This is a genomic window from Stenotrophomonas sp. AR029 (assembly GCF_047520695.2).
In the GTDB taxonomy this organism is placed as follows: Bacteria; Pseudomonadota; Gammaproteobacteria; order Xanthomonadales; family Xanthomonadaceae; genus Stenotrophomonas; species Stenotrophomonas sepilia.
This window is the reverse complement of record NZ_JAXBQQ020000005.1, coordinates 56,386-166,892: the sequence shown is the minus strand read 5'-3', so window position 1 is coordinate 166,892 and position 110,507 is coordinate 56,386. Positions and strand designations below refer to the sequence as shown.

At 66.8% G+C, this 110,507-nt stretch carries 104 protein-coding genes, 1 pseudogene and 1 riboswitch (1 of these 106 running past the window's edge); of the genes and pseudogenes, 61 read left to right on the top strand and 44 right to left on the bottom strand.

What is annotated here, in order from left to right:
- Positions 1-224, top strand: the final stretch of a protein-coding gene (locus ACM0PB_RS16200; protein WP_261728020.1) for a hypothetical protein. It extends 481 nt beyond the left edge of the window; the window shows 224 of its 705 coding nt (coding positions 482-705); its start codon lies off the left edge, out of view; its stop codon occupies positions 222-224.
- 135 nt (positions 225-359) lie between these two features.
- Here the strand turns inward: ACM0PB_RS16200 and ACM0PB_RS16195 are convergent, their stop codons facing one another.
- From ACM0PB_RS16195 to ACM0PB_RS16185, 3 genes are all read right to left on the bottom strand, one after another.
- Complete coding sequence (locus tag ACM0PB_RS16195; protein WP_261728019.1) at positions 360-1,253, bottom strand: HNH endonuclease; 894 nt, start codon at positions 1,251-1,253, stop codon at positions 360-362.
- A gap of 624 nt (positions 1,254-1,877) precedes the next feature.
- Positions 1,878-2,246, bottom strand: coding sequence for a hypothetical protein (locus ACM0PB_RS16190; RefSeq protein ID WP_261728018.1), 369 nt, complete (start codon positions 2,244-2,246; stop codon positions 1,878-1,880).
- 487 nt (positions 2,247-2,733) lie between these two features.
- Positions 2,734-2,949 carry a hypothetical protein gene (locus ACM0PB_RS16185; protein WP_414604749.1) on the bottom strand — a complete coding sequence of 72 codons (216 nt, stop codon included), beginning with the start codon at positions 2,947-2,949 and terminating at the stop codon, positions 2,734-2,736.
- Positions 2,950-3,125: 176 nt separating this feature from the next.
- Here ACM0PB_RS16185 and ACM0PB_RS16180 point away from each other — a divergent pair, with 176 nt between their 5' ends.
- The 6 genes and pseudogenes from ACM0PB_RS16180 (at position 3,126) to ACM0PB_RS16155 (ending at position 10,035) form a co-directional block, all read left to right on the top strand.
- Positions 3,126-3,770 carry a DUF1629 domain-containing protein gene (locus ACM0PB_RS16180; protein WP_414604748.1) on the top strand — a complete coding sequence of 215 codons (645 nt, stop codon included), beginning with the start codon at positions 3,126-3,128 and terminating at the stop codon, positions 3,768-3,770.
- Between the two features lie 99 nt (positions 3,771-3,869).
- Positions 3,870-4,510: pseudogene (locus ACM0PB_RS16175) on the top strand (DUF1629 domain-containing protein).
- 84 nt (positions 4,511-4,594) lie between these two features.
- A complete protein-coding gene (locus tag ACM0PB_RS16170; RefSeq protein ID WP_414604747.1) occupies positions 4,595-5,239 on the top strand; it encodes an imm11 family protein in 645 nt (214 codons plus the stop codon).
- A gap of 93 nt (positions 5,240-5,332) precedes the next feature.
- Entirely contained in the window at positions 5,333-5,974 is a 642-nt protein-coding gene (locus ACM0PB_RS16165; RefSeq protein ID WP_414604746.1) for a DUF1629 domain-containing protein, read from the top strand.
- A 31-nt stretch (positions 5,975-6,005) separates the two neighbouring features.
- The gene (locus ACM0PB_RS16160; RefSeq protein WP_414604745.1) at positions 6,006-9,353 is read left to right on the top strand and encodes an XVIPCD domain-containing protein; all 3,348 of its coding nucleotides are present in this window, start codon (positions 6,006-6,008) and stop codon (positions 9,351-9,353) included.
- 73 nt (positions 9,354-9,426) lie between these two features.
- Positions 9,427-10,035, top strand: coding sequence for a hypothetical protein (locus tag ACM0PB_RS16155; protein ID WP_329953490.1), 609 nt, complete (start codon positions 9,427-9,429; stop codon positions 10,033-10,035).
- Between the two features lie 236 nt (positions 10,036-10,271).
- On the opposite strand, the gene ACM0PB_RS16150 is transcribed toward ACM0PB_RS16155, so the two are convergent.
- Entirely contained in the window at positions 10,272-11,030 is a 759-nt protein-coding gene (locus tag ACM0PB_RS16150) for a hypothetical protein (RefSeq protein ID WP_329953491.1), read from the bottom strand.
- Positions 11,031-11,356: 326 nt separating this feature from the next.
- Here ACM0PB_RS16150 and ACM0PB_RS16145 point away from each other — a divergent pair, with 326 nt between their 5' ends.
- The 4 genes from ACM0PB_RS16145 (at position 11,357) to ACM0PB_RS16130 (ending at position 15,263) form a co-directional block, all read left to right on the top strand.
- Complete coding sequence (locus ACM0PB_RS16145; protein WP_329953492.1) at positions 11,357-12,283, top strand: XVIPCD domain-containing protein; 927 nt, start codon at positions 11,357-11,359, stop codon at positions 12,281-12,283.
- Complete coding sequence (locus ACM0PB_RS16140; RefSeq protein ID WP_329953493.1) at positions 12,280-12,915, top strand: hypothetical protein; 636 nt, start codon at positions 12,280-12,282, stop codon at positions 12,913-12,915. The genes ACM0PB_RS16145 and ACM0PB_RS16140 overlap by 4 nt, the downstream gene beginning before the upstream one ends.
- 2 nt (positions 12,916-12,917) lie before the next feature.
- Positions 12,918-13,931 (top strand): XVIPCD domain-containing protein, encoded by a 1,014-nt coding sequence (locus ACM0PB_RS16135; RefSeq protein ID WP_235646321.1) that lies wholly within the window; start codon positions 12,918-12,920, stop codon positions 13,929-13,931.
- 186 nt (positions 13,932-14,117) lie between these two features.
- Positions 14,118-15,263: a YncE family protein gene (locus ACM0PB_RS16130; protein ID WP_235646322.1), complete on the top strand. Its 1,146-nt coding sequence runs from the start codon at positions 14,118-14,120 to the stop codon at positions 15,261-15,263.
- A 68-nt stretch (positions 15,264-15,331) separates the two neighbouring features.
- Here ACM0PB_RS16130 and ACM0PB_RS16125 read toward each other — a convergent pair whose 3' ends face one another.
- Both ACM0PB_RS16125 and ACM0PB_RS16120 read right to left on the bottom strand, forming a co-directional pair.
- A complete protein-coding gene (locus tag ACM0PB_RS16125; RefSeq protein WP_414604744.1) occupies positions 15,332-15,724 on the bottom strand; it encodes an XVIPCD domain-containing protein in 393 nt (130 codons plus the stop codon).
- A gap of 75 nt (positions 15,725-15,799) precedes the next feature.
- Positions 15,800-16,279 carry a nuclear transport factor 2 family protein gene (locus tag ACM0PB_RS16120; protein WP_414604743.1) on the bottom strand — a complete coding sequence of 160 codons (480 nt, stop codon included), beginning with the start codon at positions 16,277-16,279 and terminating at the stop codon, positions 15,800-15,802.
- A 227-nt stretch (positions 16,280-16,506) separates the two neighbouring features.
- Between ACM0PB_RS16120 and ACM0PB_RS16115 the strand changes: the two genes are divergently transcribed.
- Both ACM0PB_RS16115 and ACM0PB_RS16110 read left to right on the top strand, forming a co-directional pair.
- A complete protein-coding gene (locus ACM0PB_RS16115; RefSeq protein WP_414604742.1) occupies positions 16,507-17,319 on the top strand; it encodes an alpha/beta fold hydrolase in 813 nt (270 codons plus the stop codon).
- Between the two features lie 9 nt (positions 17,320-17,328).
- On the top strand, positions 17,329-17,502 hold the full coding sequence (locus ACM0PB_RS16110) for a hypothetical protein (protein WP_181452208.1): 174 nt from the start codon (positions 17,329-17,331) through the stop codon (positions 17,500-17,502).
- A 110-nt stretch (positions 17,503-17,612) separates the two neighbouring features.
- On the opposite strand, the gene ACM0PB_RS16105 is transcribed toward ACM0PB_RS16110, so the two are convergent.
- Positions 17,613-18,293, bottom strand: a complete 681-nt coding sequence (locus ACM0PB_RS16105) for a hypothetical protein (RefSeq protein WP_414604741.1) — start codon at positions 18,291-18,293, stop codon at positions 17,613-17,615.
- A 134-nt stretch (positions 18,294-18,427) separates the two neighbouring features.
- On the opposite strand from ACM0PB_RS16105, the gene ACM0PB_RS16100 reads away from it, so the two are divergent.
- Both ACM0PB_RS16100 and ACM0PB_RS16095 read left to right on the top strand, forming a co-directional pair.
- Entirely contained in the window at positions 18,428-19,087 is a 660-nt protein-coding gene (locus tag ACM0PB_RS16100) for a hypothetical protein (protein WP_204324505.1), read from the top strand.
- 103 nt (positions 19,088-19,190) lie between these two features.
- A complete protein-coding gene (locus ACM0PB_RS16095; RefSeq protein ID WP_414604740.1) occupies positions 19,191-20,159 on the top strand; it encodes a polysaccharide deacetylase family protein in 969 nt (322 codons plus the stop codon).
- A 3-nt stretch (positions 20,160-20,162) separates the two neighbouring features.
- Here ACM0PB_RS16095 and ACM0PB_RS16090 read toward each other — a convergent pair whose 3' ends face one another.
- The 3 genes from ACM0PB_RS16090 to ACM0PB_RS16080 form a co-directional block, all read right to left on the bottom strand.
- On the bottom strand, positions 20,163-21,005 hold the full coding sequence (locus ACM0PB_RS16090) for a class I SAM-dependent methyltransferase (protein ID WP_005415070.1): 843 nt from the start codon (positions 21,003-21,005) through the stop codon (positions 20,163-20,165).
- A 456-nt stretch (positions 21,006-21,461) separates the two neighbouring features.
- On the bottom strand, positions 21,462-22,124 hold the full coding sequence (locus ACM0PB_RS16085) for a hypothetical protein (protein WP_196769418.1): 663 nt from the start codon (positions 22,122-22,124) through the stop codon (positions 21,462-21,464).
- A 112-nt stretch (positions 22,125-22,236) separates the two neighbouring features.
- Positions 22,237-22,653, bottom strand: a complete 417-nt coding sequence (locus tag ACM0PB_RS16080; RefSeq protein WP_065186649.1) for a hypothetical protein — start codon at positions 22,651-22,653, stop codon at positions 22,237-22,239.
- A gap of 90 nt (positions 22,654-22,743) precedes the next feature.
- On the opposite strand from ACM0PB_RS16080, the gene ACM0PB_RS16075 reads away from it, so the two are divergent.
- Complete coding sequence (locus ACM0PB_RS16075) at positions 22,744-23,028, top strand: hypothetical protein (protein ID WP_005415073.1); 285 nt, start codon at positions 22,744-22,746, stop codon at positions 23,026-23,028.
- 74 nt (positions 23,029-23,102) lie between these two features.
- Here ACM0PB_RS16075 and ACM0PB_RS16070 read toward each other — a convergent pair whose 3' ends face one another.
- Positions 23,103-23,474, bottom strand: coding sequence for a MerC domain-containing protein (locus ACM0PB_RS16070; RefSeq protein ID WP_053499005.1), 372 nt, complete (start codon positions 23,472-23,474; stop codon positions 23,103-23,105).
- Between the two features lie 69 nt (positions 23,475-23,543).
- Here ACM0PB_RS16070 and ACM0PB_RS16065 point away from each other — a divergent pair, with 69 nt between their 5' ends.
- Positions 23,544-24,869: a GTP-binding protein gene (locus ACM0PB_RS16065; RefSeq protein ID WP_065197339.1), complete on the top strand. Its 1,326-nt coding sequence runs from the start codon at positions 23,544-23,546 to the stop codon at positions 24,867-24,869.
- 143 nt (positions 24,870-25,012) lie between these two features.
- Here ACM0PB_RS16065 and ACM0PB_RS16060 read toward each other — a convergent pair whose 3' ends face one another.
- Together ACM0PB_RS16060 and ACM0PB_RS16055 are read right to left on the bottom strand one after the other, a co-directional pair.
- A complete protein-coding gene (locus ACM0PB_RS16060) occupies positions 25,013-26,620 on the bottom strand; it encodes an ATP-binding cassette domain-containing protein (protein WP_414604739.1) in 1,608 nt (535 codons plus the stop codon).
- A gap of 225 nt (positions 26,621-26,845) precedes the next feature.
- Positions 26,846-27,745: a LysR family transcriptional regulator gene (locus tag ACM0PB_RS16055; protein WP_032953875.1), complete on the bottom strand. Its 900-nt coding sequence runs from the start codon at positions 27,743-27,745 to the stop codon at positions 26,846-26,848.
- A 227-nt stretch (positions 27,746-27,972) separates the two neighbouring features.
- On the opposite strand from ACM0PB_RS16055, the gene ACM0PB_RS16050 reads away from it, so the two are divergent.
- Positions 27,973-29,151, top strand: a complete 1,179-nt coding sequence (locus tag ACM0PB_RS16050) for a serine hydrolase domain-containing protein (protein ID WP_414604738.1) — start codon at positions 27,973-27,975, stop codon at positions 29,149-29,151.
- Positions 29,148-30,332 carry an MFS transporter gene (locus ACM0PB_RS16045; protein WP_374082976.1) on the top strand — a complete coding sequence of 395 codons (1,185 nt, stop codon included), beginning with the start codon at positions 29,148-29,150 and terminating at the stop codon, positions 30,330-30,332. The genes ACM0PB_RS16050 and ACM0PB_RS16045 overlap by 4 nt, the downstream gene beginning before the upstream one ends.
- A gap of 67 nt (positions 30,333-30,399) precedes the next feature.
- Here the strand turns inward: ACM0PB_RS16045 and ACM0PB_RS16040 are convergent, their stop codons facing one another.
- Entirely contained in the window at positions 30,400-32,016 is a 1,617-nt protein-coding gene (locus tag ACM0PB_RS16040; RefSeq protein ID WP_235649915.1) for an EAL domain-containing protein, read from the bottom strand.
- 228 nt (positions 32,017-32,244) lie between these two features.
- On the opposite strand from ACM0PB_RS16040, the gene cycA reads away from it, so the two are divergent.
- The gene (gene cycA, locus ACM0PB_RS16035; protein WP_005415083.1) at positions 32,245-33,618 is read left to right on the top strand and encodes a D-serine/D-alanine/glycine transporter; all 1,374 of its coding nucleotides are present in this window, start codon (positions 32,245-32,247) and stop codon (positions 33,616-33,618) included.
- Positions 33,619-33,830: 212 nt separating this feature from the next.
- Positions 33,831-34,607: a lytic transglycosylase domain-containing protein gene (locus ACM0PB_RS16030; protein WP_005415084.1), complete on the top strand. Its 777-nt coding sequence runs from the start codon at positions 33,831-33,833 to the stop codon at positions 34,605-34,607.
- A 7-nt stretch (positions 34,608-34,614) separates the two neighbouring features.
- Here ACM0PB_RS16030 and ACM0PB_RS16025 read toward each other — a convergent pair whose 3' ends face one another.
- The gene (locus ACM0PB_RS16025; protein WP_414604737.1) at positions 34,615-36,135 is read right to left on the bottom strand and encodes a tetratricopeptide repeat protein; all 1,521 of its coding nucleotides are present in this window, start codon (positions 36,133-36,135) and stop codon (positions 34,615-34,617) included.
- Positions 36,136-36,302: 167 nt separating this feature from the next.
- Between ACM0PB_RS16025 and ACM0PB_RS16020 the strand changes: the two genes are divergently transcribed.
- A complete protein-coding gene (locus tag ACM0PB_RS16020; protein ID WP_065179614.1) occupies positions 36,303-38,384 on the top strand; it encodes an NHL repeat-containing protein in 2,082 nt (693 codons plus the stop codon).
- On the opposite strand, the gene ACM0PB_RS16015 is transcribed toward ACM0PB_RS16020, so the two are convergent.
- The gene (locus ACM0PB_RS16015; protein WP_065197347.1) at positions 38,362-38,769 is read right to left on the bottom strand and encodes a YciI family protein; all 408 of its coding nucleotides are present in this window, start codon (positions 38,767-38,769) and stop codon (positions 38,362-38,364) included. The two genes, ACM0PB_RS16020 and ACM0PB_RS16015, sit on opposite strands and share 23 nt — an antisense overlap.
- Positions 38,770-39,482: 713 nt before the next feature.
- Here ACM0PB_RS16015 and ACM0PB_RS16010 point away from each other — a divergent pair.
- The 13 genes from ACM0PB_RS16010 to ACM0PB_RS15950 all read left to right on the top strand — a co-directional run bounded on the left by ACM0PB_RS16010 (position 39,483) and on the right by ACM0PB_RS15950 (position 52,060).
- Positions 39,483-39,896 (top strand): YciI family protein, encoded by a 414-nt coding sequence (locus tag ACM0PB_RS16010; RefSeq protein ID WP_053500761.1) that lies wholly within the window; start codon positions 39,483-39,485, stop codon positions 39,894-39,896.
- A 67-nt stretch (positions 39,897-39,963) separates the two neighbouring features.
- Positions 39,964-40,386 (top strand): VOC family protein, encoded by a 423-nt coding sequence (locus ACM0PB_RS16005; protein WP_111175762.1) that lies wholly within the window; start codon positions 39,964-39,966, stop codon positions 40,384-40,386.
- Between the two features lie 40 nt (positions 40,387-40,426).
- The gene (locus ACM0PB_RS16000; protein WP_021202152.1) at positions 40,427-40,837 is read left to right on the top strand and encodes a VOC family protein; all 411 of its coding nucleotides are present in this window, start codon (positions 40,427-40,429) and stop codon (positions 40,835-40,837) included.
- Between the two features lie 24 nt (positions 40,838-40,861).
- Positions 40,862-41,218, top strand: coding sequence for a DUF1428 domain-containing protein (locus ACM0PB_RS15995; protein ID WP_005415092.1), 357 nt, complete (start codon positions 40,862-40,864; stop codon positions 41,216-41,218).
- Positions 41,219-41,263: 45 nt separating this feature from the next.
- A complete protein-coding gene (locus ACM0PB_RS15990) occupies positions 41,264-42,526 on the top strand; it encodes an RNA polymerase sigma factor (RefSeq protein ID WP_414604864.1) in 1,263 nt (420 codons plus the stop codon).
- Positions 42,527-42,632: 106 nt separating this feature from the next.
- Positions 42,633-43,829, top strand: coding sequence for a hypothetical protein (locus tag ACM0PB_RS15985; RefSeq protein WP_065196172.1), 1,197 nt, complete (start codon positions 42,633-42,635; stop codon positions 43,827-43,829).
- A complete protein-coding gene (locus ACM0PB_RS15980; protein WP_414604863.1) occupies positions 43,820-44,920 on the top strand; it encodes a hypothetical protein in 1,101 nt (366 codons plus the stop codon). Before ACM0PB_RS15985 ends, ACM0PB_RS15980 begins: the two co-directional genes overlap by 10 nt.
- Before the next feature lie 97 nt (positions 44,921-45,017).
- On the top strand, positions 45,018-45,695 hold the full coding sequence (locus ACM0PB_RS15975; protein ID WP_005415096.1) for a hypothetical protein: 678 nt from the start codon (positions 45,018-45,020) through the stop codon (positions 45,693-45,695).
- Between the two features lie 16 nt (positions 45,696-45,711).
- Positions 45,712-47,367 carry a CsgG/HfaB family protein gene (locus tag ACM0PB_RS15970; protein ID WP_164093140.1) on the top strand — a complete coding sequence of 552 codons (1,656 nt, stop codon included), beginning with the start codon at positions 45,712-45,714 and terminating at the stop codon, positions 47,365-47,367.
- A gap of 360 nt (positions 47,368-47,727) precedes the next feature.
- Positions 47,728-49,377 carry a M28 family metallopeptidase gene (locus ACM0PB_RS15965; protein ID WP_065179264.1) on the top strand — a complete coding sequence of 550 codons (1,650 nt, stop codon included), beginning with the start codon at positions 47,728-47,730 and terminating at the stop codon, positions 49,375-49,377.
- A 285-nt stretch (positions 49,378-49,662) separates the two neighbouring features.
- Positions 49,663-50,922: a sensor histidine kinase gene (locus ACM0PB_RS15960; RefSeq protein ID WP_414604862.1), complete on the top strand. Its 1,260-nt coding sequence runs from the start codon at positions 49,663-49,665 to the stop codon at positions 50,920-50,922.
- A complete protein-coding gene (locus tag ACM0PB_RS15955; RefSeq protein WP_005415102.1) occupies positions 50,912-51,682 on the top strand; it encodes a LytR/AlgR family response regulator transcription factor in 771 nt (256 codons plus the stop codon). The genes ACM0PB_RS15960 and ACM0PB_RS15955 overlap by 11 nt, the downstream gene beginning before the upstream one ends.
- A 33-nt stretch (positions 51,683-51,715) precedes the next feature.
- Positions 51,716-52,060 carry a hypothetical protein gene (locus ACM0PB_RS15950; RefSeq protein ID WP_065179265.1) on the top strand — a complete coding sequence of 115 codons (345 nt, stop codon included), beginning with the start codon at positions 51,716-51,718 and terminating at the stop codon, positions 52,058-52,060.
- A 39-nt stretch (positions 52,061-52,099) separates the two neighbouring features.
- On the opposite strand, the gene ACM0PB_RS15945 is transcribed toward ACM0PB_RS15950, so the two are convergent.
- Complete coding sequence (locus ACM0PB_RS15945) at positions 52,100-52,714, bottom strand: hypothetical protein (protein ID WP_049411437.1); 615 nt, start codon at positions 52,712-52,714, stop codon at positions 52,100-52,102.
- Between the two features lie 309 nt (positions 52,715-53,023).
- Here ACM0PB_RS15945 and ACM0PB_RS15940 point away from each other — a divergent pair, with 309 nt between their 5' ends.
- Positions 53,024-53,953, top strand: coding sequence for an oxygenase MpaB family protein (locus ACM0PB_RS15940; RefSeq protein WP_065196175.1), 930 nt, complete (start codon positions 53,024-53,026; stop codon positions 53,951-53,953).
- 110 nt (positions 53,954-54,063) lie between these two features.
- On the opposite strand, the gene ACM0PB_RS15935 is transcribed toward ACM0PB_RS15940, so the two are convergent.
- Complete coding sequence (locus ACM0PB_RS15935) at positions 54,064-56,175, bottom strand: M13 family metallopeptidase (protein WP_065179266.1); 2,112 nt, start codon at positions 56,173-56,175, stop codon at positions 54,064-54,066.
- Positions 56,176-56,352: 177 nt separating this feature from the next.
- Between ACM0PB_RS15935 and ACM0PB_RS15930 the strand changes: the two genes are divergently transcribed.
- On the top strand, positions 56,353-59,415 hold the full coding sequence (locus tag ACM0PB_RS15930; protein WP_414604865.1) for a bifunctional diguanylate cyclase/phosphodiesterase: 3,063 nt from the start codon (positions 56,353-56,355) through the stop codon (positions 59,413-59,415).
- A gap of 93 nt (positions 59,416-59,508) precedes the next feature.
- On the opposite strand, the gene ACM0PB_RS15925 is transcribed toward ACM0PB_RS15930, so the two are convergent.
- On the bottom strand, positions 59,509-60,390 hold the full coding sequence (locus ACM0PB_RS15925; RefSeq protein ID WP_139726674.1) for a LysR family transcriptional regulator: 882 nt from the start codon (positions 60,388-60,390) through the stop codon (positions 59,509-59,511).
- Between the two features lie 95 nt (positions 60,391-60,485).
- On the opposite strand from ACM0PB_RS15925, the gene ACM0PB_RS15920 reads away from it, so the two are divergent.
- The 3 genes from ACM0PB_RS15920 to ACM0PB_RS15910 all read left to right on the top strand — a co-directional run bounded on the left by ACM0PB_RS15920 (position 60,486) and on the right by ACM0PB_RS15910 (position 63,483).
- The gene (locus tag ACM0PB_RS15920) at positions 60,486-60,896 is read left to right on the top strand and encodes a DoxX family protein (RefSeq protein ID WP_065196179.1); all 411 of its coding nucleotides are present in this window, start codon (positions 60,486-60,488) and stop codon (positions 60,894-60,896) included.
- A 31-nt stretch (positions 60,897-60,927) separates the two neighbouring features.
- Entirely contained in the window at positions 60,928-61,716 is a 789-nt protein-coding gene (locus tag ACM0PB_RS15915; RefSeq protein ID WP_005415110.1) for a dioxygenase family protein, read from the top strand.
- 117 nt (positions 61,717-61,833) lie between these two features.
- Positions 61,834-63,483: a Na+/H+ antiporter gene (locus ACM0PB_RS15910; RefSeq protein ID WP_005415111.1), complete on the top strand. Its 1,650-nt coding sequence runs from the start codon at positions 61,834-61,836 to the stop codon at positions 63,481-63,483.
- A 79-nt stretch (positions 63,484-63,562) separates the two neighbouring features.
- Here ACM0PB_RS15910 and ACM0PB_RS15905 read toward each other — a convergent pair whose 3' ends face one another.
- Complete coding sequence (locus ACM0PB_RS15905) at positions 63,563-63,811, bottom strand: DUF3297 family protein (protein WP_005415112.1); 249 nt, start codon at positions 63,809-63,811, stop codon at positions 63,563-63,565.
- 90 nt (positions 63,812-63,901) lie between these two features.
- On the opposite strand from ACM0PB_RS15905, the gene ACM0PB_RS15900 reads away from it, so the two are divergent.
- Positions 63,902-64,444: a DUF6630 family protein gene (locus tag ACM0PB_RS15900; RefSeq protein ID WP_053498070.1), complete on the top strand. Its 543-nt coding sequence runs from the start codon at positions 63,902-63,904 to the stop codon at positions 64,442-64,444.
- A 107-nt stretch (positions 64,445-64,551) separates the two neighbouring features.
- On the opposite strand, the gene ACM0PB_RS15895 is transcribed toward ACM0PB_RS15900, so the two are convergent.
- From ACM0PB_RS15895 to msrB (ACM0PB_RS15875), 5 genes are all read right to left on the bottom strand, one after another.
- Positions 64,552-64,827: a DUF4031 domain-containing protein gene (locus ACM0PB_RS15895; protein ID WP_005415114.1), complete on the bottom strand. Its 276-nt coding sequence runs from the start codon at positions 64,825-64,827 to the stop codon at positions 64,552-64,554.
- A 13-nt stretch (positions 64,828-64,840) separates the two neighbouring features.
- Positions 64,841-65,335, bottom strand: a complete 495-nt coding sequence (locus tag ACM0PB_RS15890; protein ID WP_065196183.1) for a hypothetical protein — start codon at positions 65,333-65,335, stop codon at positions 64,841-64,843.
- Between the two features lie 97 nt (positions 65,336-65,432).
- Positions 65,433-66,371: a flagellar motor protein MotB gene (gene motB / locus ACM0PB_RS15885; protein ID WP_065186684.1), complete on the bottom strand. Its 939-nt coding sequence runs from the start codon at positions 66,369-66,371 to the stop codon at positions 65,433-65,435.
- Positions 66,372-66,374: 3 nt separating this feature from the next.
- Entirely contained in the window at positions 66,375-67,229 is an 855-nt protein-coding gene (motA, locus tag ACM0PB_RS15880) for a flagellar motor stator protein MotA (protein WP_005407915.1), read from the bottom strand.
- A 91-nt stretch (positions 67,230-67,320) separates the two neighbouring features.
- Positions 67,321-67,788 (bottom strand): peptide-methionine (R)-S-oxide reductase MsrB, encoded by a 468-nt coding sequence (gene msrB / locus ACM0PB_RS15875; protein ID WP_005415117.1) that lies wholly within the window; start codon positions 67,786-67,788, stop codon positions 67,321-67,323.
- Positions 67,789-67,928: 140 nt separating this feature from the next.
- Here msrB (ACM0PB_RS15875) and ACM0PB_RS15870 point away from each other — a divergent pair, with 140 nt between their 5' ends.
- Both ACM0PB_RS15870 and ACM0PB_RS15865 read left to right on the top strand, forming a co-directional pair.
- On the top strand, positions 67,929-68,300 hold the full coding sequence (locus tag ACM0PB_RS15870; RefSeq protein WP_053498066.1) for a hypothetical protein: 372 nt from the start codon (positions 67,929-67,931) through the stop codon (positions 68,298-68,300).
- 143 nt (positions 68,301-68,443) lie between these two features.
- Entirely contained in the window at positions 68,444-68,623 is a 180-nt protein-coding gene (locus tag ACM0PB_RS15865) for a lana protein (RefSeq protein WP_065186685.1), read from the top strand.
- A gap of 111 nt (positions 68,624-68,734) precedes the next feature.
- Here the strand turns inward: ACM0PB_RS15865 and ACM0PB_RS15860 are convergent, their stop codons facing one another.
- Entirely contained in the window at positions 68,735-69,214 is a 480-nt protein-coding gene (locus ACM0PB_RS15860; RefSeq protein WP_005407919.1) for an Lrp/AsnC ligand binding domain-containing protein, read from the bottom strand.
- A 149-nt stretch (positions 69,215-69,363) separates the two neighbouring features.
- On the opposite strand from ACM0PB_RS15860, the gene ACM0PB_RS15855 reads away from it, so the two are divergent.
- The gene (locus ACM0PB_RS15855; protein WP_005415120.1) at positions 69,364-70,668 is read left to right on the top strand and encodes a D-amino acid dehydrogenase; all 1,305 of its coding nucleotides are present in this window, start codon (positions 69,364-69,366) and stop codon (positions 70,666-70,668) included.
- A complete protein-coding gene (gene alr, locus ACM0PB_RS15850; RefSeq protein WP_053498060.1) occupies positions 70,647-71,714 on the top strand; it encodes an alanine racemase in 1,068 nt (355 codons plus the stop codon). The genes ACM0PB_RS15855 and alr overlap by 22 nt, the downstream gene beginning before the upstream one ends.
- 181 nt (positions 71,715-71,895) lie before the next feature.
- Here the strand turns inward: alr and ACM0PB_RS15845 are convergent, their stop codons facing one another.
- Complete coding sequence (locus tag ACM0PB_RS15845) at positions 71,896-72,459, bottom strand: DUF3016 domain-containing protein (protein WP_049412742.1); 564 nt, start codon at positions 72,457-72,459, stop codon at positions 71,896-71,898.
- Positions 72,460-72,703: 244 nt separating this feature from the next.
- Between ACM0PB_RS15845 and ACM0PB_RS15840 the strand changes: the two genes are divergently transcribed.
- Both ACM0PB_RS15840 and ACM0PB_RS15835 read left to right on the top strand, forming a co-directional pair.
- Positions 72,704-74,692, top strand: a complete 1,989-nt coding sequence (locus ACM0PB_RS15840) for a hybrid sensor histidine kinase/response regulator (protein ID WP_065186687.1) — start codon at positions 72,704-72,706, stop codon at positions 74,690-74,692.
- 43 nt (positions 74,693-74,735) lie between these two features.
- A complete protein-coding gene (locus tag ACM0PB_RS15835) occupies positions 74,736-75,029 on the top strand; it encodes a DUF3247 family protein (RefSeq protein ID WP_019660923.1) in 294 nt (97 codons plus the stop codon).
- Between the two features lie 70 nt (positions 75,030-75,099).
- On the opposite strand, the gene ACM0PB_RS15830 is transcribed toward ACM0PB_RS15835, so the two are convergent.
- Entirely contained in the window at positions 75,100-75,363 is a 264-nt protein-coding gene (locus ACM0PB_RS15830) for a hypothetical protein (protein WP_005415125.1), read from the bottom strand.
- 158 nt (positions 75,364-75,521) lie between these two features.
- Between ACM0PB_RS15830 and ACM0PB_RS15825 the strand changes: the two genes are divergently transcribed.
- Genes ACM0PB_RS15825 through ACM0PB_RS15815 form a run of 3 tightly spaced genes read left to right on the top strand, consistent with a single transcriptional unit; the run spans position 75,522 to position 77,964 of the window.
- Positions 75,522-76,586, top strand: a complete 1,065-nt coding sequence (locus tag ACM0PB_RS15825; protein WP_065186688.1) for a class I SAM-dependent methyltransferase — start codon at positions 75,522-75,524, stop codon at positions 76,584-76,586.
- Positions 76,583-77,284, top strand: a complete 702-nt coding sequence (locus ACM0PB_RS15820; RefSeq protein ID WP_053498050.1) for a pseudouridine synthase — start codon at positions 76,583-76,585, stop codon at positions 77,282-77,284. Before ACM0PB_RS15825 ends, ACM0PB_RS15820 begins: the two co-directional genes overlap by 4 nt.
- Positions 77,281-77,964, top strand: a complete 684-nt coding sequence (locus ACM0PB_RS15815) for an HAD family hydrolase (RefSeq protein WP_065179277.1) — start codon at positions 77,281-77,283, stop codon at positions 77,962-77,964. Before ACM0PB_RS15820 ends, ACM0PB_RS15815 begins: the two co-directional genes overlap by 4 nt.
- 94 nt (positions 77,965-78,058) lie before the next feature.
- Here ACM0PB_RS15815 and fabB read toward each other — a convergent pair whose 3' ends face one another.
- Both fabB and fabA read right to left on the bottom strand, forming a co-directional pair.
- Complete coding sequence (fabB, locus tag ACM0PB_RS15810; protein WP_414604503.1) at positions 78,059-79,267, bottom strand: beta-ketoacyl-ACP synthase I; 1,209 nt, start codon at positions 79,265-79,267, stop codon at positions 78,059-78,061.
- Positions 79,267-79,782 (bottom strand): 3-hydroxyacyl-[acyl-carrier-protein] dehydratase FabA, encoded by a 516-nt coding sequence (gene fabA / locus ACM0PB_RS15805; protein WP_005415130.1) that lies wholly within the window; start codon positions 79,780-79,782, stop codon positions 79,267-79,269. Before fabA ends, fabB begins: the two co-directional genes overlap by 1 nt.
- Positions 79,783-79,972: 190 nt before the next feature.
- Here fabA and dinB point away from each other — a divergent pair, with 190 nt between their 5' ends.
- Positions 79,973-81,067, top strand: coding sequence for a DNA polymerase IV (gene dinB / locus ACM0PB_RS15800; protein WP_065179279.1), 1,095 nt, complete (start codon positions 79,973-79,975; stop codon positions 81,065-81,067).
- A 258-nt stretch (positions 81,068-81,325) separates the two neighbouring features.
- Here the strand turns inward: dinB and ACM0PB_RS15795 are convergent, their stop codons facing one another.
- Positions 81,326-82,237 (bottom strand): MBL fold metallo-hydrolase, encoded by a 912-nt coding sequence (locus ACM0PB_RS15795; RefSeq protein ID WP_164093530.1) that lies wholly within the window; start codon positions 82,235-82,237, stop codon positions 81,326-81,328.
- Between the two features lie 92 nt (positions 82,238-82,329).
- Positions 82,330-82,968 (bottom strand): NAD(P)-dependent oxidoreductase, encoded by a 639-nt coding sequence (locus ACM0PB_RS15790; protein ID WP_139726681.1) that lies wholly within the window; start codon positions 82,966-82,968, stop codon positions 82,330-82,332.
- Positions 82,969-83,076: 108 nt separating this feature from the next.
- Between ACM0PB_RS15790 and ACM0PB_RS15785 the strand changes: the two genes are divergently transcribed.
- The 3 genes from ACM0PB_RS15785 (at position 83,077) to gph (ending at position 85,515) form a co-directional block, all read left to right on the top strand.
- The gene (locus ACM0PB_RS15785) at positions 83,077-84,006 is read left to right on the top strand and encodes a LysR family transcriptional regulator (protein WP_005415135.1); all 930 of its coding nucleotides are present in this window, start codon (positions 83,077-83,079) and stop codon (positions 84,004-84,006) included.
- Positions 84,003-84,794, top strand: a complete 792-nt coding sequence (locus ACM0PB_RS15780; protein ID WP_005415136.1) for a class I SAM-dependent methyltransferase — start codon at positions 84,003-84,005, stop codon at positions 84,792-84,794. Before ACM0PB_RS15785 ends, ACM0PB_RS15780 begins: the two co-directional genes overlap by 4 nt.
- 64 nt (positions 84,795-84,858) lie before the next feature.
- The gene (gene gph, locus ACM0PB_RS15775) at positions 84,859-85,515 is read left to right on the top strand and encodes a phosphoglycolate phosphatase (RefSeq protein WP_139726682.1); all 657 of its coding nucleotides are present in this window, start codon (positions 84,859-84,861) and stop codon (positions 85,513-85,515) included.
- A 98-nt stretch (positions 85,516-85,613) separates the two neighbouring features.
- On the opposite strand, the gene btuB is transcribed toward gph, so the two are convergent.
- Positions 85,614-87,455, bottom strand: coding sequence for a TonB-dependent vitamin B12 receptor (btuB, locus tag ACM0PB_RS15770; RefSeq protein WP_065179284.1), 1,842 nt, complete (start codon positions 87,453-87,455; stop codon positions 85,614-85,616).
- 116 nt (positions 87,456-87,571) lie between these two features.
- Positions 87,572-87,794, bottom strand: a riboswitch (cobalamin riboswitch).
- Positions 87,795-87,937: 143 nt separating this feature from the next.
- On the opposite strand from btuB, the gene ACM0PB_RS15765 reads away from it, so the two are divergent.
- Positions 87,938-88,516 carry a histidine phosphatase family protein gene (locus ACM0PB_RS15765; RefSeq protein WP_065179285.1) on the top strand — a complete coding sequence of 193 codons (579 nt, stop codon included), beginning with the start codon at positions 87,938-87,940 and terminating at the stop codon, positions 88,514-88,516.
- A gap of 91 nt (positions 88,517-88,607) precedes the next feature.
- On the opposite strand, the gene ACM0PB_RS15760 is transcribed toward ACM0PB_RS15765, so the two are convergent.
- Together ACM0PB_RS15760 and msrC are read right to left on the bottom strand one after the other, a co-directional pair.
- Positions 88,608-88,970, bottom strand: coding sequence for a TfoX/Sxy family protein (locus ACM0PB_RS15760; RefSeq protein WP_065179286.1), 363 nt, complete (start codon positions 88,968-88,970; stop codon positions 88,608-88,610).
- Complete coding sequence (msrC, locus tag ACM0PB_RS15755) at positions 88,967-89,449, bottom strand: free L-methionine (R)-S-oxide reductase MsrC (RefSeq protein ID WP_004140850.1); 483 nt, start codon at positions 89,447-89,449, stop codon at positions 88,967-88,969. Before msrC ends, ACM0PB_RS15760 begins: the two co-directional genes overlap by 4 nt.
- Before the next feature lie 68 nt (positions 89,450-89,517).
- On the opposite strand from msrC, the gene bioD reads away from it, so the two are divergent.
- Positions 89,518-90,210 carry a dethiobiotin synthase gene (gene bioD / locus ACM0PB_RS15750; RefSeq protein ID WP_164093533.1) on the top strand — a complete coding sequence of 231 codons (693 nt, stop codon included), beginning with the start codon at positions 89,518-89,520 and terminating at the stop codon, positions 90,208-90,210.
- Positions 90,211-90,274: 64 nt separating this feature from the next.
- Here bioD and ACM0PB_RS15745 read toward each other — a convergent pair whose 3' ends face one another.
- The 4 genes from ACM0PB_RS15745 to msrB (ACM0PB_RS15730) form a co-directional block, all read right to left on the bottom strand.
- The gene (locus ACM0PB_RS15745) at positions 90,275-91,723 is read right to left on the bottom strand and encodes an aminotransferase-like domain-containing protein (protein WP_164093534.1); all 1,449 of its coding nucleotides are present in this window, start codon (positions 91,721-91,723) and stop codon (positions 90,275-90,277) included.
- Positions 91,724-91,894: 171 nt separating this feature from the next.
- Positions 91,895-92,632, bottom strand: a complete 738-nt coding sequence (gene msrA / locus ACM0PB_RS15740) for a peptide-methionine (S)-S-oxide reductase MsrA (RefSeq protein ID WP_065179295.1) — start codon at positions 92,630-92,632, stop codon at positions 91,895-91,897.
- A 14-nt stretch (positions 92,633-92,646) separates the two neighbouring features.
- Positions 92,647-94,416 (bottom strand): cytochrome c biogenesis protein DipZ, encoded by a 1,770-nt coding sequence (locus ACM0PB_RS15735; protein ID WP_171956397.1) that lies wholly within the window; start codon positions 94,414-94,416, stop codon positions 92,647-92,649.
- 2 nt (positions 94,417-94,418) lie between these two features.
- On the bottom strand, positions 94,419-94,991 hold the full coding sequence (gene msrB, locus ACM0PB_RS15730) for a peptide-methionine (R)-S-oxide reductase MsrB (RefSeq protein ID WP_065179290.1): 573 nt from the start codon (positions 94,989-94,991) through the stop codon (positions 94,419-94,421).
- A 145-nt stretch (positions 94,992-95,136) separates the two neighbouring features.
- On the opposite strand from msrB (ACM0PB_RS15730), the gene ACM0PB_RS15725 reads away from it, so the two are divergent.
- The gene (locus ACM0PB_RS15725; RefSeq protein ID WP_065186281.1) at positions 95,137-95,856 is read left to right on the top strand and encodes a response regulator transcription factor; all 720 of its coding nucleotides are present in this window, start codon (positions 95,137-95,139) and stop codon (positions 95,854-95,856) included.
- Positions 95,853-97,322, top strand: a complete 1,470-nt coding sequence (locus ACM0PB_RS15720; RefSeq protein WP_065179291.1) for a sensor histidine kinase — start codon at positions 95,853-95,855, stop codon at positions 97,320-97,322. The genes ACM0PB_RS15725 and ACM0PB_RS15720 overlap by 4 nt, the downstream gene beginning before the upstream one ends.
- Here ACM0PB_RS15720 and ACM0PB_RS15715 read toward each other — a convergent pair.
- Positions 97,319-98,668 (bottom strand): ATP-binding protein, encoded by a 1,350-nt coding sequence (locus ACM0PB_RS15715; protein ID WP_053498029.1) that lies wholly within the window; start codon positions 98,666-98,668, stop codon positions 97,319-97,321. The genes ACM0PB_RS15720 and ACM0PB_RS15715 overlap by 4 nt on opposite strands.
- Positions 98,665-99,354 carry a winged helix-turn-helix domain-containing protein gene (locus ACM0PB_RS15710; RefSeq protein ID WP_005415149.1) on the bottom strand — a complete coding sequence of 230 codons (690 nt, stop codon included), beginning with the start codon at positions 99,352-99,354 and terminating at the stop codon, positions 98,665-98,667. Before ACM0PB_RS15710 ends, ACM0PB_RS15715 begins: the two co-directional genes overlap by 4 nt.
- A gap of 350 nt (positions 99,355-99,704) precedes the next feature.
- On the opposite strand from ACM0PB_RS15710, the gene asnB reads away from it, so the two are divergent.
- Positions 99,705-101,606 carry an asparagine synthase (glutamine-hydrolyzing) gene (gene asnB / locus ACM0PB_RS15705; RefSeq protein WP_065179293.1) on the top strand — a complete coding sequence of 634 codons (1,902 nt, stop codon included), beginning with the start codon at positions 99,705-99,707 and terminating at the stop codon, positions 101,604-101,606.
- A gap of 456 nt (positions 101,607-102,062) precedes the next feature.
- On the opposite strand, the gene ACM0PB_RS15700 is transcribed toward asnB, so the two are convergent.
- Together ACM0PB_RS15700 and queD are read right to left on the bottom strand one after the other, a co-directional pair.
- Positions 102,063-102,410: a phasin family protein gene (locus ACM0PB_RS15700; RefSeq protein WP_065179106.1), complete on the bottom strand. Its 348-nt coding sequence runs from the start codon at positions 102,408-102,410 to the stop codon at positions 102,063-102,065.
- A 117-nt stretch (positions 102,411-102,527) separates the two neighbouring features.
- Complete coding sequence (gene queD, locus ACM0PB_RS15695) at positions 102,528-102,890, bottom strand: 6-carboxytetrahydropterin synthase QueD (RefSeq protein WP_005407953.1); 363 nt, start codon at positions 102,888-102,890, stop codon at positions 102,528-102,530.
- 192 nt (positions 102,891-103,082) lie between these two features.
- Here queD and ACM0PB_RS15690 point away from each other — a divergent pair, with 192 nt between their 5' ends.
- Positions 103,083-105,722, top strand: coding sequence for a TonB-dependent receptor plug domain-containing protein (locus ACM0PB_RS15690; protein ID WP_374082979.1), 2,640 nt, complete (start codon positions 103,083-103,085; stop codon positions 105,720-105,722).
- A 74-nt stretch (positions 105,723-105,796) separates the two neighbouring features.
- Positions 105,797-108,391, top strand: coding sequence for a M14 family zinc carboxypeptidase (locus tag ACM0PB_RS15685; RefSeq protein ID WP_235649869.1), 2,595 nt, complete (start codon positions 105,797-105,799; stop codon positions 108,389-108,391).
- A 558-nt stretch (positions 108,392-108,949) separates the two neighbouring features.
- On the opposite strand, the gene ACM0PB_RS15680 is transcribed toward ACM0PB_RS15685, so the two are convergent.
- Complete coding sequence (locus ACM0PB_RS15680; protein WP_005415154.1) at positions 108,950-110,368, bottom strand: DEAD/DEAH box helicase; 1,419 nt, start codon at positions 110,366-110,368, stop codon at positions 108,950-108,952.
- Positions 110,369-110,507: the final 139 nt, after the last annotated feature.

Genomic DNA, 110,507 nt, shown 5'->3' with positions numbered 1-110,507 from the left:
GTCATTGGAATAAGTCACTAGCAATAAGTGATTCTTCGCATAGCGAAGAATTGCTGAGAGATACAGTTAGCCTGGCGGTGAATTGTGCGGACATTTCCAGGGATGTCGTGATTTGCTCATTTATGGATGAAGTTTGGAGGTACGTTGAGACGGATGCGAAGCGAGAACTTCTGCACGGCACATCTGCAGACTATCGAGAGAAGCTGAAGCTCGATAGGGCATGAATAGTTTCTGAATAATGCATGGGTTTTCTCTGTTTTGTTCTTTGCATCCCGGCCGGCCTGGCGCCGGCCGTCTGTGTCCGACAGTTCGCGAAAAATCCTCTACGGATCAGGCCTGGACTCTAAAGAACCCAGCTACTAAAAGCGGGGGCGTCGGCTCTCAAAAACAATGTCCCGGTGGAAATCCAGAAAGAAAAGCTGTTTATGGGAGAAAACTTCACGTCGAAGATGTTTATCCAAGTTTAGGCCGAGCCGACCTCGCACCTCTGATGGCAGCTCGCTCGAGACGAGAAGGCGACCATTCGACGAAAAGCTAATCCACCCATGATCAAAAAGCAGGTCCGCATGCGGAGCCAGCAATAGCCCATTCTCGCCATCAACGCGCTCGCTATGAGTGCTATCCGCCCATGGCTTGATGTGGCTCGCGCGAAGGAATCTCAGATCCTCAATGCCGGTCAGACGGCAACCCTTTTCAACGCCGATCAGGCGTTCGCGGAACAGGCGTTGCTTCGTCCGAACTTCGGTTTCGCGTCTTGCGCTCGTCGCGCCAACGTCATCGAATGCAGCATCGACTTCTGCTTGATCCGACTCACCCGCCGTGAGGCCCAGTGAAGCTTCCAGTGATTTCAAGCGGAACACGATCGCAGATCTAGGCTGCCCTTCTCGATCTGGCGTGCCAGGCCGAACGTAGGAGGACTGGCACATGAACCTACCAAGGTATCGGTAGGGCCGTCCCTTGCCCATCATCTGAAACACTACGAGCGTCTTGCCATCCTTAACGTGCTCGCCAATCGCTCGGTTGCCCGCCACATACTTCATGTCTCCGACTTGACCCTCGCCGAAGTAATGAAAGACCTCGTCGTCGTCCCAGAAGTCATGGTAGCCATGAGACGCGCCGGCCTCGCCAGTGAACGCGATGACTAGCGGATGCTCCTTGGGTGTCGAAATGCCGCCTTGCTGTTGCCCGCCAAATACACCGTGGATCTGCTTTTGACGGTTGTAGAGCGCGCCCACCTCGAATGGGAGTTCCATCCTAGATCCCTGTCCCAGAAGCTAAGTGCCCAGGATTCTAGCCAGAACTACGTTCCTTGTGTCATCAGTTGACGTGTTTGGCTGCTAGGACAAGGTGCAGATGAGGGGCTATTGGGACGCAGACCTAGGGCAGCGGTTCTCAGGTGCGCTCAGGTTCCTAATGCGTCTCTCTGGTGAGCCCCATCCATCTTTCCAGCGCTGTAGCTCCATTGCATCGCTTGCGACCGTAGACATAGTGACTATCAGAAGACTCGGCCCAGAGTTGTCCACGAACAGAACGGCATCGCCGCGTACGCTGATATCAAAGAAGCGTCTACTGGAATCATGCTTTCCGACGATGACGCCTTGGCAAGCCAATGCTTCGGCGAAGCTATCGGCTTCGGCCTGAAACAGGGCAAACTCCGAGTCAGTGAGTCTTGGGTAGTTCTCAAGACTCATTGTGGTGGCTGGCGCGTACGTCCCTCCAATGATCAATCCCGATAGCGCTGCCGTCGTCAGGGCAAGCAAAGTCCGGCTCGGCATAGTGAGGCCAGTGTTGGAGGCTAAAGGCTCAGACAGCGGCGAATACTTCGGACCGTGCATACGATCCGTGCATTGCGTTCGATGTGCGCAGCGAGGCGCGCTCTACTCCCGAACCTGTAACCGCTCAATAGCCTGCGCAGTCAACGCCACACACGCCATCTTCAACCCTTCCATCACCCGATCCCCGAGGTACTCCTCGGGCGCACCGTTCTGCCGGGTGCGCTCCGCAGCCAGCATCAGTTCCGCCACCACGCGCAGCCCGGCCAATGCGCAATCCGCGTCCGCCAGCTGGAGACAACGCCCAGGCAGTTGATGCCGCTCCGGCCATGGCTGACCATCCGCAGCTGCACCGGTGCCGATGCGATGCAACGTGGCGACGAAGGCGTTGGGATCGATGGACCGTTCACGCTCGGGCTCGGCGTTGTCCGGATCGTACTGCGCGTGCAGGGAACGGAAGTCCGATGTGTTCATGGCAATGCTCCGTACAGGACAGATAGCAACGCCACCGATGGAGGCGGCGGACGGTGCGTGTCTCGAAAACCGGTGAATACCCAATCCGGCGGGTCCGAGGACCCCCACGCACCGCCCGCCATGGATCGCGAACGGATTGCCAGCCGGCGCCATCCGAAGATGACGCCGACTGGCAAGCGCAAAGCACTGGGTATTCAGACGGGTTTTCGAGTCCCGCGCCACCTAGTGCGAGGTGGCACGCCAAGGTGTACTCGCATGGTTGCGAGATGCCAAGAAACCGTAGACCGCAGAGGCCGTAAATGCTGACGCTTACGGCATTGTTGCATGGAGCAGGCGTGGCAGAACCCTTGCGGTGCGGTGGTTTCGGCCGGTGTTAAGTTATCGCCGGAATGCGCATTGAAAAGCACGGTTTGTAGCTGTTCGGGATCCCAAAAGCGACACGTAGCCCACGGGGCCCATTCGCGTGGCGTGCCGATTGCGACACAGCTTAACTTTGCAGCGCCACGCCTGGCCGTGGCCACAGCGCATCGTCGCGCTCCAGGTCGTAGTCGCTGCCGAACGCCAGTGCTGCTTCGCGAGGCGGAAGGTCTGCGTAGCAGCCCAGCAGGTACTCATCCATGCCTGCGTCGCCATGATCGATGGCGAACAGGTGGAGAAGTTCCTTGTCGAACGCTTCCAGCCATGTGGGGTCGATCTTGGTCATGTCATCCTCCAGAGGGGAAAGGGAGGATGGCTGGAGCGCGTCTCAAGACGTGGGACGCATGCTTGACCAGGTTCGGAATCTCGCAGTGATCTGATTGCACCAGGCGCAAGGTCGGGGTAGAACGGGGCAGACTCGCTACGGCGCATCATAGCTATAGCTAAAGAAGGCGAAAGAGCATGGAAGCATTGAAGTCGAACCAGCCTGTTCCTGGCGAGTTCTTCCTCCTGATGCCTGATACCACGCGTGGGGGAAAGGGGCACGGCGTCGTGTTCGAGAACGCGAAGCGGCTGCGCATCCCGCCGCGCCTGATCCTGCGACCAGAAGAAGGGGGATTTCCCCCCATGGCGGAGAAGCCGCTGCTGGTCTACTCGGCAAAGAAGGGGAGCCTCCCGGAGGATCTGGAGGGGGGGCTGAGCGGCTATTGGATGGTCTCCGAACGATTACGCGGTGCTCTTGTGTCTGTAGATCCGGCTGGCTTCGAGCTTGTAGAGTGTGACTACCGCCTTGCCGATGGATCCAAGGGGCCGCGGTACTTCCTGTGTGATGTAACCCGTGAGCTCGATGCGGTGGACGAAGAAGCCTCGAAACTTCGGATCATCACTGACGCAGGCTATCGAGGTGGGAAGTTCTACGACCTTAGGGGCGGAGCCAGTCTGGCGTTCCGCAAGCAGGTCATCGGTCAAGCCAGAATATTCCGGACGCCTTACTCGGGAAACCTCGTCTTCTGCGACAGAGAGCTCCGCGACTCTGTGTGGAACGCTGGAATCGGTGGGCCGCGTGCATCGCGAGGCCTCTGGTTCACCGACGCGGCCAGCATCTGAGTCAGAGCTCTGAGGATCGGACCCTTGGGTGCCTTCTGGATTCGCTTCAACTGCTTACGAGCGACTTCGATTCACATTCACAGCGTGAGATGACAAAGCATGGGATCAACTTCCCCCCATCAGCCGCGCAAGGACGAGTTCTTCAAGCTACGACCGGATGCTACCCGTAGAGGGAAGAGGCACGGGGTGGTCTTTGATAACGAGGGCGCGTTGCTTGCGACTGCCAGGCTGATCCTCTTACCCGAAGCCGGTGGCTTCCCTCCGCTGCGTGAAACCCCGCGCTTGGTCTATCGGGAGCGGCAGGGTGTCCCTTTCCAGGACCTGGAAGGCGGGTTTAGCGGCTATTGGCGGGTTTCCGAGCGATTGCGCCAGGTCATGGAAGAGATAGACCCTGACGCGTTCGTTTTCGCTGATACCGACTACCGCTTGGAAGACGGTTCAAAGGGGCCAACCTCCTTCCGTTGCGACGTGGTCCGTACGCTGGATGCCTTGGATGAGGAAGCCTCCCAGCTCGACATCGTGATCAGCGATGAGTACACGGCAGGGAATACTACCGCCTGACCGGTGATGTCCGGCTGGCGTTCAAACGCGAAGTGCTGGGTCCGGCTCACGTGTTCAGATTGCCGTTCCATGGCGGGGTTCTCTGCGGCCGAACGTTCAAGGATTCGGTGGAAGCGGCCGGCATCGTCACAGCGAGGAGATCCAACGGGCTCTGGTTTGAAGATGTGGTGAACTGCTGAGTCGGCCCCACCGGCGCCAACCTCGACCTATGCTGCAAGTGTGCGGAGTACGGTACATGCCTAAATTTGGAGAGAAACAAGCACATGCCCACGTCAAAACGTAATCAGCCTGTGCCTGGTGAATTCTATCTGCTGATGCCCGACACGACCCGAAGGGGAAGAGGGCACGGCGTTGAGATCGAGAATGAGGGCGCACTGCTGACGCCACCCAGGCTGATCATCCGCCCTGAAAAAGGTGGTTTCCCTCCTCTGGCGCAGAGACCGCGCCTGGTTCTCGAACCAAAGCTGGGGGATCCACCGCAGGATCTCGAGGGAGGAATGAGTGGCTACTGGTTGGTATCAGAGCGCCTCAAGATGGCCTTCACCGATATAGATCCCGTTGCCTTTGAGTTCGTGGAGTGTGATTACGTGCTTCCGGACGGCACAGAGGGCCCAACGTACTACCTGTGCGAGGTTGCTCGCGAGCTGGATGCCGTCGATGAGGAAGCATCGAAGTTCCGGGTCATCGTCGATGAGGGCTATCCGGGCGGAAAGTTCTACGACCTTCGTGGCGGAGCAAGCTTGGCATTCAAGAGGGGCGTAATTGGGGACAGTCATGTCTTCAGGAGCCCGTACTCCGGCGATCTTGTGTACTGCGATCGCATGTTCCGGGATGCCATGAGGGATGTGGGAATCGGAAGTGACAGAGAAACGCGCGGTCTGAGGTTCAAGGACGTATTCAGAGTATGAGCGATTTTCACACTGCCTTACTGTCAGGTCCAAGTGTGATCGATGTAAGCTCTCTCACAGATCGCATTGCAAGAAGCCCAAAGGAAAACGACGATGGAACCTATGGCAATCAATGGACCTGAATCGGGAAGATTCTTTCTGTTTGCGCCGGACTTGGAAAGCAATCGTCCTTTCAGAGGAGCGACCTTCGAGAACGTTCAGGCGCTGCTGTCGCCACCACGGATAATCCTCAGGCCAGAGAACGGTGGATTTCCAGAGCTCCGGGAGAAGCCCCGAATTGTGTTCGATGCTTCTCAGGGGCCTGCGCCGCGGGATCTGGAGGGTGGCTTCAGTGGGTACTGGCTGGTCTCGGAGCGACTCCAGCGCGTAATGAACGCGCTGGATCCAGGCGCCTTCGCATTCGCCGAATGTGATGTTCGCTTTGCAGATGGCGCGCAGGGGCCACGCCACTTTCTGTGTGACGTAGTGAGAGAGCTGGACGCAGTGGACGAGGATCGTTCACGGCTGGATATCGAGATTGACGATGACTTCGTCAATGGCAAGTTCTACTCGATTGCAGGCGGGGCCAGCTTGGCCTTCAAGAACGATGCACTGGCAGGAGCGCATGTCTTCCTCACACCGTTCAGCACGTTCGTGATCGCTGATCGTAGGTTTGTGGATGCTGTGCATGCTGCTGGAGTGTCGGATGATCCGGAGTTGAGTGGAATATCTTTTATTGATGCATCAGATATCTGATTAAGTGCGGCTGCACGGAAGGAGCCTCCAGATGCCTCGAGTCGTTCCCATTTTTCAGCAACATCACGCCATCGAGCAACAGACGCTTGGCAATAGTCGCTTGCTCAAGGCTCTGGCTGATGCGGGTCGCTTCAACATCGATGCCGATCAGAACCTGATCAATATGCCCCACGACAAGGCGCTCGCGCAGGCCTTGGGGGTGTCACCTCACAACGGCGGACCGATTCGTGAGTATCGAATCGGATTGGAGGCCAATCTCGCCCGCCTCGAGAGAAGCCGGGATGGCCAAGCAGCGCTGGCTGGCGACCTGGAGGCAATGGATCGCATCGCTGCCAAAGTTCATCGGTTGAGCGACATTTCACAGGTCGGCTTGGTCAACGGAGACCTGCGGACGAACACTGCTTTAGGACAAAGCACAGATCAGGCACGTGCCCAGACGAGGGAGTTCTACAGGAGGCCCGAGGAGTACGCCCAGCAGTACTCTGGACAGCTGGAGCACCACCAGCAGTCTTCCGTTCTTTCCAGGCAATGGAGCGCCGTCACACCCAACGAGAGCCGCGTTGTATACACGCTCCAGCACTTTCAAGGATCCGGACAGCCGCTGATACGTGGCGGCAACATCGAGCTGCAGCGTAACGGATTGTCGAATGCTATCGCTGATGCCCATCAAGCCGGGCGTCTCCAGATGTCTCCGGGCGGCGTTCTTGTAGTTGAGTCTGTTCTTGGTGAAGAGGCCGCGTCACGCCTTCGTGCTCCGGTCGGGCAACGCGGCGGAGTTACCCTGGACCTCCTCCTCGGCGAAGCCTCCACCAGCCAACTGATCCGCTCCGGCGGCCTGCTCGCCTCCGGCGCCGACGCCGTCATCACCGCCCGCCGCACCTCACAGCTGCTGGAAGAAGGCAACGGCACCGCCGCCCAGTCTGAGCTCACCCACGCTCTGGCGCGCAACGGCGGTGGCTGGGTCGGTGGTATGGCTACCGCGTCGGTGATCGGCACGTCCAGCTTCGTCCCTGCGGCTATCGTCGCGGGCGATGCGCTGCTGATGAGCAAGGCATTCGACAAGGGCGCCGATCTGCTCGACAACCGCGCCGTCTACCGGCAGACCGACAAGGCCGATGTCACATGGCAGTTCGATGGCCGCAACTGGCAGCGCCAGGCGGTCATGGACAGCGCGGGCGATGGCCTGGGCAATCCGACTGAGCGCAGTGTGGGTGCCAGTTACGAGAAGGCCCGCGAGCTGGGCGCATACGCCCATGTAAAAGCGGTAGAGCTGGCGCTGGGCAAGGCGCCGCCGCCGCAGGATCCTTTCAGCATCCCGGCGAAGGACGGCGAGGGCCGTCTGGACAATCCCAACTGGCACCGTGATGCGCAGACCGAACAGTGGACGCGGCAGGTCAAGATCGGTGTGTCCGGTGCCAACGACCGGGGTGTGTATGAGACGCAGACCGCCAGCCCCGAACGCGCCAACGAGTTGAATCGCGAGGCGGTGCAGCGCATCGAGAACAACATCGCCAACGGCAAGGCCGCGATTGCCGCCAGCTACCTGGAGACCCGTGCTGCTACACGCGCAAGTGACTTCGTGCCGCTGGTGCCGGAGGCGGTGGAGCAGGCCCGTGCCAGGCCCGACGCCATCCAGGGCTCGGACAACCAGCTCTACCAGCGCGATGAAGCAGGACAATGGAGCCATGCTGGCCAGATCGCGCAGGGGAACATGGCGCTGGAGCTGGAGCTGACCCGCACCATCCAGCAGCCGTCGCTCGATCAGTTCAACCAGACCATTGCCGCATTGGAATCGCGGCCGCTGCCGTCTGCGGCGGAGGTGAACCAGAACGAGCTGCGCCACAGCTACTACGCTGCGGGCGTCGCACTAACCCCGGCGTGGGAGCAGGCCATTGCCCTGGCCACGGCACGCACGCGCGAGCAGCACGGCATTACGGGTCCCACGCTGCAGGAACTGGGGCCTGTAGCCGAGGGCAACGCGGGCGCGTCCCGGCCCATCACCCATTACCAAGTGGGTCAGGATGGCGTGGCGCGCGCCGTCGCGACCACCAGCACGCAGGAGCTGCAGGCCGCATGGAATGAGGTGCGGGCGCGTGCCAATGAGCAGGCGCCGGTGCCGGACTCGCCCGAGCTGCGCATTGCTGCGCTGTCGGCGGGTGAGCAGGAGGCATACCGGCAGGCAATGCAGGAGGCAAATCGGCTGGGTGCTGCGCAGGTGGATGCAGAACAGGCTGCACGAGCAGCCGCGCAGGTGGCACATGGTGACAAGCCATCTGAGCAGGGGGGAAATGCGGAAGTCCGGGATGAGGAGCCGGCCACTGCGCAGCCCGTCGTTTCTGCGGCAGTTGCGGCAGCGCCGCCAGCGATAGCGGTCACGCCACAGCCTACGCCTGCCCCTCAGGACAAGCCCGCGCCTCAGCGGTACGCCGAGCAGCGCGATCCGCCGCGGCGCGAGGCGGAGCCGCAACCTCAGCCCCATCCAAACAGCGAGGCGCCTACCGAAAACCGTATCGCCTCACAGACGCCGGAGCCCGCTGGGCCGATGCAGGCACAACCGGCCGCACCTGAGCGCGCGACGCCACATGTCGCCGCGCCTCTGGATGCGGCAACGCAGATGATGCCCACGCAGCGCACAGAGCAGGCATCGGAGCCGGAGCGGATCGCCCCGGTGCCTGCGGTTGCTCCCACTCCAAAGCAGGACATGGCAGTGCAGGAGGTCGAGCCGGTGCCGTTCAAGGAGCCGCTGCCTGCTGAGTCTGCGCGCGATCCATGGCCTTTGGAGCAGGAAACGGCACAACACGTGCCAGAGCCCGAACCGACTCCATCGGATGACCTCCAGCCCGTCACTGCGGCTGTCACTGTTCCTGCCGCGCCCACGATTGCACCAAGCCCTGAGCCAGCCGAACCCGCACCGGATGAGGCATCGGGCCCGAACCGGACGCTGCAGGACCCCACGCAGCCCGGCCATCCCGATCATGCGCTGTATCAGCAGATCCGCGAGGGCGTGGAAGCGTTGGACGCCAAGCACGGTCGCAGCTTCGATGAAGTCAGCGAGCGGATGACTGCCAGCCTTCTCGTACTGGCCAAGGACAACGACCTGGAACGGGTGGACCATGTGCTGGTGAGCAACGCTACGCGCGAACACCCGGCCGGGCACACGCTGTTCGTGGTGCAGGGCGAGCCAAGCAATCCGGCGCATCAGCGTGCTGCGATGCCGACCGAGCTGGCGGCGCAGACATCGGTGGAGGAATCACTGCAGCAGTTCGATGCAGTCAGCCGTGAAGCGCACCAGCGTGCGCTTGCCAATCAAATGGACCAGCAGCTGGAAGACCAGCGGGTGCAGCACGACATACAGATTCGTGCGGCGAGCGGGGGATGAGTAGGGCATGCACTGCACTGGCGACCTGGACGGAGGACTGAAGATGACGCCACATGGAATGCGCCGGATATGCATGCTCGCAGCACTACTCGTTCTTCTGGCTACCGCGTGCCGGCCCGATGCGGCTCGCGACGAAGGCTCGATAGCAGAGGCCCATCGTCCGGATCTGGTGCCGCTTGTGCGAGCCATGCCCACCTCGTCAATGGATGCACCATTGACGGTCGAGTTCGATGTGGCTGCTCCCAGCAAAAATTCCTCTCCAACGCTCATGATCGGCATTCGCGTTGACCGCACGGATAACACCGCGGCTTTTGGGGCACTGGCCGATGTTCGGGCGTCCGGGTTCCAGGCGAAGGTTTCCATGCAGCGCCTGGAATCGAGTGGATGGAAGGACGTGCCCTTGCACCGGCTGGAATGGGTCATTGGGGAACCTGCCAGAACAATTCCCATCCCCGCCGATGGTCGAGTGACAAATGCGTGGCTGGACGATGTTGACGTGCTGGCGCTGCAGAATGCTGGGCTGGAACGACCCGATGATAACTATGCACAGCTGGCCTTCGCATGGGCACGCAATCCATCGCCGGGCCGATACCGGGTTGAAGTGCAACTGCACTCCCCTCTGCCACAGCTTGAGCCGTTCCAGCCGGAACTGCTGGTTGCTTACTTGCGCAGGCCTAAATAAGGCAGCCTCGCCACCGCCGGTACGCTGAGTGTCACGGGTAAGTCAGCTCGCCATTCTGCCGATAGACGGGGATCGTATTCATCGGTCCCCCTCTCCGAACTGGACTGCGTAGACGCAGGCTCATGATGGAGGAGAGCTGCGCAGAAGCGTCTTTGGCTGTGATGACCCTCGGTGGGTCCCTGTCCGGGTTGAAGCCACTGTACGACCCGAATGAAGAGCGCCCGGACCTCCATCGTTCACGGCTGAACGCGATATCGTTCCAGAAGATCACGAACGCTGGTTTCCAGGCGCTGCCAGTCGCTCAGCATGACGCGTGCATAGTTCATCTCGATGGCGATGCTGTCGCCCACATCCACGATGGAATGGCGGCACATTGCGATCTGGCCTTCTCCGACGCGTTCAAGTGTCTTTCCCTGAACTACAAGTCCGTCAGGAATGCGGTCTGCCGGGTTGCAGCTGATGAACGTTGTCAGTTGGCCCTCCGCCGAGCGGGCCACATACCAGTCTGGCTCCATCCCCGGGTTGTGCACGTAAGGCCTGCCCAGCGCAGCCTCCGAGTCCTTTGCATAGGCTGCCATCAACGATGGGTCAATCGCATACGGCGTCAGACCCCAGCGTTCGGGTTGTGCAACGCGCAGCGCGAGGTTCTCTACCGGGTCCCTTCGCTCCAGTGATCCCGGTGCGCTGGTGGCCTCACTGCTGGACCGACGTGCCAGATAGTTCTGGATGGGAACGCGATCGATGTATCTAAGCTCGACCAGTACCTGCCGCCGGCTGTCCTGCGAGCTGCGCACCGGGCGATCACCGGGAGGCGCTGCATCGAAATCCGGCCAGAACACCGTGAGCATGACGCCCCCATCGGCCAGGGGGCCCGTCTGGTTGTAGTAGAGGTTGGCCGGGAACATGAAGCGGCGCGGGCCCACTCGTGCCTCTACGGGCTCCGTTGTATAGGTATGTCCACCCACCGTACGGGGGCTGGTTGCGGCTTCGGACATGGGGGGGTCGTTCGGGCCCGTTTCCGTAGATGGGGCTTTCGCGCAGGCGGTGGTGCTCAGCACCGCCACCAGGGCGAAGGAGGCAAGCCGGCAAGCCGGCGCTCTGCTCATGGGCGATTCCCTTGCATGACCGGAACGACTATAGAACGGTGGAATGGCAAGCTCCAGTCGTTGCCGGGACCTTGCTCACGCCCGGGTCCAGTACTGCACGCTGGCTCACATATTCAGCAAGTCGCGATCGGCGTCCTCTCTTCTTGCACCTGCCCCCCATCCCACCTATGCCATCATCCGCCCAGGACCGCAGTACCCATCAAGGCTGAACAGGCATGGAGCAGGCAACACGCTACACCGCAACCCTTTATCTGGCCGCGCCCGGCACCCCGCTGAAAAGTGGGGGCATCTCGCCGCGCGGCCACATGTACCTGCAGGTCGCTGCGGGCGACGAGGCCCACAGCTACGGCTTCGCGCCACCGCGCCACGCGCCGGGTGAAACCCGCACCGGCGTGCAGTACGCACAGGTGCGCCACGACGATGCTGACGAGCATCTGGACCCTTACTACAGCCGCACCCTGGAAATCACCGAGGAGCACTACGGCTGCCTGCGTGATTTCGCCGAGGAACCGGCCGAGTTCGAATTCGATGTGGACCGCCCGGCCACCATCAACCGCTGCAGCGATTTCGTCTGGGCGGCGCTGCACTACGCTGGCCTGCATCCACTGCCGGCGACGCTGGATGGCGGCAGCAACCTGGGCGAGTTCGCGGTGCTGTTCAACCTGCCGGAGATCCAGTGCATTGCCGCGCCGTTCCCGGGCAGCGACCTGAATGCCGAAACCCACCACGCGATGCCCGAGCGCGAGGCCGAGCATCATCGCCAGGGCGACCGCGCCAGCGATGAGCCGCCGCCGACGCCGATTGAAGTGGCCGGCACGCTGCTGGACCCTTCGCATCCCGACCATCGCCTGTTCTCGCAGCTGATCCAGAAAGTGGCCGAGCTGGATGCTGCGCATGGGCGCCCGTTCGATGCCGCCAGCCAACGCATCAGCGCCAGCCTGCTGGTGCTGGCCAAGCAGAACAACCTCTCGCGCGTGGACCACGTGCTGCTCAGCAGGCCGACCCAGAACAGCCATGCCGCCGAGAGCATCTTCATCGTGCAGGGCGACCGCAACGACCCAGGGCACCGCCGCGCCAGCATCGCCACCGAGGTGGCGGCCAAGACCGATGTGGCCGATTCGCTGCGGTTGAAGGAGCAATGACGCGTCCAGTTCGGCGGAGGCTGGTGGTACTGGCGGTGCTGGGCGCGCTGGCGGCATGCCGTGCGTCACCAGCGCCTGAGGTTGCGCCGTCCCTGCTGACGCGCGCACAGGCCGAGGCCCGCACGGTTGTGCCGCTCACGCGGGCCGTGCAGTTGCAGAAGGCCGGTCGGATTGCCGAGGTCACGTTTGATTTGCCGGCGCCCCAGAAGCCGGCCATTCCGATCCTGAACATCGGGTTGCGGCTGCAGGATACCGATGCGCGACGGCTGCTGGATGCTTCGGAGAAGATCACGCTGGGACGGCTGCCAACGCGGCTGCGCCTGGAGCGGATCGATGGCAGTGCACCTGGTCCTGTGCAGCTCTGGCAGCGTACTCGCGATGGACGCGATTCTCAGAAAATCGGGGAGGATGGCGTGGTAACAGACCTGACGACGGGGAGCGTGGACATCAACAGCTTGGCCGAGGCCGGGTTGTACTCTGAAGATGTGCTCTATCGCACGTTGCAGTTGGCGCAGGTCGGAGGCATTGCACCCGGGCGCTACGTTCTGCGGGTCGACCTTGTGGAGGATCGGCCCCGGCTGGAAGGCCTGAAAGCAGAACTGATCGTTGGCTACCAATCACTAGGAAAGTAGACATGCACAAGGACGATGCCGAACGCTACAGCGTAACCATTCATCTGGCGGCCCCCGGCACGCCGCGCTACGGCCGTGATGCTGAGGGAAACAGGTTTCTGCTGGAGCCATCGTTCGCGGGGCACATGTTCCTGTCGCTGCGCCGTTCGGGTGAACCCTTGCCGGAGAGCGTGGGTTTCACCCACGCAGGCACCAAGGACGAGCCGAACAGGGGCAAAGTCGATGACATGGATGTGTTGGTCTACGACAAACCCCGCTTCGAGCGCACGATCGAGATCAGCAAGGCGCAGTACGACCGCATCCTCGAGTTCTCGGCAGACCCGAAGAAGCACGGCTTCGACATGGAGTACGACTTCTTCTCCAACGCCTGCACCGATTTCGCTTGGGGTGCCCTGAACCACGCTGGGCTGCGCCCGGTCGGGCTGGCCGGGGAGATCACCAACTACGAGGGCGCTACCAGGGTCCTGGACAACATCCGCGCGGTCAACGCCATTCCGCAGCAGGTGAAGGGCAGCGAACTGGACAGGGTGCAGTGGAACCCGATGCCGAAGCAGACCTTCCGCGAGTGGATGTTCACCGAGAACGGCGAGCAGTGGCGCGGCAACAGCGTGCTCGCGGCAAGCGGCACGCCCGCAGACCCGGCGCACGACGATCATGCCCGCCTCAACCAGATCCACCAGCAGGTGGCCGACCTCGGCGCTTTCGGGGCGCGCAACGGCAATGTCAGCGCCAGCCTGCTCGCGCTGTCGAAGGAGCAGCAGTTCTCGCGCGTGGACGAGGTGGTTCTGGGCGAGCAGCGCGGTGATACCGCACCGCAGCTGTTCATCGTGCAGGGGGACCGCAGTGACCCGGCACACCAGCGCGCCAGCATGCCGGCGGAGGTGGCTGCGCAGGCACCGGTGGAGGCCTCGTTCGATCGGGTCGCGCAGTTGCAGCAGAATCAGCGGCAGGGAGACGCGCAGCGCCTGCAGGAGGAGCAGCAGCTTCAGCAGAGCCACGGCCCACGGATCGCATAGCGGCGGGCGCAGCATCGAGGTCGAGCGTTGGCCATGCCCGCGCCGGCGCACGCCACGCCCCCCACCTGCTACCATTCCCCCCGCAACCCCAGCCAGCCCACCCCGCGCAGACAGATGCGGGGCGGGCCGTCGCAGTACGGCCCAGCGAGCCAGGACACCTTCCCGTGCCCATTCAAGGACGCTCGCATGTTCCGTACTCCTCTCTTCCGCTCGGCCGCCCTGGCCGTTGCCGTTTCGCTCAGCCTCGGCGTGCCCTCCGCGTTCGCCGACAACGCGCCCGCCGCCAGTGCCACCACCGCCGTGCAGCGCCAGGCCGTGGCCAAGGGCCTGTACGAGCTGGCCTACAGCCCGAAGCAGAACGCCGTGTTCGTGGCCTCCTCTGGCGGTTTCGGCGATGACGCCGGCCCGGCCCAGGTGCTGCGCCTGAACCCGGCCACGCTGGCCGTGGAAACCCGCATTCCGCTGGAGCGCAAGGCCTTTGGTGTGGTCCTGGATGACGCCCACAACCGCCTGTACGTGGGCAACACCGTGGACCTGTCGGTGACCGTGGTCGATACCGCGCAGAACAAGGCCGTGGGTACCATCCAGCTGATGGAGAAGAAAGCCGGCAAGGACGGCAAGGCCGCCTACACCCACGATCTGCGCGAGCTGGTGGTCGACAGCGCGGCCAACCGCCTGTACGTGACCGGCCACAGCAGCCAGCCGGACGTGAGCAGCGTGCTGTTCGTGATCGATACGAACACGCTGAAGGTGATCAACACCATCGACGGCCTGGGCAATGCCAAGGCGCCGGGCCTGGCACTGGACGCGGCCAACAAGCGCGTCTACACCAGCAACCTGCTGGCCGACCTGGTGGTGGTGGGTACCGATTCGAACAAGGTGGTGGCGCAGCACAGGATCGCCGCCGAGCAGCCGATGAACATCGCGCTGGATCCGGCCGGCAAGCGCCTGTTCGTGACCGACCAGGGCTCGGAATTCCTGCGTGGTTACCAGGCCAAGAGCAGCGGCCTGGTCAGCAAGCATCCGGGCCAGCGCGTGCTGGTGCTCGACCGCAGAACCGGCAAGGAACTGGCCAGCATCCCGACCGATGCCGGCCCGCTGGGTATCCTGCTGGATGCACCGCGCAAGCGCCTGTACGTGACCAACCGCGAGGCGGGCACGGTGACGGCCTACAACAGTGACAGCTACCAGAAGGTGGCGACCTACACGGTGCCGACCCACCCGAACAGCCTGGCGCTGGATGCGAAGAACAACGTGCTGTTCGTGAGCATCAAGAACGGCGAGAAGGATGACAAGGGCGCTGACGAGAGCGTGGCGCGCATCCAGCTGTAACAGCGGTGCACAGGCTGTAAACGCAGGGGCAGGGCGCAACGCGCTGCCCCTATTTCATGTCGCAGCGTTTACCCCAGCCGCGGCGCGGGGTTCTGCATTTCCTGCGCCTGCGCCTCAACCTGCTGCTGCACATCCAACCCCAACTTCTGCATCGACTGCTCCACCGGCGTCTGCGCCGCCACCGCGGTCGGCATCATCGCGCGCAGGTGCGCCGGGTTGGCCGGGTCGCCCTGCACCACGAAGATGTTGTGTCCGGCCGGGTGCTGGGCCGTGGCGTTGCTGACCAGCACGTGGTCGACCTGCTGCAGGCCCTGTTCGCGGGCGAGTACGGTCAGGCTGGCGGTCAGGCGTTCGCTGGTCTGGTCGAACGCACGGCCATGCTGCGCGTCCAGTGCGGCCACGCCCTGACGGATCTGCTGGTTGAGGCCGTAGTCGGGGTGGGTGGGGGTGATCTCTGCCATGGCGATCGAACGGTAGCGGTGGGTCGGGGTGAACCCCGCCAGTATAGATCCGGCCGGTGAAGGGCGCCGGAAAGGTCAGCCCGCCGGCCGATGGTCATAGCTGATCACCCGTTCGGCCAGCCAGTGCCCGTCCACGCGGCGCCAGACCTGGATGAAGCGGGCCTGGCCGGTCCAGTGTTCCACGCCGTCCTTGCCGCGCTCGTAAAAGCGGTGGTCGCCGATTTCGAGCGCCCGCTCATCGTGCAGCGGAAACACCTGCAGCGAAGATTCCACGAGCTCGCGGCGCAGCTGCCAGCCACCCTCGCGCGCGCTGCTGCACAGGTTGGCCACGCTGTGGCGGAAGTCCTCGCGGCTGCTGGCCGACTTGCCATCCTTGTCATGGAAGAACTCCATGTCGTCGGTCGTCATCGCGGCGGCCTTGTCGGCATCGCAGGCCTCGAAGGCCGCAGCGAAGAGCTGGATATCGGCGTGGCGGATCTGCACGCGCAGGGTGTCGGCGGGCGCTGGCGTGGCAACGAGGCCGGCGGCCAGCAAGGGCAGGGTGAGCAGCAGCATGGTGAGGCTCCAGGGAGGGTTCACGCAGGCTCGCATGGCGTTTGGGCCACTGCAGCCGGCTTCCGACGAAACGGCCCTGCCACGGAATGAATGCCCATATTGGCGGCCCGGTTCCAGCCTTGAGGCCGTTGCCTGTGCAGGGGATGTCATGAGCGACCGGGATTCCCTCACAGCCGCCACAGGTGACGGCCACTAGCCTGCACTCCTTCCCTTCCACAGGAGCGCCCATGTCTGCTTCCCGCATCCGCCTGCACGTTGAAGACACGGGTGGCGATGGCCGCCCGGTCATCCTGATCCACGGCTGGCCGCTGTCCGCCGATGCCTGGAAGACGCAGGTGGCGATCCTGCGCGACGCCCAGTATCGGGTGATCAGCTACGACCGGCGTGGCTTTGGCCGCTCTGACAAGCCGGCCGAAGGTTATGACTACGACACGCTGGCGGCGGACCTGGCGGGGCTGATCGAGGAGCATGACCTGCGCGATGTCACCCTGGTCGGTTTCTCGATGGGCGGTGGCGAGGTGGCGCGCTACGTGGCCAACCACGGTCAGGATCGCCTGCACAGTGTGGTGTTCGCTGCGGCGGTGCCGCCGTTCCTGCTGCGCAGTGACGACAACCCGGAGGGGCCGCTGACCCAGGACAAGGCCGATGAAATGCGCAGCGGATTGGAGAAGGACCGCGAGGCGTTCTTCGACGGCTTCACCCGCGACTTCTTCAGCGCCAACGGCCAGTTGATGGTCACCGAGGAGACGCGCCAGGCGGCGATCGCGCTGTGCCATCAATCCGACCAGGCGGCGGCGCTGGGCTGCATGAAGGCGTTCGCCACGACCGATTTCCGGGATGACCTGAAGAAGATCACGGTGCCGACCTTGATCCTGCACGGCGACAGTGACGCCATCGTGCCGTTCGAGGGCTCTGGGCAGCGTACCCACAAGGCCATCAAGGGCAGCGAAGTGGTGATCCTGGAAGGTGCACCGCACGGCTGCAACACCAGCCACGCCGACCGCTTCAATCTGGCGCTGCTGAACTTCCTGAAGCGGTAAGCTGCCGCGATGCGCGAGCCAAAGACACCCCCGTGGAAGAAGCCCAACCCCAAGGGCCAGACGTCGCAACCGCTGTCGGATGCGCAGAAGGCCGCGGCGCGGCAGCGGGCCGAAGAGAACGGGCGGCGGTATCCGAACCTGGTGGACAACATGTGGGCGGCGAAGCTGCCGCGTGGGTCGTGATTCACAGGCCGGGTGGGGACGTGGCGTAGCACAGAGCCGATGCTCGGCTGGCGCGCGCAGCGCGTGCCGTTCAGGGAAGGGGCAAAGGGCAGCCGAGCATGGTCTCGGCGCTAGGGGCCGGGCAGTGGCCGCCAGCCCGACTCCCGCCATGGCGCTACGTCGCGCCGCTGCACGTTGATCGCCTCGACCGGCAATCCTGCCTGTCGCGCCAGTTCGGCACGCAGTACGTCGCTGTCCACCGGCAGTGCGATGGCCACCTGCAGCTGGTCGCCCTGCTGACGGACCTGCGTGGGCACCACCGCATGGGCTTCATGCTCGCCGCCGGTGCGAGCAATCGGATAGCGCATCGCCACGGGCCTTCCCAGGTGTGCCAGTACGGGGCGCCATGCCTGCAGCACGACAGGCTGTGCTGCTGCGGGAACCCGCACCTCGATGATGGTTCCCGGGTAGCCAATGACATTGCCCACCATCACCTGGAAGCGCGCACCATCGGGGATGGCGACCACAGTGGCGGCCAGCACGCCTATCGACAGGACAGCTGCGGCGAGGCGCCATCTGCGCGGCGCGGCGGCGGCGCGGGTCGCCGTGCGCAGCCCCGGCTTGCGCCGCAGCTTGCGCGCGTAGATGCGCCGATCCTTCCTGCGCGGGCTGCTGCTGTGCGCCGGCAGGTTCAACGGGACGCGTGGCAGCCGGGCGGCGCGCGCGTCGATCAGGCGCGCGAGCAGCCACCACGCGAGCACGAATGCCAGCAGGGGCAGCAGCGTTCGTACGATCAGGTACAGCATCACCATCGGGAATACCAAGGAAAATTCGCATTCAAACAACCGTGCCATCGTAACGGCGCTGCGTGGTGTGTGTCGCATCCGCCAGCCGACACGTGCGAACTGCTTGGTTAGGATGGCTCTTTGCTGTCATGGATGAACCGATGAGCGCTGCCACCTCCCGAATCCGCCGCATCTGTGGGCAGGGGCCGATCCTGCTGATGCTGCAGCTGGTCGCGTTGCTGTCCGTTGCACTGGCTTCCGGGTTCTTCCATTGCCGCGTCGACCTGCTGCTGGAGCCGATCACCGCGGCGTGCGGTGGCCCGGATGAGCAGGCGCGGTTGCAGATGGCCGAACAGGTGATGGCGCGCGCCGGTGCATTGGACGACTGGCAGCCATTGAGCTGGATTCCATTGGCGGGCATCGTGCTGGCGCTGCTGGGTGCGATGGCGGTGTGCGCGAGCCGCGCGCTGTGGCTGCGCGATGGGCTGCGCACGGCGAACGTGGCGCTGCTGCTGCTGCATGGCGGGGCACTGTGCTTGGCCGGGTGGACGCTGCACCTGTACGAGAACGCATGGAACAGCGTGGCGCGCTTGTCACCCACGGCATGCCTGATGGACCTGGTGGCGGAGGGCGATACCCCGCTGGTGCAGGCGCAGTCCGTGGTGTTCCACATCCTGGCGCGCGAGAACGCAACGCTGATGCGCAATCCGGACGACCTGGCGCTGGTGCTGGTGGCGTTGCTGATGGCGACGATGGTGGGCGGCATCTCCCTGTGGCGGGCGATCGTGCGGGCCCGGGTGGCACGATCGGCAGTGGCCTGACGGGCCTCCGCGGCTGACCGGATCCGAGACATGCAGGGCGCACGCTCGGCGGCGCGCGGCAATCGCGCTACAGTCGACGCCTCGCCACTCCAGGGAAGACCCGATGCGCTTGTTGCTGCGTGCGTTGCCGTTGTTGCTGTGTTCGCTGGCCGTACACGCCGCCGAGGTGGACCGTCGTATCGCGGTGACCATCGATGATCTGCCATGGGCACGGCTGGACCAGATCGTGCCGCCGGATCTGCAGGCGCGGCACGAAGCGTTGATGGCCCAGCTGCGCGAGGCCGGCGTGCCGGTGGTGGGCTTCGTCAATGAGAACAAGCTTGAGGTGAATGGACAGGTGCAGCCGGCGCAGGTGCAGATGCTGCGCGACTGGCGCGATGCGGGTTATGTGCTGGGCAACCACACGTACTCGCACATGGATTTGAATGCGAAGGGCGTGGCGGCGTTCCAGCAGGATTTCCTGCGCGGCGAAACGGTGCTGCGGCCGCTGCTGGCCGAGAAGGGGCAGGCGCCACAGTGGATGCGCCACCCCTACCTGCGCGCCGGGCGCACCGCAGATGAGCGCGTGCAGATGGAGGCGTTCTTCAAGCAGCATGGCTATCGCGTGGCACCGGTGACGGTGGACAACGGGGAATGGGTGTGGGCGTTCGCCTATGCCAACGTGATGAACGAGCAGGCGGATTCGCCTGCACGCGAAGCGACGCTGGCGCAGCTGCGCAAGGGCTACGTGCCGTACATGCTGAACAAGCTGGATTACTACGAGAAGCAGTCGCAGGCGCTGCTGGGGTACGCGCTGCCGCAGGTGTGGCTGATGCACGCCAACGAGCTCAATGCGGCCACCCTTGCCGAACTGGTGGCGGCCACGAAGCGCCGCGGCTATCGCTTCATTTCACTGGACGAAGCGATGCGTGACCCGGCGTATGCGCGGGGTGCGGAAGGCTACAACGGCCGCTATGGCCCGAGCTGGCTGCATCGCTGGGCGATGGCGGAGAACAAGCCGAAGGACTTCTACGCCAGCGAACCGGGGGTGCCGGCGTGGGTGATGAAGCTGGCCAAGGTTGATTCGGAGTGAGGCTCAGCGCTTGACGGCCAGCACGCCGTCGAGCGCCAGTTCCGCCTTGAAACCAGCCTTTTCCAGACGTTTGGCCACTTCACGCGGCACGTCGCGGCCGCTGGTCAGCTTGTTCGGCGCGCCGGTGTAATGGAACAGGCGACCGCCCTTGCGGATGACGCGGGCGAGGTGGTCGTAGAACACCTGCGAGTACAGCTCGCCGGCGATGCCGAAGCGCGGTGGGTCGTGCAGGATTGCGTCGACACTGTTGCTGGCCACCCGTTCGATCTGCTGCGAAACGTCACCGTGGCTGAACTGCAGGCGACCACCGGCGGCAGCCGAGTCTGGATCCGGCGACCACGGGTTGAGCGTGCGCAGCCACATCACATCGGCGTTCTTCTCGAATGAACGGATCTGGCCGACACCGGCCTCCAGCGCGCAGGCGGCGAAGTAGCCCAGGCCACCGCAGGTATCGAGGATGACCTTGCCGGCCGGGGCGACCAGCTCCACCTTGCGGCGTGCATCCTCGAACGGCGACAGCTTCGAGGTCGGCAGCATCTTGATGCCGTCGATCTCGAAGGTCGGTGCGCCCCATTCGGTGGGCACCAGCTTGATCAGCGAGCCGCTGTAGCGCGAGATCGGCGCGAATTCCTCGCCATCCCAGTAGTACAGCGTGCGGTCCTTCAGCTTGCCCGGCCAAGGGTAGGGTTGGCCCCGGAAGTGGAAGCCGTCCGCATCCAGCGCCACGCTGTCCTGGCTACGGCCGAGGTCAAGCGATCCCTGCCAGTCGGCGGCGCCCTTGTCATGGGCACGGCGCAGGGTATCGGCGCTGTCGCGGGTCAGCAGGGGGCCGGTGTAATGGGGCACGGCGGGTACCGGGGCGGTTCGGGGGAGGGCATGGTACCGCAGGACCTTTGCCAGGATACTGAGATTCCGTAGTGCAGACCCAACCGGTGGAGGGAGTTGGTAGAGATGCAGTTCCCACTGAGGGCGTCATGCCCATAGCGGCACAGAATTCTCTGTGGAAGTCGCGTGACGCTGACGGTTGAAGATCGTAATGATAGGTCAGTACTCCCTCTTCATTTCTGATCAAAAGTTGCTGGATGCATATCATGTTCCCAGAACTGTCAGGGGCCAATGTGCTGCGGATGACCACTGGTGTCCCTTGGAGGCTGTAGTCCGCGCTCAGTTGGCCTGGGATGCACGAGCCTGATACGAAAATCAGGGATTGAGCGATGGTAGCGATCATTGGGAATCGGGTCATGTACCTAAGCAGTGAGGGTGGCTTGGTCACCCTCACTGCTAGGTCAAAAGGTTTTGGTATCAGTTGGCTCTGATGGAACCACGATCACTGGCGCAGGCGCGCGGTACACAACCTTCCATCAGCGTATTCATCGTCTGCGGGGAATGAGCAAAGCAGAGGACTCGTGCAGTGTGATTTCCCACCGTGTTTGGCGGGTAATACTCGCTATAGAAGGTCCGGCACCTTCCGTTGTCTATTTGCGCGCTACCCTGGATGTTCCCACTGACTGAGCTGTTGAATCTTACGGTTCCGTAGGAAGCGAAGTTCTGGCCAGCTGATACCTGTCCATTTGGTGCATAGGCGATTACATAGTCAGTACTCTTTGCGTCGCTAGCACTGTTCGAATCGATGCTTGAGCAATGCCATGCAGCGCTTCCTGGCCCCACTGTGATGGACTCGCCCTTGGCAGGGTTCATTCCAAGATCTGCGCAGGAAGCCTCGTGATACTGCTTCGTCGCTTCCGTTTGATCGTCGTAGCGATATACATATTGTCCCTTCGAGTTGCGGGTGAGGGACTGCTCCACACTGATCGTCCCCCCAATGAAGTCGGGCCATTCTGCGCTGCGAACGATTTTTTCCGGGATCTTTGCTTCGTCTGCGGTTTGTCCGACAGCTGGATTCCCGTCTCCTGCCTGCACGGATGCAGAGGCGATGAACATGATGATGGCTAGCTGCAATTTCACTTGGGCCTCTCAAAATCTGGGTGAGGCTCCATCTTCGCTACTTGCCCAATGGTGCTTTTGGTTGCATTACGCAGTTCTTTGGATTTCAAACATTTCTCAAAAGTCTGTGTCGCTAATCGCACTTCACCGCATACACCGGCCCGGCCCCGATCAGCATCAGCGCCATGTAGTCGCTGTCGCTGGCCTTGCCCTTCAGCGTCGCGCCCTTGTTGAAGTGGAAGATGCCGAAGCCGCCGGCCATGCGGATAAGCGCACTGTCGATCTGGTCGGCGTCGTCGCGGAAGTAGCGGCTGATCTCGCTGGACGTGGCCTTGTGCAGGGCATTGGGTTCGCGCTGCCACTGCTCGCCACGGCTGAAGGAAACGAAGTACTGGCCACCTTCCTTGTCGATGCGGAAGTCGGCGGGTTTGCGCGCGCCGGTGGCGAAGCAGCCCTGCAATGGGTCGGCGGAGAAGGGAAGCCTTGCATCGTCGCCGCAGGCAGTGAGCAGCAGGAGGGCACCGGGCAGCAGCAGGCGGAGCGTGCGCATGGGATGTCCCTACAGGGCAGGTGCGGCTAGTGTAGGCAGCATGCGGGCGCGGTCCGTACAGAAATTCGGCAAGAACACAGGGGTTTTCGGATGGCGCAGGGCAAGGCACCGTGGTGCGGCGTGGCCAGTTGGCTGGGTATTGCAGTGGGGTGGGGGGCAGGCACCGTGGCGGCACAGGCAGCGGTCGCTGCGGGTGGCAATGGCATGGCCGCAGGGTTGGGCGTGGGCGTGCTGGGTGCGGCGCTGGTGGGCGGCGGCCTGGCCGTGGCCTCGCGCGTGCGCGGTGAGCGCTGGCCGTGGATCGGCATCGGCGGTGCAGTGCTGAGTGCGCTGCCGCTGCTGATGTACCTGCTGCGGATGATGCTGAAGCTGTAGCGGTAGTGCCGGCCGCTGGCCGGCACCTGCAGGTTGCGTGCGGCGTTCATGGGGTTGCCGGCCAGCGGCCGGCACTACCCGTGCCGGTGCCGCGCGTTCCAGATATGCGTGGCGGCCAGCAGCAGGCTGCCGGTGACGGTCATCGGTGTTTCCCAGTCGTGCGAGGGCAACGCCAGCGCGCCGGCCAGCAGCAGGCCGAGCCCGGCGCCGGCGGTGGCCCAGGCCAGCACCGGCAACGGATGGCGGCGCTCCGCCCGCCATAGTGCATACCCGGTCAGCGGCAAGGCGATGGCCACGAACAGCAGGTGGACCCATTCGGCTTCGGCCCAGCTGCCGAACAGCGGCAGCGCGGCTGCAAGCAGGGGCAGCGCCAGGCAGTGCAGCAGGCACAGGCTGGACAGGGCGACCGCGCCGGCATCGAGCAGGGCGGCAGACGGCGACTTCATCGGGGGACGTTCCTTGCGCAGATATTGTTATACAGTAACATTTACACTCCGCAGCCAACCCGCTCCGACATGAACACTGTTTCCCGCGCCGACCGTCGCCTTCCGGTCACCGTGCTGTCCGGCTTCCTCGGGGCCGGCAAGACCACCCTGCTCAACCAGATCCTGCGCAACCGCGCCGGCCTGCGTGTGGCGGTCATCGTCAACGACATGAGTGAGGTCAACATCGACGCGCAACTGGTGCGCGACGGCGGCGCCGAGCTGCGCCGCACCGAAGAGACGCTGGTGGAATTCAGCAATGGCTGCATCTGCTGCACGCTACGCGATGACCTGCTGCAGGAAGTGCGGCGCCTGGCCGACGCCGGTCGCTATGACTACCTGTTGATCGAGTCGACCGGCATCGGTGAGCCGATGCCGGTGGCGGCCACGTTCGCGGTGCGCGACGAGCAGGGCTTCAGCCTGAGTGACATCGCGCGTCTGGACACGATGGTGACGGTGGTGGATGGCAGCGCGTTTCTCGCCGACTTCGGCTCGACGCTGCGCCTGGCCGAGCGCGGCCAGCAGGCTGGGCCGGATGATGATCGCGGCGTGGTCGACCTGCTGTGCGAGCAGGTCGAGTTCGCCGACGTGATCGTGGTCAGCAAGGTCGACCAGGTGGATGACGAAGTGCTGCAGGACACGCTGGCCGTGCTGCGCGGCCTGAACCGCGACGCGAAGCTGCTGCTGTCCCGCTTCGGTGACGTGCCACTGGCCGAGCTGCTGGACACCGGCCGCTTCGACTACGAGCGTGCGCAACGTGCGCCGGGCTGGGTGAAGGAACTGCGTGGCGAGCATACGCCGGAGACCGAAGAGTACGGCATCGCCAGTTTCGTTTACCGCTCGCGGCGACCGTTCCATCCCGCGCGCTTCGCCCGCGCGCTGCAGTCGGGCATGCCCGGCGTGATCCGCAGCAAGGGCTGGTTCTGGCTGGCCAATCGCATGGACTGGGTGGGTGAGCTGAACACCGTGGGCGCCGCGACGCGGACGCAGGCGGCGGGGTTCTGGTACGCCGCGCGTGATCGTGTGCGGGCTGGGCTGGAGGACACCGCGCCATTGCTGCCGCCCACGCCGCTGCCGTACAGCGACCTGGGCTGGGCGCGGCAGCAGGCCGACTGCTGGAGCGCACCGTTGCCGGGTCTGGAAGACTTCCCGGATGCGGCCGCGCATTCGGCGATGCAGCGGCTGTGGCACCCGCTGTGGGGCGACCGCCGCCAGGAGCTGGTGGTGATTGGCGTGCACATGGATGAGCGCGCGGTGCGTGCGGAGCTGGACGCGTGCCTGCTCAACGATCAGGAACTGCGTGCGGGGCCGCTGCTGTGGCAACAGTTGCCGCAGGCATTCCCGGTGTGGAAGCGGTGACGGTGCACTGAGGATCCATGGGTTGCCGGCCAGCGGCCGGCACTACCCCTGGTCGATAGGCCATGCATGCATCCACGCATGGCCTATCCTGTAGAGCCGAGCCGACGCTCGGCTGCTGCAGCAGGTCCACGCATGGCGTGGATCTACAAGGCGTCACGCCACTGCCACCCCCCGGTGCCCACCTGCAGCACGTGGGTCGGCCGCAACGCCTGCAGCAGGTGCCGGTCGTGGCTGACCATCAGCAGCGCGCCCGGCCACGCCGCCAGCAGTTCTTCCAGTGCCTGCAACGCGCTCAGATCCAGCGCGTTGCCCGGCTCGTCCAGCAGCAACAGCTGCGGTGCGGGATCTGCATACAGCACGCTGGCCAGCGCGCCTTTCACCCGTTCACCATCACTGAGGCTGTGGGCTGCACGCTGGATGCGCTGTGCGTCCAGCCCGAGCAGGGCCAGCCGTGTGCGCAGCTCACCCGCATCCGCCACCGGGTTGGCGGCCTGCACGGTGTCGAGAATGCTGCGTTCGCCGGACAGTCCCAGCAGCTGCTGGTCGAGCAGCGCCAGTGGTGCATGGCGCTGCACGATGCCGCTGCGTGCAGGCAGCTGGCCGGCCAGCACGCGCAGGAGCGTGGACTTGCCACTGCCATTGTCACCGACCACGGCGATGCGCTGGCCGCGGCGGATCTCCAATTGCAACGGTGCACTGCAACCCTGCGGCAGCACCAGCGACTCCGCCTGCAGCAGACGTGCGTTGCCGCGTTCACCGTCACCGGCGAACAGCGCCAGCTCCGGCGCGGCGTGAACTGCCGAAGCCGCTGCGCGCAGCTGGTCGGCGCTGGCCTGAAGACGATCGGCCTGTACCTGTTGCGCGCGCCCGTGGCTGGCCTCTGCACGCTGTTTCTGCCGGCCAAGCAGGATCGGTGCCTGGTTGGCCTGCTTCGCATCGCGATTGCCACGTGCCTGGCGCTGCTGCTGGCGTTCGTGCTGCTCGCGCGCGCTGCGCTGTTGCTGCCGGTGCTGGGCGCGGGCGTGGTCGAGCTGTGCGGCGGCCGCTTCGCGTTCGGCGGCCCGCGCGTCGGCGTAGTGCTGCCACGGCCCGCCATAGCGATGCAGCCCGCGCGCGTCGAGCTCGACGATCTGCTGCATCTGCGCCAGCAGCTCGCGATCATGGCTGATCACCAGCAGGCCGCCGCGCCACTGCTGCAACCGTTCGTACAACTGTTGGCGATGGCGGCCATCGAGGTGGTTGCTGGGTTCGTCCAGGATCAGCCAATCGGCGCCGCTGGCCCAGGCGCCGGACAGCGCCACCTGCATGGCCTCGCCGCCACTGAGACGCGCGGCGGGTTGGGCGGGATCGAGATCGTCGGGCAGGCGGAGCGCCTGCCATTGCTGCTGCAGGCGCTCGCGCAGATCCCAATGGTCGCCGACGCAGGCGAAGTCGGCCTCATCCACGCTGCCGGCTTCGATGCGTTGCAGCGCGGCCAGTTCCGCGCCGACGCCGGCCAGTTCACCGACCGTGCCGGCGGGGGGATAGCCGGGCGTCGGCAACAGGAACACGCGGCTGCTGCTGCGCACCTGCCCGTTCTCTGGCCGCACCCGACCGGCCAGCAGGCGTGCGAGCACGCTCTTGCCGGTGCCATTGGCACCGACCAGACCGGTGGCGACCGGATCGAAGGAAAACGACAGATCGGAAAACAGCGGGCGGCCGTCGGCCAGCCGATACGACACGCGATCGAGCGTGAGGGAATGTGTGGTCATGCGACCTCCATGGATGCCGGTTCTCCCCTGCGCGCAGGGGCGGGAAGAGTCAGGCCGTCTGTTGGGAAGACGGCGGCATCAATGGCGCATTGGTCGCGAGCCTCTGGGAGGAATGAGCGGCCAGTATAGCGGGGTTGGCTGAATGGTTTGATGGCTCTGCACTACAAGAGCATCCACGCATGGCGTGGATCTACTGTGGGCCGGGCATGGGTGGATTTCTCGCGGCTACGGCACGGTGTCCAGGCGGGCGCCGACGAAGTCGATGAACACCCGCAGCTTCGGCAGTACGTGTCGGCCCGACGGCCACAGCAGGTGGAAGGTGCCGCAGGAGTGCACATGATCCTCCAGCACGGTGACCAGGCGGCCGTCGGCCAGCGCATCGCGTACCGAGTGCACCGGCACGAAGGCCAGGCCGGTATCGCGCAGCGCCAGCGCCACCCGCGCCTCGATGGTGTTGGCCACCATGTGCACCGGCAGCTCCTGCGGTGTTTCGTGGTCGGGCCAGTGGATCGGCCACGGCTCCAGCTTGCCGGTGCTGGGGAAGCGGTAGTGCAGCAACGTGTGCTGCAGCAGGTCGGCCGGCGTGCGTGGAACGCCGCGACGCTGCAGGTAGCCCGGCGAGGCGACGACACGCCGCGGGAATACCCCCAGCCGGCGTGCGTTCATCCGCGAGTCGCTGGGTTCGCCAACGCGCAGCACCGCATCGAAACCTTCCTCGATGACATCGACCAGCCGGTCGCTGAAATCCAGGTCGAGGCGGATGTCCGGATACGCGGCCATGAATTCGGCCATCAACGGCAGGGTGAGGTCGCCTACCAGTGGCAGGCTGATCCGTAGCGTGCCGCTCGGTGCAGCGTGCGGTTGCGCCAGTTCGGTGCGCGCGGCATCGCGTTCGTCGAGGATGCGCCGGCAGCGCGCCAGGAACAGCTGGCCCTCGGCGGTGAGGGTGATGCTGCGCGTGCTGCGGTGGAACAGGCGCACGCCCAGTGCGTGCTCCAGCCGCGCAACGCACTTGCCGGCGGCCGATGCGGAGATGCCCTGCAGGCGCCCGGTCTCGACGAAGCTGCGGGTGTCGGCGGCGTGGACGAAGGTCTGCAGATTGGCGAGGTTGTCCAGGACTGACATGGGCGTAGCAGCAATGAAAACGGCAGGGTAGGGGCAGGTGATCGCGGCACGCGGCGCGGCCATCGCAACACTGTGGTGCGGGGCCTCGGGCAGCCCTTGCGGCGTTGCAGTTCCGGGCATGATGCCGATTGCGGACTGCACGGTCCATGTTGCCCGGAGCGGCAACCGGCTTTTTGCAGCGCCGCGCGCTGCCTAACGTGGCGGGCCTCTCCCCACGGATCACCGCGATGAATGCCGCTCTTTCCCTTGAACCTGCACCGACGCTGCCTTCGGTGCAGCGGCTGCTGCAGCAGGTCCATCCGTTGCGCCTGGTTGGTGCGGTGGTGCTGGTGCGCGAGCACGGCGTGCTGCGCCATGCCAGCGCGAGCGGGCTGGCCGACCGCGAGTCGGCCAGGCCGATGCAGCGCGATCAGCTGTTCCGGCTGGCATCGGTCAGCAAGCCGTTGCTGGCCACGGTGATCCTGCGCCTGGTGGCTGAAGGCGTGCTCGACCTCGACGCGCCGGTGCAGCGCTGGCTGCCGGACTTCCGCCCGGCGCTGGCCGATGGCAGCACGCCGCCGATCAGCCTGCGCCAGCTGCTCAGCCACAGCAGCGGACTGGGCTATCGCTTCCTGGAGGCGGATGCGGAGGGACCTTACGCGCGCGCTGGCGTCAGCGATGGCATGGACGCCAACCCGTTGACCCTGGCCGAGAACGTGCGCCGCATCGCGCAGGTGCCACTGCTGTTCGCACCGGGCAGCCAGTGGTTTTACTCGTTGGGCGTGGACGTGGCCGGTGCGGTGGCCGAAGCCGCGACCGGTGAAACGCTGCAGGCGCTGTTCCAGCGTCTGCTGGCTGCCCCGTTGCGCCTGCGCGACACCGCGTTCGTTACGCGCGATGCAGAGCGGCTGGCCACGCCGTATGTGAGCGACACGCCGCAACCGCATCGCCTGCAGGAAGGCGAGGTGGTCGCACCTTTCGAGGGAACGCTGGGCATCGAGTTCAGTCCCGCGCGTGCCACCGACGCCAGTCGGTTCGCTTCGGCCGGCGCCGGCCTGGTCGGTACCGCCGATGAGGTGATGGCGGTGCTGGAGGCTTTGCGCGACGTGCAACGCTCTGGCCTGTTGCCGCCCGCGCTGGCGGCGCAGATGGCCAGCCCGCAGGTGGGCGAGCAGGGGCCGCCGGAACCGGCCGGCTGGGGCTTCGGGCTGGGCTTTGCGGTACTGCGCGATGCCGCCGCCAGCGGCACACCACAGCGCGAAGGCAGCTGGCGCTGGGGCGGTGCCTACGGGCACAGCTGGTTCGTCGACCCGTCGCGTGGGCTGAGCGTGGTGGCGCTGACCAACACCCTGTACGAAGGGATGGATGGCGTTTTTGTCGATGCACTGCGCGACGCGGTCTATGCCGACCTGGAGACTACGCGATGAGCGGCCATGCCATCGATGCCGCCAGTCCGGCTGGCGAGGCCACGCGCCTGCCGTGGGCGGGCCTGCTTGCCTTGGCCGGCGGCGGCTTCATCACCCTGTTGACCGAGACCCTGCCGGCGGGTGTGCTGCGGCCGATGGGCGAAAGCCTGGGCGTGAGTGATGCGGCGGTCGGCCAGCTGGTGAGCGTATATGCGCTGGGTTCGGTGATGGCCGCACTGCCGATGACCGCGCTGACTCAGCGCCTGCCACGGCGTCCGCTGCTGCTGGCGGCCATCGCCGGCTTCGTGGTGGTCAATACGCTGACCGCGTTGAGCAGCAGTTACGCGCTGATCCTGGCTGCGCGCTTCCTGGCCGGTGTGAGCGGCGGATTGCTGTGGTCGCTGGTGGCCGGTTACGCCGCACGCATGGTGGTGCCGTCGCTGCAGGGACGGGCCATTGCGGTCGCGATGGTCGGTTCGCCGCTGGCGCTGTCGCTGGGGGTGCCGGCCGGAACGCTGCTTGGCCAGCAGATCGGCTGGCGCTGGGCGTTCGCGTTGATGAGCGTGCTGGGTCTGCTGCTGCTGGCCTACGCGCGCTGGGCGTTGCCTGCGTTGCCGGCCGCTGGGGCCGGGCAACGCACTTCGCTGGCGACCGTGTGGCGCCTGCCCGGTGTACGCAGTGCGCTGCTGGTGATGGCGCTGTACGTGCTGGCGCACAACGTGCTGTACACCTACATCGAGCCGCTGGCCGTCGACGCGGGTGCCGGTGCGTGGCTGGACCGGCTGCTGCTTGCTTTCGGCATGGCGGCGATTGCTGGCATCGCGATGGCCGGCTGGGGCGTGGATCGCTACCTGCATGCGCTGGTGTGGGCGGCGGTGATCGGTTTCATCGTTCCGGTGCTGGCCTTGCTGGTGTGGCCAGGCGTGGCGAGCGCGCTGCTGCTGGCGACGATCCTGTGGGGCGTGGCGTTCGGCGCCGTGCCGACCCTGTTCCAGACCGCCTTGGCACGGCGCGCCGGGGCCGCTGCGGACCTGGCGCAATCGATGCTGGTGACCGGCTGGAACCTGGCCATTGCGGCCGGCGGCGTGGCAGGCGGGGTGCTGCTGCAGGCCAGCGGCCCACGCCAGCTGGGATGGCTGCCGTTGCTGTTGCTGGCGGTGACCGCCACGTGGTTGCTGGCACGGCCGAAGGCGTGGGCGTAGCTGTTGATCAGTGATGACGCGGTGCCGGCGAGCGGCCGGCACTACCGTGGGCCTTGCTTTTGCCTTGCTAATCCAGCGGCACCTGCTCGATCGGCACGCTGCGCGGGTTCTGCATGTGTTCGCGTGCAGCGCCGTACTGCTGTTGCCGCTTCTGATGGAAGGCGACGAACTCATCGCGCGGCAACGGCCGCGAGAACAGCCAGCCCTGTCCGAATTCCACATGCCGGCTGTGCAGGTAGGCCAGCTGCGCTTCGGTTTCCACGCCCTCGGCCACCACCCACAGGCCCAGCTCCTTGGCCATGTCGATGATGTGCGGCGTGACCGGGCTGGTGGCGCTTTCGGTACCGATCGCATCGATGAATGATTTGTCGATCTTCAGCGCATCCAGTGGCAGCTGCTGCAGGTATTGCAGGCTGGAGAAGCCAACCCCGAAATCATCGATGGCCACGCTGTGGCCGGCGCGGCGGGCGGCGGCGAGCATGGTGCGCGCGCGGTCCAGATCGAGGAAGCCACGTTCGGTGGCCTCCATCCAGATCTGCTGCGGCAGGATGCCGCTGCCGGCCATGTGCCGGGAGATCATCTTCAGGGCGCGACCGCTGCTGATGTCTTCGGCGGCGAGGTTGATCGCGATGTGCGCGCTGCGGTCGGCGACCAGCAGCTCGCGCATGTCGCGCACCACGTTCTCGATCACCAGGTCGGTGACGTCGGCGATCATGCCGGCCTCTTCGGCCAGTGGAATGAACAGGTCAGGGCGCACCTGGGTGCCATCCGGGCGTTGCCAGCGCACCAGCGCCTCGGCGCCGACGCAGATGCCGGTGTCCAGTTCGATGATCGGCTGGTAATGCAGGTACAGCTCGCGGCGACGGATGGCGGTGGCCAGTTCGCCGCGCAGGGAAAGGCGGCGCCGCGACAGCCAGATCACCAGGCCGGCCCCGGCGGCGGCCAGCAGCAGGCCCGCCGGCACGTACAGCCAGGCCTGTTGGCGGAAGGCGGCGGCAAGCGCGGTGCGCGGTGTAGTGGCGACGGCCAGCCATTCCTCGTTGCGCGCGGTAGCGAACAGCGTGGTGTGGTCCAGGCCTTCGCCCGGGTCGCGCAGCAGTGCCTGCAGCAGGTCCGGATCCAGGCCGGGTTGTTTGGCCAGCAGGCGGCCATCGGGGCTGGCCAGTGCCAGCCGCACATTCGGGTCGGCGATGACATCGACGAAGCGGCGTGGGTCCACCAGAGCGTCGTAGGACCCATACAGGATCGCCAGCACCTGGCGGCGCCCGCTGATTTCCGGGCGCACATCCACCGCAATGCCGGCGCCGTCGCTGGTGACGTGGTCCGGCCTGGGCTGATCCACATCCGACAGGAACGGCCCCCAGGAGGTGCAGCGCAGCTTGCCTCCTTCGAAGTAGCCCATCTGGTCAATCGATGGGGTGGTCATTACCAGGGTCTGCATGCGCCGGATGTGCTCGGGGCTGCAGGACACGTAGGTACCGGCTTCGGCGGATTTCAGCGCCGCCAGCGCCTCCTGGTAGGACAGGTCGGAGCGGCGCAGGGTGCGATCGGCGATGTCGCGCAGGCGCTGCTGTTCGACGCTGACCGCGCGGTCCCAGGTGGCGTAGGCCATGACCGCGATCGGCACCGCAGCGGCCAGCAGGGCCAGTGCGGTACCGCCGATGATGACGCGCAGGCGGCTCATGGCCGGGGCTCCAGCAGGGCGGGCGGGGCAGGGCGCATGGTCGGGCCGGTCCTTGGGCAGGTGCGGCTATCTGAGCATGGCACCGGGCCGGGCGGAATGGGATCAATACGGTATTCGGTCACATTGTGGTGAAAGCGGCCTGCTTTGACGCAATGGGGCCGTCTGGCGCTGGCGCTCGGCGCCGCGGAGGACTACCGTCGAACGCTTCGCCCGCCCCTTCCCGCGCCCATGACCGAGCCCGCCACGCCCCCCGAGCACCTGCGCCGCAGCCTGTCCAACCGCCACCTGCAACTGATCGCCATCGGCGGTGCCATCGGCACCGGCCTGTTCATGGGCTCGGGCAAGACCATCAGCCTGGCCGGCCCGTCCATCGTCTTCGTCTACCTGATCATCGGCGCGATGCTGTTCTTCGTGATGCGTGCGATGGGCGAGCTGCTGCTGTCCAACCTGCAGTACAAATCCTTCATCGACTTCTCCACCGACCTGCTCGGCCCGTGGGCCGGGTTCTTCTGTGGATGGACCTACTGGTTCTGCTGGATCGTCACCGCGATTGCCGACGTGATCGCGATTGCCGCCTACGCACAGTTCTGGTTCCCCGGGCTTGAGGCCTGGAAACCGGCGCTGGCCTGCGTGATGCTGCTGCTGGCGTTGAACCTGGTGACGGTGAAGCTGTTCGGTGAAATGGAATTCTGGTTCGCGCTGATCAAGATCGTGGCGATCTGTGCGCTGATCATCACCGGCGCCGGGCTGGTGGCGTGGGGTTTCACTTCACCCAGCGGCCACACCGCGTCGCTGTCGAACCTGTGGAATGACGGCGGCATGTTCCCGATGGGCCTGGTCGGCTTCTTCGCCGGGTTCCAGATTGCGGTGTTCGCCTTCGTCGGCATCGAGCTGGTCGGCACCACCGCCGCCGAAACCGCCGATCCCGAGCGCAACCTGCCCAAGGCAATCAACTCGATCCCGGTGCGCATCATCATCTTCTATGTGCTGGCGCTGATCGCGATCATGGCGGTCACCCCGTGGCGCCAGGTGGTGCCGGACAAGAGCCCGTTCGTGCAGCTGTTCGTGCTGGCCGGCATTCCCGCCGCCGCCAGCCTGATCAATTTCGTGGTGCTGACCTCGGCCACGTCCTCGGCCAACAGTGGCATCTTCTCCACCAGCCGCATGCTGTACGGCCTGGCCGAAGAGGGGCACGCCCCGCGCGGGCTGTCGAAGTTGTCACGCGCTGCCGTGCCCGCCCGAGGCCTGCTGTTCTCGTGCCTGTGCCTGCTGGGCGGCACGCTGCTGATCTACCTGATTCCGAACCTGGTGACCGCCTTCACCCTGGTGACGACGCTGGCCACGGTGCTGTTCATCTTCGTCTGGTCGCTGATCCTGGTGGCCTACATGGCCTATCGCCGCCGCTACCCGGAGCGCCACGCTGCCTCGATCTTCAAGATGCCCGGCGGCGTTGCCATGTGCTGGGCCTGCCTGGTGTTCTTCGCCGCCGTGCTGGTGCTGCTGAGCCTGCAGGGCGACACCCGCCAGGCGCTGATCGCCAGCCCGGTGTGGTTCGTGCTGCTGGGCGCGGGGTATTGGGTGCGCCGGAGGGCCGCGAAGTGATCCAACGTCTCCGTTCCATCGATTGATCCATCGTCTCCAGAGAGTTTCATCCACGCATGGCGTGGATCTACTGTCAGCCGCAGGAAATCGGCCGCTGCCGTTGCCGTTGAGGTTGCCGGCCAGCGGCCGGCACTACCGCGGGTGCAGGGCGTAGCCCTGCCGGCCCCCCATTCACCCAACATTCGCGGGCGCGGCCGGATCATCCGGCCGCCATGTCCCATCGACCTCTCCTGCTTGCACTGGTGCTGCTGCCCATCCTGTGGCCCGGGATGGCTGCCGCGCGCACGGTCTATCGCTGCGTGCAGGGCAACACCGTCAGCCTGGCCACCGCACCGGAGCCGGGATCGCGGTGCACGCCGAAGGAGATCGACGACAACGCCATCCAGGCCCCGAACCTGTGGGGCAACATGGGCGTGTTCAGTGGTGTGCTGTACGAGCGCGAGCAGGACGGCGTGCTGGTCTATTCCACCCGCAACCTGCCCGGCTCGCGGGTATTCCTGAAGTTCACCGTGGCCACGCCGCCGGGCGAGCCGGCGCACGAGGGCCTGGGCAAGGTCGGCAAGCCGCAGCTCGCGCAGCACGCCAGGCAGTTCAAGGCCGCGGCCAAAGCCACCGGCGTCGATGATGCCTGGCTGCGCGCGATCGCCCATGCCGAAAGCAATTTCGATCCGCTGGCGGTCTCGACCAAGGGCGCACAGGGCGTGATGCAGTTGATGCCGGAGACCGCACAGGAATATGGCGTGCGCGATCCGTTCTCGCCACAGCAGTCGATCGAGGGCGGCGCACGCTACATGCGCGCGCTGCTGCGCCGTTACAACGGCGATCGCCCGTTGGCGGCGGCTGCCTACAACGCGGGCATCGGTGCGGTCACCCGCTACAAGGGCGTGCCGCCCTACGCCGAAACCCTGGCCTATGTGGACAAGGTGATGGCGCTGTACGCGCGCTACCGCGAAGCGATGGGCATCCGCACCGAAGTGCCAGCCCGCTAGCAGGGACTCAGCGCGAGGTGGAAGTGCTGACCAGGTCGTAGCGCTCGATGCGGCCGACGCGTGCCACCTCCGCCTGCACGTCGGCACGCTGCTTGAGTGCACGCCACGCGGCATCGATGCGCACATCGCCCGGCAATGACGGATAGGTGCGCATGTCCTGCAGGCTGGCCAGGGTTTCACCGCGTTCAACCGGCGAGCGCAGCTGTTCGATCAGCACGGCGGCGGCACCGTCCAGGTCGCCTTCCTCCAGCAGCATTTCGCGATGGAACAGGCGGGCATCGTCGCGCTGGGCCAGGATCACCGCGCGTGCTGCATCGCGCGCCTTGGCATCGCCGCGCTCGCGGGCGGCGGCGAACTGCAGCAGCGCCTGTGCGGCCTTGCCGTAACCGGCGAGGCCCGGCATGTCATTCACTGCCTGCGCAGCGTCCTGCATGCGCCCCAGCGAACTGAACACGAAGCCGACATTCATCTGGTGCTCGACACCATCCGGGCCGAGCGCGCCGATGCGGGCGGCCTGTTTCGCCGTGGCCAGTGCCTCATCGGTGCGGCCCAGCCGGCGCAGTGCGGTGAGCCGGCTGTTGAGCAGCCAGGCCACCCATTCCGCCTCCGCAGCGGCAGGCGATTCGCCGTTGCTGGCGGCACCGGCCATGCCCTCGGTCAACGACAGCACTTCCTCGTTGCGGTCCAGCATCAGCAAGGTGGTGCTGAACTCGGCCATGCGCGCGTCCAGTGCGCGGTCGAGCAGGCCGGAAACACGCAGTTCATCGAGGTGGCGCTGTGCCGCCTGCACCGGATCGAAACGCGCGTCACCGCGATCGACATAGCGATCAAAGCGCTTGTCGCTGCGCAGGCGGATGATCTCGGCCGGGCTGTCGATCCGCGCCAGCGTGGCCGGAATGCTGTCGCCACGGCCGTTGTCGGCCTGCAGCGTGGCCAGCGCCAGCCACAGCCCGGTGGGTTCCAGGCCGCCACTCTTCCAGCCGTTGTCAAACAGCGCCTGCAGCAGGTCCATGCGCTTCTGCGGCTGCTCACGCAGGCGGTACTGCAGGTAGTTGATGGCGTGGTGATCGATCGGCAGCGGTGCGTCGGCGTGCTGCAGTGCCTTTACCAGGAAAGAGGTGGCTGCGGCCGGCTGGTTGTCCGACAGTTCCACCGACACCTGGGTGAGCAGGATCTGTGCATCCTCCGGCAGGGCCTCCTGCGCCCGCTGCAGGTAGCGGCGGGCCTGGTCCGGCTTCTTCTGCATCAGCGCGGTCCAGCCGGCGACCTGCGAGGCGCGGCCGCGATGCTCGGCATCGAAGTCGTCCAGCAACGGATCTTCCATCAGCCGCTCCATGCTGATCAGCGCCCCCAGCGTGTTGCCGTCGCGTGCCTGCTGGATGGCCTCATCCCAACGCGTGGCGTACACCGCGTGTACTGCATCGGCGGTGGCCGAAGGCTTCTGCGGGGCCACCGTGATCGAAGCGGAGGCGGGCGCGCTGGCCAATGCGGCCAGCAGCAGGGCGGTGAGGGGGAGAACGCGGGGCATGGAGAATCTCCATCCGTGGGAACCGCATTGAACCTGCTACGGCCAGCGAGGACAAGCACGACGAAGCGAATCCTGGTGTTCAGCCGCATGATCGGCCGTGGCGGATCGCACGCGCAGCGTCTATTGTCGGTGCCTCTTCAAGCAGCAGGCAGAGGCAGCGCAACACGATGGCACGGTGGCAATGGATGGCGGCAGGGGTGGCGTTGGCAACGGCGGTGGGCTTGGCTGCAACCTGGTGGGATACCCCGCTGAAAACGCTGGCCGGCCCTGCCGGCCCGGTGCCCACGCCGCTGGCCTGGACCGCGCAGATCGAGCCGCTGGCCGGCGATGGTCACCCCGGCGACCGCGACGGTGCGTCCGCGCAGGCGCGCTTCGCCGACCCGTATGCACTGCTGCGCGGCACCGATGGCAGTATCTATTTCACCGATGCCGGTGACAACAACCGGATCCGCCGCCGCCTGCCCGATGGCCGCGTTGAAACCGTGGCCGGGCAGGGCGAGGGCCGTGTCGATGGCCCTGCGCTGCAGGCCAGCTTCCATACGCCTTCGGGCATTGCCGGCGATGCGCAGGGCAACCTGTACGTGGCCGACACGGGCAACCATGCGATCCGCCGCATCGGCACCGATGGCCAGGTGACCACGCTGGCCGGTGGTGAACAGGGCTTCGCCGATGGCCCTGCCATGCAGGCCCGCTTCGATGCACCGATGGGCGTTGCGGTGGACGCGCAGGGCCAGGTCTACGTGGCGGACACGTTCAATGACCGCATCCGGGTGATCGGTACCGATGGCAGTGTGCGCACCCTGGCCGGTGGTGATCGGCCAGGCTTTGCCGATGGCGTGGGCGCTGCTGCGCGTTTCGATACGCCGGTGGCGCTGGCCTTCGACGCGCAGGGTGCATTGCTGGTGGCCGATCTGTTCAACAACGCCGTGCGCCGGGTGGGGACCGATGGCACGGTCAGCACCGTGGTTGCCGGCGGCGGCGTGATCAATGGGCCACTGTCGCTGACCACCACCCACGATGGCGTGCTGTACGTGGGGGATATGGATGGCCGCATCGTGCAGGTGACGCCGCAGGGCCATCAGATCGCACTGGTCGGCAACGGTCGCCTGCCGCGCCTGGCCCGCCCCAGCGGATTGGCAATGGAGGCCGATGGCAGCGTGCTGGTGGCCGACGCCGCAGGCTACCGCCTGCATCGCCTGCGTCCGCTGCCGGTGGGCGAACTGCCGGCGCCGGCACTGGTCGGCCCGGCCGCCGATGCCGCGCTGCCGAAGACGGGCGGCCGTTGGCCGCTCGCACCGCAGGACGGCTGGCACGAAGTGGTCGGCACCCTGGGTGAAGTGCGCGGCAACTTCAGCGGTGAGAGCCGCCACCACCTGCATGGCGGCTTCGACGTGCGCGGTGATGTGGGCCAGACCGTGCTGGCGATTGCCGATGGCAAGATCAGCAGCCCGGTGGCGGCCTGGAACCTGGGCGAGCAGGCCGAGGGCCTGGCGGTGGACCGCCTCAAGTACATCCACATGCGTGTCGGCCGCACCCCGCGCGATGTGCCGTTCGACGCGCGCTGGCAGGCGCTGTATGACGAGCAGGGCAAGCTGCAGCGGATGCGCGTGCGCCGTGGCATGCGCATCCACGTGGGAGACCGCCTGGGCAGCATCAACAACCAGGCGCACGTGCACCTGGCGGTGGGTACCGGTGGCTTCGAGACCAACGCGGTAGCGCTGGGCTTCCAGGGCTACGCCGACCACTTCGCACCGCGCATCACCGATGTGGCCCTGCTGGACGACAACGACCAGCCGATGGTCGCCGGCAGCGATGGCGTGGTGATGGTTGCGCGGCAGGGGCGTGGCGTGCAGATCGTGGTGGAGGCCTGGGACCAGGTCGACAACAATCTGCCACGACGCCGGCTGGGCATGTACCAGGTGGGTTACCAGATTCTCGATGCTACGGGACATGCGCTGCAGGGCTACGAGCAGCCGCGCTGGAACATCGTGTTCAACCGCATGCCGCCGCAGCGGGAAGCGGTGCGCGTGGCCTACGCACCGGACAGCGGCATCACCGTGCATGGCAGCGCGGTGACCCGGTTCCGCTACCTGGCCACCAACACCGTGCGTGATGGCCTGATGGAAACCGGACGCTGGCAGCCGGCGGCGTTGCCGCCGGGCGAGTACATCGTGCGTGCCAGCGTGCGCGACTACAGCGGCAACGAAGGCGTCGGCCCGCGCGAGATCAGAGTACGGCTGCTGCCATAGCCGCAGCCGGGGCGCCGCAGCGTTCGCGCTCGGCGTTCATGTCTTCCAGCGGCCGCACTTCGATGCTGCCGAAGCGTGCCCACGGGAAGTCGCGGGCGATGCGCATGGCGTCGTCGCGGTCGCGCGCCACGATCAGGTTGAAGCCGGCCAGCAGCTCGCGGGTTTCGGCAAACGGGCCATCGAGCACGCGGCTGTGTCCATCGCGCACGCGCAGGGTCTGTGCGGTATCGACCGGCTGCAGCTTCTGTGCGGCCAGCAGCGTGCCTTCGGCCTGCAGCTTGTCGGCATGGGCCAGGCAGTCGCGCATCAGCGCGTTGAATTCTTCGGTGGGCAGGGCCTGCAGCAGGGCAGGCTCGATGTAGATCAGAAGCAGGTACTGCTGCATGGCATGGTCCTGGCGGGGGCGGGGGTCCATGATCGCGCAGGATTGCGCACGGGCATGTTGCAGCGCAGAAGCGCGCCTTCGGCGGGGATCGGCGAACGGCGGAGCCCCTCCGTGGTGGCGCTACAGCGTGATTCTTGGGCTTGGCCGGGTGGGTAGGCGGGTCGGGGGACGCCGTAAACCCATCCGTGGGGGCTTAGCCGCGGCATCCATGCCGCGGACTGATCTGGCCCCCCGCCCCGCCTACCCACCCGGCCCTGGACAGTTTCCTGCGGCGTTCACCACGGAAAATCACAAACAAGAGCAAAAGCGGGTCGCTTCGCTCGTAAAGCTGAGGCCGCCAGCCAACCGCCGTTGCTGCTGCTTTTGCTTTTGCCTTTTCTCTTGATTTTCCCGTGGTGGGGCAGCCGCAGAGATCTGTCTGGGGCCGGGCGGGTGGGGTTGGCGGGGTATCCGCGCCATGGATGGCGCGGCTAAGCCCCCACGGATGGGTTCACGGCGTCCCCGCCAACCCCGCCCGCCCGGCCCACTCCCAGAAAACCAGCTTTCCGCGACCAACCCACACCACCACGGAGGGGCTCCGCCGTTCGCCGACCCTCGCCGAAGGCGCGCTTTCCGCGCAAGAAAAGAATTCCCAACAGACGTGTCGATTCCCAGCCCCCTGGTTCGTTGTATCCAGTGAAGGGCACGCACCACGCGTCCCACGGGAGACCGAAATGAAAGTGATGGTGATCGTGAAGGCCAACGCCGACTCCGAAGCCGGCCGCATGCCCAGCGAACAGGAACTGTCCGAAATGGGCGCCTTCAACGAACAACTGGTGGCCGCCGGCATCATGCTGGCCGGTGAAGGCCTGCACGCCACCCAGCGCGGCCGTCGCATTCATTTCGGCGGCGGGGCACCCAAGGTCGAGGCCGGTCCGTTCGGTCCTGCCAGCGAACAGATCGCCGGCTTCTGGCTGTGGGAGGTGCGGTCGCTGGACGAGGCCGTTGAATGGGCCAGCCGTGCGCCATTCGGCGAGGGCGGCACGCTGGAACTGCGTCCGCTGATCTCCGCAGAAGACTTTGGTGAAGCCTTCACCCCCGAATTACAGCAGCAGGAACAGCGTCTGCGTGCACAGCTGGAAGGCTGATCCGATTCCTCTCCCTGCCGGGCACGCCCCGGCACTATCGCCCTGAACCGCACAACGGAGTATTGCCATGAGACTGATTCCCTTCCTCGGCTTCAGCGGCCAGGCCCACGAGGCAATGGCGTTCTATGCCAAGGCACTCGGTGGCCAGGTCACCTCGGAAATGAAGTACCGCGACATGCCGCCCTCCGATGGCTCGCCGGGCTGCAACGAAATGCCGCCGGAAACCCTCGACCACGTTGCGCACAGCCAGCTGGAGATCGGCAGCGCCATCGTGATGGCGGCCGACGGTCCCGGCGGTGGCGAGGGCGGCTCGACCACCATCAATGTCGACGTCGACAGCATCGAAGAAGCCGAACGCGTGTTCGCCGCGCTGGCCGAAGGTGGCCAGGTGCAGATGCCGATCGGCGAAACGTTCTGGGCACATCGCTGGGGCATGCTGATCGACCGTTACGGCAAGCCGTGGATGGTCAATTGCATGAAGCAGCCCTGATCCCTCCCTCTTTCCTCTTCATCCACAAGGAGCGTTACCAATGAGTGCACCACAACCGCAGATGATCTTCGTCAACCTGCCCGTGCAGGACCTGGAGAAGTCCAAGGCATTCTTCACCGCGCTGGGCTACAGCTTCAATCCAACCTATACCAATGACGATGCGGCTGGCATGGTCATAAGCGAGAGCATCTATGTGATGCTGCTGACCCAACCTTTTTTCCAGCAGTTCACCAACAAGCCGATTGCCGACGCGCACACCCACACGGAAGTGATCAATGCGCTCTCGGCACCCAGTCGCAAGGCCGTTGACGAGCTGGTGGACAAGGCACTGGCCGCCGGCGCCAGCGAGCCGCAGCCGGCGCGCGACCTGGGCTTCATGTACCAGCGCGGCTTCCAGGACCTGGATGGCCATCTCTGGGAAATCGCACACATGGACGGCGAGCCGGGCTGACGGCCGCCGCAAGGGAGAACCCTCATGGCTTACGTGGATGCGTACGTGCTGCCGTGCCCGCAGGACAAGGTGGCGGCCTACCGCCGCCTTGCCCGCAAGGCCGGCGTGGTGTGGAAGGACCATGGCGCGCTGCAGTACATGGAATGCGTGGCCGACGATGTGGAACCGGGCAAGAGCACCTCGTTCCCGCGCGCGGTCAAGGCGAAACCGGGCGAGACGGTGATCGTCGCCTTCGTGGTGTTCCGCTCGCGCGCGGCACGCGACCGCATCAACGCAAAGGTGATGGCCGACCCGCGGCTGGCGTCGCTGGGCCCGAAGGACATGCCGTTCGATACCCGGCGCATGTTCTGGGGTGGCTTCAAGCCGATTGTTGAAGCGTGAGCTGCGGCGCTTGTGCGGGCCGGGCGTGCGTGCTGTGATCGGCGCATGCTCGAGCCCGCACTGACGCAGCGTCTGGAAACCCTCTGGCGGATGGAGTCGCCAGTGCTGATCGCGCGCCTGGCGCGGCTGCTCGGTGGCGATGTCGGCCGTGCCGAGGAACTGGCCCAGGACACCTGGCTGGCCGCGCTGGAGCGTTGGCCGGAGCAGGGCATCCCGGACAACCCCGGAGCCTGGCTGATGACCACCGCGCGCAACCGTGCCATCGATGTGCTGCGCCAGCACCAACGCGTGGCTCAGCAGCACGCGCAATGGGGCGAGGAACTGCATCCGGCGGCGCTGCCGGCACCCGATGACAGCCAGGCGCTGGAGGACGACCTGGGCGATGACCTGCTGCGGCTGATGTTCGTGGCCTGCCATCCCGTGCTGCCGGCCGATGCGCGCGTGGCGCTCACCCTGCGCCTGCTCGGTGGCCTGACCACCGTGGAGATCGCGCGCGCGTTCCTGCAGCCGGAACCGACCATCGCCCAGCGCATCGTGCGCGCCAAGCGCACCCTGGCGCAGAAGCAGGTGCCCTATGAAGTGCCGCGCGCGGAGGCGATGCCGGAGCGCCTGGCCTCGGTGCTGGAGGCGATCTACCTGGTGTTCAACGAAGGCTATGCGGCCAGCGCCGGCGACGACTGGATGCGCCCGGCGCTGTGCGAGGAAGCGCTGCGCCTGGCCCGCGTCCTGGCCCATCGGTTGCCGGTGCCGCCGGTACTGGGCCTGCTGGCGCTGATGGAGCTGCAGGCCTCGCGTGCAGCGGCGCGGGTGGACGCGCAGGGCGCGCCGGTGCTGCTGGACCAGCAGAACCGCGCGCGCTGGGATTGGCTGCAGATCGAACGTGGTCAGCAGGCACTGGCACGTGCGCTGGCCGCAGGCGGCGGGCAGGATCCCTACGTGCTGCAGGCGCGCATCGCGGCCTGCCATGCGGCTGCGCGTCGCGCTGACGCCACCGATTGGCCGCGCATTGCTGCGCTTTATACACAGCTTCTGCAGGTGCAGCCTTCGCCAGTGGTGGCATTGAACCGGGTGGTGGCGATCCTGCGCAGCGACGGTCCCTTTGCCGCCTGGGCGCAGCTGCAGCCCTTGCTGGTCGACGCGCGCCTGCGTGACTACGCGCCGCTGCAGGTGGTGCGTGGCGAGCTGTTGCAGGCACTGGGGCGCGAGCAGGATGCGCGTGACGCTTTTGGCGAGGCGGCTCGGCTCAGCCAGAACCAGGCCGAGCGTGGACTGTTGCGGCAGCGGGCGGGCCTGCCCCCCACGGACTGAGCCGACAAGGACAGCACTTGTCGCCGCGCGCCTTAGCGGCTATGTTTCGCGCCCAGCGGACGCATCAGCGCCCGCATTCCGTGCGTATTGACCGAGGAGCGGTTGGATGTATTCAAGGACGAAGAGCGCATCGCGCGCTTTTGCGCGCCTGCTTGCCTGTGCCCTGTGCCTGGCCGTATGGCCGATGGCCGTGCAGGCCGCGGACAAATCGCAGCAGGCCTATTGGGCCGGTTTTGCCTATACCGCTGACGCCGCCGCCGTGCAGGCGACCACGCCACATGCGCATGCGGTGCTGGAACGGCGTGGCCTGATCCCGCTGAACCAGACGCTGGCGCAGTCGCTCAAGCGCCGCGCACCGGCCCACCTGGAGCTGATCGACCAGCCGGTGGCGATGCTCGACGGCACCACCAGCGCCACCGTGCTGGCCGCCGCGCTGGACCGCGAACTGGTCTCGGTCGAGCCGATCGGCGACCAGTACAAGGTGCTGGTGGAAGTGGCGCTGCAGGCGTTGTTCTTCGACTTCCGCGAGCGCCAGGTGATCGCGTCCTATCCGCTCACGCTGCAGCGCATCGACGTGCAGGATTACCGACCGGACAACGACGATATCGACGCGATCGTCGCCGATCTGCTGTATGGCGGCGCCGATACCAGCCTGTCGCAGGTGCTGGCGGCCAGCCTTGCCCAGGCCAGGTTGCCCGACGCGGCGGTGCGCCGTCTGCAGGTCGGTGGTGTAACCCTGTCCGACGCGGTCCGCGCCAAGCTGCCCGACCCAAAGTGGGAAGCGCCGCTGCGCGCCACGCTGGCCCATGAACTGTCCAAGACGCTGTCGTCCAACACCGGCGTCGGGCTGCTGCCGCCGGCCTCGGGCCAGGCGATCGGTGGCGCGATGGCTGCCCGCTTTGCCGACGGCAAGGTCTACCAGCTGAAGATTCCCGAACCCGACTACGTCATCAACCTGCAGGTCGATGCATTGAAGAACGGCGTGATCGAGGAAACCCCGGCGATGAAGACGATGCTGTTCGGCGCCTTCTTCACCGCCAAGGTGACCGAACCGTTCTCGGGGAAGGTCTATTTCGAACAGCCGCTGCGCAAGGGGGCCACCAAGGTGGTTCCGGCCACGCAGTGGCAGGTCGACCAGTGGTCGGCCAGCTACGAAACCCTGCTGGCCGGGCTCGATGCCTTCGCCGGCGCCGCCGCCAAGCGTGCCGATTCGCGCGCCTGGCTGGACGAACAGAAGCCGGGCGGCCGCCCGTTGCAGCAGCAGACCCAAGCCCTCCAGGAGTTGATCAAGTCATGTCGTTGATGCGTACCATCCTGCTCATCCTCATCGCGCTGGTGGTGGCCTCGCCGGTCGCTGCGCAGACCGCGAGTTCGCGCGGCACCGGCTCGGCCAGCTACGGCCTGCGCCTGAGTGCCGATACCCGTGCCCAGGCCCTGAACAAGGCCAAGGTCAACGCCCTGGAGGCATACATCGCCGAAACCGGTGCGGCCAAGCTGCGCCTGTTCGAAGCGCGCCGCGCCGAGTTCATCGGCGAGATCGACCGCTACGTGCTCAGCGCGGTGCAGCTGTCGGACACCGAAGACAAGAAGGCCAAGACCTACACCGTCACCGTCCGTGCCGAGATCAACACCACCCTGCTGCAGACCAAGCTGGATGCGGGTTCGGCCGTGGCCGGTGCCACCGCCGCGCAGCGCTCGCTGCTGACCTTCCTGTTCATGGCGCGCTCGCAGGACACCGTGCAGTCGTTCCAGGACAAGGAATACCGCCGCCTCGACGCCAGCAGCAGCTACAGCGAGAACACCCGTGAGGGCGACAGCTTCCGCGGCAACTCGGTCAGCACCAACGGCAGCATCAACCAGAACGGATCGGTGTCGGTCACCAGCGGCGGCAGCACCACCGCACGCGCCGACAACATCACCTGGAAGGTGGCCAACGCCGCCGAGGTCAACACCGCGATGACCGGTGCCTTCAGCGCCGCCGGCTACGAAGTGGTTGAAGCCGAATACGTGGAAGGCGAGTCGCGTGGCCTGCTCAGCATCGAGCGTATCCGCAAGGACTTCAGCACCGGCAACGACCTGGCCCCGGCCACCCTGCGTGACACCGCCAACGGCATCCGTGCAGCCAACATTCCGTACATCGCCGTCGGCACCCTCGACGTCGGCATGCGCGACCGCGACCCGGCCAGTGGCAACACCCGCGTGTTCGTCACTGTCACCGGCAAGGTGCTGGACGTGACCGGTCGTTTCCCGCGCACCGTGTCGTCGGTCGGCCCCGTGCAGTTCTCCGGCACCGGCCCGAATGAAACCGTGGCCCGTACCAATGCCCTGCAGCTGGCTGCCGAAAAGGCCGCCCAGCAGATGATCAACGAACTGAACGTCAAGGCGGTCCGCTGATCCGCCGCCCCGTGGGTGCCGAGCGCGCTCGACATCCACCGGGGTTACCGATTCCCCACGTGCCGCACCGCGGCCGTCTCTCCCAAAGGACTCTCACATGATCCGCAATACCGCTCTTGTCCTGGCCATCGCGGCCGCCACCCTGTCGATGCCGGCGCACGCCGGCCTGGGCAAGCTGAAGGACCTGGCCGGCGCCGCCACCGGTACCTCCAGCAGCAGCGCCTCCAGTGCCGCCGCACCGGATGAAGCCGCGCAGGAAGCACTGGTGCGTCGTTTCGTCAGCTCGCAGTCGCACTCGCTGCAGGCCCAGACCTCGTTCGCCCGTGCCTTCGGCCTGGCCGAGCAGGTGCAGCTGCTGGAAGCCGAGCGCCAGGCGCTGTCGTCGGGTTCGGTCAGCGTCGATGCGATGAAGAAGTCGGTGTCGGTCAGCGAAGCCGCCCAGGCCGCGATCGACGAGCGCCAGGCCGCGCAGCCGGAGCTGAACGCTGAATCCAAGCAGCACTATGCCGAAGGCCTGGTCTCGCTGCTGGCGTCGGCTGCCGAAGCGCAGAAGCTGGGCGGCGAAGCCAGCAACTTCACCGCCGGCATGAAGAACCTGGGCGCCACCCAGATGGCCACCGTCGGCCGCAAACTGGCTGCCGGTGCATGGGTGGCCAAGGAATCGCCGGGCTTCATCCAGGGCCTGTACGGCTCGACCAAGTCGGCCGTGACCTTCGCCAAGAAGAGCAAGGTGAAGGTGCCGTCGAACGCCGATTCGATGCTCGACTCGATCTGATCCGAGGATCAACCCCATGCGTACGACCTCCCGTTTGATCGGCCTGGGCCTGGCCGCCGTGCTGCTTGCAGCCTGCGGCAAGCAGGACACCCCGGCCGCCGATGCGCCCACACCCGCCAAGGACAAGGCAACCAGTGCACTGGCCAGCAATGCGCCAGTGGAAGCAGCGCCCCTGCGTGGCACGCCGGATTTCGGCGGCACCACCCAGGTCGCGCGCGAGGCCGACGGCATCGGCAGCACCCCGGAACTGGCGGTGCTGGCGGCGCTGCAGTCGGCGGTGGCGCAGGTCAACGGTGTACGCGTGGCCAGCCAGATGCAGGGCCTGCGCGCAGGCCTGCATGTGGACGTGGATGACGAACACGTCGGCGATATCCGCGCCGACGCGTTCACCCAGCAGATGATCGCCGGCTCGCAGGGCGCGGTGCTGGGCTATGAAATCCTGTCGCAGGACGAAGTGCGGCAGCTGGACGAGGAAACCATCGCGCGCGTGCGCGCCAGCGATGAAGGCTGGAGCTTCAAGGGTTCGGCCTCTGCCAGCGCCTCTGGCGAAGCCACGGCCAAGGGCGGCGGTGCCTCGGCCAGTGTCAAGGAGCGCTACGACGAGAAGGTCAGCGTCGATGCCAAGCGTGGTGCAAGCTCGTTCGATTCCGACGTGACCCACCGCAGCATGCGCAGCTACTGGAAGGTACGCGTGCGTGCCCAGATCGCCCAGTACCGCGCACCGGACGAGCAGGGCAAGCCGAAGATCGTGGTCGCGCTGCCGCGTACGAAGGCCGGCAGCTATGCCGTGGGCGATGGCCGCGTGAGCGCCGATGAAGTGGCCGACGCGATCCGCGCACGCCTGTCCGACACGCTGACCCAGACCCAGCGCTTCATCGTGCTGGATCGCGAGTTCGGCGACGAACTGCAGGCCGAGATCGACCACATCAACAGCGGCAACGTGCGTTTGCAGGACACTGCCCGCGTCGGCCAGCAGCTGGCGACCGACCTGATCCTGATCCCGACCATCGAACGCTTCGAGTACCCGCGCAGCGTGCGCAACCTGCGCATGTCCGACCGTCAGGTGACCTCATACTCCGGTGGCGGCCGCATCACCCTGCGCCTGGTCAACGCCACCACTGGCCAGGTGGTGATGTCCGACAGCTTCGATCACCAGTTGGCCTCGACCGGCCCGAGCACCCTGCCGCGTGTGGTCAACGGCCGCAACATGGCTGCGGCGATGATGGAATCGCTGTCCGGCCAGATCGGCACCAGCATCGTCACCACGCTGTTCCCGGTATCGGTGGTGTCGGTGGACGGTGACCAGGTGGTGCTGAGCCAAGGCGGTGACACCGTGCAGGCCGGCCAGCGCTGGCAGGCCGTGCGCCTGGGCGAGGAACTGAAGGACCCGCAGACCGGCCGTTCGCTGGGCCGCAGCGAACACCCGTGCTGCACCATCCGCATCGACCGCGTGGCTGCGCAGACCTCGTACGGCACCATCGAAGATGGCGTCGACGCGATGCGCGGCGGCTTCCGTCCGGGCCAGATCGAACTGCGCCAGAAGCTGGGCAGCAAGCCGGCTGCCGCTGCTGCTGGCGCAACGGCCTCGGCAGCACCGGCTACCGCCGCGCGCCCGGTGGCCAAGCCGAAGCCCAAGCCTGCTGCCGCCCCGGCCGAAGACCCGAACTGGTAACACGCCCAAGCAACACACAGATGGGGTCAGAGCCCTTTCCTGCCGGGAAAGGGATCTGACCCCTTCGTGTTTCCGTCCGTGTTGACCAAGGTCGACACCCACCAACAGCAGCAGAGATCTGTCGAAGGCGGGGTGGGTCCGGTTGCGGGGGTGTCCGCGGCATGAATGCCGCGGCCAAGCCCCCAAGGACGGGTTTACGGCGTCCCCCGCAACCGGACCCACCCCGCCATCCCACCGAATGCCTGCTTCTGCTGTTGCTGTTGCTCCAGCTGTTGCTGCTGCCCTGGCTTCGGCGGGTGCAGGGCGCAGCCCTGCCGAATCCCATTACACTCCAGAAGGATTTCCCTGCTGGAGAGAGCAATGAAACGAGTGGTACTGGGCGTGCTGGCCCTGTCGGTGTCGAGCGCACTGATGGCGGCCACCCCGAAATTCGATGGCGCGCGGATCTCCGCCGACGTCAAGGAACTGGCCTCCGACGCCTACGAAGGCCGCTCGCCGGCCACCGCCGGCGAAGAGAAGACCATCGCCTACCTCAGCAAGCAGTTTGCCGACGCCGGTCTGCAGCCGGGCGGCGACCTCAAGGACGGCAAGCGCCTTTGGACCCAGGCCGTGCCGCTGCGCAAGGGCGACATCGTCGGCACACCGCAGCTGGCGCTGCACCAGGGCGGCAAGACTGTTGCGCTGGAGCAGGGCAAGCAGATTGCCGTGCGCGCCGCCATGAACGGCGCCAGCAACGTCGACATCAGCAAGGCCCCGCTGGTGTTCCTCGGCTATGGCGTGAAAGCGCCGGAGCGCAACTGGGACGACTTCAAGGGCGTGGACCTGAAGGGCAAGATTGCCGTCGTACTGATCAACGATCCGGACTTCGAAACCGGCCAAGGTGATTTCGACGGCAAGGGCATGACCTATTACGGCCGTTGGACCTACAAGTACGAGGAAGGCGCGCGCCAGGGTGCACTGGGCGTGCTGATCGTGCACGAGACCGCACCGGCCTCCTATGGCTGGGCCACCGTGGCCGGTTCCAACACCAACACCATGTTCGACGTGGTGCGCGACAACCCGGCCGAAAGCCACCCGCTGCTGGAAGGCTGGATCCAGCGCGACCTGGCCGTGGAGCTGTTCCGCTCCGCCGGGCAGGACTTCGAGGCGCTGAAGAAGAAGGCGCAGCAGCGCGACTTCACCCCGGTGCCGCTGACCGGCGCCAGCCTGGACGCGAAGTACGCGGTGAAGACCGAAGTGATCACCTCGCACAACGTGGCCGCACGCCTGGAAGGCAGCCGCCATCCGGATGAGACGATCATCTACAGCGCGCACTGGGACCACATTGGCGTGGGCGAGCCGGACGCGCGCGGTGACCGCATCTTCAACGGCGCACTGGACAACGCCAGCGGTACCGCCTCGCTGCTCGAGCTTGCCCGTGGCTTCGCCAAGGAAACGCGCCCGCAGCGCTCGCTGCTGTTCCTGGCGGTCACCGCCGAGGAGAAGGGCCTGCTGGGTTCGGAGTACTACGCCACCCATCCGCTGTACCCGCTGGAAAAGACCGTGGCGGTGATCAACATGGACGGCATGGCGCCGTTCGGCCCGTCGCGTGACTTCGGCATCTACGGTGCCGCGCGTTTCGAGCTGCTGGACCAGCTGAAGGACGTGGCCAAGGGCTGGGACATCCGCTACACGCCGGACCCGAAGCCGGAAGCGGGCCTGTTCTTCCGCTCCGACCACTTCCCGTTCGCCAAGCGTGGCGTGCCGGCGCTGTCCTGGTCGGCCGGCCAGGACTGGGTGGACGGTGGCGTCGCCGCAGGCAAGAAGGCCTCCGAGGACTACACCGCCAAGCGTTACCACCAGCAGGGCGACGAATGGCAGCCGGACTGGGTGTTCGCCGGTGCCGCCCGCGACCTGGAAGTGCTGTACACGCTGGGCAACCAGCTGGCCAACGCGCGCAGCTGGCCGAACTGGAGCAAGGATGAGTCGTTCCGCGCCGTGCGTGACGCCAGCGCCGGCCAGCGCAAGTAAGAAGCACCGGTAGTGCCGGCCGCTGGCCGGCAACCGCACTCGGTCCGGGCAACCGTCCCCTGAGTCAGGGGGCGGCGCCATAGGCGCGGGGGTGTGGGTGCTGGTGAGATGGGGCCCACGGCTTGCGCAGGCGAGCCGTGGGAGCGCCAGCGCGAATGCGCAGGCGCGTTCCCGGCATTTCCATAGCGGCTTCCATCCGCACTTTCCGGCCCTTCGTCGCAGGGCGCTTGCTTGCCCGGCCGGCCGCCCTATGCTCGGCTCACCCCCTTCCTCCAAGGCGCCGCCGTGTTCGCCAGCCTTTCACTCCTGTTCCGTCACCTGCTGGCCTGGGCTGCGGCGCTGTTCGTCGCTGGCATGGTCTGGAGCGGCATCTTCAGTGGCATGAACGATGGCCCGGGCTGGATTTTCGGCCTGCTGGCGATGTTCCTGATCATTTCCGCGCTGGGCAGTGCCATCACCCACATCCGCCGGGTCTGGCTGGTGGCCGGTCGCCTGGATGCCACCACCCTGTCCGGTCGCCAGCGCCGCCAGATCGAACTGCCGATGGACGCCGGCCACGCCTTTTCGGTGGTGGAGGCGGCAATCTCCGAACTACCCCGCGTGGAAGATGTGGAAAGCTCGGCCGGCAGCCTGCAGGTGCGCGCCTATGTGCGCCGGGTCGATCTCTGGAATGGCCGCCAGCCATCGCGCTGGAATCTGCCTGCGCGGCTGGCGATCAAGCGCAACAGCGTGCTGGCAACGGTCACGCCGGGGCAGGGCACCAGCACTGTTACCCTGCTGTTCGAACCCGATGCCGGCTGGTGGGCCGACCTGCTGGCGCTGGACGAGGGCAGCAACTTCGAGAACGCCGAAGCAGTCACCCGCGCGATCAGTCGCCGCGTCGCCGACCAGCGCCGCGACGAACAGGCTGCGGCCGAACAGACCCAGGTGGAAAAGGAACTGTCGGTGGCGCGCTTGAACCTGTTGCATGCGCAGGTGGAACCGCACTTCCTCTACAACACGCTGGCCAATGCGCAGGTGCTGACCCGCACCGACCCGGCACGGGCCGAACAGATGCTCGGCCACCTGATCCAGTACCTGCGCAGCTCGTTGCCACAGGTGGACGAATCGGTGTCCACGCTGGGCGTGGAGCTGGAACGCACCCGCGCCTACCTGGAGATCCTGCGCATCCGCATGGGTGCACGGCTGGCGGTGGAAGTGCAGGTGCCCAACGAACTGCATGGCGTGCACCTGCCGGCGATGGCGCTGCAGACGCTGGTGGAAAACGCGATCAAGCATGGCCTTGAACCCAAGCCCGGCGGAGGCACGATCTGGATCCTGGCGCGCGGCTTCGATGACCACGTGACGGTGACCGTGGCCGACGATGGGCTCGGCTTCGGCCAGTGCACCAGTGGTACCGGCATCGGCCTGAAGAACCTGCGCGAGCGCCTGCGCCTGACCTGCGGTGAGCAGGCCGGCGTGGCGATCGTCGCCAACTTCCCCAGCGGCGTGGCAGCGACCATGACCCTGCCGCAGTCGCACAAGGAGCGCAGCCATGCCGCTTGAAGCCCTGATCGCCGAAGACGAGGACCTGCTGCGGCAGTCACTGGTGGAGCAGCTGGGCCGGCTGTGGCCGGACCTCGCGCTAGTGGCCGAGTGCGAGGATGGTGCCAGCGCACTGGAGCAGCTGGCCGAGAAGCAGCCGGACATCGCCTTTCTCGATATCCGCATGCCTGGCATCAGCGGCATCGAGGTGGCACGCTCGCTGTCCGAGCTGAGCCCGCGCACCCAGGTAGTGTTCGTCACCGCCTACGACCAGTACGCCATCGATGCGTTCGAGCAGGGCGCGATGGATTACCTGTTGAAGCCGGTCAGCGACGAGCGCCTGCTGGCCACCCGCGAGCGCATCCTGTCGCGGCTGCCATCGACGCGCCAGGACGATGCCGTGCTGGAGCGCCTGCTGCAGCGGTTGGGCCCATCGCAGGGCGCAGCCGAGCGCCCGCCACTGGCCTGGATCACCGCCAGCAACGGGCGCGAGACGCAGCTGATCATGCTGGAAGACGTGGCCTACTTCCGCGCGGACAACAAGTACACCACCGTGGTCACCGCCACCGGCGAAAGCCTGCTGCGCACACCATTGCGCGAGCTGCTGGAAGTGCTCGATGCGCAGCACTTCCGCCAGATCCATCGTTCGACCATCGTCAACATGAAGGCGGTGGCGGCGGTCAGCCGCGACGATACCGGGCGCGGCGTGCTGCGCCTGCGCGGGCGCACGGAGACGCTGGTGGTCAGCCAGCCGTTCATGAGCCTGTTCCGCGGCATGTAGCCGCAGCAGCATCCCCTTCACCGAGGAACGAACATGCCCCGACTGTTGATTGCGTGCATTGTCGTGCTGGCGTTGGCCGGCTGCGAAAGGTCCCGCAACACCTCGATCACGCGCACCCACGCCAACGGCGTGGACACGCTGTACAGCAAGGCTACCGTCGTCGATGGCGAGGCTCGTTTCCAGTGCATTGCCAGCAGCAGTGGTGCCTGCCACTACCTGGTGCTCGATCCGGGCTGCAGCCCCGATGCGGCGTGTACCGCACCGCCGCTGCGCCGGTTCGCAGTTGCAGCAGGCAAGACCGAGGCCATGCGTGGCCTGCCCGACGGCTTCCGCCAGTGCGTCAGCCAGGACCCGATAGAACACTGCCACCGTGAGTGATCACGGTGGCAGTGTGGGTCCCCCCGCTTCCCTGAAGGCTCAGTAGGCAGGTTGCAGTGTCAGGTCGTGATGGTGCTCGGTCTCGCCCACATGGTTGAGGCGGCCGACCAGTTCGGAGTGCTGCTTCATCCGGCCGATCTCGGTCATGATGCGGATGTCCTCGTGGCGCAGTTCGCGCCTGGCGGTGACCGCCTGCTTGTAGTCCAGCACTTCCGGGTAGTGCTCGGCCAGGTCCAGCGCCTCGGCCACGTGTTCGACGCTGTCGGCCTTGGAACTGATGCGGGCGCGACTGTTGAACGCCTTCATCCAGCGCTCGAAGCCGGCCTGCTGATCGAACATGTTGGCCATGAACCAGATCACGAACAGGATCGAGACCCACGAGCCGAACACGATCACCACGCGGGTGAAGGTGATATGGAAGTCATCGCGCCACAGGTAGTTGGCGATCAGGCCCAGGATCAGCAGCGAGGCCGCCTGCCAGCCGACGATCGAGGCGATCAGCCACTGGCACTTGGCCTGGGCCAGCACCGCCACTTCATCGCGGATCTGCTGCTCGCTCAGGTTGCGCCAGTGCGCCACCTGTTTGTCGAACGGGCTGCTGTAGAGCTCGTTGTCGCGAAGCAGAATTCCCAAACCCTTGAACAAGGCAATCATGGCTGGCTCCTTGTGGAACGTGCGTCGATCAGCATTGGACGGTGTGGCAGGTCCAGTTCTAGCACTTCCAGCGGGCCGTGCAACGGGGGCAATGCCAAGCGGCGCAAGGGTTTGCCCGGCGGGGGTGAAAATTGATGCATTGCATCATCGCAGTCGCAGCCTGCGACAGGATGTCGCAGGGTGAAACGTGCTGCGGCCGCACATGAAACCGTCGCTGAGCGGGGAGGCTCGCCGCCGGAGGCGTGATCGCCGAGAATCGGAGCCAACCGCGCAAGACGCGACTGTTCTTCCGCCTTTCCTGGACCTGTGATGCCGGCTCTGCTGCAGCGACTCTCCCGCCCCGTCACCGCGCCGATCCGACGCTGGGTACTGGACGCCTTCCCGCGCGGCCAGAGCGGCATCGATTACGACCATCCGCAGGGCGACCCGGGCTGGTTCGGCCCGGACAGCGTCACCTGGCGGCTGCACGCCGAATTCCCCTCGATGCTCGCCGGTGGCCTGTGCGCGCTGATGCTGCAGACACTGCACCCACGCGCGCTGGCCGGGGTCTATGACCACTCCAATTTCCGCCAGGACCTGGTGGGTCGGCTGCGCCGCACCACGGCCTTCGTTGCCGGCACCAGCTATGCGCCCAGCGGCGAGGTGGAGGCGCTGGTGGCCAAGGTGCGCCGCATCCATGCGCAGATCCGCGGGCAGACCGCGCAGGGCGAGCCCTACGCCGCCGACGATCCGCAACTGCTGACCTGGGTGCACGTGACCGAAGCCTTCGGTTTCCTGCAGGGTTTCCGACGCTACGGGCGCGAGGTGCCGGCGCACATCGCCGATCGCTATTACGACGAGTACCGTTGCGTGGCCGAGGCACTGGGCGCGGTGGATGTGCCGCGCAGCGAAGCGGAAGTGGCGGCGTACTTCTGTGCACGTCAGCCGGAGCTGCGTGTGGATGAGCGCTCGCGCGAGGTGCTGGAGGTGCTGTCCGGCGTGCGCCTGCCGGTACCGGTGCCGGGGCTGTCGCGCGAGGTGTTCCTCGGTGCGGGCGCGGCGCTGCTGCCGGACTGGTCCGAAGGCATGCTTGAACGCAGTGGCCGCCAGCGCGCGCAGGCGGCGGCGTCTGCGAAGCTGATGCAGGGCATGGCGCCGCTGTTCCGCCGCGCACTGCCCGATGGCCTGGCCAGTCGCGCCTGTGCACGCATGGGCGCTCCGGTGGAGATCCTGCGCGAGTGGCCCGCGGTTGCCTGGTAGGTGCCAAACTTGGTTGGCACGCCCTTCACGCGGTGCCGCGGAAGCGCCAACCAAGGTTGGCAGCTACCCGCAAGTGAAACGGGCGCCTTGCGGCGCCCGTTCCGGTTACATCACCACACCTTGACCCGCTTGTCCGGGGCCAGGTACAGCTTCTGGCCTTCCTTCACCTCGAACGCCGGGTACCAGGCGTCGATGTTGCGCACGGTCAGTGCGCGGAACTGGCCCGGTGCATGCACATCGGTCAGCAGCGAGTTGCGCAGCGCCTGCTCGCGGCTCTTGCTGCGCCAGGCCTGGGCGAAGCCGAGGAAGAAGCGCTGGTCCGGGGTGAAGCCTTCCAGGGTCTGGCCCGGCTTGCCCTGCAGCGACAGCTGGTAGGCGTCGTAGGCGGTGCCCAGGCCGGCCACGTCGGCGATGTTCTCGCCCAGGGTCAGCTTGCCGTTCACATGCACGCCCGGGAACGGCTCGTAGCTGCTGAACTGCGCGGCCAGCGCATCACCGGCGGCGTTGAACTGCTTCAGGTCCTCGGCGGTCCACCAGTTGTGCAGCTTGCCGGTTTCATCGAACAGCGCACCGGCGTTGTCGAAGCCATGGCTGATCTCGTGGCCGATCACCGCGCCAATCGCACCGTAGTTCACCGCGTCGTCGGCGGCGCCGTCGAAGAACGGCGGCTGCAGGATCGCCGCCGGGAACACCAGGCGGTTTTCCAGCGGTACGTTCATCGCATTGATGGTCTGCGGCAGCATCGCCCACTCGCTGTGGTCGACCGGCTTGCCCAGCTTGGCGATGTTGCGCTGGTACTCGAACAGCTCGGCGCGCTGCGCGTTGCCCAGCGGGTCATCACGGCGGATCTCAAGGCCAGTGTAGTCGCGCCACTTCTCCGGATACCCCATGCCCACGGTCAGGCCGGTAACCTTGGCCTTGGCATGTGCCTTGGTCTGCGGCGACATCCACGACAGCGCGTCGATGCGCTTGGCGAACGCGGCGATGATGTTCTTCGCCATCTCGTCCGCGCGCTCCTTGGTCTTGGCGTCGAAGTGCTTCTCGACATAGCGCTTGCCGATGGCTTCGCCGACGGCATGGTTGGCATCATCCACGGCGCGCTTCCAGCGGTCGCTCTGCTGCGGCGTGCCGCTCAGCGCGGTGCCATGGAAGGCGAAGCGGGCATCGGCGAACTTCTTCGGCAGGTAAGCGGCGGCACGGTCCAGCGCGTGGAAGGCCAGGTAGTCCTTCCAGGCGTCCAGCGGCTCGGTGGCGACCAGCCTGGACAGGCCGGCCACGGCCTTGGGCTGCCAGACGATGAAGTCCTGCTGGTTGCCCAGCGCGGCCGCATCGAGGAACGCGCTCCAGTCCATGCCCGGCGCCTTGGCATTGAAGTCGGCCTGGGTCCAGGGGTTGGCGCCCTTGGTCACATCATTGGTTTCTTCCTGGGTGGCATGCGCCTGCGCGATCTTCGTTTCCAGCGCCAGGATGCGCTGCGCCTTGCCAGCCGGGTCGGCCACACCGGCCAGCTGCAGCATCTGCGCGATGTAGGCCTGGTACTGCTTGCGCAGCTCGGCCATGCGGCCATCGCCCAGGTAGAAGTCACGGTCGGGCATGCCCAGCCCGCCCTGCACCAGGTACGGCGCGGTGCGGTCCGGTTGCAGCATGTCCACCGAGACCCACAGGCCGAACAGGCGGTCGGTGTAGAAGTTGGTGGCGTTGAGCAGGTCGACGTCGGCGCGCAGGTCGCCGCCGAGGGCGCGGGCCAGCCCGGCCTTGTCGGCGATCGCATCGATGGCCTTCAGCTGCGGCTGCACCGGCGCCAGACCGCGCTGCTCGATGCCAGCCTCGTCCATGTAGGCGGCGTAGTAATCGCCGATCAGCTTGTCGTCACCGCTGGCCTTGGTGTTGCCGGCGGCACCTTCGAGAATGGCGCGGGTGTCGGCCAGGGTCTTCTCGGCAATGACGTTGAAGCTGCCGAAGCGCGAGCGGTCGGCCGGAATCTCGGTGTTCTTCACCCAGGTGCCATTGGCGAAGCCGAAGAAGTCGTCGCCGGCGGCGATGCTGCGGTCCATGCCGCTGGCATCGAAGCCGAAACTGCCCAGCATCGGCTTGGCCGCAGCGGGGGCGGCATCGGCCGGCGCGGTGGCACCGGCGGCCGGTTCGGCCGGGCGGTCACAGGCGGCCAGGGACAGGCTGGCAACGATGGCCAGCGCCAGGGTGGGACGGCGCAGCTTGGACATGGACTTCTCTTGCAGCGGAAAACCCCAAGTCTAATCCGCTCCGGCGCCACTGGCCGCGTCCTTGCGCCGCCCGTCCTGTGCAGGATCTGGCTGAACGCGCAGACGCGATCTTCACGCCGTCACCGGGGTGGTGCATGCTGGACCCTGGAGCCCTGCGTGGACACGGGGGAGGTGGCCATGCAGGGTGGGGTCAGGCGTCAAGAATGGCGTCCGCCGGCCGTTGAGGTCGGGGACGTGGAGGATTCGTTCGCGCATGAAGCCAGCCGACTGCACAAGGAAGATCAACCGATGCCCGCGCTGAAACGGACGTTGGCACGGCCGCTGCGCGCCATCACCTGGGGCGGTGTGCTGCTGGGCGTTCTGCTGGTGACCGGCCTGACCCTCATGCTGGTCAATGACTACCACCGCCGCCTGGAAGCGGCGCAGCGGCAGAGCCGCGCGCTGGCGGTGGGCAGCGAGCGCCTGCTGGCGCTGGAGCTGCGCAACCTGGAACGCGCCCTGTCCGGCATCGCCGCCGACGCCGTCGAGGTGTTCCGCAGTGTGCCGGTACAGGCGCCGGCCTTGATGGATGCCTCCATCGGCGGCGTGCTGCGCCGGCATGCCGAGCTGCACAGCATCGTCGTGCTCGACAGCCATGGCCGACCGCTGACGGCCGGCACGGGCGACCTGCAGCTGCCGCTGTGGACCGATCCGCAGCGCCGTGGCCTGGGCAGCGCGCTGCACATCGGCCCGCCGCAGCGGGCCAGCGATGGCGGCTGGGTGGTGCCGCTGGCGCTGGCGATGGCCGACGGGCGCTGGCTGCTGGCGCGGCTGCGCTGTGGCGAACTGCAACGCATCGTCGGCGGCCTCGATGTCGGCCCCAACGGACTGGTCTCGATCAGCGATGCCGAGGGTTACATGCTGGCCCGCGTGCCTGATCCGCACGGCACGGTGGGCCGCCGCTACGACCTGCCGCGCCGTGACCTGCTCGGCACGCAGGCGGTGGTCGAGCTGGGAAGCGTGCCGGGCGTGGTCGACGGCGTACCGCGCATCATCACCATCAGCACGCTGGAACACAGCCCGCTGGCGGTGCAGGTCGGCCTGGCCGACGAAGACGTACTGGCGCCGTGGTGGCCGTACCTGCAGGCGTCGGTGGCGATCGTACTGGCTTACATCGCGGTGTTGCTGGTGCTGCTGTACGCCGTGCGGCGCAGCACCCGCAGCCAGCAGGCCATGGCCGAGGAGCTGAAAACAGGCCACGCCGAGCTGCGTCTTGCGCACCAGGTCGGTCGTGTCTGCACCTGGTACGTGGATGAGGACGCCGCACTGCTGCGCTGGTCGCCGCTGGCGCGCGAGATCTTTGGCGTGCAGACCGATGCGCTGCCGGTTGCCGATTTCTTCGCACGCGTGCACCGCGACGATGCCGCGCGCCTGCAGCATGCCTTTGACCAGGCATTCGCCGGCAGCGCCGTGCTCGACCAGGTGTTCCGCCTGGTATTGCCCGGGGGCGAGGTGCGCTGGGTGGGCGCACGTGGGCAGCGGGTGGAAGTGGCCGACAGCGAGCGGCGCATGATCGGGGCGCTGACCGACCTGAGTGAGCGTTACCAGGCGCGCGAGCAGGTGAGCGAGGTCGAGCGCCGCTTCCGGCTGCTGTTCGACCGCAATCCTGCACCGTTCTGGGTATTCGACCCGGATACGCTGCGCTTCATCGAGGTCAACGACGCTGCGGTGCGCCAGTACGGCTACAGCCGCGACGAGTTTCTGTCGATGAGCATCCTCGACATCCGCCCGCGCGAAGGCTGGGACGAAGTGCGTGGTGCCATCCAGCGCGCACAGGTGGGCGATCCTCCGGACGCGACCGTCCGCCTGCACCGGCGCAAGGACGGTAGTGTGTTCGAGGTGCGCGCACACCTGTCCAGGCTCGATTTCGACGGACAACCCGCGTGCCTCGTGCTGGCCGAGGATGTCAGCGAACGGCTGGCCTACGAGCGTGACCTGGCCTATCGGGCACGGCACAACCCGGCCACTGGCCTGCTCAACGTGCGCGCCCTGACCGAACAGCTGGACGAGCAGCAGCAGGGCTACACCATCGCCTTCGTGCAGTTGCGTGGCCTGCAGCTTGTGGCCGATACGCTGGGCCGTGAGATCGGCGATGCGGTGCTGCAGTCGATGGCGACCCGGCTCGGTGGACTGGGGGCGCGTTGCGGCACGCTGGCATTCCAGCCGGCGGAAGACTTCGTGTTCGCGATCGGGGCCGAGCACGATACCCAGCGCGTGCTGGATGACCTGCTGCAGATCGTGTCAGCGCCGATGCGTGGCAAGGATTCACTGCACCAGTTCGAACCGCGCATCGGTGTGGCCGTGCACACTGCCGGTGACGGCCACAGCGCCGAGCAGGTGATCGGCATGGCCGCGCAGGCCGCGCACGCGGCGCGTGCCGAGGGCAACGTGGTGGTCTGGTTCGATGCGGCAGTGACCACGCGGCTGGCCGACCGCCTGCGCCTGGCCGGGCGCATCCATGCCGCCATCGACAACGAGTTCCAGCTGTACTTCCAGCCGATCCGGCACGCCAGCGATGGCAGCCCGGCCGCGCTGGAGGCCCTGCTGCGCTGGCCGCAGGCCGATGGCAGCTTCATCCCGCCCAACGAGTTCATCCAGCTGTGCGAGGACACCGGGTTGATCCTGGCACTGGGCCGCTGGGTGATCCGCGCCGCGGCGAAGGCACAGCGGCGGTTGGTCGAGGCCGGTTGGGGGGAGCTGCCGATTGCAGTCAACGTGTCGGCAGTGCAGTTCTTCAACAGCGACCTGGTGGCCGAATTCACCCGCGTCCAGCAGGAGTTCGGACTGGCCCGCGGCGCACTGCACGTGGAGCTGACCGAGAGCAGCCTGATGCGCAAGCCGGCGCAGGCGATGCAGACCATGCAGCGCCTGCACGAGCAGGGCATCAGCGTGTCGCTGGACGATTTCGGCACCGGCTATTCCAGCATGTCCTACCTGCAGCACCTGCCGCTGGACATCCTGAAAATCGATCGCAGTTTCGTCGCGGACGTGGAAACCAATCCGCGCAACGCTTCGATCTGCCGCGCATTGCTGTCGCTCGGCCACAGCATGGGCCTGACCATCATCGCCGAGGGCGTTGAAACGCCGGGGCAGCTGGACTGGTTGGCTGCGCATGGCTGCGACCAGGTGCAGGGCTACCTGCTGGGGCGGCCGGCGCCGCTGGAGCGGATCATCGACGCGCTGGATGAAGTCCCTGCCTGATCGGGGGCTTCGTATTTGCCGGCCAGCGGCCGGCACTACCCGACTGAAGCATGACGGTAGTGCCGGCCGCTGGCCGGCAGGCACCCGACTCGGCTACACCCCGGCCTCCACCAGGTGGTCGATGAAACTGCGCACCTTCGGCGCCAGGTGGCTGCGGCTGGCATACACCACGAAGATGCCGATCGGCGAGGCCTCCCATTCCGGTAGCACGCGTACCAGGCGGCCATCGGCCAGCGCGTGTTCCAGCAGGAAGTCGGGTTGCAGGATCACACCCATGCCGGCGATCGCCGCTTCGCGCAGCACGTCGCCGTTGTTGGCGTGCAGCAGGCTGTTCACCGCCACCTTCACTTCACCGCCGGGTCCCTGCAGCGGCCAGTGGTCGCCAGCGGCCCAGTAGCTGTAGCTCAGGCATGCGTGATCCTGCAGGTCCTGCGGCGTCTGTGGGGTACCGCGTGCAGCCAGGTAGGCCGGCGCCGCGCACAGGCTCACCCGCGATTCGCCCAGCCGGCGCGCGATCAGCGCCGGGCTCGGCTCGCGGGTGATGCGGATGGCCACGTCGTAGCCTTCCTCGACCATGTCCACCAGGCGGTCGGACAGGGCCAGGTCCAGTTCCACCTGCGGGAAGCGCTCGCGGTAGCTGGCCAGCAACGGGCCAAGGCGGGCGATGCCCCAGCTGACCGGTGCGTTGATGCGCAGCGTGCCCGAGGGTTCCAGCGCCTGCGCGCCGATGCTGGCCTCCAGCGCGTCGAACTCGGCCAGCAGGCGCACGCACTGGGCGTAATAGGCGGCGCCGGTGCTGGTGGGGCTGACCCGCCGCGTGGTGCGGTGGAGCAGGCGGGTGGACAGGCGCTTTTCCAGTGCCGCGACCTGGCGGGTGACGCCGGCGGTCGACATGCCCAGGGCCTGTGCCGCGGCACTGAAGCCGTTGCGCTCGACCACCGCTACGAACACGCGCATCGCCTCGAGGGTGTCCATTGTTGCGCCTTATGAAATAAATACCGTCAGACGATCGTATTTATCGGCTCGTGAAGTAGCAATAACCTGTATCCACTCCCTTCAAGGTGCTTCCCATGCACACCGCCCCCCCTCCCGTTTCGCCGCTGGCCCCTTACGGCGCCACCCTGCTGCGCCTGGCCCTGGGCGTGCTGTTCCTGGTCCATGCGCTGATCAAGCTGCTGGTGTTCACCCCGGCGGGCACGGCGGCATTCTTCGAATCGTTGGGCCTGCCCGGCGTGCTGGGTTACCTCACCATCGGCGCCGAGCTGGTGATCACCACTGCGCTGCTGCTGGGCATCTACGCGCGCTGGGTCGGCCTGGCCGGCGTGCCGCTGCTGCTGGGCACCATCGTCACCGTGCACGGCGCCAACGGCTTCGGTTTCGCCAATGCTGGCGGCGGCTGGGAATACCCGGCGTTCTGGGCACTGGCGCTGGTGGTGCTGTTCCTGGTCGGCGACGGCAAGTGGACCCTGCGTTCGCGCTGATCGCCGCCTGATCCTGCAACTGGAGCATTCCATGTCCCGCCTGCCTTCGTTGTACATCTCCCACGGCTCGCCGATGACCGCCCTGCATCCGGGCCAGGTCGGCGTGCGCCTGGCCGAGCTGGCGCGCGACCTGCCGACGCCGCGCGCCATCGTGATGGCCTCGGCGCACTGGCTGGGTCGGCAGCCGCTGGTCGGCGCGCATCCGCAGCCGCCGACGATCCATGACTTCGGCGGCTTCCCGCGCGCGCTGTTCGAACTGCAGTACCCGGCGCCCGGCGATCCGGCGCTGGCCGAAGAAGTGGCCCGCCGCATCGCCGCTGCCGGCCTGCCGGTGGCGCTCGACCCTCAGCGTGGCCTCGACCATGGCGCGTGGGTGCCGCTGCGGCTGCTGCGCCCGCAAGCCGACATCCCCGTGGTGCCGCTGTCGATCCAGCCGCTGCTCGGCCCCGGGCACCAGTTCGCGCTGGGCCGCGCGCTGGCGCCACTGCGTGAGCAGGGCGTGCTGCTGGTCGGCTCGGGCAGCATCACCCACAACCTGCACGACTGGGGCGACTACCAGGATGGCAAGGAAGCGTCGTACGTGCGGCCCTTCATCGAGTGGGTCGAGCAGCGCCTGGCCGCCGATGATCGCCAGGCCCTGTTCGACTACCGCCGGCAGGCACCGTTCGCCGAACGCGCGCACCCGACCGACGAGCACCTGCTGCCGCTGTTCTTCGCGATGGGCGCAGCCGGCGAGGACGGCTTCGGTGCACGCCGCATCGATGCCGGCATCGATGCCGGCTTCCTCGCCATGGACCTGTACCGCTTCGACGGGGCATGAGCCGGGGCTGACGCGCGACCGCCCCGGCCGTCGCGCTCATGGCCGCATGTGGTAGTTTTTTCCGGGTTTCCGGCGCTGGCCTTCGAGCCTCCCCGCGCGCCGCTTCCTGGAAGAAGCATGCATACCATTGAAGTCGTCCTGGCGATGCTGGTGGCCGTTGTCGCCAGCGGCTACCTGGTTCGCGTCCTCCCGTTCTCGTTGCCGCTGCCGCTGGTGCAGATCGGCCTGGGCGCGGTCATCGCCGGGGTGTTCAACCGCGGCCACGCGCTGGAGCCGGAAGTGTTCTTCCTGCTGTTCCTGCCGCCGCTGCTGTTCCTTGATGGCTGGCGCATCCCCAAGCAGGGTCTGTTCCGCGACAAGGGCGCGATCCTCGAACTGGCGTTCGGCCTGGTGGTGTTCACCGTCATCGGTGCCGGCCTGCTGATCCACTGGATGATTCCGGTGATGCCGCTGGCGGTGTGCTTTGCGCTGGCGGCCATCGTCTCGCCGACCGACCCGGTGGCGGTCGGCGCGATCGCCTCCAAGGCACCGATTCCCAAGCGACTGATGCACATCCTGGAAGGCGAGTCGTTGCTCAACGATGCGTCCGGCCTGGTCTGCTTCCGTTTCGCGGTGGCGGCGGTGATGACCGGCTCCTTCTCGCTGGCCACGGCCTCGCTGACCTTCCTGTGGGTGGCGGTGGCCGGCCTTGCGGTGGGCGTGGCGGTCACCCTCGGTGTCTCCACCTTCCAGCGCTGGTTGTGGCGCCGCTTCGGCGAGGAACCGGGTGCGGCGATGCTGGTCAACCTGCTGATTCCGTTCGCGGCCTACCTGCTGGCCGAAGAAATCCATGCCTCGGGTATCCTCGCTGCCGTAGCGGCCGGTATCGCGATGAGCTACGTCGAGCTGACCGGCCGTGTCTCCGGCAGCATGCGCGTACAGCGCGCGGGCGTCTGGAACATGCTGCAGTTCAGCTTCAACGGCATCATGTTCGTGCTGCTGGGCGAGCAGCTGCCCGGCATCGTCGAGCGTGCCACCACCACCATGAACGAGTCCGGCCACCAGAGTGCATGGTGGCTGCTGGTGTACGTGGTGGTGATCAACCTGGCGCTGATCCTGTTGCGCCTGCTGTGGGTATGGTTGTCGCTGCGCTGGAACCTGCTGCGTGCACGCCGCCGAGGCCTGGAACGCGGCGAGGCACCGAACTGGCGCATCGTGGTGGCGACCTCGGTGGCCGGCGTGCGCGGCGCGATCACCCTGGCCGGCGTGCTGACCCTGCCGTTGTTCCTGCCTGATGGCAGCGCGTTCCCGGCGCGCGACCTGGTGATCTTCCTGGCCGCGGCGGTGATCCTGTTCTCGCTGGTCGGCGCCAGCGTGGCGCTGCCGCAGCTGCTGAAGGGCCTGCAGCTGCCGGCCGATTCGGGCGAGCGCAAGGAAGAGGACCTGGCACGCCGGCTGTCGTCAAAGGCCGCGCTGGCCGGGGTCGAGCGCATGCGCCAGCAGCTGGTGATGAACCAGAATACCGAGAACGTGCAGCTGTACAACGACGCTGCCTCGCGGGTGAGCCTGCTGTATCAGCGGCACCTGGAGAAGGACAACGACGGGCCCGACGTGGACCCGGAGAAAGTCCGGCGCATGGAGCTGGGTTACCGCCAGCTGCGCAGCGCCGGCCTCAATGCCGAGCGTGAGGAGCTGTTCCGGTTGACCCGGCGCGGGGTGATCTCCGATGAGATCTCGCGGCGCCTGATCCGCAACCTGGACCTGCTGGAATCGCGCAAGCGCGAGTGACTCGGCGGCCATGCGCCGTCGAGCGGCGTCAGATCCCTTTCCGCAGGAAAGGGATCTGACGCCAAGTCGGAACAGCCGGTTATTCCGGCTTCTGGTCCAGGAAATACACTTCGACCTTGCCCTTGACCTTGATCGTCATCGGGTTGCCGCGGCGGTCGCGGGCCTTGCCGGCCTGCACGCGGATCCAGCCTTCGCTGACCGAGTATTCCTCGACGTTGTCGCGCTCGACGTCGTTGAAACGCACGCCGACGCCGCGCTCCAGCGCCTGCGCATCATGGAAGGGGCTGGCCGGGTTGATCGCCAGGTGGTCGGGAGGGGTATCGCTCATCGCTTCATTCACAGTGACGGCCACCAAGGCCGGCTTCAGCGGCACAGGATAAACCGTAGAATGCCGGCCTGCCCCAGAGGACGTTCCGCCATGCCCGACAACAGCGACTATTTCGACTTCGAGGAAGACATCCACGACTTCGACGAGGATGGATTCGAGGCGCGGGTCTGGAACCTGCTGGTGCTGATCAACCCGGGCGACGAAGAGTTGGCCCTGCAGCAGTTCAACCGCTGGCGCGAGCACCTGTCCGAGGACGGGCAGCCGCTGGAAGCGGACAGCGACTGGTTGCCGGCGCTGTTCACCGCCATCGCCTGGCAGTCCGGTTTCGAGGTGGAGCGCGACGACCTGGAATCGCTGCAGTCGGCGGTCAACGAGCTGTCGGCGCGCTTCAACCTGCAGCTGGACTGGGGCGGCGACCTGGATGACGAGGACTTCGCCGAGGACCTGGACGGTGTGCAGCTGATGTCCACCGCCTTCGACCGCCTGCGCGAGCACAACTACACGCTGTGGAGCGTGGATACCGGCAGCGACGGCTTCACCGGCGTGATGGCGCTGACCCGTGACGACGACGCGATGCTGGCGCTGTGCTCGCTGCTGAACGTGGAGATCCGACTGGGCAGCGACCCGTTCTGAACGGGCCGGCAGCGCTGCGCATGTAGAGCCGAGCCCGCGCTCGGCTGCAGTCCGCGTAGAGCAGCCGAGCATGGGCTCGGCTCTACAGGAGGCAAACGGCAGCGCGCCTACGGCCGGTACTGCGCCCTGGCGTTGGCAATCACCGCTTTGACCAGGTCACGATCGGTGTGCCGGGAAATCGCTCGCGCGCCAAGCGCGATCGCCTGCGTACGCAGCTCGGCCGTGACATCGTAGTGGGCACCGCTGGCCTTGTTCTGGAAGGCCCGCGGTGGGATGCCGAGCTGCGCCGCCATCGCGTGCAGCTCGGCCAGGGTGTCGGCCATCAGGTGCGCCCAGCGCTGTCCGCGCCAGGGATGCACCGCGTCATCGACGTAGACCGTCACCGCCGCGGCCGGTTCAGGCCTGCGGCTTGCTGTCGCTGTCAGCGGCCGGGCTGGCCTCGGCGTCGGCAGCAGCTTCAACCACATCGCCTTCGGCGGCCTCAGTGGCTTCTTCGCCTTCTTCGGCTTCCACGGTCTCGAACTCGGACACCAGCTTGTCCAGGTACTCGTCAGCGGTTTGGCCGGATTCGGCGGCCAGGGCGTCCAGCAGCTTCTGCAGCAGCTCGGAATACTCCAGGTTGACCTTGCGGCCTTCCTTTTCCTGCACGTTGGACAGGTGCTTGAGCATGGCCAGCATCGGCACCGGGTTCTCGGCGTTGCCCATGGTCTGACCACCGATGGCCAGCAGCCATTCGCGGCCCTGCAGGCCGATGGCGGCGACCACCTGGCCGTCTTCGTTGGTCAGCACGGCATGGTTCTGCACCTGCTGCTGGGCATTCAGGCGCAGGAACGGGCGCTTGGCCTGCTGCTTCTTGCGCTTGTCGCGCTTGGCCTTGGAGTTCTGGGACATGGGGTGGGGTCACCTGGAAACGGAAAGACCGCCATTGTAGCGGCCGCACGCAGGTGGGGTCAGATCCCTTTCCAGGGGAAAGGGATCTGACCCCGGTTCAGTGCGCCTCACCCTGCGCGGCCTGCACGTCCGGGTCGGCGGTCGGCGCCGACAGCCCCACCTGCGGGCCGGCACCGGCCAAGGCGGCAGCTTCGGCGGCCTGGGTCATCACCACGATGCTGATGCGGCGGTTGATCGGGTTCTGCGGGTCGGCCTTGTCGAACAGCACCGATGAAGACAGACCGACCACGCGGGTGATCTTGTTGTCCTCCAGGCCGCCGTCCACCAGCGCGCGGCGGGCGGCATTGGCACGATCGGCGCTCAGTTCCCAGTTGCCGTAGCCACGTGCAGCCGAATAGGCGGTGATGTCGGTGTGGCCGGTCAGGCTGATCCGGTTCGGCACGTGGTTCAGGTAGTTGGCCAGCTCGTGCAGGATCTGCTGCGTGTACGGTTTCAGCGTGGCGCTGCCGAGGTCGAACATCGGCCGGTTCTGCTTGTCCACGATCTGGATGCGCAGGCCCTCCGGGGTCAGGTCCAGCAGCAGCTGGTCCTTGAACGGCTCCAGGGCCTGGCTCCTGCTGATCGCTTCCTGCAGCTCCTTCATCAGTGCTTCCAGCTGCTGCTTGTCGCGCTGCTGCTGGTCCACCGGCTGCGGTACCGCTTCCTTCTGGTTCTGGAAGGGGTCGTTGCTGTTGCCACGCGAAATGTCGGTGGCACCGCCCAGCTTGATCATCGAGGTGCTGGCGCCGCCCGGGCCGGCCATGCCGGGCGCCGGCGTGGCGCTCTGACCGCTCAACGGGCTGGGGTTGCGGAAGTACTCGGAAATGGCCGCACGGTCGTTCTTGTTGGTGGTGGCCATCAGCCACAGCACCAGGAAGAACGCCATCATCGCGGTCACGAAGTCGGCATAGGCCACCTTCCACGAACCACCATGATGGGCGGCGTGGCCGGCCTTCTTGACCCGGCGGACGATGACGGTGGGCTTGGTCTCGGCCATGGCTTACTTGACCGTCTTCAGGTGCTGCTCGAAATCGGAGAAGGCCGGGCGCACGTTCGACGGCAGCGTCTTGCGGGCGAACTCCAGCGCGATCTTCGGGTTGTAACCGCGCAGGCAGGCCAGCAGGGCGGTCTTGACCGATTCGTAGATGCGGCTGTCCTGCTCGGCGCGGGCCTCCATCGCGGCGGCCATCGGGCCGACGAAGCCGTAGCCCAGCAGGATGCCCAGGAACGTACCGACCAGCGCGCCGGCCACGTGGCCACCGACCTCGACGATGTCGCCACCGATCGAGCCCATGGTGATGACGATGCCCAGCACCGCGGCGACGATGCCGAAACCGGGCAGCCCGTCGGCGACCTTGGTCAGCACCTGTGAGGGGGCCATGGCCTCGGCGTGGTGCTTTTCCAGCTCCAGTTCCAGCAGCGGTTCCAGCTCATGCGGCTCGATGTTGCTGCCGATCATCAGGCGCAGGCAGTCGGTGATGAAATCGATCAGGTGGTGGTCGGCCTGCACCTTGGGGTAGTTGCCGAACAGCGCGCTTTCGGCCGGGCGCTCGACATGGTCTTCCAACGCCATGAAGCCTTCGCGGCGGGCCTTGTTGAGCAGTTCATAGAGCAGGCTGAGCACATCGATGTAGTCCTGCTGCTTGTAGCGCGGGCCCTTGAACACACCCACCATGGCCTGCAGGGTCTGCTTGACCGTCTTGGCCGGGGTACCGACCAGGAAGGCGCCGAGCGCGGCGCCGCCGATGATGACCAGCTCATAGGGCTGCCAGAGGGCACCCAGGCGGCCGTGGGCACCGAGGTAGCCCCCGATCACGCTGATGATGACGACCAGGAATCCAACGATGATGAGCATGGGGCGACGCAAGGAGAGGGGATATCTCCTTGTCGGCCCGTCGCCCGGTTTTCTGAAGAGGGAATTCTGTGAAATCGGTCAGCGGGGTGTTTCAGCCCGCCACGCCGCTTTCTGCGCCGCCACGCTGCAACGGATCGGGCCAGGGCTCGCCATTGCCGGTGAACGAAAGTGAGACGGAGTTCAGGCAGTGGCGCTCGTAGGTGGGCGGCGGACCATCCGGGAACACGTGGCCCAAGTGGCTGCCGCAGCGCGCGCAGGTGATCTCGGTGCGCACCATGCCGTGGCTGGTATCACGGATCTCGCGCACATGCGCGGGGTCGAACGGGGCAAAGAAGCTGGGCCAGCCGGTGCCGGAATCGAACTTGGTGCTGGAGCGGAACAGTGGCAGCGCGCACAGCCTGCAGCAGTAGACCCCCTCGCGCTTGTTGTCGAGGAACACGCCGCAGAACGGCGCCTCGGTGCCGTGCTGCAGCAGCACGCGGCGCTCCTCGCTGCTGAGGCCAGCGATCAGCGCCTCGGTCTGGGTGGCAGTGGGGGGCGTCAGGTCGAAAGCGGTCATGGCGGCGCTCCGTGGGGTCGATGGCCTGGGGATGGCGGAAAACGTGGGGGTGAAGACGCGACCTTGCAAGTGTGATGGCCGTTCATGGGCGGCACACAGGGGCGGGCGCAAGCTGAACGCGATCCACGCCGGAGCGTGCCATGAAACCAATCCTTCCCCTGCTGCTGGCCCTGTTGCCCATCGTCGCGCTGGCGCAGGTGCCGACCGCCGACCCGACTGCGACCCGCAGCGCGACCACCGTGGCCCCGCAGCCCGTGGCACCACCGCCACAGGCCGCTCGCCCGCAACCGCAGGTGCTGCCGTCGCCGCAGCCGGCGCAGCCGATCAGATCCACCGGGCCGGCCCGGGTCGCGCCGACGCCGGTGCCGAAGCCGGCCGACAAGGTCTATGACCGCAATGGCCGCATCGTTCCGGGCGTGCGCCCGGCCGGCCCGAACCGCGTGTTCGATTCGCGCACCGGCCGCTATTACGACAGCGTGCCGGCCGGCGATGGGCAGCAGATCAAGCGCTGAGTCCTGGTGCCACCAAGGTTGGCTGCTGGCTGACGCTGAGCGGGCTGAACGCACGAAAACAGCATCCAGCCGATCACTGCTTTTTCGCCTGCGATTAACCGTTGCGGGACCACCGTGGCCCTGCGCCGGCATTCCGCCGCCGCATGTCCTTCGTCCACTGGATCGCGACCATGAAAAACCAGCAGAACCGTCATCCCGGCAAGGAACCGCAGGGCCGCAACCCGCAGCAGCAACAGCAACAGCAACAGATGGAGCCGCAGCCGCCGCACAAGGGCGGCAAGCAGCAGGAACAGCGCACGCAGAAGCATCCGCAGCAGCGCTGACTGTCGCCATGACCGGGGTCAGAGCCCGCTGCGCGGGATCCGACCCCTTGCCAGATGCCGACCGGGGTCGGATCCCGCGCAGCGGGCTCTGACCCCAACCGGTTCCCAGCTTCAATCCGGAATCGGCAGGCTCAGCGTCTCCTTCACCTCTTCCATCACGATGTAGCTCTTCGACTCACGTACATGCGGCAGTGTCAGCAACGTGCTGCCGAGCAGCTTGCGGTAGGAAGCCATTTCACTGATCCGTGCTTTCAGCAGGTAATCGAAGTCGCCCGACACCAGGTGGCACTCCAGCACGTTGGGCAGCTTCAGCGCGGCGCGCCGGAACTCCTCGAAGATGTCGCCGGACTTGTAGGCCAGGCTGATCTCCACGAACACCAGCAGGCTGGCCTTTACCGCGGCCGGGTCGAGGTGGGCGTGATAGCCGGTGATTACCCCTTCGCGTTCCAGGCGGCGCACCCGCTCGGTGCACGGGGTGGTCGACAGGCCGACCCGCTCGCCCAGCTCGGTGAAGGAGATGCGGCCTTCGGCCTGCAGGATGCGCAGGATCTTGCGGTCGATCTTGTCCAGTTCGCGGGTACGGGTGGCCATGGCCGTCAACCTTGGGGAATGAATTGCAGGAGAACATCCTGCCGGTTGATTTCAATTCAGGCAAATCAACTGGTATTGGCTGTCTATACTTCCCCAATTATGGCCCCGGCACGCTCCAGTGCAGGGAATGATCGGGTTGGAGAAGTCCCATGCGAGTCCTAGTTCTCGGCAGCGGCGTGATCGGCACTACCAGTGCCTGGTACCTGCGACAGGCCGGGTTTGAAGTCACGGTCATCGACCGCCAGCCCGGCCCAGCGCTGGAGACCAGCTTCGCCAATGCCGGCCAGCTGTCGTTCGGCTACACCTCGCCGTGGGCGGCGCCGGGCGTGCCGAAGAAGGCGATCGGCTGGCTGTTCGAGAAACACGCGCCGCTGGCGATCAAGCCGGGCATGGACCTGGCCCAGTACCGCTGGCTGTGGCAGATGCTGCGCAACTGTACCCACGAGCGTTATGCGATCAACAAGGCGCGCATGGTGCGCATGTCCGAGTACAGCCGCGACTGCCTGAACGAGCTGCGCGCGCAGATCGGCATCGAATTCGAAGGCCGCGACCTGGGCACCACCCAGTTGTTCCGCACCCAGCAGCAGCTGGATGCCTCGGCGCAGGACATCGAGATCCTGGCCCAGTACGGCGTGCCGTACGAGGTGCTGGACCGCGCCGGCATCATCCAGGCCGAACCGGCCCTGGCCCACGTCGATGGCCTGGTCGGCGCGCTGCGCCTGCCGCGTGACCAGACCGGCGACTGCCAACTGTTCACCCGCCGCCTGGCGCAGATGTGCGTGGATGCCGGCGTTGAATTCCGCTTCGACCAGGACATCACCGGCCTGGAGTTCGATGGCGACCGCATCACCGGCGTGCGCATCGACGGCAAGCTGGAAACCGCCGACCGCTTCGTGGTTGCGCTCGGCAGCTACTCACCGGCGCTGGTCGCACCGCTGGGCATGCGCCTGCCGGTGTACCCGCTGAAGGGTTACTCGCTGACCCTGCCGATCACCGACCCGGCGATGGCGCCGACCTCGACCATCCTCGATGAGAGCTACAAGGTGGCGGTGACCCGCTTCGACGACCGCATCCGTGTCGGCGGCATGGCCGAGGTGGCCGGCTTCGACCTGTCGCTGTCGCAGCGCCGCCGCGAGACCCTGGAACTGGTGGTCCGTGACCTCTACCCGAAGGGCGGTGACCTGTCGCGCGCGCAGTTCTGGACCGGCCTGCGCCCGGCTACGCCGGACGGTACGCCGGTGATCGGCGCCACGCCGTTCCGCAACCTGTACCTCAACACCGGCCACGGCACGCTGGGCTGGACCATGGCCTGCGGCTCGGGCCGCTACCTGGCCGACCTGATGAGCGCGCGACAGCCGCAGATCAGCACCGAAGGCCTGGATATTTTCCGCTACGGCCAGTACGGTCACGCGCCGCAACACGAGAACCGCACATGCGTCCTGCCCGCGCGCTGATCGATCTGGGCGCCCTGCGCAGCAACTACCGCCTCGCCCGTGAACTGGGCGGGGGCAAGGCGCTGGCGATCATCAAGGCCGATGCCTATGGGCATGGCGCGGTGCGCTGTGCGCAGGCGCTGGAAGGCGAGGCCGATGGTTTCGGCGTGGCCACCATCGAAGAGGCACTGGAGCTGCGCCAGGCCGGCATCCGTGCGCCGATCCTGCTGCTGGAAGGCATCTTCGAGCCCAGCGACATGGCGCTGGTGGCCGAGCATGACTTCTGGTTCGCCGTCGGTTCGCCGTGGCAAGTGGAGGCACTGGCGGCGTTCGACAGCCCGCGCCCGTTGACGGTGTGGCTGAAGCTGGACAGCGGCATGCACCGCCTCGGCCTGGACGTGGACAGCTTCCGCGCGGCGCATGCACGCCTGTCGGCGCTGCCGCAGGTCGAGCGCATCGTGCTGATGACCCACCTGGCACGTGCCGACGAACTGGACAGCGAGCGCACCCGCGAGCAGGCCGCGACCTTCGCGCGCGCCATCGACGGCCTGCACGGCGAGACCAGCGTGTGCAATTCGCCGGCGCTGCTGGGCTGGCCGGAGGTGCGCAGCGATTGGGTGCGGCCCGGCCTGATGCTGTACGGCGCCAACCCGCTGCCGGACAGCACCGCGCTGACCGCGCGCCTGCGCCCGGTGATGACGATGCAGTCCAAGGTGATCGCCGAGCGCTGGATCGAAGCCGGTGAACCGGTGGGATATGGCGCACGCTTCGTGGCCAAGGCACGCACCCGCGTAGGCGTGGTCGCGCTTGGCTATGCCGACGGTTACCCGCAGTTCGCCCCGAACGGCACCCCGGTGCTGATCGACGGGCAGCCCGGCGGCCTGATCGGGCGCGTGTCGATGGACATGTTGACGGTGGACCTGACCGCGCATCCGCAGGCCGGCATCGGCAGCGTGGTGGAGCTGTGGGGTTGCGCGCCGACGCTGTCGGAGCTGGCGCCGCGCTGTGGCGTGAGTGCCTACCAGCTGCCGTGCGCGGTCAAGCGTGTGGCGAAGGTGTACGTGTAGAGCCGAGCCCACGCTCGGCGCCTTGAATGCGTGTCGACCAAGGTCGACACCTACCGATGGGCTTTACGCGTAGCGGTCGCCCGGTACGGGGCGCCGGGCGCGACTCTGGTAGCGGCCGACCTTGGTCGGCGCCCTGTAATGCGTGTCGATCAAGGTCGACACCTGCCGATGGGCCTACGGCCTACCGTGCTGCGGTGGCCTGCGCTGTCAGCTGCCGCTTCACCCAGTCGTCGATCAGGCGCTTTTCGTAGCGCAGTGGATCGCTGTCGCTCTTCAGGCCGATGTTGTGCAGGTAGCCGGTATCGCTCAGGCGCGCGTCGCCCTCGCTGACGATGCGGCCGCTGGCGTCCTTCAGCGTGTACTGCAGGCTGATCCGCGGTGGGTAGATGTCGCGCATGATCCGGATGTCGCGGCCGCGCGGGCCGTGCCACGGCTCGTAGTCACCGGCGCGCTTGATGTCGACCAGGGTCACATCAAGCGTCTGTCCCGGTTGCAGCGGTTTGGCGGCAGCGGTCTGCAGGTAGCGTGCCAGCTGCTGCACCCAGTCGCCACGCTCGGCCTCGAAGCGGTTGGTACTCTGGCGGATCTCGGTGAATTTGGCCGGATCGTCCCACTTCACGCTGACCGGGCCATCGGCCTGCAATGCGCGGGGAGCTTCCGGGTCGGTCACGGTGCGCGGTGCCGCACTGGCGCCGCCCGCCGCCAGGGCGCCTGCCAACAGGGCAATCGCGAGTGAGCGTTTCATCACGGTCTCCTGCGTCCCCTCGATGGGGGCGATGTTGATCACAGATCGAGTGTGATCCTGCTTCCCGGTATCGGCAATGGCCGCATGCGTCGTCTGCAAGAGCGGTTGCCGCCAATTCATCGACGTCAACCATGACTGACGGCGCTTGACGCTGTGAATACGCCCTTTGGAAGATGCTGTGCCTCCAACCTGGCCTGCACAGACACCCTTGTCCACACTGCCGCCCCTCGTGGAGCGCCCACCGATGACGGTGCCGGCGCCCGAACCCGACCTGCATCATGGCGTGCTTGAGCGCATCAACGCCGGTTTCTGCGTGATCCAGGTGCTGTTCGAGGGTGATCGTGCGGTCGACTACCGCTTCATCGAGGTCAACGATGCCTTCGAGCGCCACACAGGGCTGAAGGATGCGCGTGGAAAGCGCATGACGGCGCTGGAGCCCGGCCATGAGCAGGACTGGTTCCGCATCTATGGCGAGGTCGCACGCAGCGGCCGCCCGGCCCAGTTCGAGATGGAGGCGCGTGCGCTGGGCCGCTCGTTCGCGGTGGATGCGGTGCGCGTGGGCCGGCCGGGCGAGGACAAGGTCGGCATCCTGTTCTTCGACATCACCGCACGCAAGCAGATGGAAGTGGAGCTGGGCGAAAGCGAAGCCCGCTTCAGTGCGCTGGCCGACGGCCTGCCGATGCCGGTGTGGGTGCTGGACGAGCGCGGCCATGCCCGTTTCGTCAACAGTGCCTTCAGCGAGTTCTTCGGCGGTGACGAGACGCGCGTGCCGGAGGACGTCTGGCGCGGCCTGGTGCATCCGGACGACGCATCGGTCTTCGAGTACGAACTGCAGGAAGCATTGAAGGCGCAGCGCTCCATGCATGCGCTGGTGCGCGCACGCCGTGCCGATGGCCAGTGGCGCTGGCTGGAGATGAACGCCCGCCCGCGCTTCTCGCGCATGGGCCGCTTCATCGGCCTGGCCGGCAGCAGCCCGGACGTGACCGAACGCCGCGAGATCGAGCTGGCCCGCGAGGAACTGCTGCAGTCCGAGCGTGCCGCGCGCAGTGCTGCGGAAAACATGGCGCGGCTGAAGGATGAATTCCTGGCCACGCTGTCGCATGAGCTGCGTACGCCGTTGACTACCATCCTCGGCTGGAGCGAATTGCTTCTGCAGCGAGTGGACAACACCAGTCCGCTGTACAAGGGCCTGAACGTGATCGCCAACAGCGCCGGTGCGCAGAAGCGGCTGATCTCGGACATGCTCGACCTCAGCAGCATGCTGCTGGGCAAGGTGCAGCTGGAGGTGGAAGTGCTGGACCTGTGCGCGGTGCTGGGTGAGGCGATCGGCGCGCAGGAACTGGTGGCCGAAGGCAAGGCGCTGGACGTGCACCTGCAGCTGCCCACGCAACCCAGCCTGGTGCTGGGCGACGCCACGCGCCTGCAGCAGGTGTTCTGGAACCTGCTCTCGAACGCGATCAAGTTCACCCCGGCTGAAGGCCGCATCGACCTGCAGCTGCGGGCTGACGGCAACTACTGGGAGATCACCGTGCGTGACAGCGGTGATGGCATCGCACCCGAATTCCTCAATCATCTGTTCAGCCGCTTCCGCCAGGCCGACGGCACCACCACCCGCCGCCATGGCGGCCTGGGCCTGGGCCTTGCGATCGTGCAGCAGCTGGTGGAACTGCATGGTGGCACGGTCACTGCGGCCAGCGAGGGCCACGGCCACGGCGCGACCTTCACCGTGCGCCTGCCCCAGCATGTTCCCGATGCCGAACGGCGGCCGCTGCGCGAAGTGATCAGCGGGCCGATCCTGGAGCCGGTGATCGTCGAGCCGTATCCGCTGCGCGGCATGCATGTGCTGGCGGTGGAAGACCAGCCGGAAGTGCTGGAGTACTTGCGGCGCATGCTGGAAGAGCAGGGCGCCAGCGTGTCTGCGGCCAGTTCGGCCGGCGAAGCGCTGGCACTGCTGGCCGACACCGGCCACCTGCAATACCACGTGCTGCTGACCGACATCGGCATGCCGGGCATGGATGGCTATGGGCTGGTGCGCACCTTGCGCGAGGACATGGGCGTGGACGCGGCGGCCTTGCCTGCGGTGGCGGTGACTGCACTGGCGCGTGCCGACGACCGTCGCCGCGCGCTGGCCTCGGGCTTCCAGGAGCATGTGGCCAAGCCGTACTCGGTAGCGCAGCTGGTGGCTGCCGTGCGCAAGGTGCAGGTGCCGCGCGCGGACAGCGCGCTGCACTGAACATTCACGGCCGATAGGCGACCCTGCAGTCAGGAGGTCGCCGATGTCCCGTATAGCTCCACGTATCCACACCGATCCGGCGCAGATCGCGCGCCTGGAAGCCCTGCTGCCGCAGCTGGATGGCGAAACGCAGGTGGAACTGATTCTGCACGATGGCCGCCGCCTGCTCGGCACGGTGGCGGTGAGGCCAACTGTGCAGCAATACCGCAACGCCGCTGGTGATGAAGGCAGCAACGGCCAGTTGCGCCTGGATGACTACGACACGCCGGTGCAGCAGCACCATGTGTGGCTGGATGAAATCGCCAGTATCAACCGCCTGCCACCCAAGGCGCCTTGATCCGAGGTAGAGCCGAGCCCACGCTCGGCTCTGCCGCCGTCCGAGCGTGGGCCAGGGCGCTACGGATGTGTCAATGCTCGAACAACGTCGGCGTCGCCTCGAATCGGCGTGCGTACGCCCGCTCCTCTGCAACCCTCGCCACCTCGTCATCGGCCAGGTCCGGTGCCCCATAGACGGCGTAGGCAACGCTGCCGTCGGCACCATGACCGATCTGATGCAGCCGGTAGCGCGAGTGGCCGCCGCCGGTGTCCTCGGGGTAGTGCACGGGCGGATGGCTGCCTTCCAGGTCCATTTCACTGTTGTCGACCACGCCACCGACGAACAAGGCTCGCATGCAGGTTCTCCTGGGTTTCCGGGGGGAGCCTCTACCCTGAACGTTTCAATGTTTCTGGCGGATCAAGGCCCCGTTCGGGTTTCGCAAAGCGGGCCGCCGGGGCCGGCCCGGCCAAGCCGGTACAATGGACGGCCCTCACGCTTGAAGTACCCGCGCCGATGGCCTCCAGCGACGACGCCCCCCTGCAGACCCTGCTCCTGCCGTTCTCCCAAGGCGCCCTGCGCTGGCCGGAGGGCCCGGTGGCCTTCCTGCGTGCCCGCGATGGCTGGCCATTGCGCGAAGTGGCCGGCAACCGCGAGGTGCATTGCGAACAGAGCTTCGCCCCGTTCGCGCAACCGCTGCAGCAGGCTGCCGGTTGGACCGTCAGCGGGCAGCTGGATGACGCGGCCGGCAAGGGCCGCTACCCGTTGGTGCTGGTGCTGCCGCCGCGCCAGCGCGAAGAAGCCCGTGCGCTGTTCGCCCGTGCGCTGGCGCTGGTCGCCGACGGCGGCCGCATCGTTGCCTGCCAGTCCAACAACGAAGGTGCGCGTTCGGGCGAGGGCGACCTCAAGCAGTTGGCCGGCCTCGGTGGCTGCCTGACCAAGAACCACTGCCGCGTGTACTGGACCGCCCCGCTGCAGCGCCAGCACGACGTTGACCTGGCCAGGCGCTGGTCGGCGCTGGATGCGGTGCGCCCGATCGTGGGCGGTCGCTTCCTCAGCCGCCCGGGCGTGTTCGCCTGGGATCGCATCGATCCGGCGTCGGCGCTGCTGGCCGAGCACCTGCCGGCCGACCTGGCCGGACGCGCCGCCGACCTCGGCGCCGGCTACGGCTACCTGTCGCGCGAACTCCTGGAACGCTGCCCGAAGATCACCGCGCTGGACCTGTACGAGGCCGAGCAGCGCGCACTGGCGCTGGCCGAGCTCAATCTGGCGCCGCCACCGCGCCCGCTGCCGCTGCGCTTCCTGTGGCAGGACGTCACCGCCGGCATCGAGCCGGGCTACGACGTCATCATCAGCAACCCGCCGTTCCACACGCCGTCGCGCGCTGACCGCCCGGACATCGGCCAGCGCTTCATCGCCGTGGCTGCGCAGGCATTGCGCCCGGGCGGGCGCCTGTACGTGGTGGCCAACCGCCACCTGCCTTACGAGCACACCCTCAACGACAGCTTCGGCGCGGTGCGCGTGGTCGCCGAACGCGACGGTTTCAAGCTGGTGGAAGCAGTGAAGGGGAAGGGCAAGTGAAGCTGGTCAAGCACATCGCCAACCTGGGCTATGGCAGCCGCAAGCAGGTGCAATGGATGTTCCGCGAAGGCCGCGTCACCGACGCCGATGGCGAGGTGCTGTATGCCGACGACCAGGTACCGCATGACGCCATCCGGGTCGATGGCGAGCCGCTGGACCCACCGCCGGGGCTGTCGATCGCGCTGCACAAGCCGGCCGGCTACACCTGTTCGACCAAGGACACCGGGCGCCTGATCTACGACCTGCTGCCGCCGCGCTTCCGCGACCGCGATCCGGTGCTGTCCACGGTCGGCCGCCTCGACCGCGAGACCAGTGGCCTGCTGTTGCTGACCGACGATGGTGGCCTGCTGCACCGGATCATTTCGCCGAAGTCGAAGCTGCCGAAAGTCTATGAGGTCGAGTTGAGCGAGGACCTGCGCGGCGACGAGGTGGCGCTGTTCGCCAGCGGCACGCTGATGCTGGAATCGGAGAAGACGCCCCTGCTGCCGGCTGAACTGGAGGTGCTGGATGCGCGCCGTGCGCGGCTGGTGCTGCACGAAGGCCGCTACCATCAGGTACGCCGCATGTTCGCCGCCACCGGCAACCACGTGCAGGCCCTGCATCGCAGCCGCGTCGGCGGGCTGGACCTGCAGGGGCTGGACGAGGGGCAATGGCGGCAGCTCACTTCCACCGACCTGGATACGCTGTTCGCTTCATGACCAACATTGCTGCGCTGCCGTTCCTCCCCGACGCCGTCATCTTCGACATGGACGGCCTGATGATCGACAGCGAGCGCGTTTCGCTGGCCTGCTGGAGCCAGGCCGCCGACGAGTTCGGACTGGGCCTGGATGAAACGGTGTTCCTGCGCATGGTCGGCCTCGGCGACCGCGATTCGCACGCGCTGCTGCGCGCGCAGGGCATCGAGGACAGCGTGATCGATGCGGTGGCCGCACGTTGCCACGACCTGTATGAGGCACGCACACAGACCGGGTTGCCGTTGCGTCCGGGCATCCTGGAACTGCTGGAGCTGCTGAAAGTGCACGCGGTACCGCGGGCGGTGGCCACCACCACGCGGCAGCCGCGGGCCAACCGCAAGCTGGCCGCTGCTGGCCTGCTGCCGTATTTCGATGCGGTGATCACCAGTGGCGACGTGGCGCGGCCGAAGCCGGCGCCGGATATCTACCTGCTGGCCGCGCAGCGATTGGGGCAGGTGCCCGGGCGTTGCCTGGCGCTGGAGGATTCACCGGCCGGTACGCGCGCGGCGCTGGCGGCCGGCATGACCGTGATCCAGGTGCCGGACCTGGTGCATCCGGATGAAGAGCTGCGTGCCCTGGGACACCGCATCGTTGGATCCCTGGTAGACGCGCACGCGCTGCTGCTGCCGTTGCTGCCGAAGTAGCGGTGGGTGCCGACCTTGGTTGGCACTGAGCCGAGCATGGCTCGGCTCTACATCTTCTGGTGGGTGCCGACCGTTGGTCGGCACACCTTTTCAATCACACCCGCCCGAACACCAGCGCAGCGTTGGTGCCACCGAAGCCGAAGCTGTTGGACATCATCGTATCCAGTTTCTCCTCGCGGCTCTCGCGCAGGATCGGGAAGCTCTCCACCTTCGGGTCCAGCTCGCCGATGTTGGCCGAACCGGCAACGAAGCCATCGCGCATCATCAGCAGGCAGTAGATTGCCTCGTGCACGCTGGCTGCACCGAGCGAGTGCCCGGACAACGCCTTGGTCGAAGACAGCGGCGGCACCGCATCGCCGAACACTTCGCGGATCGCGTTGAGCTCGGTGACATCGCCCAGCGGGGTCGAGGTGCCGTGGGTGTTCAGGTAGTCCAGCGGGCGATCGACACCCTGCAGCGCCATCTTCATGCAGCGCACCGCACCTTCACCGGAGGGCGCGACCATGTCGGCACCGTCGGAGGTGACGCCATAGCCGATCAGCTCGGCATGGATGTGCGCACCGCGTGCGACGGCGTGGTCGTAATCCTCCAGCACCAGCATGCCGCCACCACCGGCGATGACGAAGCCGTCGCGGTCCTTGTCGTAAGGGCGCGAGGCACTGGCCGGGGTTTCGTTGAAGCTGGTCGACAGGGCACCCATCGCGTCGAACATCACGCTCATCGACCAGTGCAGGTCTTCGCCACCGCCGGCGAACATGATGTCCTGCGCACCGTGCCGGATCATGTCCGCAGCGGCGCCGATGCAATGCGCCGAGGTCGCGCAGGCAGCCGACAGCGAGTAGCTGACGCCCTTGATCTGGTAGGCCGTGGCCAGGCAGGCCGAGACCGTCGAGCACATCGTGCGCGGCACCATGTATGGGCCGACCTTGCGCACGCCACGTTCGCGCAGCAGGTCGACGGCACCGATCTGCCATTCGCTGGAGCCGCCACCGGAACCGGCGATCAGGCCGGTGCGCAGGCTGCTGACCTGCTCGGGGCTGAGCCCGGCATCGGCGATGGCATCGCGCATGGCCAGGTAGGCGAAGGCCGCCGCGTCGCTCATGAAGCGCTTCTGCTTGCGGTCGATCAGGGCGTCCAGGTCGAGGTCGACGCGGCCACCGACCTGGCTGCGCAGGCCTGCTTCGGCGTGGTCGGCCAGGGCGGTGATGCCCGAGCGTCCTTCACGCAGCGCGGCCGAAACGGTATCCAGATCATTGCCGAGGCAGGACGTGATGCCCATGCCGGTGATGACGACGCGACGCATCAGAAGCTCCCGGTTTCGGTGAACAGGCCGACGCGCAGGTCGCGCGCGCTGTAGATTTCGCGGTCGTCCACGTACATGCGGGCGTCCGACTGGGCCATCACCAGCTTGCGGTTGATGACCCGGCTGATGTCGATCTCGTAGCGTACGAGCTTGGCGTCCGGCAATACCTGGCCGGTGAACTTCACCTCGCCACAGCCCAGCGCGCGGCCCTTGCCGGGTGCACCCAGCCAGGTCAGGAAGAAGCCGGTCAGCTGCCACATGGCATCCAGGCCCAGGCAGCCTGGCATCACCGGGTCGCCGATGAAGTGGCAGCCGAAGAACCACAGGTCCGGGCGGATATCCAGTTCGGCGCGTACCATGCCCTTGCCATGCGGTCCGCCGTCCTCGCGGATGTCGGTGATGCGGTCGAACATCAGCATCGGGTCGTTGGGCAAACGGCCGGCGGCGGTGCCGAACAGTTCACCGCGTGCGCTGGCCAGCAGCTGTTCGCGGTTGAACGCGTGGAGACGGGTCATGAAGCACAATCCTGGAAGCGGAGAACAGGGAAACAAGCGCCCGAGAATGCCCGTGGAAACTGTCCCGATCAAACATTTCAACCGTACGCAACCGTAGTGTTTTCAAGGGAATACGCGCATCCTGTTGATGTGCAACGACCATACTTCGGCGTGTGGCCCACCCGGCCCGGCCCCGCCTTTTCCACCTGACATGACCCGACTGCGCAAGATCATCCACGTTGACATGGACGCGTTCTACGCGTCGGTGGAGCAGCGCGACGATCCGTCACTGCGCGGCAAGCCGGTGGTTGTGGCATGGCGCGGCGCACGCTCGGTGGTGTGCGCGGCATCGTACGAAGCACGCGTGTTCGGCGTGCGTTCGGCCATGCCGGCAGTGCGGGCCGAACGCCTGTGCCCGGATGCGATCTTCGTGCCGCCCGACTTCGCACGTTACAAGGCGGTGTCACGCCAGGTGCGCGAGATCTTCCTGCGCCACACCGACCTGGTTGAGCCGTTGTCGCTGGACGAAGCCTACCTGGACGTGACCGAGCCGAAGAGCGGCATCGAACTGGCGACCGATATCGCCCGTACCATCCGCATGCAGATCCGTGAGGAGACGAACCTGACTGCTTCAGCCGGGATCGCGCCGAACAAGTTCCTGGCCAAGATCGCCTCGGACTGGCGCAAGCCCGATGGCCAGTTCGTGATTCCGCCGCAGCGGGTGGACGCCTTCCTGCTGCCGTTACCGGTGAGCCGGGTGCCTGGCGTCGGCAAGGTGATGGAAGGCAAGCTGGCCGCGCGCGGCATCGCCACCTGCGGCGACCTGCGGCAGTGGGCACTGATCGATCTGGAAGAAGCGTTCGGCAGTTTCGGCCGCAGCCTGTACAACCGCGCACGCGGCATCGACGAGCGGCCGGTGGAGCCGGACCAGCAGGTGCAGTCGATTTCCTCGGAGGACACGTTCGCCGAAGACCTGCTGCTGGAAGACCTGACCGAGGCCATCGTGCAGCTGGCAGAGAAGACCTGGAAGGCGACCCGCAAGACCGAGCGTGTCGGCCATACCGTGGTGCTGAAGCTGAAGACCGCGCAGTTCCGCATCCTCACCCGCAGCTTCACCCCGGAGCGCCCGCCGGAATCGATGGAAGAACTGCGCGACATCGCACTGGCCCTGCGCGCCCGCGTCGACCTGCCGGCGGAGACGCGCTATCGGCTGGTGGGTGTCGGGCTGGGTGGCTTCCGCGAAAAGGAACCGGTGGTGCAGGGGGAACTGTTCGAGCACGACATGATCAATCCCACAGATACCTAATCATCAAACAGCGGGGTCAGAGCCCGTTGCGCAGCAACGGGATCCGACCCACGCAGATCGAAGAGAACTGTCGAAGGCGGGGTGGGTCCGGTTGCGGGGGCGTGAGCCGCATGGATGCGGCGACCGAGCTTACATGGACGTACTTGCAGCGCCCCCCGCAACCGGACCCACCTCGCCTTCCCACCGATAGCCAGCTGTTGCTGTTGCTGTTGCCTCTGCAGGTGCAGGGCGCAGCCCTGCAAAAGAAAACTCCCCACCTCATGGCCACGGCATCTCGCCCTTGGCCACCTTCGCACTCAGCTCCAGCGACGCCACGCCGTCCAGCTTCGGATAGCGCGCCTGCATCGCCTGCACCAGCGCCGCACTGTCCTTCGCCTTTGCCGCCTCGGCGTCGAACGCGCGGATGTAGTCCGCGGTGAAGCGCAACGCACTGGCATCCAGCGCCGCACCCGGCGCGTAATGCCCCGGCACCACCACCTTCGGCTTCAGTGCCTGCAATCGCTGCAGGGTCTGCAGCCAGTCAGTGTGCGACTTCGGCGTCTGCGTGTCGGCCATCCACACGTGCTCGCCGGCCACCACCGGAATGCCGCCGACGATCGCGCGCAGCGACGGCACCCACAGCACCGTGCGGTCCGGGGTCGGGCCATCCAGGCCGATCAACGGCAGGCGCTGGCCTTCCAGCTGCAGGGCATCACCGTCCAGCACCTGCGGCACCACGATGCGGGCCGGCACGTCGGCACCCATCTTCGGTCCCCAGTAGGCCAGCTTGCCGGCCCGGGTCTGCTGGATGTGGGCGACGGTCTGCGCAGTGGCGACGATGCGTGCCTGCGGGAAGGCATCCTGCAGGGTGGCCAGGCCGAAGTAGTAGTCCGGATCGCCGTGGCTGATGTAGATCGTGGTCAGCTGCTTGCCACTGGCGCGGATCCGTTCGACCAGCTTGCGTGCGTCGCTGGCGCCGAACTGCGCGTTGACCAGGATCGCGTCATGCCGGCCTTCGATCAGCACCGAGGATACCGAGAACATCGCCTGCGGGCCGGGATGGAAGGTCTGCAGGTGCAGTTGTGATTTCGTCGCGGCGGCCGGCGCCGCGGTGGCCGGTGCGGCCAGCAGCGGCGCACTGGTGAACGTGGCGGCCAGGGCGAGGGGAAGCAGCAGGGCAGCGGTACGCATGGGAAATTCCTTGTGTAGAGCCTGGCCAATGCCCGGCTGCATGTTCGCGTAGAGCCGAGCGCGGGCTTGGCTCTACAAGGGGCGTAGCTGGATCAGTACGCGGCGGTGATGATCTGCTTCGGGTAAGCGTGCGCTTCCAGCTCGGCGACGAACGCGGCGCCGTAGTCGGCATAGCTGATGCGGCTGTGGCCACTGGCGTCGGCCAGGAAGGCCTTGGGCTGCACGCGATACTGGCCACGCTCATCGCCCGGGCCGATTTCGGCGGCCGGCGAGAAGAAGGTCCAGTCCAGGTCGTCCACTGCCTGCAGGCGATTGAAGGCTTCACGATGGGCCAGCGCGTACGGCTTGTAGGTTTCCGGGAAGTTGGGGGTATCGACCAGCTGCACGCCCGGCGCGACTTCCAGGCTGCCAGCGCCACCCACCACCACCAGGCGCGGTACGCCGGCTTTGCGCGCGGCGGCCGCCAGCTGCGCGGCGATCTCGCCCACGCGGCCGATGTCGTCGCCCGGGCGCGGGCCGTAGGCGCTGGCCAGTACGTCGTGGCCCGCGATGGCGGCGACCAGCGCGTCCTGGTCATCCAGCGAGGCGATCACCGGATGGGCGCCGGCCAGTTCGGCCGGGAGGTCCTGCGCGCTGCGCACGATGACGGTGAGTTCGTGGCCGTGGGCCAGCGCGTGGCGGGCGATCTGGCGGCCGATGTTGCCGGTGGAACCAACGAGGGCGATCTTCATGGCAGGACTCCGTGGGGCGATGTGGGCTGGGAATGGGGCCACTCTAGGCTGCTGCAGTCGCTCGAAAAACAGCGTATAACGCGCTTGTTTGTTGCGTGGATCGAGCATATGGACCGATTGACCGCCATGACCGTGTTTGTCGAGGTGGCCGAGCGCGGCAGCCTCACCGCCGCCGCGGAAGTGCTGGACATGTCGCGGGCGATGGTCAGCCGCTACCTGGCCGAGGTCGAGGGCTGGCTGGGCGCACGCCTGCTGCACCGGACCACGCGCCGGGTCAGCCTGACCGGCCCGGGTGAGGCGGCGCTGGCGCGCTTCCGGCAGATGCTGGCGATCGGCGAAGAACTGCAGGGCGAGCTGGCCAGTGATGATCCCGAGCCGCACGGCACGCTGCGGGTGACCGCCAGCGTGTCGTTCGGGCAGAGCCACCTGGCACGGGCGGTGGCCGGTTTCGTCGCGCGCCATCCAGCGGCGCGCATCGAGCTGCTGCTGGTCGACCGTACGGTGAACCTGGTCGAGGAGCGCGTGGACCTGGCCGTGCGCATCGCGCGCCAGATCGACCCCAGCCTGATCGCGCGGCGGCTGGCCACCTGCCGCTCGGTGCTGTGCGCGACGCCGTCGTACCTGCAGGCGCGTGGCACGCCGACCGCGCCGGAGCACCTGGCCGCGCACAACTGCCTGACCCACCACTACGTCGGCAAGAGCCTGTGGCAGCTGCACCGCGATGGCCGTTCGCTGTCGGTGGCGGTGGGCGGCAACATCAGCGCCAACGAGGCCTCGCTGCTGCTGGAGGCGGTACGCGCCGGTGCCGGGATCGCCATGCTGCCGACCTACCAGGTGGCGCCACTGCTGCGCAGCGGCGAGCTGATCGAACTGCTGCCCGGATTCAGTCTGGACGAGCTCGGCATTCATGCCGTGTACGCGTCACGGCGCCAGCAGCCCGCTATCATGCGGCGATTCCTGGATTACCTGGCCGAGTGTTTCGCCAGCCCGGCCTTCCAGGATCTGGATTGGCGCCCACCGGGCAAGGAGAACACATGAACCATGGACAGGCCTTGATCGACCACAACCGTGCTGCTTGGGACCGCCAGGCCAGCGAAGTGCGCGAATGGTCGCGCCCGGTGGAGAGTTCAACCATTGCCGCCGCGCGCGAAGGGCGCTGGCAGGTGCACCTGACCCCACGCGCGCTGCCACTGGACTGGCTGGGCGACGTGCGCGGCCGTCGCATCCTGTGCCTGGCTTCGGGCGGCGGCCAGCAGGCACCCGTGCTGGCCGCTGCGGGCGCCGACGTCACCGTGTTCGACCTGTCCGACGGGCAGCTGGAACAGGACCGCAGGGTCGCTGCGCGCGACGGCCTGCAGCTGCGCACGGTGCAGGGCGACATGCGCGACCTGCACGTATTCGCCAATGACAGCTTCGACGTGGTGTTCCATCCGATCTCCAACCTGTACGTACCCGACGTGCGCCCGGTGTGGACCGAATGCCGCCGCGTGCTGGCGCGCGATGGCATGTTGATGGCCAGCTTCTACAACCCCGTGCTGTTCGTCGGTGCACGTGATCCGCAGCTGGATGCACAGGGTTTGATCCGGCCGCAGTACGCCATTCCCTATTCGGACCTGGAAGACCTGCCCGCCGCAGAGCGTGAGGCGAAACTCGCCCGCGGCGATGCGCTGACCTTTGGCCACAGCCTGACCGAACTGATCGGCGGTCAGCTGGATGCAGGCTTCGTGATTGATCGGTTCATGGAAGACTGGCAGCCGAAGCCGCGCTTCCTGATCGACCGTTACCTGCCCACCTTTCTGGCCACCCGCGCACGCAGGATCGGCTGAGGCCGATCCCGGGGAAAAAGCGCGGCGTACAATGGACGGCCCCACGTTGTACAGGCGTCGTCCCTTGTCGTATCCCTATCCGCTGGTCGTATTCGATCTCGATGGCACGCTGGTCGACAGCGCAGCCGACATCGCCGAAGCGCTGAACCGCACGCTGGAAGCCATCGGCATGGCACGGGTGCCGGAAGCCACCGTGCTCGGCTGGATCGGCGACGGTGTGCGCCGCCTGGTCGAACAGGCCGTGCACGCCGCCGGTCGTGAGGTCGACCTGGCCGAGGTCATGCCGGTGTTCATGGTGCACTACCGTGAGTGCCTGCTGCGCAGCCCGCGCCTGTTCGATGGCGTGGCCGACGCACTGGCGCAGCTGCGCGCGCGCGCCGTGCCACTGGCGATCTGCACCAACAAGCCCGAAGCACTGGTGCCGCCGCTGCTGCAGCACCTGGGCATCGGTGATGCGTTCGCGCTGGTACTGGGCGGCGATTCACTGCCGCAGCGCAAGCCCAGCGGTGAGCCGCTGCGGCATATCGCTGCGCACTTCGGGCTGCCGGTCGATGCCTGCCTGATGGTGGGTGATTCGCTGACCGACTACCGCGCCGCCGAAGATGCGGGCATGCCGATCGCGCTGGTCCGCTACGGCTACCCGCGCGGTCTGGACCTGGCCACCGCGCATGCGGTGGCGGTGATCGATGACCTGCGTGAACTGCCGGGGTTGCAGGGCTGACGCAGGGGTAGTGCCGGCCGCCGGCCGGCAACCCGGAATGCGTTGCCGAAGGTCATGATGTTGCCGGCCAGCGGCCGGCACTACCATGACCGTCGCGATCATTTCGGCTGGTAACGCACACTCAACTGGTACTCACGGCCCGGCTGGTTGAACCACGCCACCGTCTCATACCTGCGGTCGAACACGTTGGCGGCACGCGCCAGCAGCGACCACGACGGCGTCAGCGCGTACTCGGCGCGCAGATCCAGCGTGCCGTAACCCGCCACCTTCACCGCGTTGGCGGCATCGTCATAGCGCTTGCCCGCTCCCTGAACCGTCAGGCCTGCGCGGAAGGCCCCGAAACGTCGATCGAGGTCCAGGCGCGCGGTCTGCTGTGCACGACGCGGCAGCCAGTTGTCGAACTGGGTGCTGCCGCCGGTGCGGTTGCGTGGGTCGGTGTAGCTCAGCTGGGCGTTGATGTCGAAGCCGGCCAGCAGCACGCCACCGGTCAGTTCGGCACCGCGGATGCGCGCCTTCTCCACCTGCTGCATCCTGAAGGTCGCCGCATCGTAGGTGATCAGATCATCGATGCGGGTTTCATAGACGTCCAGGCCCCAGTGCCAGCCCTGTCCCTGCTGCGAAACGCCCAGGTTGGTGCTCTTGGACTTCTCCGGATTCAACGTCGGCACACCGCTCCACGGGTCGTACAGGTCGCTGAAGGTCGGCGCCTTGAACGCAGTGCCGTAACTGGCATTGACACGCAGGCCGTGGCCGAGCTCCATCGCCCAGCCGAGGCTGCCCGTGGCGTGGTTGCCGAACTGCTGGTTGTCGTCGTTGCGCGCGCTGGCCTGCAGCTGGTGGCGGCCGAAGCGCCCCTGGTACTGCACGAACACGCCGGTGTTGCGGCGGCTGTCGACCCGATATCCGGCACTGCTGCCATCCAGGTTGTCTTCGCTCCAGTCCACGCCGGTGCTCAGCAGCTGGCCTTCTGCCAAGGCGAAGTCACCTTGCAGCGAGGCACTGTCGCGGTGGGTCTGAGCGCTGCCACGGGCACCGAAGTCACCAAAGTTGTCCGACTCGTTGTCACTGCGCCCGACATTGGCGGTGAACGCCAGGCGTTCGGACGGGGTGTAGCGCACCTTGCCGGCCAGCACCTGCTGGCGGGTTTCCGAATAGTTGTAGTAGCCGTCGTAATGGTTCTTTCCGTCGGCACGCAATGCACTGCCTTCCACGTTCCATTGGTCGTTGAAGGTGTAGCCACCGCGCAGGCTCTTGGACAGGTTGCGGTAGCCATCGCGGTCATGTTCGTCGGCAAAGCAGCCGGTGAACAGCGTTGCCGAGCCGCGGCAGGCATCGATGCCATCGGAATGCTGGTAGGCGATGTCGGCGCCGAACCAGCCGCGTTCGGTCCCGCCGCCGATCCCGCCGCTGGCTTCGCGCAGGCCGTTGCTGCCGCCACCGAGCTGGAAGTGCGGGGCGAAATCACCCTGGTTGCGGCGGGTGAAGATCTGGATCACGCCGCCAATGGCATCGGCGCCGTACAGGCTCGACTGCGGGCCACGCACGATTTCCACGCGCTCGATCTGCGCCAGCGGCAGGTCTTGGTACATCGCCAGGCCGAGGTCGGCACTGTTGATGCGCACGCCGTCGACCAGCACCACGGTGTGGCCCGAGTTGGTGCCGCGCAGGAACAGCGAGCTCTGCTTGCCGAGCCCGCCGGCATTGGTCAGGTTGATGCCGGCGCGGCCGCGCAGCAGTTCCTGCAGCGAGGTGGCCTGGCTGGATTCGATCTGCGCGCGGTCGATCACCTGGGCCGGCGCGATGCTGTCCTGCAGGGCGATCGGGGTGCGCGTGGCGGTGACCAGGATCTGGTCGAGCGCGGTGGTGTCATCGGCGGCCTGTGCCAGCGCGGGCAGGGCGGCCAGTACGGCCAGGGACAGCATTCGGGACTGCAGCTTCATGGGGGGACTCCAGGTGCCACGCACGCCCGCGTGGCGAAGGGGAGGAGCCGCGAAGGCAGGCACGCGCCGATGCCGCAGCGCACGCCACGGTCATCCAGCGCCATGCCCACCGCATCGCGACCTGAGGCTTCCGGGCCGGTCTCCGGGCTTGCCGCCGGGTGGCGCGAGGCCACCGTCCAGGCGCCTTCCCATGCCTGCGGCACAGTGGCGGTGTTGCCTGGAACTGACGTGCTTACCGTTGCGGGGGCAGCGCCGGCCTGGCATGGAATCACGCGTCACCGGCTTCCCGTTTCAACCTGCCGGCCACGGCCGCAGGTCACCTGGAAGTGCGCGCAGTCTACGGCATCGCAGGCCGTCCCGTTGCGTCGCGCCTGCGCGGCTGCCTCTGCTGTGCCTTTAGAATGGTTGCTCGATCCCGTGGTGCCGTTACCGATGTCTGCCCGTTCTCCGTTGTACCTGCGTCGCCCGTCCGGGACGCACGCATGATCCTCGACCTGGTCCGCCATGCCGGCAACGGTCGCGATGAGTTCCTTGATGGCCGCAGCGATCCACCGCAGCTGGCCGGCCTGCCGCAGGAGCTGGTCGAGGCCTATGCCGGGCAACGCTGGGAGCGGGTGATCAGTTCACCGCGGTTGCGCGCCCTGCACACGGCGATGGCGCTGGCCACCCCACGCGGGCTGGACGTCGAAGCGGACGAGGAATGGGAAGAACTGGATTTCGGCGATTGGGACGGGCAGTCGCTGTTCGACCTGCCGGAAGATGCGCTGGCCGCCTTCCATGCCGATCCGCATGCGTTCCCGCCGCCGAACGGCGAGAGCTGGGGTCATTTCGAGCGGCGTATCGCGCGCGCGCTGGATCGCCTGCTCGATGATGATGATCCGGTGCCGACGCTGGTGGTCAGCCATGGTGGCCCGCTGCGCATGGTGTTGTCGCAGGTTTGCGGCCTGCCGATGTCGCTGTGCTGGGCCCTGCGCATCGACCACGGCACGCGCCTGCGGGTGTGGCTGGAGCGGGGCGAGGTCGGGCTGGTGGGCGAGCTGCTGGAACTGCAGCAGCCGTAGTCCATCGGTAGTGCCGGCCGCTGGCCGGCAGCCTCAGGAACGTTGCAAGGATCACGCAGTTGCCGGCCAGCGGCCGGCACTACCGGTGCAGTCAATCCTCGTCCGCGCCCTCGGCAACGCTGTCTTCAGCGTCATCGTCGGCATCGAAGCGCTGCTCATGCACCGGGCCCGACGCCGGGCCGGCCGACTTCAGCGGATGCGCGGCGATGCGCGCTTCGTAGTCCTGCACCAGCGCTTCACGCTGCGGCTCGCTCAGCTCCTGCCAGTGGCAGTCCAGCAATGCGCCTTCCAGCGAGTACAGCAGGTTCAGGCTGGGCTTGAAGCCGGCCCGCTTGACCTTGACGAAGGCGCCAACTGCGCCGATCGCAACCAGGTCCTCGCGGCTGCGCAGCCCGACCTGGCGCAGCCACGCTGCACTCTTCGGGCCGATGTTGCGCAGCTTCGGTGCGCTCATCCCAGTGCCTCGACGAACACGCGGGCGATGGCTTCCAGGCCGGCCTGATCGTCGGCGTCGAAGCGGCCGACCTTCGGGCTGTCGATATCGAACACGCCGATCAGTTCATCGCCGCGCAGCAGCGGCACCACCAGCTCCGAACGCGAGGCCGAGTCGCAGGCGATGTGGCCGGGGAAGGCATCGACGTCGTCCACGCGCTGGGTTACGCGCTGGCTGGCGGCGGCACCGCACACACCCTTGTCCAGCGGGATGCGCACGCAGGCCGGCAGGCCCTGGAACGGGCCGACCACCAGTTCCTTGCCGTCATACAGGTAGAAGCCCACCCAGTTCAGGTCGGGCAGGGCGTGATAGACCAGTGCGGAGAGGTTGGCCGCGTTGGCGATGCGGTCGGACTCGGCGTAGACCAGGCCACGGGCCTGTTCCAGCAGCTGGGCGTATTGTTCCGGCTTGCTGCCGGTGAGCGAGGCATTGGCGAACATGCCCGCAGTCTAGCAAGTGCACCGGGCCGGCGATAATGCACGCACTGTTGCCCTGTTGGAGCCGATCGATGCCGTTGCCCGCTACGCTGCCGCCCGCCCTGTTCGTTACCGGCACCGATACCGAAATCGGCAAGACCGCGGCCAGCACCGCGCTGCTGCATGCACTGCGCCAGCGTGGCCTGCGCGCGGTGGGCATGAAGCCGGTGGCCAGCGGCAGCGAGGATCTGGGGCAGGGCCTGCGCAACGAGGACGCGCTGGCGCTGCAGGCGGCCAGCTGGCCGGTGCCGGACTATGCCGATCTGAATCCCTATGCGCTGCGGCAGCCACTGGCACCGGAGCTGGCTGCTGCCGAGGACGGCGTGCAGGTGGCGCTGGCGCCGATCGTGGCCGCGTTCGAACGCCTGCGCGCGAAGGCCGATATCGTCGTGGTGGAGGGCGTGGGCGGTTGGCTGGCGCCGGTCTCGGCCACGCTGGACCAGCTCGACCTGGTGCGTGCGCTGCAGCTGCCGGTGCTGCTGGTGGTGGGCATGCGGCTGGGCTGCGTCAACCACGCGCGGTTGACCGCGCAATCGCTGCAGGCCAGCGGCGTGGACTGCCTGGGCTGGATCGGCAACCACATCGACCCGGCAATGCAGCGCCAGGACGAGAACATCGCCACGCTGCAGCAGCGCCTGCCGATGCCGTGCTGGGGACGGCTGCCGCATCTGCCGGATGCCAGTGGTGAAGCGCTGGCGGCGCACCTGCTCGACGACCTGGGGTAGTGCCGGCCGCTGGCCGGCAACCTCGATGAATCACGTCCGTGCAGTTGCCGGCCAGCGGCCGGCACTACCGTGCTGCAGCCGCCAGCTCCCGCGCGATCGCACCCAGCCGTTCCACCGCACCGATGAAGCGCGCATCCAGGCTCTGGCAGCACGACAGCCGCAGGCAGTGGCGATAGCGCGCACCACGCGAATAGACCTGGCCGGGCATGAACACGATGTCCTCCTGCAGCGCTCGCTCGAACAGCTCTCGCGTGTCAACGCCCGGCAGTTCCAGCCACAGCAGGAATCCGCCCTGTGGTTCGGTGGCGCGGGTGCCTGCCGGGAAATGCTCGGCTACCAGCTGGCGCAGCCGTCCCACCTGTTCGCGGTACAGGCGGCGCATGCGATGCAGATGGTGCTCGTAGCTGCCTGCTTCCAGATACGCGGCCACCGCATCGCCGAGCAGCTGCGGCTCACCGCCGGTGGACTGGAACTTCAGCAGCGCGATGCGCTCTGCGAAGCGACCGCCATCCAGCCAGCCGATGCGGTAATCCGGCGCCAGTGTCTTTGAGAAGCCACCGACCACCATCACCCAGCCATCGCGATCAAAGGCTTTCAGCAACGGGGCCGGTGGCTCGCAGAACTGCAGCTCGGCGTACACCGCATCCTCGATCAGGGGCAGCTGCCGTGCGTTGACCAGCTCGGCCAAGCGTTGCTTGGCGGCGGTCGGCATGGTGCAGCCGAGCGGGTTGTGCACGGTCGGCATCACCACCAGTGCGGCCAGCGGCGTGTGCTCCAGCAGCGCATCCAGTGCACCTACATCCAGTCCGTGCTGCGGGTGGGTGGGTAACTCGATGGCCTGCAGGCCGAGGTTGGCCAGCAACGGATACAGGTTGAAGTAGGACGGCGCCTCAATGCCCACCGCATCACCGGGCTGGGTGACCGCGCGCAACGCCAGCTGCAGGGCTTCCATCGCACCATGGGTCAGCAGGAGTCGCTCGGCGTGGGTGTGCAGGCCCATGCGCGGACTGCGGCGCACGATCTGCGCCAGCAGCCGCGGTGAACCATTCGGGCGCGCGTAGGTCTCCACCGTCTGTTGGCCATGGCGCAGTACCTGCGCGGTGTGCTTGGCCAACTGCGCGCCGGGGTAGAACTGGCGACCACGCGGGCCGGCGAAGGCCAGGTCGACCACACCCGGGCGGCGCTGCGCTTCCAGCACGCGCGCCATCAGCACCTGCTGCAGCGGTGCGGTGGGTGCCGAGGGCGCATCGCGCAATGATCGTTCCGGCACCGACAGCCGCGGCGCCACCTCGAAGCCGGCCTTGGGCCGCGGAATGACCAGGCCCGCATCTTCCAGCTGGCGATAGGCGGCGATCACCGTGTTGAGGCTGAGCCTGCGCTGCGACGCCATCTGCCGCAGCGAAGGCAGGCGGCTGCCGACCGGAAGGCGACCGCCGTGGATGGCCTCAGCCAGTTCGTCGGAGAGCCGCTGGTAGCGTGGAGGGATCATCGTGGCCTGGTCATCTGTATCCATCGAACATCCCGCCATCTGGTGCTGTACCCATGATGATGGCGAGCCTAGCATGTCGTCGTCGGCCGGGCCTGATCGGGGCGTGGCTGGCGCATTCCAAGCGCACGGCGGGACCGCCGTGCGTCTTTTTTTGTGTGTAGAGCCGAGCACCGATCAGCCCCAGGGCAAATGCCGTCAGCGCATCGGCACCAGCACCGCCTCGCGCCGGTACAGCGCCGGGAACTGCCTGGCCAGGGCCGCCAGCTTCGGTGCGTCGTAGTAGCGGATGTAGGCGGCCTGCGGGTAGTTGGTCATGTAGTTCTGGTGGTAGCTCTCGGCCGGGTAGAAGCGCTGGCCGCTGACCAGCTGGGTGACGATCGGTGCGCGGTAGCTGCCGGCCTGGCTGAGCTGGGCGATGTAGGCACGGCTGGCCGCCTGCTGGCGGGCGTCATCACTGAAGATCGCCGAGCGATACTGGCTGCCGTGGTCCGGACCCTGGCGGTTGAGCTGGGTCGGGTCGTGCGCGACCGAGAAGAACACCTGCATCAGCTGTCCATAGCTGACCTGGCGCGGGTCGTAGTCAATCTTTACAGCTTCGGCATGGCCGCTCTGTCCACCGCTGACGCGCTCATAGCGCGCATTGGCTGCACTGCCACCGATATAGCCGGACACCGCATTGCTCACGCCCTTGACGTGCTGGAACACGCCCTGCACGCCCCAGAAGCAACCGCCGGCAAACACCACGCTGGCGTGGGTGGCGTCATCGCGGAACGCCGCATCGCCGGTGGGGGCCGGCAGTGCCTGGATCTGCGCGCTGGCTTCGACCGGCGCCGCAGCCGCACCGTGATCGACCAGCAGCACCCCGGCAATCAATGCCATGGCCACCAGGCCGGCCACACCGGCGGCGATGCCCTGTTCAAAGGAGAGTTTCATCATGTGCTCCCGGTTCAACCGAAGGTGAAGGCATAGGCCTGCACGCCCGCATCGAGGAATTCGATCTCGAAGCGATGCGGACCGACCGTGCCGCGCTGGCGTACCAGCTGGTACAGGCGATGCTCGTCGACCACGCCACTGCCATCGGCGCCGACATCACTACCGGCATCGGCGGCGGGCAGCGCCTTGCCATCCAGCCAGACGCGGAAGCGCACCGGCCTGCCGTCGCGGCTGGGCGCCAGCACCAGGTGCAGGTCGCGCGCATGGAACTGGAAGGCAATGCGGCCACCGGCCTGCTGCAGCTGTGCGGCTTCATCGGTGACGGTCCAGCGCCCCGACAGTCCCCACTGGTTCAGCGCCAGGGTCGTTGGCAAGGAGTAGTCGAACGCGGCATCACTGCGCTGCCCGCCGGGCGAGGCGAACTGTTCGGCGCGGGCGTGGCCCAGATACGTTTCCGGCGAGCGCAGGTTGCCCATGTCGGCCTGCACGGCCACGCCTTTCAGGTCGGCGGCCGCAGGATCGGCAGGCGGCGGCAGGTTGGCCTGCCCGGCTTCGGTCAGCAGGCGACGGATCATCTGTTCCGAACGCGCGTAACTGCCTTCGCCGAACTGGTGGCCGCGGATGTTGCCCTGCGCATCAACGAAGTACTGCGCCGGCCAGTAGCGGTTGTTGAACGCGCGCCAGATCGTGTACTGGTTGTCGAGCGCCACCGGGTACTCGACCTTCAGCTGCTGCACCGCCTTCATCACGTTGCGCGGGTCACGCTCGAAGGCGAACTCCGGCGTGTGCACGCCGATCACCACCAGGCCGTGGTCGCGGTAGCGGCGCTCCCATTCGTGAACGAACGGCATCGCACGCAGGCAGTTGATGCAGGAGTAGGTCCAGAAGTCGACCAGTACCACCTTGCCGCGCAGCTGCTGGGCCGTCAGCGGTGGGCTGTTGAGCCAGCCGGTGGCCCCGTCCAGCGCGGGCAGGGTGCCCTCGACCGGCAGCGGTGCATCGCCAGCGGCGTCGGCACCGGCCATCATCATCATCGGTGGTACCGCCGGCTGCGCGCCGGGTACCGCGTCCAGCAGGCCCTGCTCGATACGCGCGGTGCTGAGCGTGGAAAGACGGGTCAGCAGGCCGGTATCCCAGCCCAAGCCGATTGCCACCACCGCCAGCAGGGCGGCCACGCCCAGCACCTTGCGCAGTGCATTGCCGAGTCCAAGCCGCGCCTGCAGCGCACGGAACACCCGGCCGCCCACCCACACCGCCAGTGCCAGCGCGGTGATCGCGCCCAGCGCATACGCCAGCAGCAGGGCGCTGGTACCCACGCTGGCACCATGCAGGGCGGCACCGGTCAGCACCAGGCCGAGGATCGGACCTGCACACGGTGCCCACAGCAGGCCGGTGGCGATGCCGATCAGCAGCGAGGTCCACGCGCCGCCGCGCCCAGCGGCATCCGCGGCATCGGCGCGCGCGCTCAGACGGGCACCCACGCGCTGGAACGGCGCCAGCAGATGGTCGGCCAGTCGTGGCCACAGCAGGGCAACCGCGAACAGTGCCATCAGCAGCAGGGCGATCCAGCGCCCGACCTGGTTGGCCTGTGCCACCCATTGGCTGCCCACCGCGGCCAGGCTGGCAACCACGGTGAAGGTGAGCGCCATGCCCAGCAGCAATGGCAGCGTGCTGCGCAGGAACGGACGGTCGGCACGCGCGAACACGAACGGCAGCACCGGCAGGATGCAGGGGCTGAGCAGGGTCAGTGCGCCCCCCAGGTAGGCAAGCAGCAACAGCAGCATCGTCAGGCTCCGGAAACAGGGGAAGAACCGACCGGCACCCGCCAGCCGTCGGCAGTGCCATCCGTGGCGCCGGGAACGAACACCATCGCTGCACCGTTCATGCAGTAGCGCAGCCCGGTCGGGCGTGGGCCATCGTTGAACACATGGCCGAGGTGGCCGCCACAGCGACGGCAGTGCACCTCCACCCGCAGCATCCCGAAGGTAACGTCGCGGTCTTCGCCGATGGCGTTGTGCAGCGGCGCCCAGAAGCTGGGCCAGCCGGTGCCGCTCTCGAACTTGGTGGACGAGGAAAACAGCGGCAGCGCACAGCCGGCACACGCGAAGGTGCCCTGCCGGTGTTCCTTGTTGAGCGGGCTGCTCCACGGCCGTTCGGTGGCCTGCTGGCGCAGCACCGCGTACTGCGCCGGGGTCAGGCGCTGGCGCCACTCGGCATCACTGTGCATGACCTCGAACTGTCGCGACGGACGCGCTTCAGCGGCGGCCGGGGCGGCGCGGCTGCAGGCCCCCAGGCCGAGCAGGCCGGCGGCGGTGGCAACACCTCCCAGGCCCAGCAGATGGCGGCGGGACAAGGACATGGCGGACTCCGGGAAGGGGATGACGGGGCCATGCTGCGCCCGCCCGGGTCAACGAATCCTCACGCAGGATTCAATTTTTCGTGAGGTATCGGCGGCCGTCCCGCGCCACAATGCAACCCGCCTCCCCACTGGCCTTGAGCTGACGATGTCGACCAAACGCGTGCTGATCGTTGAAGACGATGCCCACATCGCCGACCTGCTGCGCATGCACCTGGGCGATGAGGGCTACGACGTCGCCCATGCTGCCAGCGGCGATGCCGGCCTGCGCCTGCTCGAGCAGGACGGCCCGTGGGATGCGCTGGTGCTGGACGTGATGCTGCCCGGCGTGGACGGCCTGCAGGTGTGCCAGCGCGCACGCGCGATGGCGCGGTATGTGCCGATCATCATCATCAGTGCGCGCGGCAGCGAAACCCAGCGCATCGTCGGCCTGGAACTGGGCGCGGACGATTACCTGGCAAAACCCTTCTCGATGCCGGAACTGGTGGCACGCGTGCGCGCGCTGCTGCGCCGCGCCGAGGCGATGGCGCAGAGCGCACGCATCGATGCCGGCGCGATCGAGCTGGGGGGACTGCAGTTGGACCCGGTCGCGCGTACCGCCTCGGTGGATGGCAATCCATTGGAGCTGACCCCGCGCGAGTTCGACCTGCTGTTGTTCTTCGCCCGTCACCCGGACCAGGTGTTCGCGCGCATGGAACTGCTCAACCAGGTCTGGGGCTACCAGCACGATGGCTACGAGCATACGGTCAACACCCATATCAACCGCCTGCGCAGCAAGATCGAGCCCGATCCGGCCAATCCGCGGCGGCTGCTGACGGTGTGGGGCCGTGGCTACAAGCTGGTCGACCCGGCCGGAGCAGCGGCATGATCAAGCCGAACCTGTGGCAGAAGCTGGCAGTGGTGACCGCTGCGCTGATGCTGACGTGCTGCATGGCGCTGCTTGCACTGCAGATGCGTGCCAATACCCGCCACGAGCAGGAGGTGGTACAGCGGTTGTCGCTGGGCCTGGCCGAGCACATCGCCCAGCGCAGCGAGCTGATGGATACCAGCGGCATGCGTGATGCGGCGGTGCGGGCGCTGTTCGGCCAGTTGATGGCGGTCAATCCCAGCGTCGAGGTCTACCTGCTGGATGACCAGGGCCGCATCCTCGGCCACGATGCACCCAGTGGGCACCTGGTGCGAAACCGGGTGGACGTGGCGCCGCTGCGCCACCTGCTGGCCGGTGCGCCGTTGCCGATCCTCGGCGATGACCCGCGCAGCCGTGATGGCCGCAAGGTGTTCAGCGTCGCCCCGCTGGTCGTGCAGGGTCGCCAGGCGGGCTACGTGTACGTGGTACTGGTCGGCGAGCACCGGCAGATGCTGGCCGACGATCTTGCGGCCGGCAGCCAGTGGAACACCACGCTGTGGTCGGTGGTGCTGGTCGGTGGCCTCGGCCTGCTGGCCGGGCTGGTGGCGTTCTACTGGGTGACCCGTCCGCTGCGGCGGCTGACCCGACGCATCCAGGCCTTCGACATCGACGCACCCACGCCGTTGCCACCGCCGGAGCCGCTGCGCCCCGGTGAGCGCGACGAGCTGGTGATCCTCGAACACGCGCACGCGCAGATGGCGCAGCGGCTGGGCGAGCAGTGGCAGCAGCTGCGCCAGCAGGACCTGCAGCGCCGCGAACTGGTTGCCAATATCTCGCACGACCTGCGCACGCCGCTGTCGTCGCTGCATGGCTACCTGGAAACGCTGGCATTGAAGGACGCCACGCTGTCAGCGGACGAGCGCCGCCGCTATCTCGGTATCGCGCTGGCGCAGAGCGCCAAGGTCGGCCGGCTGGCGCGCGCGCTGTTCGAGCTGGCGCGGCTGGAGCATGGCGAAGTGCGGTTGGAGTGGGAGGTGTTCGCGCTGCCGGAGCTGCTGCAGGACGTGCTGCAGAAGTTCGAACTGGCGGCACAGGCGCGCGGCCAGCAGCTGCACGCAGCGTTCCCCCCCGGCCTGCCGCTGGTGCGCGCCGACCTGGGCCTGGTCGAACGGGTGTTGACCAACCTGCTCGACAACGCGCTGCGCCATGCACCCGATGGTGGACAGATCGAGGTGCGCCTTTGCGCGACTCCCGACAGCGTGGAGGTCAGCGTGGCTGATGACGGCCCAGGGGTGGCGCCGGCGTTGCGCACCCAGCTGTTCCAGGCACCGGCCGCGCTGGGCGCGCGGCGCGGCGAGAACGGCGGATTGGGGCTGTTGATCGTGCAGCGCATCGTGCAGCTGCACGGCCGCCGCATCGAACTGCGCGACAGCGAGCGTGGCGCGCTGTTCGTGTTTGCCTTGCCGCGTGCGGAACCGGCGGCCTAGCAGGCCGCTTCGCATTCGACGATGCCGCCGCCGTTTTCCAGCGGCAGGTGCAGGCGGATGCAGGCACCGCCCAGCGACGAATCGGTTACTTCGACGTGGCCGCCATGCTTGTCGGCCACCACCTGCACCAGTGCCAGGCCGAGGCCGAAGCCGGGACTGCCCGGGTCCAGCCGGACGTAGGGCTGCAGTACCTGGCCGCGCAGTTCGGGTGCAATGCCGGGGCCGTCGTCCTCCACCTGCAGGCATAGCCAGCCGTCATTGACGCTGCTGGCAATACGGATCTGCCGGCGCGCGTAGCGCAGTGCATTGCCGAGCAGGTTGCGCAGTGCCAGCTCCAGCATATGCCGGTTGACGTTGACCAGACCCACCGGCGACAGCGCCTGCTGCACCGGCATCGGCAGCGGCGCGAACTGGGCGACCACGCCGCGCACCAGCGCCGCCAGCTGCAGGCGCTGGCGGGTCAGCTGATGGCAGCGGCCCAGTGCGGCGTACTCGACGCCTGCATCGGTCAGGTGCTGCAGCCGATCCACATCGGTGCGCAATCCGCCCAGTGCATCGCGCTGCCCATCATCAAGCGCGGTGTCCTCCAGGTCGGCCAGGCCGAAACGCATCCGCGCCAATGGCGTGCGCACTTCGTGCGCCACCGCCTGCGCCAGCACACGCTGGCTTTCCAGCAGCTGCTGCAGCTGCTCGGCCATGTGGTTGAAGGCATTGGCCAGTGGCCGCACCAGCGCGGTGCCCGCACGCGGCGCACGCGTGTCCAACTGGCCATCGCGCATCTGCCTGGCCGCCTGCGCCAGCTGCGAGACGTCGCGCCACAACCGATAGACCATCACGTACATCGGCAATGCCACCGCCACCATCAGGATCAGCAGCAGGATCGCCACGCCCGACACTTCGCTGTCCTGCCAGCCCTCGTCCGGCAGCGCTTCATCCAGCGGCCCCAGCATCACCGCGTAGTCGCTGTCACCGATGCGCTGCAGGCTGCGCATGTGCTCCAGGTCGATCTGCACGCGGCCGTTGTTGAACGGCGGACGTTGGCTGGCCGGCAACGCCTTCACTGCCTCAGCCAGCGGCACCATGCGCAGCGCGTAGGCGAAATCGGCGTCGAGTTCGCGTGCCAGCACCGGCCACTGGTCGCGCGGGGTTTCGGCGAAGCGGTGCTGCAGCAGGGCATGGGTGCCACGCATTTCGGCCTGCAGCCCGGCTTCGGTGCGGTCCTCCAGCAGGGCATCCCAGGCCCACAGGCCCAGCACGATCAGCAACAGGTGGGCAACCAGGAAGCCGATGCCGTAGCGCAGGAAGTGGAAGGCGTGGCCGCGCATCGCCGAGGGCGTGCGCTTCATCCCCATGCCGAGCGGCTGAACAGGTAGCCGCGGCCACGGACGGTCTTGATCCGTTCCGGCTGCTCGGGGTTGTCGCCCAGCTTGCGGCGCAGGCGCGAGATGCGGGCATCGATCGAACGGTCCAGGCCGTCGAAGGCGATGCCACGCAGGCCGCGCAGCAGCGCGTCGCGGTCCAGGATCTGGCCGGCATTGCTGGCCAGCAGGAACAGCAGGTCGAACTCGGCGGTGGTCAGCTCCAGCAGGCTGCCCTGCAGGTGCACGTTGCGGGTGGACGGGTCGATGCTCAGCTCGCCGAAGCGCAGGCTGCCGTCACGCGGTTCGACCCGGCGGTGGCGGCGCAGGTGGGCGCGCAGCCGCGCCAGCAGCACCCGCGGTTCGATCGGTTTGCCGATGTAGTCGTCGGCCCCCAGCTCCAGCCCCAGAACCTGGTCGATGTTGTCGGTGCGGGCGGTCAGCACGCAGATGATGCCGTCATAGAGGGGCCGGATCTGCCGACACACTTCGAAACCATCCTGGTCGGGCAGGCCGACATCGAGCAGCACCAGGGCTGGTTTCTCGGCCAGGATGCGGGCCACTGCGCGCTCGCCGCTGCGCTCGTGGGCCACCTGGTAGCCATGCCGTTGCAGGTAGTCGCTGACCATCGTTCCCAGGCGGGCATCGTCTTCGACCAGTACGATATCCAGCATTTCCAAGGCCTCCGTAGGCGCAAACGTACCGCCACGGCACGAGCGCGGCGATGCTATCCCAGCCATCGGGCCGCCCGGGTCCCGGGGGCGGGCGCCATTCAGCCGGGGTTGCTGGCGCAGGGGCCGGGTCTCAGTCCCGGCAACAACTTGGCGTTCAGCATAGCCTGATGCTGTTACAAAACGTTACCTTCGTGATACGACGGGTGACGATCGCTGACAGCAAAGCGACTGACGCCGCGCGGTCCGGCGCCGAGCATGGAGTCTCCTCCGCTCCGCGTGCCGTCCCCCATGTCGCCCGCCGCCCTCTGCCTGCTGAACCCGTCCCGCCGCCGCCAGTGCGGAGGCTCCCGATGAGCGGCGTGGTCGGGGCCTGGTTGCCGCCCGCCGAGGACGAGCAGTTGCTGCAGCAGCTGGCGCCGATGCTGCGGGCGCTGCAGCAGCGTGGGCGTGGCCGCATCGGCTACTGGACCGACGCCGAGGCCGGCCTCGCGCTGGGCCACTGCCGGGCGCCGACCGATACGCCGTTGCAGCCGCTGAGCTCGGACTGCGGTCGCTACGTGCTGTGCCTGGACGGCCGCCTGTACAACCGCGCTGACCTGCAGGCGCAGTTGCGCGATCTGCCACGCAGCTGCAGCGATGCACGGCTGCTGCTGCAGGCGATCGTCGAATGGGGCGTGCAGCGGGCGCTGTCGCGTATCGAGGGCGCCTTCGGTTTCAGCGTCTGGGACCGCGAGTCGCGCGTGCTGTGGCTGGCCCGTGATCCGGTGGGCGAGAGGCCGCTGTACTACGGCTGGTACCAGGGCCAGTTCCTGTTCGCCTCGGAGTTGAAGGCGCTGCAGGCCTTCGCCGGGTTCGCACCGAGCATCGACCAGGATGCGCTGAGCCTTCTGCTGCGTCACGACTATGTGCCGGCGCCGCACACCATCTACCGCGGCATCCACAAGCTGGTGGCGGGCGCGATGCTGCGCATCGATCTCAGCGACCACGCCGCCGGTTACTCCAGCCAGGCCGCGCAGGGGGGGGCGCGTTACTGGTGCGCACGCGACGCGATGCAGCGTGCACTGCAGGAGCCGCTGCAGCCGGCGCCAAGCCTGGAACAGGCCACCGACCAGCTCGAAGCGGTACTGCAGAAGGCCATCGCTTCACGCATGCACTCGCCATTGGCCTGTGGCGCGTTCCTGTCCGGCGGCACCGACTCATCGCTGGTGACGGCGATGATGCAGGCCCAATCGACCCTGCCGATCGAAGCCTGGACGGTCGGCTTCGACGATCCGGGACATGACGAGAGCGACTGGGCGTCGCAGGTCGCGCGCCATCTGGGTGTGCAGCACCACCTGCACCGCATGGACGCGCGCCAGGGCCTGGATCTGCTGCAGCGCCTGCCGCAGGTCTGGTGCGAACCGTTCGCCGACGCCTCGCAGCTGCCGACGCTGCTGGCCAGTGAACTGCTGGGGGCACGCAAGCCGGTGGCGCTGACCGGTGACGGTGGCGATGAACTGTTCTTCGGCCACCCCAGCTATGGCCGCGCGCTGCGCAATGCGCGCCTGTGCGGTGGCTTGCCGGACTGGGTACGCGACCTGGCGCGGCGCAGCGGCAACCGCATGAACGCCGAGCGTGGTCGTCTCGGTGGATGGCGTGCCTTGGTGGCCGAAGTTGCTGCCAACGATGTGGAAGGCCACTACCTGCAGCGGGTGACCCGCTGGCGGCAGCCGGCGCAGGTGGTGCTGGGCGCGCGTGAACCGGTGACGATCTTCCAGCAGCAGGACTCGGCGCTGCCGGCCGAAGCGCGCATCCAGCTGCTGGATTTCCGCATGGATCTGGCCGAGGGCATCCTGGCCAAGGTCGACCGCGCGGGCATGGCGGCGGGCGTTGAAACCCGTGCGCCACTGCTGGACATGGAGGTGGTGCGACTGGCCTGGCGCCTGCCGCAGCACCTGAAGTACCACGACGGCGAACACAAACTGATCCTGAAGCACCTGTTGGCACGCTACCTGCCCGAGCCGCTGGTGTACCGTCCCAAGCGCGGCTTTGGCCCGCCGATGGCGCGCTGGCTGGCCGGTCCGTTGCGCGATTGGGCGGAGGCGCTGCTGGACCCGCAGCTGCTTCGCAATCAGGGCTGTTTCGATCCGGCACGCGTGCGCGGCATTTGGGAAGCGTTCCTGCGCGGCGAGCGCAAGTGGCACACGCACCTGTGGAACGTGTTGATGTTCCAGGCGTGGCACCAGCACTGGCACGGTGGTCGCGGGCGCTGAGGTTCCTTCGCGGTGTGTTCTGCGTGGCGCGTGGCGGATTCGTTCTGCGTGGCGCAGGGCGGAGACCCTTGCGTACGAATGTCCTCCGGCGCCGGCCGTTGGCCGTCACCTCCCCCTTTACTTCGTACGCAAGGGTCTCCGCCCTGCGTTCGAAATCTATCGGCGCTTTATTGAAGGCAGCCTGCTCGATGCCTTGGCCGCCGCAAGCCGAGCCTCGTCGGGGCGGGCAGGGGTCTGGGCAAAGTAAAGGAGGAGGTGACGGCCAACGGCCGGCGCCGGGGGACATTTGCCCAGGCCCCTGCCTGTCACGGCGGGGCCCCTCAGCTCGCAGAGACATCGGACGAAGACGCACTTCGGAATCCGAACACCAGGCAAAAAAAGACCCGGCAGAGGGAGGGATCTGCCGGGTCCGGATTGCATGGGGGGAGGGACCCACGCAATGAGCGTTGCGTCGCGTCAGTGGTTGCTCGCGTCCGCCGTTGATTCGTTGTAACCCTGCACCAGTTCGGACCAGGCCTTGCTGGCCTGCAGGCCGAGACCGACCACATCCTGCTGGGCCTGGCCCAGCCGCTGCAGGTTGTCCTGCCACAGCTGTGCGCCCCTGTTGAGCATCCCGGCCGCGTCGTCGCTGCGGGCCAGTTCGCCCAGCCAGCCGCCGGTCGCGGTCAGGTTGCGCTCCATCACCTTCAACTGCACGCCGAACATGCTTTCCGCGTTCTCCAACGCCAATCGGTTTGCGCGCGTTGCGGCGGCGGCGAACTGGCGGGTGGCATCACTGAAGCGATCGCTGAAGGCGGCGGCCATGGGGGCATCAGGGAGTGGCTTGATGCATTGCAGCATACGCCGTTGATGCGGCAATGCAACAAAAATAACAAAGGCGCTCAGGGCGCCTTTAAAAAGCCTTTCAGATCAATGGGTTGATCAGGCCGTCGGGCCGCGGTAGCGACAGCCGGAGGTGCAGGTTTCGTGCACGGTGATCTCGCTCAGCGCCGGCAGGCTGGGCTTGAGTTCGTTCCAGATCCACACCGCCAGGTTCTCGCTGGTCGGATTCTCCAGGCCGGGGATGTCATTGAGGTAGTGATGGTCCAGGCGGTCGTAGATCGGCTGGAAGGCCGCCTTCACGTCGCCGAAGTCCATGATCCAGCCGGTCTGCGCACCCGGCTCGCCCTCGACCTTCAGTTCCACCCGGAACGAGTGGCCGTGCAGGCGCGCGCACTTGTGCCCCGGCGGCACGTTGGGAAGGCGGTGCGCCGCCTCGAGCATGAAGACTTTGAAGATTTCCATGGCGCAATTGTACGCCGCAGGCGGCCCGGCAGCCTGAGCGGACGCCGGGCTTTCGTGAAGTGACTCTTTCCATCCGGATGAAGAGATGATAGTTTCTCTTATATCCGTATGAAGAGATGTTATTGGCCGGGCGCCGGCCAGGCATGGACTACTGCGGAACTTCGTCGTCCTTACCACCTCCCCCACATCGTCATGCCCAAGCACACCCTGCTCGTGGCGGCCCTGGCCGTCGCTCTGGCCGCGCCTTTGCCTGCCGCCGCCGAAACCTCCGCCGACGCCAGTGGCGAAGCCAGCACCCTGGCCGCCGTGCGTGTCACCGGTTCCAACATCAAGCGCACCGATACCGAGGCCTCCAACCCGGTGCAGGTGATCGGTCGCCAGCAGCTGGAACAGACCGGCAAGGCCACCGTGGCCGACGTGCTGCGTTCGATCTCAGCCAACACCGGCAACGCCGCCAACGAAACCACCAACAACGGCTGGGCCTCCGGCTCGGCCGGCATCGGCCTGCGCGGCCTGTCGCAGAAGAACACGCTGGTGCTGCTCAACGGCCGCCGCCTGGCCAACTACGGCTTCCCGGCCGGCGGTCTGTCCGACACATTCGTCGATCTCAACGCGCTGCCGCTGGTGGCCGTCGAGCGCATCGAAGTGCTCAAGGACGGCGCCTCGGCGGTGTACGGCTCCGATGCCGTGGCCGGCGTGGTCAACATCATCACCCGGCAGAACTTCGAAGGCGCCGAGATCGGCGGCAGCTTCGGCGGTGCCGACCAGGGCGGCCTGCACGAGCAGAACCTGAAGTTCGTCGGCGGCCTGGGTGATCTCGACACCGATGGCTACAACATCCTCTTCAGCCTGCAGGGGTACAACCGTGAGCGCCTGGACCAGGACGAACGCAACCTGACCAGGAGCGGCATCTACACCGACAAGCCGGGTGGCCGCTGGAACGGCTGGTCGGCCAAGGGTGCGCGCTACCTGGTCAACGGCGTGTCGGTACCGATGCTCGACGCCAACGGCAACTGCCCGGCCGGCACCACCCGCGTTGCCAGCGCGCCGATTGATGGCCTGTCCGGTGACACCTGCGGCTTCAACCAGGCGCCGTTCACCACGCTGATCCCCTCGACCAAGCGTTACCAGGCCTATGCCAACGGCACCTTCCGCCTGAACGACAACGTCGAGGCCTTCGGCGAAGTGCTGTACAGCCAGATCAAGAGCGCCGCGTGGTTCGGCAGCAGCCCGTTCTTCACCCTGGAGAGCGGCCGCTTCGCACTGAACGCCAACAGCGGCCTGGCCGAGCCGGTGTCGTCGCTGCTGCCGGCCAACAATCCGTACAACCCGTACGGCCGTGCGATCCCGATCGAGTACACGTTCTTCGACCTTGGCGGCACCATCAAGACCAACCGATCCACGGCCTATCGCGGCGTGTTCGGCCTGCGCGGCACCACCGCCAACTGGGACTGGGAAGTCGCTGCATTCGGTGCGCGCAGCAGCGAACGCGAGAGCGTGTCCGGCGGCTTCGCCAACCGCTGGGCGCTGGCCGATGCGCTGGCCACGGGCAGCTACAACCTGCTCAACCCGGCGGCGACGCCGCAGTCGGTGCGCGACTCGATCAACATCGCCACGCTGCGTCCGGCCGAATCCAAGCTGCAGGGCATCGATGCAAAGATTTCCGGCAGCCTGGGCCACACCTGGGCGGGTGAGATCGGCTTCGCGGCCGGTGCCGAGTGGCGCCGCGAAAAGCTCGACTCCAACAACCCGTGGCAGATCGATGCCGGCCTGCAGGTGCGCCCGGCCATTGCCGAAGTACACGGCAAGCGCCAGGTCAGTGCGGCCTACGCCGAAGTGAACGTGCCGCTGGCCTCGACGCTGGAGCTGTCCGCCGCCGCGCGCGCCGACCACTACGACGATTTCGGCGATGCATTCTCGCCGAAGATCGGCCTGCGCTGGCAGCCCCTGGATGTCCTGCTGGTGCGTGCGTCCGCTTCCAAGGGCTTCCGCGCACCGTCGCTGTCGGAAAACTCCAACAGCACCAGCATCGCCTATGGCAGCGTGGTCGATCCGCGTGATCCGGACGTGCCGGGTTCGCGGCAGAACCCGACCTTCTTCACCGTCGGCAACAACGAACTGAAGCCCGAGCGCACCAGGAGCGTGAACTTCGGTGTGGTGCTGTCGCCGTGGGCCAACACCAACCTGAGCGTGGACTACTACCGCATCCAGCTGGACAACCTGGTCGGCACCAACAACACCCAGACCCTGGTCAACGACAACGTGGCTGGCGCGGTGCAGCGCGATGAGCGCGGCAAGCTGCAGGCGGTCTACAACCGCTACCAGAACCTGAGCGAGCTGAGGACCTCGGGCATCGACGTCGAACTGCGCCAGCGCATCCCGACCGCGGTGCTGGGTGACTTCACCGTGTCCTCGGCTTACACCCACGTGCGCGACTACCGTCGCCCGACCGTGGTCGGTGGCCCGCTGGTCGACTACGCCGGCAGCAACCTGGGCGCGACCCTGCCCAAGGACAAGGCCACCACCACGCTGGACTGGAAGTACGGTGATTTCAACGCAGCCGTGACCTGGTACTACACCAGCAGCTACCGCCAGGAAGCCAGCACCGCAGCCAAGGCCGTGCAGCAGCGCGTCGGCAGCTACAGCCAGTACGACCTGTACCTGGCCTACACCGGCATCGACAAGCTGACGCTGTATGCCAAGGTGCAGAACCTGGCCGACAAGACGCCGCCGTACGACGCCTCGTTCCCGGGCATCCGCGCGCCATACGACTTCAGCCAGTACGACCTGCGCGGCCGCTACTTCACGCTGGGCTTCGATTACCGCTTCTGATCCATCCGCCGCGGCCGGCCACCTGAAGGGACCGGCCGCGCAACTGTCTGCCGTTGTGTTCCAGGGGAGTCACCGTGTCCTTGCATCGCCGTGCCGTTCTTCCGTTGCTGCTTGCCGCCGCCACTGTACTGTCCTGCCCGCAGCCGGCGCAGGCACAGAGTGCCTATTTCTTCCCGCAGGTCACGGATGCGGCAGCCTTCGATGCAGCGGTGCCGACGCCAGAGCAGTTCCTCGGCTACCCGATCGGTAGCCGCTACACCCGGCACGACCAACTGGTGGCGTACTTCCAGGAGCTGGCCAGACGCTCGGACAAGATCAGCGTGCGCGAGATCGGACGAAGCTACGAGGGCCGGCCGCTGCTGATCGCCACCGTCACCGCCGCCGGCAATCACGCGCGGCTGGAACAGCTGCGCCAACAGCACGCGACCCTGGCCGATCCGGCGCAACCGCGCAGCGCGGCCGGTGACAGCCCGGTGGTGGTGTGGCTGGGTTACAGCGTGCATGGCAACGAGACGTCCAGTGCCGAGGCGGCGATGCTGACTGCTTACTACCTGGTGGCCAACCGCAGTGCTGAAACCCAGCAGTGGCTGCAGCACGCGGTGGTGCTGTTCGATCCGGCACAGAACCCGGATGGCCGCGATCGTGCGGCCAACTGGCACAACGCCTGGGCCTCCGATCCGGCCTCGGCCGACCCGGCCGACAAGGAACACGTCGAACCGTTCCCGCAGGGCCGCACCAACCACTACTTCACCGATCTCAACCGCGACTGGCTTGCCCTCACACAGCAGGACTCGCGGCCGAAGGTGGAGGTGTTCCACCAGTGGTACCCGAACGTGCAGATCGACTTCCACGAAATGGGCAAGGACAGCACCTACTACTTCGAGCCCTCGCCGAAGAGCATGCACAGCCCGCTGATTCCGGCGGCGTCGTATGAATTCAACAAGACCCTGGCCAAGTACCACGCGCAGGCGCTGGATGCCTTGGGTTCGCTGTACTACACCGGCGAGAACTTCGACAACTTCTCGCCGGTGTACGGTTCCACCTACCCGGACTTCCATGGTGCCGTCGGCGTTACCGTCGAGCAGGCCAGTTCGCGTGGCCGCGTGCAGGAATCGGTGAACGGCCTGCTGACCTTCCCGTTCACCATCCGCAACCAGGTCGCCACCGGGCTGGGCACGGTGCGTGGCGCGGTAACTGAGCGCAGCGGCCTATTCGACCTGCAGAAGCAGTTCTTCCAGAGCGCGCTGAAGCAGGCCGCACAGCAGCCGGTGAAGAGCTTCGTGTTCGGTGATGTGCATGATCCGGCGCTGACCCGCCGCCTGCTGGAACTGTTGCTGCTGCATCGCATCGAGGTACGCGCGCTGGAGCGTGCAATCACCGTCGATGGGCAGCGCTTCGATGCCGGCAGCGCCTATGTGGTGCCGGTGCAGCAGGCGCAGTTCCGCCTGGTGCATTCGATCTTTGCCGAGACACCGCCGATCAAGGGGGATGTGTTTTACGGCAGCACCAGCTATGCGATCGCACCGGCCTACGGCGTGGCTTTCGCCGGCAGCCGTAGCCGTATCGAGGGTGGCGCACGCGTGACTGCGCTGCCGGCTGAGCAGGGCACGGTGCTGGGTGGCCAGGCCGGATTCGCGTACGCGATCGACTGGCGCGACTACAACGCCGGGCGCGCGCTGGCCGCGCTGCAGGGCAAGGGCGTGAGCGCACGTGCGGCATTCCAGCCGTTCACCACCGCGACCGCGCAGGGCGACGTAAGCTTCGCCGCCGGCAGCCTGGTGATTCCAGTTGCCGGGCAAACGCTGCAGGGCGCGGCGCTGCTTGAGGCAGTGACATCTGCCGCGCGCGAGGCAGGTGTGCAGGTGCACGCGCTGTCCAGTGGCCGCAGCCGCGAAGGCATCGATCTGGGCAGTGACGGCATCAAGGCGCTGCGCAAACCCGCGGTTGCGCTGGTGATGGGGGAGGGCGTGGCCGCCACCGAGATCGGCTCGGCCTGGTTCCTGCTCGACCAGCAACTGCACCTTCCGGCCAGCAAGCTGGACCCACAGCAGCTGGCCAAGGTGCCGCTGGACCGCTACACCACGATCGTGCTGTCCGGTGGCACCTATACCGGCGTCGATGCCGCGGCGGTGGCTGCACTGAAGCGCTGGGTGCAGGCCGGTGGTTCATTGGTGACCTATGGCAGTGCCTCGAAGTGGGCGATCGAACAGAAGCTCGCCGACGGCGAGAAGCTCGGCAAGGACGAAGAGACTGCCGACGAGAGCCGCCGTGCATTCGGCGACCAGCGCGACATCGCCGCGATCGAGCGGGTCAGCGGCAACATCCTCAGCGCCGATGTGGACACCAGTCATCCGCTGGCGTTCGGTGTGCCGCGCCGGCAACTGGCGATCAACAAGGAGAACACGGTGACGCTGCAGCCGAGTGCGAACCCATTCTCGACGGTGGTACGCATCGACACGCCGCCGCGGGTGAATGGCTATCTTTCCGAGCGCAACCGTGCGCGGGTGGCGGGCAGCGCGTGGCTGCTGGTGTCGGCGCAGGGGCAGGGCAACGTGGTGCTGTTTGCCGATGACCCGGCGCACCGCAAGTACTGGCACGGGACGGATCGGCTGCTGATCAACGCGATCTTCTTCGGGAATCTGGTGAATCCGAGTAAAGCGCGGGGTTGAGGCGTTTGGCGCCGAGTCGTTGTTGTGCTTGGGAGGCAGGGGGCCTCAGCCAGGACACGCCGTGAACCCATCCATGGGGGCTCGATGGCGCCATCCTTGGCGCCAACGGTCCTGGCTGAGGCCCCCTGCCTCCCATGACAGTTTCCTGCGGGCGCGGACGCATCAGACCCCAAGGCGGGAGCAAGGGCAAAGGCAAAGGCAAAGGCAAAGGCAAAGCCAGGAATTGCGGCTTCGGCTTTTGACTTTGAATTTGAATTTGAATTTGAATTTGAATTTGATCTTTCTTCTCCCGGCTACCCGGCGGGAGAAGAAGGCGCAGGCAATGCTTGAAGCGGATGGGCATGGGGGCAGCGCAGAACCGTTGGCGCCATGGATGGCGCCATCGAGCTTACATGGACGTATTTACAGCGTGTTCTGCGCTGCCCCCATGCCCATCCGCCCTCGGTACTGCCACCGCGTGCTTTGTCACCCGGTAGCCAGCAAAAAAAAGGACGGCGCGTCAGCGCCGTCCCTCGATAGCCCCCGCGCAGCGGGAAGCACCCTCCCTGGCAGCTGGGATCAGCCGGCGCGACCGCCGCCGCCGCCCTGGCCGCGGCCACGGCCGCCACCATTACCGCCACCGCCACGACGCTGGCCCTGACCGGCGCCTGCACCCGCACGCTGCTGGCCGTTGCCACCGCCCTCGCGACGGCCACCGCCGGCCTTCTTCGGGCCGGCATGCGCATGGCGCGGTGCATCACCGTGCGGACGGCGTGCGTGGCTCTTGCGCGGTGCGCGCTCGCCGGTATCGTGCTCGGCCTTGCCCGGCGCACTGTTGCCCCAGCGGATCGGAACCTGCAGTTCGAAGCCCGGCACATCGCGGATGTCCATGTCGCGGCCCAGCAGGCGCACGATCGCGCGCAGCAGCTTCACTTCATCCTGCGCCACCAGCGAAATCGCCTGGCCGGTCGCGCCGTTGCGGCCGGTACGACCGATGCGGTGCACGTAGTCCTCGGCCACCATCGGCAGGTCGAAGTTGATCACCTTCGGCAGCTCGTTGATGTCGATGCCGCGCGCAGCGATGTCGGTGGCCACCAGCACGGTCACGCGGCCGGCCTTGAAGTCGCCCAGCGCACGCAGGCGCTGGCCCTGGCTCTTGTTGCCATGGATCGCCGCGGTCTTGATGCCTGACTTTTCCAGGAACGTGGCCAGCTTGTCGCTGCCGTGCTTGGTGCGTGCGAACACCAGGGTCTGCTCGCGGCTGTCCTGCGCCAGCAGGTGCAGCAGCAGGTCGCGCTTGCGGCCGGCATCGACCGGATGCACGCGATGGGTGATGGTTTCGGCCACGGTGTTCTTCGGCGTCACCTGGATCTGTTCCGGGTTGCGCATGAACTCCAGCGCCAGCTGGCGGATGTTGTCCTCGAAGGTGGCCGAGAACAGCAGCGTCTGGCGGTTCTGCTTCGGCAGCTTGGCCAGGATGCGCTTGATCGACGGCAGGAAGCCCATGTCGAGCATGCGGTCGGCTTCGTCCAGCACCAGCAGTTCAATGCCGGACAGGTCGACACTGCGACGTTCCAGATGGTCGATCAGGCGGCCCGGGCAGGCCACCAGCAGGTCCACGCCACGGCGCAGGATGTCCAGCTGGTTGCCCATGCCGACACCGCCGTAGATGCAGGCGCTGGGAATGCGCAGGTACTTGCTGTAGCCGCGCAGGCTGTCATGCACCTGGGTGGCCAGTTCGCGGGTCGGGGCCAGGATCAGCGCACGCGGCTTGCGCGGGCCGGCACGCACCTCCTGCGAGGCGGTGCCCAGGTGCTGCAGCAACGGCAGGCCGAACGCAGCAGTCTTGCCGGTACCGGTCTGTGCGCCGGCCAGCAGGTCGCGACCGGCCAGCGCCAGCGGGATCGCCTGCTGCTGGATCGGGGTCGGGGTTTCGTAGCCCTGCTCGGCAAGCGCACGCAGCAGGAAGGGCGCCAGGCCCAGCGATTCAAAAGACATTGAGATTGCTCCAGGTACAAGAAACGCCTGTCCGAGCGGACAGACGGGGGCAGATCAAAGTGATCGGCTGACTCGGAGCGTTCCCGTGAACCGCGCTGCGAGAAGTTGGGTGCAGCCGGCACGAAGCGCAGGCTGGAAT

Bases quoted from the DNA above. Each gene is read 5' to 3' on its own strand.
- ACM0PB_RS16010 (WP_053500761.1), top strand. From the start codon at position 39,483: ATGAAAGTGATGGTGATCGTGAAGGCCAACGCCGACTCCGAAGCCGGC.
- ACM0PB_RS16025 (WP_414604737.1), bottom strand. From the start codon at position 36,135: ATGCCCCGCGTTCTCCCCCTCACCGCCCTGCTGCTGGCCGCATTGGCC.
- ACM0PB_RS15910 (WP_005415111.1), top strand. From the start codon at position 61,834: ATGCATACCATTGAAGTCGTCCTGGCGATGCTGGTGGCCGTTGTCGCC.
- ACM0PB_RS15785 (WP_005415135.1), top strand. From the start codon at position 83,077: ATGGACCGATTGACCGCCATGACCGTGTTTGTCGAGGTGGCCGAGCGC.
- ACM0PB_RS16070 (WP_053499005.1), bottom strand. From the start codon at position 23,474: ATGAAGTCGCCGTCTGCCGCCCTGCTCGATGCCGGCGCGGTCGCCCTG.
- ACM0PB_RS15920 (WP_065196179.1), top strand. From the start codon at position 60,486: ATGCACACCGCCCCCCCTCCCGTTTCGCCGCTGGCCCCTTACGGCGCC.
- ACM0PB_RS15990 (WP_414604864.1), top strand. From the start codon at position 41,264: ATGCTCGAGCCCGCACTGACGCAGCGTCTGGAAACCCTCTGGCGGATG.
- ACM0PB_RS15985 (WP_065196172.1), top strand. From the start codon at position 42,633: ATGTATTCAAGGACGAAGAGCGCATCGCGCGCTTTTGCGCGCCTGCTT.
- btuB (WP_065179284.1), bottom strand. From the start codon at position 87,455: ATGAAGCTGCAGTCCCGAATGCTGTCCCTGGCCGTACTGGCCGCCCTG.
- bioD (WP_164093533.1), top strand. From the start codon at position 89,518: ATGCCGTTGCCCGCTACGCTGCCGCCCGCCCTGTTCGTTACCGGCACC.
- ACM0PB_RS15825 (WP_065186688.1), top strand. From the start codon at position 75,522: ATGGCCTCCAGCGACGACGCCCCCCTGCAGACCCTGCTCCTGCCGTTC.
- dinB (WP_065179279.1), top strand. From the start codon at position 79,973: ATGACCCGACTGCGCAAGATCATCCACGTTGACATGGACGCGTTCTAC.
- ACM0PB_RS15975 (WP_005415096.1), top strand. From the start codon at position 45,018: ATGATCCGCAATACCGCTCTTGTCCTGGCCATCGCGGCCGCCACCCTG.
- ACM0PB_RS16095 (WP_414604740.1), top strand. From the start codon at position 19,191: ATGCGCTTGTTGCTGCGTGCGTTGCCGTTGTTGCTGTGTTCGCTGGCC.
- motB (WP_065186684.1), bottom strand. From the start codon at position 66,371: ATGGCCGAGACCAAGCCCACCGTCATCGTCCGCCGGGTCAAGAAGGCC.
- ACM0PB_RS16075 (WP_005415073.1), top strand. From the start codon at position 22,744: ATGGCGCAGGGCAAGGCACCGTGGTGCGGCGTGGCCAGTTGGCTGGGT.
- ACM0PB_RS16180 (WP_414604748.1), top strand. From the start codon at position 3,126: ATGGAAGCATTGAAGTCGAACCAGCCTGTTCCTGGCGAGTTCTTCCTC.
- ACM0PB_RS16100 (WP_204324505.1), top strand. From the start codon at position 18,428: ATGAGCGCTGCCACCTCCCGAATCCGCCGCATCTGTGGGCAGGGGCCG.
- queD (WP_005407953.1), bottom strand. From the start codon at position 102,890: ATGGAAATCTTCAAAGTCTTCATGCTCGAGGCGGCGCACCGCCTTCCC.
- ACM0PB_RS15970 (WP_164093140.1), top strand. From the start codon at position 45,712: ATGCGTACGACCTCCCGTTTGATCGGCCTGGGCCTGGCCGCCGTGCTG.
- ACM0PB_RS15945 (WP_049411437.1), bottom strand. From the start codon at position 52,714: ATGATTGCCTTGTTCAAGGGTTTGGGAATTCTGCTTCGCGACAACGAG.
- ACM0PB_RS16140 (WP_329953493.1), top strand. From the start codon at position 12,280: ATGACGCGTCCAGTTCGGCGGAGGCTGGTGGTACTGGCGGTGCTGGGC.
- ACM0PB_RS15715 (WP_053498029.1), bottom strand. From the start codon at position 98,668: ATGAAGCGCACGCCCTCGGCGATGCGCGGCCACGCCTTCCACTTCCTG.
- ACM0PB_RS16135 (WP_235646321.1), top strand. From the start codon at position 12,918: ATGCACAAGGACGATGCCGAACGCTACAGCGTAACCATTCATCTGGCG.
- ACM0PB_RS15915 (WP_005415110.1), top strand. From the start codon at position 60,928: ATGTCCCGCCTGCCTTCGTTGTACATCTCCCACGGCTCGCCGATGACC.
- ACM0PB_RS15745 (WP_164093534.1), bottom strand. From the start codon at position 91,723: ATGGATACAGATGACCAGGCCACGATGATCCCTCCACGCTACCAGCGG.
- ACM0PB_RS16000 (WP_021202152.1), top strand. From the start codon at position 40,427: ATGAGTGCACCACAACCGCAGATGATCTTCGTCAACCTGCCCGTGCAG.
- ACM0PB_RS15890 (WP_065196183.1), bottom strand. From the start codon at position 65,335: ATGTCCCAGAACTCCAAGGCCAAGCGCGACAAGCGCAAGAAGCAGCAG.
- ACM0PB_RS15905 (WP_005415112.1), bottom strand. From the start codon at position 63,811: ATGAGCGATACCCCTCCCGACCACCTGGCGATCAACCCGGCCAGCCCC.
- ACM0PB_RS16145 (WP_329953492.1), top strand. From the start codon at position 11,357: ATGGAGCAGGCAACACGCTACACCGCAACCCTTTATCTGGCCGCGCCC.
- ACM0PB_RS15935 (WP_065179266.1), bottom strand. From the start codon at position 56,175: ATGTCCAAGCTGCGCCGTCCCACCCTGGCGCTGGCCATCGTTGCCAGC.
- ACM0PB_RS15835 (WP_019660923.1), top strand. From the start codon at position 74,736: ATGTCCCGTATAGCTCCACGTATCCACACCGATCCGGCGCAGATCGCG.
- ACM0PB_RS15950 (WP_065179265.1), top strand. From the start codon at position 51,716: ATGCCCCGACTGTTGATTGCGTGCATTGTCGTGCTGGCGTTGGCCGGC.
- ACM0PB_RS15725 (WP_065186281.1), top strand. From the start codon at position 95,137: ATGTCGACCAAACGCGTGCTGATCGTTGAAGACGATGCCCACATCGCC.
- ACM0PB_RS16170 (WP_414604747.1), top strand. From the start codon at position 4,595: ATGCCCACGTCAAAACGTAATCAGCCTGTGCCTGGTGAATTCTATCTG.
- ACM0PB_RS16150 (WP_329953491.1), bottom strand. From the start codon at position 11,030: ATGTCCGAAGCCGCAACCAGCCCCCGTACGGTGGGTGGACATACCTAT.
- fabA (WP_005415130.1), bottom strand. From the start codon at position 79,782: ATGACCCGTCTCCACGCGTTCAACCGCGAACAGCTGCTGGCCAGCGCA.
- ACM0PB_RS15830 (WP_005415125.1), bottom strand. From the start codon at position 75,363: ATGCGAGCCTTGTTCGTCGGTGGCGTGGTCGACAACAGTGAAATGGAC.
- ACM0PB_RS15735 (WP_171956397.1), bottom strand. From the start codon at position 94,416: ATGCTGCTGTTGCTGCTTGCCTACCTGGGGGGCGCACTGACCCTGCTC.
- ACM0PB_RS16015 (WP_065197347.1), bottom strand. From the start codon at position 38,769: ATGCAGCAGTACCTGCTTCTGATCTACATCGAGCCTGCCCTGCTGCAG.
- cycA (WP_005415083.1), top strand. From the start codon at position 32,245: ATGACCGAGCCCGCCACGCCCCCCGAGCACCTGCGCCGCAGCCTGTCC.
- ACM0PB_RS15720 (WP_065179291.1), top strand. From the start codon at position 95,853: ATGATCAAGCCGAACCTGTGGCAGAAGCTGGCAGTGGTGACCGCTGCG.
- ACM0PB_RS16155 (WP_329953490.1), top strand. From the start codon at position 9,427: ATGCTCGCAGCACTACTCGTTCTTCTGGCTACCGCGTGCCGGCCCGAT.
- msrA (WP_065179295.1), bottom strand. From the start codon at position 92,632: ATGAAACTCTCCTTTGAACAGGGCATCGCCGCCGGTGTGGCCGGCCTG.
- ACM0PB_RS16190 (WP_261728018.1), bottom strand. From the start codon at position 2,246: ATGAACACATCGGACTTCCGTTCCCTGCACGCGCAGTACGATCCGGAC.
- msrB (WP_065179290.1), bottom strand. From the start codon at position 94,991: ATGTCCTTGTCCCGCCGCCATCTGCTGGGCCTGGGAGGTGTTGCCACC.
- ACM0PB_RS15955 (WP_005415102.1), top strand. From the start codon at position 50,912: ATGCCGCTTGAAGCCCTGATCGCCGAAGACGAGGACCTGCTGCGGCAG.
- ACM0PB_RS15860 (WP_005407919.1), bottom strand. From the start codon at position 69,214: ATGGCCACCCGTACCCGCGAACTGGACAAGATCGACCGCAAGATCCTG.
- ACM0PB_RS15815 (WP_065179277.1), top strand. From the start codon at position 77,281: ATGACCAACATTGCTGCGCTGCCGTTCCTCCCCGACGCCGTCATCTTC.
- ACM0PB_RS16050 (WP_414604738.1), top strand. From the start codon at position 27,973: ATGAATGCCGCTCTTTCCCTTGAACCTGCACCGACGCTGCCTTCGGTG.
- ACM0PB_RS16160 (WP_414604745.1), top strand. From the start codon at position 6,006: ATGCCTCGAGTCGTTCCCATTTTTCAGCAACATCACGCCATCGAGCAA.
- ACM0PB_RS15690 (WP_374082979.1), top strand. From the start codon at position 103,083: ATGCCCAAGCACACCCTGCTCGTGGCGGCCCTGGCCGTCGCTCTGGCC.
- msrB (WP_005415117.1), bottom strand. From the start codon at position 67,788: ATGACCGCTTTCGACCTGACGCCCCCCACTGCCACCCAGACCGAGGCG.
- ACM0PB_RS15700 (WP_065179106.1), bottom strand. From the start codon at position 102,410: ATGGCCGCCGCCTTCAGCGATCGCTTCAGTGATGCCACCCGCCAGTTC.
- ACM0PB_RS15930 (WP_414604865.1), top strand. From the start codon at position 56,353: ATGCAGGGTGGGGTCAGGCGTCAAGAATGGCGTCCGCCGGCCGTTGAG.
- ACM0PB_RS16195 (WP_261728019.1), bottom strand. From the start codon at position 1,253: ATGGAACTCCCATTCGAGGTGGGCGCGCTCTACAACCGTCAAAAGCAG.
- ACM0PB_RS15925 (WP_139726674.1), bottom strand. From the start codon at position 60,390: ATGGACACCCTCGAGGCGATGCGCGTGTTCGTAGCGGTGGTCGAGCGC.
- ACM0PB_RS16110 (WP_181452208.1), top strand. From the start codon at position 17,329: ATGCGCGAGCCAAAGACACCCCCGTGGAAGAAGCCCAACCCCAAGGGC.
- ACM0PB_RS15780 (WP_005415136.1), top strand. From the start codon at position 84,003: ATGAACCATGGACAGGCCTTGATCGACCACAACCGTGCTGCTTGGGAC.
- alr (WP_053498060.1), top strand. From the start codon at position 70,647: ATGCGTCCTGCCCGCGCGCTGATCGATCTGGGCGCCCTGCGCAGCAAC.
- ACM0PB_RS15870 (WP_053498066.1), top strand. From the start codon at position 67,929: ATGAAACCAATCCTTCCCCTGCTGCTGGCCCTGTTGCCCATCGTCGCG.
- ACM0PB_RS15900 (WP_053498070.1), top strand. From the start codon at position 63,902: ATGCCCGACAACAGCGACTATTTCGACTTCGAGGAAGACATCCACGAC.
- msrC (WP_004140850.1), bottom strand. From the start codon at position 89,449: ATGTTCGCCAATGCCTCGCTCACCGGCAGCAAGCCGGAACAATACGCC.
- ACM0PB_RS16115 (WP_414604742.1), top strand. From the start codon at position 16,507: ATGTCTGCTTCCCGCATCCGCCTGCACGTTGAAGACACGGGTGGCGAT.
- ACM0PB_RS15980 (WP_414604863.1), top strand. From the start codon at position 43,820: ATGTCGTTGATGCGTACCATCCTGCTCATCCTCATCGCGCTGGTGGTG.
- ACM0PB_RS15710 (WP_005415149.1), bottom strand. From the start codon at position 99,354: ATGCTGGATATCGTACTGGTCGAAGACGATGCCCGCCTGGGAACGATG.
- fabB (WP_414604503.1), bottom strand. From the start codon at position 79,267: ATGCGTCGCGTCGTCATCACCGGCATGGGCATCACGTCCTGCCTCGGC.
- ACM0PB_RS15795 (WP_164093530.1), bottom strand. From the start codon at position 82,237: ATGCGTACCGCTGCCCTGCTGCTTCCCCTCGCCCTGGCCGCCACGTTC.
- ACM0PB_RS16130 (WP_235646322.1), top strand. From the start codon at position 14,118: ATGTTCCGTACTCCTCTCTTCCGCTCGGCCGCCCTGGCCGTTGCCGTT.
- ACM0PB_RS15840 (WP_065186687.1), top strand. From the start codon at position 72,704: ATGACGGTGCCGGCGCCCGAACCCGACCTGCATCATGGCGTGCTTGAG.
- ACM0PB_RS16045 (WP_374082976.1), top strand. From the start codon at position 29,148: ATGAGCGGCCATGCCATCGATGCCGCCAGTCCGGCTGGCGAGGCCACG.
- ACM0PB_RS16185 (WP_414604749.1), bottom strand. From the start codon at position 2,949: ATGACCAAGATCGACCCCACATGGCTGGAAGCGTTCGACAAGGAACTT.
- ACM0PB_RS15965 (WP_065179264.1), top strand. From the start codon at position 47,728: ATGAAACGAGTGGTACTGGGCGTGCTGGCCCTGTCGGTGTCGAGCGCA.
- ACM0PB_RS16005 (WP_111175762.1), top strand. From the start codon at position 39,964: ATGAGACTGATTCCCTTCCTCGGCTTCAGCGGCCAGGCCCACGAGGCA.
- ACM0PB_RS16125 (WP_414604744.1), bottom strand. From the start codon at position 15,724: ATGGCAGAGATCACCCCCACCCACCCCGACTACGGCCTCAACCAGCAG.
- motA (WP_005407915.1), bottom strand. From the start codon at position 67,229: ATGCTCATCATCGTTGGATTCCTGGTCGTCATCATCAGCGTGATCGGG.
- ACM0PB_RS15765 (WP_065179285.1), top strand. From the start codon at position 87,938: ATGATCCTCGACCTGGTCCGCCATGCCGGCAACGGTCGCGATGAGTTC.
- ACM0PB_RS16165 (WP_414604746.1), top strand. From the start codon at position 5,333: ATGGAACCTATGGCAATCAATGGACCTGAATCGGGAAGATTCTTTCTG.
- ACM0PB_RS16055 (WP_032953875.1), bottom strand. From the start codon at position 27,745: ATGTCAGTCCTGGACAACCTCGCCAATCTGCAGACCTTCGTCCACGCC.
- ACM0PB_RS16105 (WP_414604741.1), bottom strand. From the start codon at position 18,293: ATGGTGATGCTGTACCTGATCGTACGAACGCTGCTGCCCCTGCTGGCA.
- ACM0PB_RS16065 (WP_065197339.1), top strand. From the start codon at position 23,544: ATGAACACTGTTTCCCGCGCCGACCGTCGCCTTCCGGTCACCGTGCTG.
- ACM0PB_RS16030 (WP_005415084.1), top strand. From the start codon at position 33,831: ATGTCCCATCGACCTCTCCTGCTTGCACTGGTGCTGCTGCCCATCCTG.
- ACM0PB_RS16120 (WP_414604743.1), bottom strand. From the start codon at position 16,279: ATGCTGCTGCTCACCCTGCCCTTGCTGGCCGCCGGCCTCGTTGCCACG.
- ACM0PB_RS15790 (WP_139726681.1), bottom strand. From the start codon at position 82,968: ATGAAGATCGCCCTCGTTGGTTCCACCGGCAACATCGGCCGCCAGATC.
- ACM0PB_RS15940 (WP_065196175.1), top strand. From the start codon at position 53,024: ATGCCGGCTCTGCTGCAGCGACTCTCCCGCCCCGTCACCGCGCCGATC.
- asnB (WP_065179293.1), top strand. From the start codon at position 99,705: ATGAGCGGCGTGGTCGGGGCCTGGTTGCCGCCCGCCGAGGACGAGCAG.
- ACM0PB_RS16040 (WP_235649915.1), bottom strand. From the start codon at position 32,016: ATGAGCCGCCTGCGCGTCATCATCGGCGGTACCGCACTGGCCCTGCTG.
- ACM0PB_RS16020 (WP_065179614.1), top strand. From the start codon at position 36,303: ATGGCACGGTGGCAATGGATGGCGGCAGGGGTGGCGTTGGCAACGGCG.
- ACM0PB_RS15760 (WP_065179286.1), bottom strand. From the start codon at position 88,970: ATGAGCGCACCGAAGCTGCGCAACATCGGCCCGAAGAGTGCAGCGTGG.
- ACM0PB_RS15865 (WP_065186685.1), top strand. From the start codon at position 68,444: ATGTCCTTCGTCCACTGGATCGCGACCATGAAAAACCAGCAGAACCGT.
- ACM0PB_RS15855 (WP_005415120.1), top strand. From the start codon at position 69,364: ATGCGAGTCCTAGTTCTCGGCAGCGGCGTGATCGGCACTACCAGTGCC.
- ACM0PB_RS15845 (WP_049412742.1), bottom strand. From the start codon at position 72,459: ATGAAACGCTCACTCGCGATTGCCCTGTTGGCAGGCGCCCTGGCGGCG.
- ACM0PB_RS16060 (WP_414604739.1), bottom strand. From the start codon at position 26,620: ATGACCACACATTCCCTCACGCTCGATCGCGTGTCGTATCGGCTGGCC.
- ACM0PB_RS15995 (WP_005415092.1), top strand. From the start codon at position 40,862: ATGGCTTACGTGGATGCGTACGTGCTGCCGTGCCCGCAGGACAAGGTG.
- ACM0PB_RS16080 (WP_065186649.1), bottom strand. From the start codon at position 22,653: ATGCGCACGCTCCGCCTGCTGCTGCCCGGTGCCCTCCTGCTGCTCACT.
- ACM0PB_RS15680 (WP_005415154.1), bottom strand. From the start codon at position 110,368: ATGTCTTTTGAATCGCTGGGCCTGGCGCCCTTCCTGCTGCGTGCGCTT.